The organism is Streptomyces liangshanensis, from assembly GCF_011694815.1.
Classification (GTDB): domain Bacteria; phylum Actinomycetota; class Actinomycetes; order Streptomycetales; family Streptomycetaceae; genus Streptomyces; species Streptomyces liangshanensis.
In genome coordinates, this window is the sequence record NZ_CP050177.1 from 3,182,294 (window position 1) to 3,295,670 (window position 113,377).

Here is a 113,377-nt window from a genome sequence, read left to right on the forward strand (position 1 = left end):
GTACCCGGCCTGGGCGACCGAGGACCAGGCGAGGAGGCGTACGGCGCTCCACGCGCGCGTGGCGGACTGCCGGAGGGCGGCGACGTTGCCGACGGTCATCGTGAGCGCGGCGAGGAAGGCGAGGACGGGGCCCCACACGTCCGCGTACGAGGGGAAGGCGACGACGGTGACGAGGATCAGCCCGGTGAAGCCGACCGCCTTGCCGACGACGGAGAGGTAGGCGGCGATGGGAAGCGGGGCACCGACGTAGGTGTCGGGGACCCAGAAGTGGAAGGGAGCGGCTGCGGTCTTGAAGGCGAAGCCGACGAGGGTGAGGGCGACACCGGCGCGGGCGAGGGTGTGCAGCTGTCCGGGGACGTCGTCGAGCCGGGCGGCGATCTCCGTGAGGTGCAGGGTGCCGGTCGTGGCGTACACGAAGCTGACGCCGAGCAGCATGACGGCCGTAGCGGTGACCGAGGAGAGGAAGAACTTCAGCGCGGCCTCGGAGGAGAGCCGGTCGCCGCGCCTGAGCCCGACGAGGGCGAAGGCGGGCAGGGAGGCCACTTCGAGGGCGACGACGAGGGTGGCGAGGTCGCGCGACGCGGGCAGCAGGGCGGCGCCGGCCGCCGACGCGAGGAGCAGGAACCAGAACTCCCCCGCCGGGAGCTTCTTCGTCTCGGTCAGCGAGAGCAGGGCGGTGAGCAGCGCGCCGCCGAGCACCAGCAGTTGGATGACCAGCGTGAAGTGGTCGGCGGTGTAGCTGCACGCGCCGGACGCACCGGACGCGCCCGATCCTCCGGAGAGGCAGAACGTCGACCTGTCGTCGTTCCACAGGGGCAGGAGGATGACCAGCGCGGCGGCGAGGCCGGCGATCGCGAGGCCGCCGAGGAGCTGTTTGTGGCGCTCGGGGACGAAGAGGTCGGCCACCAGGACGACCAGGGCGACCACGGCGGTGAGGGTGGGGGGCGCGATCGCGAGCCAGTCGACGGACTGGACGAGGCTGGTGGCGCTGTCGGCGGCCACGGTCACGACGTGCCTCCTGCGAGGAGCTTCTGCACGGCCGGGTCGGAGAGGCCGAGGAGGATCGCGGGCCAGAGGCCGGCGAGGACGGTGAGGGCGACGAGCGGGGTCCAGGTGACGAGTTCGTACGTCCGGACGTCGGCGAAGCCGGGTGCGGCGGGGGTTCCCCGGGCGCCGGTGTCGGGGGCGGCGGGGGTGTCCGTGACGTCGGCCGGGCCGGTGGCGGGGTCCGCCGTGCCGGGCTCGCGGGGTGCCTGGACGCCCATGCACACCCTGCGTACGACGATCAGAAGGTATGCGGCGGTGAGGAGTGTGCCGAGGCCCGCGATCGCCATGAAGGTGAGGAAGGCGGGCCGGCTCAGGCCGTCGGCGGGGTCGAAGGCGCCGAACATCGTGAGCATCTCGCCCCAGAACCCGGCGAGGCCGGGCAGGCCGAGGGACGCGACGGCCGCGAAGGCGAGCAGGCCGCCGAGGCGGGGCGCGCGGCCGTAGAGCGCGGCGCCGGTGGCCCCGGCGAGGGTGTCGAGGTCGGCGGTGCCGTACCGGTCCTTGAGGGCGCCGACCAGGAAGAACAGCAGGCCGGTGATGAGGCCGTGGGCGATGTTGGCGAAGAGCGCGCCGTTCACGCCGGTGGGGGTCATCGTGGCGATGCCGAGGAGCACGAAGCCCATGTGGCCGACGGAGGAGTACGCGATCAGCCGCTTGAGGTCGCCGCCCGCGCCCTGCCGGGCGAGGGCGAGGCAGGCCAGGGACCCGTAGACGATGCCGACGACGGCGAGCGCCGCGAGGTAGGGCGCGAAGGTCCGCATCCCGTCGGGGGCGATGGGCAGGACGATCCGGACGAACCCGTACGTCCCCATCTTGAGCAGGACCCCGGCGAGCAGGACCGAGCCGACGGTCGGGGCGGCGGTGTGGGCGTCGGGCAGCCAGCTGTGCAGCGGCCACATCGGGGTCTTCACGGCGAGGCCGACGCCGATCGCCAGAACCGCGATGACCTGCGTGGACGTACTGAGCCCCCGGCCGTTGTCAGTGGCGAGTGCCACCATGTCGAATGTGCCCGCCTTCAGCCCGATGAGGAGCAGGCCGAGCAGCATGACCACGGAACCGAGCAGGGTGTAGAGGATGAACTTCCAGGCCGCCGCCTGCCGGCCGCCGGGGACGCCTTCCGATCCGCCCCAGCGGGCGATCAGGAAGTACATCGGGATGAGCACCATCTCGAAGGCCAGGAAGAAGAGCAGCAGGTCGAGGACGGCGAAGGTGGCGAGGGTGCCGGATTCGAGGAGGAGCAGCAGGGCGACGAATGCCTTGGGGGACGGGCCCTTGGGCATCTTGAAGTAGCTGTAGAGCGCGCAGAGGAAGGTCAGCAGCGCGGTCAGGACCAGGAGGGGGAGCGAAATGCCGTCGACGCCGAGGTGGATGCGGACGTCCAGCGCCTTGATCCAGCTGATGTCCGTGGTGGCCTGCATCCTCGACGCGTGGTCGCGGTCGAAGCCGAGGGCCAGGACGATCGCGGCGGCGAGGATCGCGCCGGTGACGGTGACGCCGTGGCGGAGCACGGCCTGGTCGGGGCCGCGGCCCTTGAGTCCGGGCGGTGCGGGGAGGAAGACGGCCGCGGCGCCGATGAGGGGTCCGGCGATGATCAACGCCAGAAGGGCCTGCATCACGGATTCATTGATATCGATCACGGCTCACGCTCCGGCGGCGACGAGTACGGCGGCGATCGCCAGGACGACGGAGCCGGCCAGCAGGGCGCTCAGGTAGGTCTGCACGTTGCCCGTCTGGGCGCGGCGGACGGCCGCGCCGAGCCAGCGGGTGCCGGTGCCCGCGCCGCGTACGTACGTGTCGACGACCTCGCGGTCGAGGAAGCGGACGAGCTGGGCGGCTGCGAGGACGGGGCGGACGAACAGGCGGTCGTAGAGCGCGTCCAGGCGGAATCCGGCCGCCGCGTGCGGGTGCAGGCGGCCGAGCAGCAGACGGCCCGGGTCGGCCGGGTCGTGGGCCGCGGCGATGTCCCCGTAGACGGCGAGGTGCGTCTCGATGGCTTCGATCTCCGATTGGGCCGGTTCCGCGTCGGGGTGCGCGGCGACGGCGCCGAGGGGGATGCGGGCGGCCAGGGACGACGAGGTGTGGCGCCAGGCGCCGTAGAGGGTCAGGCCGCCGACGAGCGCGACGCCTGTGCCCAGGACGGAGGTGGTGAGGTTCGGCGCGAGGCTGTCGCCGTCGAACCAGTCGGCGATGTAGCCGACGGTCAGGCCGAGGGCGAGGGAGGGGACGGCGAGCACCCACAGGACGGCGTTCATCGCGACGGGCTGCTTGCCGTGGTCGGGGGCCTCGGGGCCGCGGCCGCGGAAGGCGAGGAGCCACAGGCGGGTGGCGTACGCGGCGGTGAGGAGGGCGGTGACCAGGCCGGCGACGAGCACGACCCAGCCGGCGGCGCCGGGCGCGGTGTGCGCGGTGCCGAGGGCGGTGTGCTCGGCGACGACGAGGACGGACTCCTTGGAGAAGAAGCCGGCGAAGGGAGGGATCGCGGCGAGCGCGAGCAGGGCGATCGTCATCGTCCAGAAGGCGTCGGGTATGCGCTTGGCGAGGCCGCCCATGCGGGACATGGCGGCGAGCGAGTTGGTGCCGGCGGCGTGGATGACCACGCCGGCGCCGAGGAAGAGGAGGGCCTTGAACGCGCCGTGGGAGATCAGGTGGAAGACGGCCGCGCTGCGGTCGCCGAGGGCCAGGGCGCCCGACATGTAGCCGAGCTGGCCGATGGTCGAGTAGGCGAGGACCCGTTTGATGTCGTCCTGGGCGAGGGCGGCGAGGGCCGAGCCGACCATGGTGACCGCGGCCATCACGGCGAGGACGACGAGGGCGGCCTTCGAGGCGGTGAACACGGGAAGGAGCCGGGCCACGAAGTAGATGCCGGCGGCGACCATCGTCGCGGCGTGGATCAGCGCGGAGACGGGGGTGGGGCCAGCCATCGCGTCGGGGAGCCACGTGTGGAGGGGGAACTGCGCGGACTTGCCCGCGACACCCGCGAGCAGCAGCAGGGCGATCAGGGTGGGGTGGTCGAGGCCGTCCTCGGTGACCGCGCGCAGGATGCCGGTGATCCGGAACGTGCCGGTGTCGGCGGCGAGGGCGAACAGGCCGATGAGGAAGGGGACATCACCGAGCTTGGTGATCAGGAAGGCCTTGAGGGAGGCGGCGCGCGCCTCGGGGGTCTCCCAGTAGTGGCCGACGAGGAAGTACGAGCAGATGCCCATGACCTCCCAGCCGACCAGGAGCACCATCAGGTCGCCGGAGTAGACGACGAGCAGCATCGCGGAGGTGAAGAGGGAGACGAGGGCGGCGTACGACGGGTAGCGGGCGTCGTCGCGCAGGTAGGCCGTCGAGTAGATCTGCACGCAGGTGGCGACGGTGCCGACGAGGACGGCGACCAGTGCGGCGAAGCCGTCGATGTGCAGGGCGAGGTCGATGGGGACCGAGCCCGTCGGGGTGAGCCGGGTGGCGGCGTCGAGCGGCGTCGTGCCGTTGCCCGCGCCCCCGCCCTGGCGGACGGCGACCGTGATCGCGAGCGCGGTGGCCGTCAGGACGGGCAGGACCGCCAGCGGGCGGACGAACCCGGGCGCGGTGCGGCCCAGCAGCAGCCCGGCGGCGGCGCCGAGGAACGGCAGGAGGGGGACAAGAACGGCGAGGGAGGTGGTGGTCACGCGGTGGCCTCAGTCTTGGTGCCGTCGGGGGCCTCGGCGGTGTCGCGGAGCCGGTCGACGTCCGAGGTGCCGCGGTTGCGGTACACCATCAGGACGATCGCCAGGCCGATGCCGATCTCGGCGGCGGCGACGGCGATGACGAACAGGGTCAGGGCCTGGCCGGAGTGCAGGGTGTCCCGGAGCCAGACGTCGAAGGCGACCAGGTTGAGGTTGACGGCGTTGAGCATCAGCTCGACGGACATCAGGACGAGGATCGCGTTGCGGCGGGCGAGGACGCCGTAGATCCCGGTGCAGAACAGGAGGGCCGCGAGGACGGCGGGATAGGCGAGGTGCATCAGCGCGTCTCCTTGCCGGGGCCGGTCGGGTTGCCGGGGCCGGTCGGGTTGCCGGGGCCGGTCGGGGTGTCGCTCTTCTTGCGGGAGAGGACGATCGCGCCGACCAGGGCCGCCAGCAGCAGGACGGACAGGGCCTCGAAGGGCAGCACCCAGTGCCGGAAGAGGAACTGTCCCGACGCCTCCGTGGAGCCCTGCGCCGGTCCGTCCAGGTCGACCCAGGTGGTACGGAACGCGTCGACGACCACCCAGACCAGGGCGGCGGCGGCCGCGACGGCGACGGCCAGGGCGACCTTGCGGTTCTCGGAGTCGGCGTCCGGTGAGTGCCCGATGGGCGCCTTGGTCAGCATCAGCCCGAAGAGGAGGAGGACGACGACGGAACCGACGTAGATGAGGACCTGCACCCAGGCGATGAACTCCGCCGTCAGCAGGAGGTACTCGACGGCGAGGCCGCCGAGGGTCACGACGAGCCAGAGGGCGGCGTGCACCAGCTGCCGGGTGGTGACGGTGACGAGGGCCGCGCCGAAGGTGACCAGGCCGACGAGGACGAACGCGATCTCGACGCCGCTCGGGGACAGGAAGCCGTGGCCGGCCGTGGCGGCGGCGGTTGCTGCGAGGGTCACTCGCCGGCCTCCTGACCGGGACCGGGCTGCCCCGGCTCGTCCGCCGCGGGGGGCGTGGTGGCCGCTGCCGCTGCCGCCGCGAGCTTGTCGGCGGTCTTGTGGGCGGCGGCGAGTTCCTTGGGCTCCTCGGCGCCGGGGTCGAGGGCGGGCGGCGCCGGCACCGTCCACATCCAGTCGCGGAGCTTGTCCCGCTCGTGGGTGAGGTCGCGTATGTCCGTCTCGGCGTACTCGAACTCCGGTGACCAGAAAAGCGCGTCGAAAGGACAGACCTCGATGCAGATACCGCAGTACATGCAGAGCGAGAAGTCGATGGCGAACCGGTCGAGGACGTTGCGGCTGCGCTCCCGGCCCCCGGGGGCGGCCGCCGGGACGGTCTCCTTGTGGGAGTCGATGTAGATGCACCAGTCGGGGCACTCACGGGCGCAGAGCATGCAGACCGTGCAGTTCTCCTCGAACAGGCCGATCACCCCGCGGGAGCGGGGCGGCAGTTCGGGCTGGACGTCCGGGTACTGCGCGGTGACGGTCTTCCTCGTCATCGTCCGCAGGGTGACGGCCAGCCCCTTGGCCAGGCCGGAGCCGGGGATCGGGGACATCAGTTGATCGCCACCTTCACGATGCCGGTGAGCGCGATCTGCGCGAGGGCGAGGGGGATGAGCACGGTCCAGGCGAGCTTCTGCAACTGGTCCTCGCGCAGACGGGGGTAGCTCACGCGCAGCCAGATGACGACGAAGGCGAGCACGGCGGTCTTGAGCAGGGTCCAGACCCAGCCGAGACCGTCGCCCCCGAGGGGGCCGTGCCAGCCGCCGAGGAACAGGACGGTGGTCAGACCGCACAGGACGACGATGCCCGCGTACTCCGCGAGCAGGAAGAGCGCGAAGCGCAGCCCGGTGTACTCGGTGTAGGCGCCGAAGATGATCTCGGAGTCGGCGACCGGCATGTCGAAGGGCGGGCGCTGGAGTTCGGCGAGGCCCGCGACGAAGAAGACGAGGGCGCCGACGATCTGCCACGGCACCCACCACCAGTGGAAGGCGTGGAGGATGCCGGGCAGCGAGACCGTGCCGGCCGCCATCGCCACCGAGGCGGCGGCGAGGAGCATCGGCAGTTCGTACGCGAGCAGTTGGGCGGCGGTGCGCAGGCCGCCGAGGAGGGAGAACTTGTTGGCGGACGCCCAGCCCGCCATGAGCGAGCCGAGCACGCCGATGCCCATCACGGCGAGCACGAAGAAGATGCCCGCGTCGACGACCTGGCCGACGGCGCCCTCGCTCGGGCCGACCGGGATCACGACCAGGACGAGGAGGTACGGAAGGAGCGCGACGGCGGGGGCCAGTTGGAAGACGCGCCGGTCGGCGGCCGCCGGGACGATGTCCTCCTTCTGGGCGAACTTCACTCCGTCCGCCATGAGTTGGGCCCAGCCGTGGAAGCCGCCCGCGTACATGGGGCCGAGCCGGCCCTGCATGTGGGCCATCACCTTGTGCTCGGTCTGCCCCACGACGAGCGGGAGGACGAGGAACACAGCGAAGACGACGATCAGCCGAAGGGCGACGTCGAGCACGTCGTTCACGCGTCTCCTCCGGGTCTGTCGTCGGGGGCGGGGCGGTCGACCTCGGGGGCGGGGCGGTCCGCGTCCGGGGTGGCCGCCGGTCCGGCCGCGTCCGGGGCGCGCCAGGGGGCGTCCGGGGTCGGGGGGTTCGGGGGCTGGGTGGTGGAGCCCTCGGTCACGCTGCGGGTGCGGCGCGGGGGGCGGTCGGCGCCGGCCGCTCCCGCGCGGGGGGTGCGGGCCGGGCGGGCCGGGGCGGCGGGGAGCTGGCCCTTGAGGGGGCCCCACTCGTTCGGGTCGGGCACGCCGGGCGGCAGCATCTGGCGGCGCTTGGGCCCGCCGTGCTCGGACTCGCCCGGTTCCTTCGCGCCGGGCCAGGCCTTCGCGACCCGGGCCGCGAGCACGAAGTCCTTGCGCAGCGGGTGGCCCTCGAACGTCTCGGGGAGCAGCAGCGGGACGAGGTTCGGGTGGTCGGTGAAGGAGATGCCGAACATCTCGTGCGTCTCGCGTTCGTGCCAGCCCGCGCCCGCGTAGACGCCGAGGGCGGTGGGCAGGGCGGGCGCCTCGTGCGGGACGGTCGTACGGACGAGGAGCGCGCGGACAGTGCCGGCGCCGAGGGCCGCGACGTGGGCGCAGACGCGGAAGCCGGTGCCCGGTTCGTCGACGGCGCTCAGCCAGTCGAAGTAGGTGCAGCCCAGGGTGGTCCTGGCGGTTTCGAGCGCGGCGAGCCAGGAGGCGGCGGGCACGTCGACCGTCAGGAGGCCGTACGCCCGCTCGGCCGTGGCCTCGTCGCCGAAGAGTTCGGTGACGGCGTCCGGCAGCCGGTCGTACGCGCTCACGACGCGCCCTCCCCCGGGGGCGGCGGCGGGGGCACCAGGCCGCTGCGGAGCGCGGCGGGCGAGGGGCGGGCGGCCGACGCGTAACGGTCGCCCAGCGACTCGCGGGAGATCTTCTCCTGGAGCTTGAGGATGCCCTGGAGCAGCGCCTCGGGGCGCGGCGGGCAGCCCGGTACGTAGACGTCGACGGGGATGATCTGGTCGACGCCCTTCGTGACGGAGTAGGAGTCCCAGTACGGGCCGCCGCAGTTGGAGCAGGCGCCGAAGGAGATGACGTACTTGGGCTCGGGCATCTGCTCGTACAGCCGCTTGACGGCCGGCGCCATCTTGTCGGTCACCGTGCCGGACACGACCATCAGGTCGGCCTGGCGCGGTCCCGGCGCGAAGGGGATCACGCCGAGCCGGATGAAGTCGTGCCGGGCCATGGACGCGGCGATGAACTCGATGGCGCAGCAGGCGAGTCCGAAGTTGAAGACCCAGAGGCTGTAGCGGCGGCCCCAGTTGAGGACGACCTTCATGGGCTCGGGGGCCAGCCGGGAGAGCACACCGAGGCGCTGCGGAGCCGCCACCGGCACCGGGGCCGGCGGCGCTTGGGGGGTCACGTCCATTCGAGGACGCCCTTCTTCCATGCGTAGAGCAGTCCTACGGCCAGGAAGCCGAGGAAGATGAACATCTCGACGAGCGTCGTCGCGCCGAAGCCGGGGGCGGCGAACACGGTCGCCCACGGGAACAGGAAGATCGAGTCGACGGCGAAGATCACGTAGAGGAACGCGTAGACGTAGTACCGGACCTGGGTGTGGGCCCAGCCCTCACCGACGGGGTCGACGCCGCATTCGTACGTGAGCAGTTTCTCCGGCGTCGGTACCACGGGCCGCAGCAGCCGGCCCGCCCCGAAGGCGACGGCGACGAACAGCACGCCGACAACCGCGAGCAGCCCGACCACCGAATAGCTCCGGAAGTAGTCCGCCGCGAGAACGGTCGGTTCCGACACGTCCGCCCCTCGCTCCCTGACTCCGTAGCAGCCGTAGCGGCCTCTTCGACGATCTGTACGGACGGGAGTCTAGGCCCTGCTAAAGAAACGGTAAGCAGCCGCGTCCGCACTAACGGTCCGCAGCTCGTACGAACCTCTCGTACGAAGGTGGGGTTATCCCTACGTCACGCTCCCCCAGCCACCCCATGGCGCGGGTGCCCGCGGCCCGGCAGTCTGGTTCCTTATGACCGTGAGTTTCGATGATCCCGGCGGCGGGAACGACCGCCCGCCCCCCGCGCGCTTCGCCTTCGACCGGCACACCTGGAAGGAGATCGCGCATCTCCTGGTGAACCTGCCCGCGTCCCTGGTCGGGTTCACCTACGTGATGTTCACCGTGACCACCGGCGCCGGGCTGTCGGTGACCGTGATCGGTCTGCCGTGGCTGGTCCTGGGGCTGGCGGGGGCCCGGCTGCTGGGCCGGGCCGAGCGGGCGCGGGCGCGGAAGCTGCTGGGGGTACGGATCGAGGAGCCGAGCCGGCTGGTGGCGCGCGGCCGGGGGCGGGGGCGGGGCGGCTCGGAGGGGTTCTTCGCCCGGCTGTGGACGGGGGTCAGCGACCCGGTGGCCTGGCGGACCGTGCTGTACGAGTTCATCAGGCTGCCGTGGAGCGTGGTGACGTTCACGGTGACGCTGACGGGCATGTTCGTGTTCTGGCCCGTCCTGCCGTTCGTGGCGCGGGGGCTCACGAACGTGGACCGCGCGATGGTACGGGGGCTGCTCTCGCCGTCCGACGAGCTGGAGCGGCGGATCGCCGAGCTGGAGTCGGACCGGGGCGTGGTGGTCGACACGGCGGCGGCGGACCTGCGCCGTATCGAGCGCGACCTCCACGACGGCGCGCAGGCCCGGCTGGTGGCGCTGGCGATGGGGCTGGGCCTGGCCAAGGAGAAGCTGCTGGAGGACCCGGACGCGGCGGCGGTCATGGTGGACGAGGCGCACGGCGAGGTGAAGCTGGCGCTGCAGGAGCTGCGCGACCTGGCGCGCGGCATCCATCCGGCGATCCTCACGGACCGCGGCCTGGACGCGGCGCTGTCGTCGATCGCCTCCCGCTGCACGGTGCCGGTGAAGGTGACCGTGGACCTGGTGGAGCGGCCCGCGGCGGCCATCGAGGGGATCGCGTACTTCACGGCGTCGGAGCTGCTCCAGAACGTCAGCAAGCACAGCGCGGCCCGGACGGCGTCGGTGGACGTGTGGCGGTCGCAGGAGCGCCTGCTGATCCAGGTCACGGACGACGGCAAGGGCGGGGCGAGCCTCGACGGCGGTACGGGGATGTCCGGCCTCGCCGAGCGGCTGGGGGCGGTCGACGGGCTCTTCGTACTGGACTCGCCGCCGGGCGGCCCGACGACGGTCACGGCGGAGCTGCCGTGGCGGCGGCGCGACCTCGCGTAGGCGCGACCCGTCGTAGGCGCGACCTCGCGTAGGGCGGCCTCGCGTAGGCGCGCCCCGGGGAGCGCACGCGGGGGCTCCGGGGGGGCGGGGTAGGGAAAACCCCAGGGTCAAGAGGGCTACCGGCCTCATGGTGGCGCGGACGGCGGGGCCGGAGCATGGAGGCATGGGAGTACAGACCTCAGCCGCACCGGCACCCGCACCCGCACCCGCACCGCTCGCAGATCGGAACCCCACCATGGCCGTCGACCACGGATCGCCCGCGCGGCGCCCCCTCGTCCCCCCGGTGCTGCGCGCGCCGGTGGAGGGCCGGACCTGGCGCGAGTTCGGGTACCTGATGCTCAGCCTGCCGGTCGGCGTGGTGTTCTTCTCCTACGCCCTGACGATGTTCGTCGCCGGTGTGGGCCTGCTCATCACCTTCCTCGGGGTGCCGCTGCTGGCGGTCGGGCTGGCCGGCTGCCGAGGCCTCGGCCACGTGGAGCGGGCGCGGGCCCGGGCGCTGCTGGGGATGGACATCCGCGACCCGGAGCCCGTGCGCGGCGGGAAGCCGGGGCTCATGGGGTGGGTCGGCGGGGTCCTCAAGAGCGGGGTCTCGTGGCGGCACCTGGTCTACGCGCTGGTGCACTTCCCGTGGGCGGCGTTCGCGTTCACGGTGGCGCTGGCGTTCTGGGCGACGGCGTGGTCGCTGTTCCTGTACCCGCTGTGGCAGTGGGTCTTCCCCCGCTACCTGAACCAGCCCGGGATCAGCTTCACGGGGGACATCGACGGCCGGGGCTTCGCCCTCGACACCCCCTTCGAGATCGGCGTGACCTGCGCGGTCGGCCTGGTGCTCGTGCTGGCGACCCCGTGGCTGGTCCGCGGTCTGACGAGCGTGGACCGGCTGCTGGTCGCCGGGCTGCTCGGGCCGTCGAGGATGGCGGCCCGCGTCACGGAGCTGGAGTCGGACCGGGGGGTCGTCGTGGACACGGCGGCGGCCGACCTGCGCCGTATCGAGCGGGACCTCCACGACGGCGCGCAGGCCCGGCTGGTGGCGCTGGCCATGGACCTGGGGCTGGCGAAGGAGAAGCTGACGGAGGACCCCCGGGCGGCGGCGCGGATGGTCGACGAGGCGCACGGCGAGGTGAAGACCGCCCTCCAGGAGCTGCGTGACCTGGCGCGCGGCATCCACCCTGCGGTGCTGACCGACCGCGGCCTGGACGCGGCCCTGTCGGCCGTCGCGTCACGCTGCACCGTGCCGGTACGGGTGGAGGTGGACCTGCCGGCGAGGCCCGCGGCGGCCATCGAGGGGATCGCGTACTTCACGGTCTCCGAGCTTCTCCAGAACGTGAGCAAGCACAGCGCGGCGCGCACCGCGTCGGTGGACGTGTGGCGGTCGCGGGACCGGCTGATGCTCCAGGTCGCGGACGACGGCAGGGGCGGCGCGGACGCGTCCGGGGGCAGCGGCCTCGCGGGGCTGGCGGAGCGGCTGGACGCCGTGGACGGGGTCCTCGCCGTGGACTCCCCGGTGGGCGGGCCGACGACGGTCACGGCGGAGCTGCCCTGGCGCGGCTGAGCCGCCGGGTCGGCCGGCCTGGGGATCCGTGCCCGCGCGGACCCCACGCCCTGACGGATGCGCGTCTGTGCGCGTCCCGTGCTCGACGGATTCGCCCAGGTGCGCGCGGAGCCGTACGGATACTGGGATGCTGGAGGGCACAGGGGCGTACATCAACAGGGGGAGCGACATCGTCGTGGTGGAGGACAGGGTGCGGGTCGTCATCGCCGAGGACTCGGTACTGCTCAGGGAAGGCCTGACGCGGCTGCTCACCGACCGCGGACACGACGTGGTCGCCGGGGTCGGGGACGGCGAGGCGCTGGTCAAGACCGTGGGTGACCTGGCGGCGCAGGGGGCGCTGCCGGACGTGGTGGTCGCGGACGTGCGGATGCCGCCGACCCACACCGACGAGGGCGTCCGGGCGGCCGTACGGCTCCGCAAGGAGCACCCCGGCATCGGGGTGCTGGTCCTGTCGCAGTACGTGGAGGAGCAGTACGCCACCGAACTGCTGGCCGGCAGCAGCCGGGGCGTCGGGTACCTGCTCAAGGACCGGGTCGCCGAGGTGCGGGAGTTCGTGGACGCCGTGGTGCGGGTGGCCAGGGGGGGTACGGCGCTGGACCCCGAGGTGGTGGCGCAGCTGCTCGGCCGCAGCCGGAAACAGGACGTGCTGGCCGGGCTGACCCCCCGCGAGCGTGAGGTGCTCGGTCTGATGGCCGAGGGGCGTACGAACAGCGCGGTCGCCCGGCAGCTCGTCGTCAGCGACGGCGCCGTGGAGAAGCACGTGAGCAACATCTTCCAGAAGCTCGGGCTCTCCCCCAGCGACGGGGATCACCGCCGGGTCCTGGCCGTCCTGACGTACCTCAGGAACTGACCGCGGGACGCGGGACCTAGGCCCAAAGGACCAGAGCCGCACGGCGTCCGCGAGGCGTGACCGTAGGGACAAAGTAGGTCATACGGTGACATCGCAGCGTCTTACATCCACGTCCGCCATACGATCGGTCCAGGGTAGGTGACCCTTACCGACGTAGGGTGGCCTCCGGGACTGCCGGGCAGCCGGTGGTCGCGAGCCGCCGCCTCGAGGGAGGTCCAGTTCAGTGACCAGCCAGGTCAGTAGCCCAGCCGAGCGTGCCGATGGCGCCGACGACGTCAGTGAGGGCGCCGTGGGGGAACAGCGCGCCGCGCTGCTCGCGCCGGAGGGTGAGGGCACGAAGGAAGTCCGCCGTCTGGACCGGGTGATCATCCGCTTCGCGGGTGACTCGGGCGACGGCATGCAGCTGACAGGTGACCGCTTCACGTCGGAGACGGCGTCGTTCGGGAACGACCTGTCGACCCTGCCGAACTTCCCCGCCGAGATCCGGGCGCCCGCCGGGACCCTGCCGGGTGTCTCGTCCTTCCAGCTGCACTTCGCCGACCACGACATCCTCACCCCGGGCGACGCCCCGAACGTGCTGGTCGCGATGAACCCGGCCGCGCTCAAGGCGAACATCGGGGACGTGCCGCGGGGCGCCGAGGTCATCGTCAACACCGACGAGTTCACCAAGCGCCCGATGGCGAAGGTCGGCTACGACGTCTCGCCGCTGGAGGACGGGTCCCTGGACGGGTACCAGGTCCACCCGGTGCCGCTGACCACCCTGACGATCGAGGCGCTCAAGGAGTTCGGGCTCTCCCGCAAGGAGGCCGAGCGCTCGAAGAACATGTTCGCGCTCGGGCTGCTGTCGTGGATGTACCACCGGCCCACCGAGGGCACCGAGCGGTTCCTGCGCGCGAAGTTCGCGAAGAAGCCGGAGATCGCCGAGGCGAACGTGGCCGCGTTCCGGGCGGGCTGGAACTTCGGCGAGACCACCGAGGACTTCGCGGTCAGCTACGAGGTCGCCCCGGCCTCGACCGCGTTCCCGACCGGCACGTACCGCAACATCTCCGGGAACCTCGCCCTGTCGTACGGCCTGATCGCCGCCGCGCACCAGGCCGAGCTGCCGCTCTACCTGGGCTCGTACCCGATCACCCCGGCCTCGGACATCCTGCACGAGCTGTCCCGGCACAAGAACTTCGGCGTACGGACCTTCCAGGCCGAGGACGAGATCGCCGCGATCGGCGCCGCGCTGGGGGCCGCGTTCGGCGGTTCGCTCGCGGTGACGACCACCTCGGGCCCCGGCGTCGCGCTCAAGTCGGAGACGATCGGCCTCGCGGTCTCCCTGGAGCTGCCGCTGCTGGTGGTCGCGATCCAGCGGGGCGGCCCCTCGACCGGCCTGCCGACCAAGACCGAGCAGGCCGACCTCCTCCAGGCGATGTACGGGCGCAACGGCGAGGCGCCGGTGCCGATCGTCGCGCCGCAGACCCCGGCGGACTGCTTCGACGCGGCGATCGACGCCGCCCGGATCGCCGTCACGTACCGCACCCCGGTCTTCCTGCTCTCCGACGGCTACCTCGCCAACGGCTCCGAGCCGTGGCGGATCCCGGAGATCGAGGAACTGCCCGACCTGCGGGTGGCGTTCGCCTCCGGGCCGAACCACGAACTCGCCGACGGCACCGAGGTGTTCTGGCCGTACAAGCGCGACCCGAAGACGCTGGCCCGCCCCTGGGCCGTCCCCGGCACCCCCGGCCTCGAACACCGCATCGGCGGCATCGAGAAGCAGGACGGCACGGGCAACATCTCGTACGACCCGGCGAACCACGACTTCATGGTCCGTACGCGCCAGGCGAAGATCGACGGCATCGAGGTGCCCGACCTGGTGGTGGACGACCCGGACGGCGCCCGCACGCTGGTGCTCGGCTGGGGGTCCACGTACGGGCCGATCACCGCCGCCGTGCGCCGGCTGCGCAAGGACGGCGAGGCGATCGCGCAGGCGCACCTGCGCCACATCAACCCGTTCCCGCGCAACCTCGGGGAGATCCTGGCGCGGTACGACAAGGTCGTCGTGCCCGAGATGAACCTCGGCCAGCTCGCCACGCTGCTCCGGGCGAAGTACCTGGTCGACGCCCACTCGTACAACCAGGTCAACGGCATGCCGTTCAAGGCGGAGCAGCTCGCCACGGCTCTCAAGGAGGCCATCGATGTCTGAGGCTCAGGCGCAGGCTCATGTGCACGCCCAGGCGAACGAGCTGCTGACGCTCGTCCCGCCGGCCCAGGGCAAGCAGTCCATGAAGGACTTCAAGTCGGACCAGGAGGTCCGCTGGTGCCCCGGCTGCGGTGACTACGCGGTCCTCGCGGCGGTCCAGGGCTTCATGCCCGAACTGGGCCTGGCCAAGGAGAACATCGTCTTCGTCTCGGGCATCGGGTGCTCCTCCCGCTTCCCGTACTACATGAACACGTACGGGATGCACTCCATCCACGGCCGCGCCCCGGCCATCGCCACGGGCCTCGCCACCTCGCGCCGCGACCTGTCGGTGTGGGTCGTCACCGGGGACGGCGACGCGTTGTCCATCGGCGGCAACCACCTGATCCACGCGCTGCGGCGGAACGTCAACCTGAAGATCCTGCTGTTCAACAACCGGATCTACGGGCTGACGAAGGGCCAGTACTCCCCCACCTCCGAGGTCGGGAAGATCACCAAGTCGACGCCGATGGGGTCGCTCGACGCGCCCTTCAACCCGGTGTCGCTGGCGCTCGGCGCGGAGGCGTCCTTCGTGGCCCGTACGGTCGACTCCGACCGCAAGCACCTCACCGAGGTGCTGCGCCAGGCCGCCGACCACCCGGGCACGGCGCTGGTGGAGATCTACCAGAACTGCAACATCTTCAACGACGGCGCGTTCGAGGTCCTCAAGGACCGCGAGCGGGCGCAGGAGGCCGTGATCCGGCTGGAGCACGGGCGGCCGATCCGCTTCGGGGCGCCGCTGGAGAACGGGCTCGGGTCCAAGGGCGTCGTCCGGGACATGACCTCCGGGGACCTGGAGGTGGTGACCGTCACCGCCGAGAACGAGGCGCGGGTGCTGGTCCACGACGCGCACGCGGCGAGCCCGACCACGGCGTTCGCGCTGTCCCGCCTCGCCGACGCGGACACCCTGCACCACACGCCGATCGGGGTGCTGCGCAGCGCGCGGCGCCCGGTGTACGACACGTTGATGTCGGACCAGCTCGACCGGGCGGTCGAGCGGCAGGGCAAGGGCGACCTGGCGGCGATGCTGGCCGGGGGCGACACCTGGACGGTCGCGGGCTGAGCCCGCCGTTCCTCGGCGCTTCACCCGGGGCCCGGACCTCTCAGGAGGTCCGGGCCCCGTCGTACGTCTCGCGCTACGAGGTCCGGGCCTCGTCGTACGTCTCGCGCGCCGCCTCGACGTCGCCCAGCCGGCGTTCCGTCCAGCGGGCCAGGCCCCACACCTGCTCGGCGGCCTCGCGCCCCAGGTCGGTGAGGCTGTAGTCCACGCGGGGCGGGATCACGGGCTTGGCGTCGCGGTGGACGAAGCCGTCGCGCTCCAGGGTCTGGAGGGTCTGGGCGAGCATCTTCTCGCTGACCCCGCCGACCGTGCGCCGCAGCTCGCTGAAGCGGTACGAGCGCTCCAGCAGGTTGGCCAGGACCAGCACACCCCAGCGCGAGGTGACGTGCTCCAGCACGAGCCGGGAGCCGCACATGGGCTCGTTGACGTTCGCCCGGGGCGGCCGGGCGTCCAGATCCACTCCGCTTACTGTCATGTCAGTACCTTACTTGAAAGTGGGTACTTTCCCCAGGAAAGTACCGCCCCTAGGGTGAGTGTGCAGAGCACGACGGAGCATACGCAATCACCCGAAAGCGAGCGGACCCCCCATGAGCATTGTTGTCACCGGAGCCACCGGCCACCTCGGCCGCCTTGTCGTCCGGTCCCTGCTGGCCTCCGGCACGGCGCCCGGCGACATCGCCGCCGTGGTGCGCGACAAGGAGAAGGCCGCGGACCTGGCGGCGGCGGGCGTGGCGTTGCGGGTCGCCGACTACGACCGGCCCGAGACGCTGGCGGACGCGTTCAGGAGCGGCGACCGGGTCCTGCTGGTCTCGGGCAGCGAGGTCGGACGGCGGGTCCCGCAGCACACCGCCGTGATCGACGCCGCGCGGGCGGCGGGGGTCGCGCAGCTCGCGTACACCAGCATCCTGCGCGGCACCGGCTCCGACCTCCAGCTGGCGGCCGAGCACCAGGTCACCGAGCGGCTGATCGTCGACTCGGGGCTGCCGTACACCCTCCTCCGCAACGGCTTCTACCACGAGGTCTACACCGAGGCCCTGGCCCCGGTCCTGGAGCACGGGAAGGTGGTCCACAGCGCGGGCGACGGGCGGATCGCCACCGCGAGCCGCGCGGACTACGCGGCCGCCGCGGCCGCGGTCCTGACCGGCGAGGGGCACCTGAACCGGACGTACGAGCTGAGCGGCGACACCGCCTGGTCCTTCGCGGAGTTCGCCGCGGAGCTGTCCCGGCAGACCGGCCGCACGATCACGTACGACAACGTGCCGGCCGAGGTGTACGGGGAGATCCTCGGCGGCGCGGGGGTGCCGGCGACGTTCGTCCCGATCCTCGTGGACCTCGACGCCGGGATCGGGCGGGGGCAGATCGCGGACGTGACGGGGGAGCTGGCCGGGCTCATCGGCCGCCCGACGACGCCGCTCGCGGAGAGCGTGGCGGAGGCGCTGGCGGGGCGCGAGGGGTGACGCGGGGCGCGCGGGCCTGACGTACGCGCACCCGGGTGTCATGACCGTATGGCGACACGGGCATGACACCCGGGCCCCCTCGGCGCTACCTTCGTCGGGATGTCGCGCGTGAGGTGGGGGCCGGGCCGGTGAAGACGCAGGTGAACACGCAGGGGAAGTCGCGGGGAAGAGCGGGGGGCGAGCAGCGGACAGGGCTGCTGTACGGGTTCGGCGCGTACGGGATGTGGGGGCTCGTCCCGCTCTTCTGGCCGCTGCTCAAACCGTCCGCGGCGCTGGAGATCCTCGCCCACCGGATGGTGTGGTCGCTGCTGTTCGTCGCCGTCGCGCTGGTGGCGCTGCGCCGCTGGGCCTGGATGAAGGACCTGGTGCGCCGGCCGAAGAAGCTGGCGCTCGTCGCGGTCGCGGCGAGCGTGATCAGCGTCAACTGGGGCCTCTACATCTGGTCGGTCAACTCCGGCCACGTGGTGGAGGCGTCGCTCGGCTACTTCATCAACCCGCTGGTGACGATCGCGATCGGCGTGCTGCTCCTCAAGGAGCGGCTGCGGCCCGCGCAGTGGGCGGCGGTGGCCATCGGGGTGCTGGCCGTCCTGGTGCTGGCGATCGGGTACGGGCAGCCGCCGTGGATCTCGTTGACGCTGGCGTTCTCGTTCGCGACGTACGGCCTGGTCAAGAAGAAGGTCAACCTGGGTGGCCTGGAGTCGCTGGCGGCGGAGACGGTGATCCTCTTCCTGCCCGCGCTGGGGTACCTGGTGTGGCTCCAGGTCCGGGGGACGGCGACCTTCGGCGCGGAGGGGGCGGGGAACGCGCTGCTGCTGGTCTCGACGGGCCTGGTCACCGCCGTGCCGCTGGTCTGCTTCGGGGCGGCGGCGATCCGGGTGCCGCTGTCCACGCTGGGGCTGTTGCAGTACCTGGCGCCGCTGTTCCAGTTCGCCCTGGGGGTGGCGTACTTCCACGAGGCGATGCCGGCGGAGCGGTGGGCCGGCTTCTCGCTGGTCTGGCTGGCGCTGACGATCCTGACGTGGGAGGCGCTGCGGACGGGACGCAGGGCGCGGGCGGAGAGGGCGCGGCTGGCCGAGGCGGTGCGGGTGGCTGCGGGTCCGGCGGGAGGTTCGGCCGGGACCGGGGGCGAGGCCGGCGCGGGGGGTCGTGCGCCCGCCGGGGCGTCCGGTCAGGGGGCCGTCGAGCCCGCCTCCTGACGTCCCGCGGTGGCCGGCGGCGCGGGCGGGCGGGGGGCCCGCAGGCCCGTCGCCGTGACCACGGCCCCCAGCGCCACCATCACCACCGGGACGACCAGCGCCGCGCGGTACGCGCCCAGCGTGTCCGCCGCGGAGCCGTCGCCGCCCGCGACGGCGATGCCGTACACCGCCGTCACCGCCGAGATCCCGACCGCCGAGCCGAACTGGGTCGCGGTCGCCAGCAGGCCGCCCGCGAGGCCCTGTTCCTCCGGGGCCACCCCGTCGGTCGCCGCGATGGTCAGCGGACCGTACGCCAGCGCGAACGCCGTACCGGTCAGGATCAGGGTCGGGAACATCGCCCCGTACGACCAGTGCGCGCCCACGGGCAGGAACAGCCCGTACGACACGGTCGCCAGCACGAACCCGCCGAGGATGACCCGTACGGTCCCGAACCGGCCCACCAGGCGCGGGGTGAGCGTCGGCGCGAGGACGGCGTCGATGCCGAGGACCACCAGGGCCAGCGCGGTCTCCAGGGCGGACCAGCCGCGCAGCTCCTGGAGGTAGAGCGTCAGGATGAACTGGAAGCCGAAGAACGACCCCACGAACAGCAGCGCCCCCAGGTCGGCCCGTACCGTCGCCGCCCGCCGGAGGATGCCGAGGCGCACCAGCGGGGCCGTGGCGCGCCGCTCGACCACGGTGAACAGCCACACGAGCAGCGCCCCGGCGGCGAACACGCCCAGGGTCAGGCCCAGGCCCGAGCCGCCGTGCTCCAGCCGGACGATCCCGTACGCGAGCAGCAGCATCGCCCCGGCCGCCGTCGCCGCGCCCGCCGGGTCGAAGCCCCCGGGCCCCCGTACCGGAGGCGTGTCGGCGGCCGAGCGCGGCAGGACCCGTACGGCCGCGAGCAGCAGGGCGCCCGCCAGGGCGACCGGGGCGAAGAACACCCAGCGCCAGCCCAGTTCGGTGAGCAGGCCGCCGATGACCAGGCCGAGCGAGAAGCCGCCGCCGGCCGTGCCGGCGAAGACGAGGAGCGCCTTGTTGCGCCGCGGGCCCTCCTCGTACGACGTGGTGATGATCGACATCGCGGCGGGCGTCATGAAGGCGGCGGCCACACCGGTGACGAAGCGGGCGACGATCAGCGTCCAGCCCTCGGTGGCGAAGCCGCCCACGCCGGAGAAGAGGAGGAAGACCGTGAGCCACCCGAGGAACATCCGGCGGCGGCCGAGGAGGTCGGCCGCGCGCCCGCCGAGCAGGGTGAAGCCGGCGTAGCCGAGGACGTATCCGCTGACCACCCAGGCCGCCGTGCCGGTCGACAGGCCGAGGTCGGCGCGGATGGAGGGGACGGCCACGGCGAGCATCGCGATGTCGATGCCCTCCAGGAAGATCGTGCCGCAGAGGACCAGCAGGAGGGCCCAGTCCCGCCGGGACAAGGCCGGGGAGGAGGGGGCGGGGGAAGGCATGACGGACTCCTAGGGCAGCGCGAAGCGGCCGACGCGGCAGGAAGGCAGGCAGAGGGGCTGGGCGCGAGGGGGGGAAGGGAAGGGAAGAAGGCGGTTACCGGACCGGGGGTCGGTTCCTTCTTGTTACCACCCAGATCCTGCGGCACCATGGCACGCCATGGAAGAAGGCACTTCGAAGTCACCGACGCACTGCGGCGGCACCGGCCCCTCGTTCGACTACGGCGACGCGGATCCCTTCCAGTGGGACACCCGCGAGGACTGCGAGGTGCGGCAGATCCTCGACCGGATCGGCGACAAGTGGTCGCTGCTGGTGATCGCCCTGCTGGACCTGCGCAGACTGCGCTTCACGGAGTTGCGCCGGGAGATCGACGGCATCAGTCAGCGCATGCTCACCGTCACGCTGCGCCAGCTGGAGCGGGACGGGCTGGTGGAGCGGACGGTGTACGCGGTGGTGCCGCCCCGGGTGGAGTACGAGCTGACCCCGCTGGGCCGCACGCTGCACACGACGATCCGCGCGCTGGTGTCGTGGACCGAGGAGCACCGCTCGGAGGTCGCGGCGGCGAGGCAGGCGTACGACGCGCGGACGCCGGCGCCCGGTTCGCTGTCCGCGTCCGCGTGACGTCACGTACCGGGAACGGGCCGACGGGCCGCCCGGGTGGTTCCGGGCGGCCCGTCGGGTGTCATTCCGCTGCCTGCGTGCGCGGGTGACGATCCGTCACCAGGTCGTGGGCGCCGGGGGTACGACCACCGGCGGGCGGTCGTCGCAGGTGATGGTGTTCGGGAGTTCCCAGGGGGCCAGCCAGGGGCCCGTGGTGCCGCCGCCGTCGTTGCCGCCCAGGTCGGTCAGGGCGAACTCCGAGCCCGCCGGGGTGAAGTTGAACGAGCCGCAGTTGTTGACGCCCACCGCGCCGACGTTGCGGGCGTCGACGTTCTCGAAGGACGCGGAACCGGCCACGCGGGCGCTGACCACCGAGGTGCCCGTGCCGTCGACCCGGATGTCCTTGAAGCGGACGTTCTTGATCGAGTAGAGGTCCTTCACCGGGAAGTCGCTGACCAGCATGATCGCGTTGTAGGTGCTGTCCAGGTAGTGGTCCCCGGTGACCTGGATGTCCGCGTCGATGTCCTTGTCGAGGGCGTAGAACCAGATGGCGCCGAGGCCGATGTTCCAGTTCAGCTCGTACGTGCCCGCGCGGACCGTGGTGTTGTCGGTGATCCGCAGCTTCCCGGCGAACGCCTCGGCGCCGAAGCGGGAGCCGACGTGGATCGCGCTGCCCTCCCGGACGGGGTCGGCGACGAGGTTGCCCGAGACCGTGAGGTCCGTACCGCCGTAGATCGCGATGCCGTTGGCGAGCACCGGCGACTGGACGGTGTTGTGGGAGAAGGTGTTGTTCGCGTTCGACGTCTTCTCCGACCACATCGCGAGGCCGTCGTCGCCCGAGTTGCGGACGAAGTTGTTCGACACGGTCGAACGGGTCACGCCCGTGTGGAAGTTGAGGCCGTCGGCGATCTGGTCGACGATGACGTTGTTCGTCACCCGCGTGTTGGTCATCGGGCCGTCGAACCACAGGCCCACCTTGGTGTGGCGGATGTAGAGCCCGTCGATCGTCGAGTCGCTCATCGCGCCGCCGACGCCGTTGACCTGGTCGGTGTCGATCCGCTCGCGGACGTCCCCCTCGATCGCGAAGCCGGACAGGTGGACGTTACGGCTGCCGCCCGCCGCCGCGTCCTTGCCGTAGAAGCCGACGCCGGTGTGCACCGAGCCGTCGGGGGCCGGGGTGCTGAGCGCCACCTCACGGCCCTTGAAGATCGTGTACCAGCTGCCCGCGCCCTCGATCGTCACGTCGTCCACGACGATGTGCCGGTTCACCTGGTACGTGCCCGGCGGGACGTACACCTTGAGGTGCGCGCGCTTGGCGAAGGCGATCGCCCGGTCGAGCGCGGGGGCGGAGTCGCGCCGGCCCGAGGGATCGGCCCCGAACGCCAGCACGTTGGCGGCGTCGAGCCGGACCCGCGGCGCGCCGACGAGCTGCGAGTCGAGCAGGTCGACCACGGTCCAGGCGGCCTTGCTGCCCGCGGGGACCGTCAGCCGTACCTTGTCGCCCGCGCGGTACGTCTTCCCGAGCAGGAGGCGCTGCTCGTCGTAGAAGTGGTTGGGGCGGAACGGCTTGCTGATCACCGGCGCCGGGGTGGTGGCGCTGGGCACGCACGCGCACTCGGTGATCCACCAGTCGGGGTGCAGCAGGTCGGCGCCGGGGTCGTTGGAGAACGGGTACTGGTTGTAGAGCCACGCGTACTGCGAGGTCAGCGTGAGCGTCGAGCGGTTCTTGCCGTTGACGGTGACGTCGAGGGGCGCGGTGATGCCGCCGCCGCCCGGCGCGTCCGGGATGCTGTAGCGCACGTTGATCGCGTTGGCCGCGCGCGGCAGGGTGAACTCGACGTACTTGCCCGGGGTCAGCCGGACCGCCTGCCGGCCCGAGGCCTCGGCGGGGAGGGTGTAGGCGGTACGGTCCGGGCCGATCACCGTGCCGTTGGTGGCGGCGCTCTCCGCCTCCTGCTCGGCGAAGTCCACGTCGGCGCCCCGGCCCGCGACGAGCGACGGGGCGAGGGCGGCGCGGGTGACGGCGGGGGTCCCGCCCGTGGTCTTCGCGGCGGCTCCGGTGACCCCGGCCGCGCCCGCCCCACTGCCGGGGCGCGCCACCGCCGTACCACCGGCCAGGACACTCAGGCCGACCGCGGCCGCGGTCATCGACGCGACCACCACCGCCGCCCGCCGCGGGGGTCTGCCGGACCGGCTCGCGCCGGCACCTCTGATGCTCCACGACATCGAAAGCTCGTTTCTCTCGGGAGGCTCCACAGCCGAACGCTCCACGGCGCGGACACGCGGCGGGAGCGGCCACCATGAGGGTGAGGTGACATTAGGACCCGGGCCCCTGTCTCCACAAGGTTTCTGCGAACTCATTTCGTCACATTGCAGTGCAGCTACGTCAGTTCGTTGGTTTCTTGCGTCGAGTGCCTTAATTCATTGCGAAGCCGCCGGGGCCGCGGGACGACCGCGGACGTCGTCCGTTCAGCGAACAGCCCTGTCCGGTTTGCGCTCTTGACGTTGTGTGAGCCTCTCCCCCACCATTCAGCACGCACCGCCACACACAGCACACGCACAGCTCCAACGCCCCACGTCACCGTTGTCGTGGGGCGCAGTCACGTTCCGTCCCAGTCCCGTTCGGAATCCGGAGCCCCCACATGAAACTCTCCGTTCACGGAGTGCCTCACATATCCGTCCGCACGGCGGTCACCGCCGGACTCGCCCTGGCCGGGCTGCTGGCCACCGGCGCGAGTGCCGCGACCGCCGCCCCCACGGCCGCGCCGGCCGGACAGAGATCCGCGGCGGCGGCCGCGCTCGCGGCCCCCGACATCCCGCTCGCCAACGTCAAGGCGCACCTGACGCAGCTGTCGTCGATCGCCGCCGCCAACGGCGGCAACCGCGCCCACGGCAGGGCCGGTTACCTCGCGTCGGTCAACTACGTGAAGGGCAAGCTGGACGCCGCCGGATTCACCACCACCGTGCAGCAGTTCACCTCCGGCGGCGCCACCGGCTACAACCTGGTGGCCGACTGGCCCGGCGGGGACCCGAACCAGGTCATCATGACCGGCTCGCACCTCGACTCGGTGACGGCCGGCGCCGGCATCAACGACAACGGCTCGGGTTCGTCGGCCACCCTGGAGACCGCCCTCGCGGTCGCACGGGCCAACTACCAGCCCGTGAAGCACCTGCGGTTCGCCTGGTGGGGCGCGGAGGAGCTGGGCCTCGTCGGCTCCCGGTACTACGTCAACAACCTGCCGACCGCGGACCGGAGCAAGATCAAGGGCTACCTGAACTTCGACATGCTCGGGTCCCCCAACCCGGGGTACTTCGTCTACGACGACGACCCCACGATCGAGCAGACGTTCAAGGACTTCTACGCCGGGCTCGGTGTCCCGACGGAGATCGAGACCGAGGGCGACGGCCGCTCCGACCACACCCCGTTCAAGAACGTCGGCATCCCGGTCGGCGGCCTCTTCGCGGGCGCGGACTACATCAAGACCGCGGCGCAGGCGCAGAAGTGGGGCGGCACCTCGGGCCAGGCGTTCGACCGCTGCTACCACTCGTCGTGCGACACGACGGCGAACATCAACGACACGGCGCTGGACCGCAACAGCGACGCCGTCGCCTACGCGGTCTGGGGCCTCTCGGGCGAGACGCCCGAACCGCCGGCCGGCACGGTCTTCGAGACCCTCACCGACGTGGCGATCCCCGACAACGGCGCGGCCGTCACCTCGCCGCTGACCGTCTCGGGCCGCACCGGCAACGCGCCCACCGCGCTGAAGGTCGGCGTCGACATCAAGCACACCTGGCGCGGTGACCTGGTGGTCGACCTGGTCGCCCCGGACGGCACGGCGTACCGCCTCAAGGCGTCCAGCAGCAGCGACTCGGCGGACAACGTCATCGCCACGTACACCGTCAACGCGTCCTCGGAGGCGGCGAACGGCGTCTGGCGCCTCAGGGTCCAGGACATCGCGTCCTCGGACACGGGCTACATCGACAGCTGGAAGCTGACCTTCTAGCCGTACGGGACACAGCGACCCCCCGGCAGAGCGACCACCCGGCAGAAGGAGGCCCCGCACACCCGAGGACGGGTGTGCGGGGCCTCTTCAACGTCCGGCCGGGGTCCCCTAGCCGAACACGTTGTACTGGTTCCAGCCGCCGCCGATCCTGATGCGGTCGGCCCAGATCCCGGTCGTCGCCTTGCCCGTGCCCTTGTAGAGCCACAGGACGCCGCCGGTGTCACGGACCAGCAGGTCCGCGATGCCGTCGTTGGTCTGGTCGCCGGTGGTGACGAGCTTGTCGTACGACCAGCCGGTCCGCACCTGCACGCGGGCGGAGAACGGCGCGGACGCCGAGCCGGTGCCCTTGTACAGGTAGACGATCTTGTTCTTGCCCTTGGCGATCAGGTCCACCTGGCCGTCGCCCGTGAAGTCGCCGTGGCCCACGACCGAGTTGTACTGGGTCCAGCCGCTCTTGTTGATCGTGGTACGGGTGCCGAAGCCGCCGTTGCCGTTGCCCGGGTACAGGTAGAGCGCGCCCGCGGTGTCGATCGACAGCAGGTCGGGCTTGGCGTCCCCGGTCACGTCGCCCGGCGTGATGATCGCGACGCGGGTCTTCCAGCCGGTGAAGAGCTTGGTCGTGACCCACTTGTCGGAGGACGGGGTGTAGTGCAGCCAGGAGATGGTGCCGTCGGTCGCGCGGAGGACGAAGTCCTCGAAGTCGTCGCGGTTGAGGTCCGTCTGGAGGACGACGTTGTACCCGCTCCACGAACCGAGGTTCTGCTTGGCCGCGAAGGTGGTGCCCTTGGAGTCGTACTCGTACCCGGTGCCACCGCTCGTACGGACGAACAGGTCGGACTTGTTGTCGGCGCTCAGGTTCGCGTCGTCGATGCGCATGTTGAGCTGGCCGACGTAGGTGCTCACCTTGGTGAACACGCTGTACGCGCCGGCCTCGACGCAGTCCTCGACACCCCACGACACCACGCCGACGAGCTTGCCGCCGACCACGAGCGGACCGCCCGAGTCACCGTTGCAGGCGCTGACCGTTCCGGTGTCGGAGCCGGAGGCGGGCTTGCCCGCGCAGATCATGTGGCCCTTGATGTAGTCGCTGCCGTACGCGCTGGTGCAGGTCGCGTCCGCGTTGACCGGCAGGGTCGCCGTCCGCAGGGTCTCCGAGATGTCGTCGCTGGTGGAGCTGGTCCGGCCCCAGCCGTACACCTTGGCCTGGGTCCCGGCCTTGTACGAGGTGGTGTCGGTCGACTTCGTCACCGGCAGCGGGGTCGCCTTGACCGGCACGCCCAGCGTCAGGATGGCGATGTCGTTGTCGATCTTGGGGTCGTTGTACGTGGGGTTGACCCACTGGCGCCACACGCCCACGACGGTGCCGCCGTGGAAGTCGGTGTTGCCGTTGGCGTCGGTCGTCGGCAGCTGGGACGTACCGACGATGACGGCGCCGAACTTGTTCCAGTTGGTGCCCACGGCGCAGTGCGCGGCCGTGATGACCTTGGTCGGCGCGACGACGGTGGCTCCGCAGAAGAAGCTGTCGTCGTCGACCGTGTTGGCGGTGCCCTTGTCGTCGTAGTACCAGAGCTGCGCCATCCACGGAGCGCTGGTGATCGAGGTGGTCACCCCGCCGATGATCTTCGGGTCGACCTTGCCGGTCACGGCACCGGTCTTCGCGGTGCCGGACGTGGCCGTACCGGCCTTCGCCGTACCGGTCTTCGCCGACAGCTCGGTCTTCCGCGAGGCGGAGACGTCCACCGCGTCGGCCCGGACTGCGTCCGTCACCCGGGCCGTCAACTGGGCCACGCTCGCCACGCTGGGGCGCGCGGCGCTCGCGAGCGGCTGCGGCTCCGTGGCCTGGGCGGGGGCGAGCAGGAAGGCCCCGGCAACACCCACCGCGAGCGCGACCGCCGCGGTGGGTATGACGATCCGTGCCTTGCGTCTGTGCTTACGGTCCTTGCCTGCGAACACGCATGACTCCTGTCCGTGTACCCGCACGGCGCGCCTGTCGCGCCGGCAGGAGGGATGCGCGAGGACAGGGGAGAAAGAAAGGGAACGGATCAGAGGCAGCGCTGAGCTTGCCGTCCGCACGGCGGACGCGACCCGAAGAGGTGGCCCCCCACCCACGGCTGCGTGATCCTATGACTTATCCGCAGGCTTTCACCAATGCTTTACGGCGACTTAAGCTGGATTCTGGCGGGAATTGACCCTTCGTTGCCGGACCGTGACGTCCCGGACCGTTCCGTCAGGCCGCGTCGGCGTGGGACTCCGCCCTCAGACCGTGATGTCCTTTGTGGTGAAGCGGGCCCAGGACGCCGCGCCGAATACCGCTACGTACAGGACCTGGAGTTCCAGGTTCTTGGTGATGTCGGTCCAGTAGAGCGGTTCTCGCAGGATGTCCGCGAAGGACAGCCAGTGGGTGGGGAACAGGTAGGGCTGGATTCCGTGGAGTTGGGGGATCGCGCCCAGGATCTGGACCGTGATCAGCAGGCCGACCGTGGCCGCCATCGCGGCGATGCCGCTGTTGGTCAGGGTGGAGAGGAACAGGCCGAGCGCCGCGATGCCGGTCAGGGAGGCGGCGACGAGCAGGGCGATCAGGACGGCTCTCAGCAGGCCCTCGCCGAACGAGATGCGGGTGCCCGAGATCGTGGTGACCTCGCCGAGGGGGAAGAGCAGGGCGCCGACCAGGAGCGCGGAGAGTGCCACGACGAGGGTCGCGACCAGGCAGAACGCCAGCGTGGAGGCGTACTTGGCGAGCAGCAGCCGGGTACGGCCCGCCGGGGCGACCAGCAGGTAGCGCAGGGTGCCGCCGTTGGCCTCCCCCGCGATCGCGTCGCCCGCCACGACGCCGACCGCCATCGGCAGGAAGACGGGCAGGGTCGCGGCGAGGGCCGCGAAGACCAGGAACAGGCCGTTGTTGGTGACCTGGGTGAGGAAGGCGGGGCCGCCGCCCCCTCCCCCGCCGCCGACCGAGCCGTCGTCGCTCGTCTCGATCTTGACGGCGATCCCGATGAGGACGGGGACGGCCGCCAGCACGCCGAGGAGGGCGAGGGTGCGCCAGCGGCGGAGGGTGGTGGTCAGTTCGCTGCGGAACAGGCTCAGGATCCACCACGGCGAGGGGGTGAGCTCCGCCGTTTCAGCCCGCGACATCGAAGCCCTCCCCCGTCAGCGCCACGAAGGCGTCCTCCAGCGAGGCGCGTTCGACGCCGAACGCGCGCACCCGCACCCCCGCCCGTACCAGCGCCGCGTTCAGGTCCGCCGGATCCGCGTCGGGCGGCGGCGGGTCCGCGCTCACCTTGTCCTCCGCCACCACCACCCCGGTCAGGCCCAGCTCCTTGAGCACCCGCGCCGCGTCCGCCGGGTCCGGGGTGACCACCGCCAGCCGGCCCCGCGTCCCGGCCGCCAGCTCGGCGACCGGCCCCTGCGTGATCAGCCGGCCCTGTGCCATCACGGCCGCGTGGGTGCACACCTGCTCGATCTCGTCGAGGAGGTGCGAGGAGAGGAAGACCGTCGTCCCGTCGGCGGCCAGCTCCCGTACCAGCGTCCTGATCTCCCGCATGCCCTGCGGGTCCAGGCCGTTCGTCGGCTCGTCCAGCACCAGCAGGCGGCGCGGCCTGAGCAGCGCCGCCGCCAGCCCGAGCCGCTGCTTCATCCCCAGCGAGTACGCCTTGGCCTTCTTGCTCCCGGCCGCCGTCAGCCCGACCCGGTCCAGGGCCGTGGCGACGCGGGCGCGCCGGGTGCGGGGGTCGGCCGTCGGGTCGGCGGAGTCGTACCGTACGAGATTGTCCCGGCCGCTCAAGTACCCGTACAGCGCCGGGCCTTCGATGAGGGCGCCCACCTCCGGGAGGACCGCGCGGGCCGCGCGCGGCATCCGCTGCCCGAGGAGGGTCGCCGAACCGGCGGTCGGCTCGATCAGTCCCAGCAGCATGCGGATGGTCGTCGTCTTGCCGGACCCGTTGGGCCCGAGGAAGCCGAAGACGGTGCCCGCGGGCACCGCCAGGTCCAGCCGGTCGACGGCGAGTTGGCCGCCCCGGTAGCGCTTGGTGAGACCGCGTGTCTCGATGACGGTGGTCATCGCGCACCCCGCTCCTGTGGTCCGGCCGGTCGGGTGGGGGTCGCTCAACGTGCCGCCCCGCCGTACGAAGCGTACGACGGGGCGGTACGGGCGGGTCGTGCGTGGCGATCGCGGAGTCGTACGGTCGCCTCGTAACTACTTGGCGGAGTTCGCCGCCTTGACGAGCGTGGCGGGGGTCACCGCGCCGACGTAGATCTTGCCGTCGTCCGTCATCAGGGCGTTGACCAGGCGCGTCTTGTAGACCGTGCCCGAGCCGAACTTCCCGGTGACCTTGTCGCCCAGGGCGTCCAGGAAGCCCTGCGCCTCCTTCGGCAGCCCCGCGGTGTCCTTCGCGGTGGGCGCGCCGTCCGGGGACGTGAACGCGTACACCGAACTCCAGCCCTTCCCGATCACGGTCGGGGGCGTGGCCTTCCCGGCGCCCTCGCGGCCCTCGCCGCCCTTCGGGAGCTTCGGCGCGGCCGCGTCACCGCGGTGCGCCTCGTCGCCCTGCGTGACCTTCGCGCCCTTCGGCGGGGTGAAGTCGAACGTGGAGGCGGCCGGCTTGGCGAAGTCGACCTGCGTGAAGCCGACATCGACGACGGCCTTGCCACCGCTGCTCGGCGCGAGGGTGAACTTGAGCGGGGTGCCGGTCTTGGCGTCGACCGCGATCTTGACGGACTCGACCGTCGAGCCGCTCTGCTTGGGCTTGAGGACCAGGCGGTACGCCTCGCGCCCCGCGACCCGCGCGGTGCCCTCGACGGTGACCGACGTCGTGTCGCCCGCCGCCGCGAGCGCCTGCTCGGCGAACTCCTTCGGGGTCGCGGGGACGTCCTTGCCGTCCGTACCGCCGAACCCCTTGCCGGGGTGCCCGGAATCGCGGGCGCCCTTGCCCTTGCTCTCGCCGGACGTCGCGTGGAAGGCGGTGTTCGAGGCGCTGTCGTACGCCCAGACCTCGTCCCCGTTGTGGATGAGGCTGTACTCGGCCGCCTTCTCCAGGATCGACACCCGCTGCTTGTCGGGGCCGTCCACCGCCACCCGCAGGGTGTGCGTACCGGAGGCGAGCTCCGTCAGCTTGCTGCTCGGGTCGGCGGAGGACGGCGAACTCCCGCCGCCCGCGCCGCCGTTCGGGGCGAGGGAGCCGCCCGCCAGGCCCCCGAGGCCGGCCAGCGAGGGCAGCCCGAGGTCGGTGCTGATCTTCACCGAGCCGGAGAGCCGCTGGGTGTCGGAGGCGGCGATGCGCTCGATCAGCTCCTGTGCGCTGATCTTCGGCAGGCTCGGGTCACCCTGGGCGGCGAGGGCCGGTACGAGACCGATCGTCGCCGCGGCCACGCCGATCACCGCGACCGGGACCACATACCGCGCCGCCCTGCGGCGGCCGGTACCGAGGGTGTCCTCCTCGGTGATGTGCGCGCTCTCGTTCGGTGCCATGTGTGCCCTACCTCCGGGTCGGCGGTGCTCTCGGTCTTTCTCCATCTCACCAAATCGGCGGTGCGTAAGCGTCAGTCCGCGGGAGCAACTTGTCGTACTGCTGAGGGATGACACCCCCGGGCGCGACCCGTACGGGGGTCAGCCCGCGCGGTGCACGACCGCGTCGCACAGCTCCACCAGCGCCGACTTCGCGTAGCACTCCGGCAGCGGGGCCAGGGTGGCGCGCGCCGCCTCCGCGTACCGCACGGTGTCGCGGCGGGCCTGCTCCATCGCCGGGTGGGCGCGCAGCAGGCGCAGGGCCTCCGCGAGACGGCCGTCGTCCGAGAGGTCGCCGTCGAGCAGCGCGACCAGGTCGAGGTCCGCCTGCTTGCCGTGGGCCTCCGCCTGGGCGCGCAGGAGCAGCACCGGCAGCGTCGGGATGCCCTCGCGCAGGTCGGTGCCGGGCGTCTTGCCGGACTCGTGGGAGTCGCTCGCGATGTCGAGGACGTCGTCGGCGAGCTGGAAGGCCACGCCGAGGCGCTCGCCGTACTGCGTGAGGATGTCCACGACCGACTCGTCGGCGCCGGACGTCAGGGCCCCGAAGCGGCCGGAGACGGCGAACAGGGCGCCGGTCTTGCCGGCGAGCACGTCCAGGTAGTGGCTGACCGGGTCGCGTCCGTCGCGGGGGCCCGCCGTCTCCAGGATCTGCCCCGTGACCAGCCGCTCGAAGGCCTCCGCCTGGATGCGGACGGCCTCGGGGCCGAGGTCCGCCAGGATGTGGGAGGCGCGGGCGAAGAGGAAGTCCCCGGTGAGGACGGCGACGGAGTTGCCCCAGCGGTTGTTGGCGCTGTCCACGCCCCGGCGTACGTCCGCCTCGTCCATCACGTCGTCGTGGTAGAGCGTCGCCAGGTGGGTCAGCTCGACGACCACGGCCGCCGGGACGATGCCGGGCGCGTACGGGTCGCCGAACTGGGCGGCGAGCATCACGAAGAGCGGCCTCAGCCGTTTGCCGCCGGCGCGCACCAGGTGCTGGGCGGCCTCGGTGATGAAGGAGACCTCGCTCTTGGTGGCGTCGAGCAGACCCGCCTCCACGGCCGACAATCCGGCCAGGACATCGGCTTCAAGAGCCGGGTCCCGCACGCTCAGCCCGAACGGCCCGACGACGGTCACGAGGGGTACTCCTGTCTGCTGACGCTCACGCTGATTGTCGATGTGTCGCTGTCCTCACTCAAGTCAGCGTATCCGGTCGGCTTTCGATCACCATGGGCGCCTTCCCGGCACCGCCGGTATGTTCGTGATCCGTCGTACGACCGGGAGTAGGAGCTTTGTCCGGGCTTCGTCCGTGCCCCGTCCGGGCTGCGCCCGGAAACCCTGGGCGGCCGGGAAAGCGGGCCGCCGGGACCGGCCGTACTCCCGGGGCTACCGACGGTACGGAGGGCGGGCCGGGCGGACCGCCCCGTACTTCCCCCCCGCCCCACCTCGCCCTTTCCGGGCATCGCGGGCCTTTCACCACTGCCGCCGCGGGGTGGCGCCGACGTAACGTGTCCTGCATCGATCCGGAAAGCGAGGCAGCACATGCCCGAGCAGAGCCCGCTCGAACCGGTCGAAGGTGACCCCTTCGGCCCCCACAACCTCCCGTACGGCGTCTTCTCGACCGCCGACGAGCCCGGCAGGCGCCGGCTCGGCGTCCGCCTGGGCGACGCGGTCCTCGACGCGGGAGCGGCGGCGCGCACCCTGGGCTCTCCGTACGCGAAGCTGCTGGACCAGCCGGGCCTGGGCCCCCTGATGGCGGCCGGCCGCACGGCCTGGCGGGACGTGCGCAGGGCCCTGACCGCCTGGGTGACCGTGCCGTCGCACCGCGCCGAGATGGAGCCGCTGCTGCACCCGCTCGGCTCGGTCACGCTGCACCTGCCGTACGAGGTCGCCGACTACGTCGACTTCTACGCGAGCGAGCACCACGCGACGAACGTCGGCCGGATCTTCCGCCCCGACGGGCTCGCGCTGCCCGTCAACTGGAAGCACCTGCCGATCGGTTACCACGGCAGGGCGGGCACGGTCGTGGTGTCGGGCACGGAGGTCGTACGGCCCTCCGGGCAGCGCAAGGCGCCCGGTGACGACGCGCCGGTCTTCGGCCCGTCGGCCAAGCTCGACATCGAGGCGGAGGTGGCCTTCGTCGTCGGCACCCCGTCCGCCCAGGGCACGCCGGTGGACCTCGCGTCCTTCCGCGACCACGTCTTCGGCCTCTCGCTGCTCAACGACTGGTCGGCGCGGGACATCCAGGCCTGGGAGTACGTCCCCCTCGGCCCGTTCCTCGGGAAGTCCTTCGCCACGTCGGTGTCCGCGTGGGTGACCCCCCTGGAGGCCCTGGACGCGGCCCGGGTGGCGCCGCCGGCCCGTACGGAGGAGTTGCTCCCCTATCTGGACGACGCGGGCGAGGAGGACCCGGGCGGCTTCGACCTGCGGATCTCCGTGGCGCTCAACGGCCAGGTGATCGCGGAGCCGCCGTTCTCCTCCATGTACTGGACGGCGGCCCAGCAGCTCGCCCACCTGACCGTGAACGGCGCCTCTCTCCGTACCGGGGACCTCTACGGGTCCGGTACGGTCAGCGGCCCCGGCCGGGAGCAGCGCGGCTCCCTCCTCGAACTGACCTGGAACGGCACCGAGCCCGTCGAACTGGCCGACGGCAAGAGGGCGTTCCTGGAGGACGGCGACGAGGTGACCCTCACCGCCTGGGCCCCCGGGCCGGACGGGACCCGGGTGGGCCTGGGCGAGGTGCGGGGCCGGATCGTCCCGGCGGCCTGAAAGCGTCCCTCAGAGCGGGTGCGAAACGCCCCTCAGAGCAGGTTCTTCGACGTGAGCCAGGTACGGGCGACCGCGAGGGCGTCCTTGTGCTCGTACTGGACCTGCGCGTCGAGTTCCATCAGCGCGGGGGTGTCCAGCTGCGCCGACAGGGTGTCGAGGACGTCCTGTCCGGCCTTCGGCACGTCGTCCTTGCGGATCAGCGGAGTCACGTTCTCGAAGGCGAAGAGGTTCTTCGTGTCCTTGAGGACAACAAATTTCTCCTTCGCGATGGACGGGTCCGTGGTGAAGACGTCGGCGGCCTGGATGTTGTTCTTCTTGAGGGCCGCAATCGTCAGCGCGCCACCGGCGTCCAGCCCCTTGAAGGACTTGAATTCCAGGCCGTAGAGCGACTTGAGGCCGACCAGGCCCTGCTGCCTCGACTGGAATTCCGGTGAACCGCCGATGACCAACTCGGGGGCGACGCCCGCCAGATCGGCGATCGAGGACTCGTCGGTGAGGTCGTACTTCTTCGCGGTCTCGGCATTGACCGCGACCGCGTCCTTGTTCTCGGCCGACGCCGACTTCAACACGGCCAGATGGGACGGCAGTTGGGCGGTGACGGCGGCCGTGGTGCCCTCGGCCGTCTTCGCGACGGCCTTCGGGTCCAGGTAGGCCAGGAGCGCGCCGTTGTACTCCGGCATGACCGTCACGGTGCCGTTCTTGAGCATGCCGTACGTCGTCTCGCGGCTGCCGATGTTGTGCTTGTACGTGACGTCGAGGCCCTTGGCCTTGAGGGCCTCGCCGTAGAGATAGGCGAGCAGGATGCTCTCGGGGAAGTTGTTCGACCCGACCACGACCTTGCCCTGGGGTACCGCCGCCGGCTCCAGCGGGTCCGCGGTGTCGTCCGGGGAACCGCACCCGGCGAGCAGCGCGGCGGCGGTGAGCGAGGCGAGGGCGGCGGCGACGGCACGGCGCCGAGACCTGTTCGCGGTAGGAGTCACGTTTCCCGATCCTGTGTGTCAGTGAGGGGGGCGACAAGGCGTACGGGGCCCGCCGTGCGGGCTGTTCGCCGCACGCATCGATCCAAGCCACCCGTCTCACACATCGTCAAGAGCCGCCTGATTACCGATTGGCATCGGATCACGACCAGGTGTGTCGAAAGGTGGGAGTAATGGCATGTCATTTGCCGATTGATTGAAACGTTTTCTTCGGGACGGGACGTCGCGCCGGGCCGGGAGCGCGGTAAAGTCCCGCCTGTCGGAGCCCCGTCCACCGACTTCAGGCCCAATACCCCCACAGTTTCGGGCCGTTCGCACCACAACCATCCCATTCAGCCTCACGGTCGGCAGGCGGTCACGCCCGGGCGCCCGTCGGGGAGTATCCGGTCAAGGAGGCCTGGTGTCCTCGCAGGAAGGGACTGCTTCCGGACAGCCGTCCGCCCCGCCGCGGAGCCGCCGCCGCAGGATCGTCGTGCTGCTGGAGCGGTGGCCGTTCGGCAGGAAGCTCCACCTCCTGGTGCTGGTGCCGGTCCTGGTGGTCACCGGCATGCTCACGTACGTCGTGCAGGACAAGATGGCGCAGGCGAGGGCGGCCTCCGACAGCGCCGCCCTGGTCCGCCGCAGCGTGAGCGTCGCCACCCTCGTGGACGACCTCCAGAGCGAACACCGGCAGGCCCTGTTGCTCTCCGTGCGCCACCAAGCGGCCGAGAGCGGGGCGGGCGAGCCGTCGAGCATCCCGTACCTCCAGGCGCAGCAGCGGGTGGACACCCAGGCCGGGGTGGTCCGCGAGACGTTCGGGTCCCTGCTGCCGGCCGCCGAGAACGAGGCGATCGCGACGATCGGCGGCCTGACCGACCTGCGGCAGCTGATCCAGCGGGGGTACATCCCCGCGGACAACATCGACCCCACCTACTCCAACCTGGTCGAGCAGCTGATCAGCGGTCTCGGGCTGGGCGACTCCACCACGGCGTCGCGCGGATCCCCCGAAGCCAGGTTGGACGCGCTGCTCGGGGCGGACGCGGCCCACGCCGCCTTCGAGACCAGCGTGTTCGGCGCCCAGACCGGTGACTCCAACGCCCTCATCGAGTTCCTCCGCGCCATCGGCGACCACCGCTCGTACGACGACAGGGCCGCGCGGTTCAAGGCGCTGTCCTCCGAGGCGCAGGGCGCCCTGCTGGACGGCATCGAGCGGGCGTCCGCGCGCAAGTCGATCGAGGACCAGTTCAACGCCCTCCAGGTGGACCCCAGTTCGCTCCAGGCCCAGACGCCGGAGGAGCTGCGGACGGCCATCGGGCTGGCGCTGAAGGCGGAGCCGGTCTACGCCCAGCAGGCCGAGGACCGGCTGAAGATCACCCACACGCTGATCTACCAGGTCGCGGCCCAGGCGGACGCCGCCTCCGACACGGAGTGGCGCCACACGTTCGTCCTGCTGGGCTCCGCGGTGGTCGCGCTCCTCGGGTGGCTGGTCTTCTCCTTCCTGGTCCGCCGCTCGGTGGCCAGGCCCGTACGGATCCTCACGGCGGCGGCGCGGCAGGTCGCCGACGCCACCGGCAAGGAGCTGGCCCGGGTCGCGGACGACGAGTCCGCCGAGACGGGACCGCCCCGGCTGCGCGAGATACCCGTGCCGGTACGGGACGAGATCGGCGCGCTCGCGGAGGCGTTCAACCAGGTGCAGTCGACCGCGTCGGCGCTGCTGGAGCGGCAGATCACCGTGCGCGCCAACGTCGAGCAGATGTTCGGCAACATCGGCCACCGGGTGAGCAACCTGGCGTCGCGCCAGCTCGACCTGATCGAGGGGCTCGAACAGGCCCAGACCGACCCGGCCACGCTCCGCCCGCTCTACCAGATCGACCACATCGCGACGCGCCTGCGCCGCAACGCCGAGAGCCTCCAGGTCATCGCCGGGAAGCGGCAGGCGGCGGAGGACGTCGACGCGCCGCGGCCCACGGGGCTCACCGACGTGCTGCGGGGGGCGCTGTCCACCATCGGGGGGTACGAGCGGGTCTCGCTGCGGCCCTCGGCCGAGGTGGTCGTCGTACCGGCGGCCGTCAACGACCTGACCCTGATGCTGGCCGAGCTGCTCCAGAACGGCGTCTTCTTCTCCCCCACGCACACCACTGTGGACGTGGCGGTGCAGGTACGGCTCCCGGCGGAGGGGGCCGTGATCGAGATCATCGACCACGGGCTCGGCATGCCGGCGGAGCAACTGGCCGAGGAGAACGCGCGGTTGCTGCGCAGGGAGCGGCTCGACCTGGCGCCCACGCATGTGCTGGGGCTGTTCGTGGTGGGGCGCATCGCCCGCCGCTTCGGCATCGGCGTCGAGCTGAGCCGTACCCCCGGCGAGGGCGTCACCAGCACCGTGACGATCCCGGCGTCCCTGCTGCTCGCCGCGGACTCCGTACCGGCGCCCCCGGCCCCCACCGTCCCGTACACGCCCGCCCCCGCCCCCCGCACCACCCCGCTCCCGCGCCCGGCCCAGGTGTCCCCCACCCCGAGCGGCAGCGGCCTCCCGCAGCGCGTGACCCGCGCCGCGGCGGGCGCGGACGGGGACACGGGCGAGGGTACGGACGCGAACCCGAGCACGGACGCGAGCACGGACGCGAGCGCGGACACCAACGCGGGCGCGGGCACGGACGCGCCCCCGGGTACGGGCAAGGCCGGCGTCACGGGCGCCGCCGCCGACGCGGACGCGGACCACCCCCGTACCGACGACCCGCGGCACGACCGCGGCGCCGACTCCGCCGGGCGCGAGCACGCGCGGGACGCCGGGGACGCGCCCGCGGCCGGTCACGGACAGCACCCCGACGACGAGCCCCGGCCGCTGCGCCGCCGCGTGCGCGGCGCGACGCTCGCGCCCGCCGCACCCCGTACCACCGCCGCCGTCTCCCCCGCGCGGCACCCCGCCGACGCGGCGGAGGTCCGCGACGAGCTGGAGGACCTGGAGGCCGCCACCGAGCGCGCCCGCCGGGACTCCGCCCGCGACAGAACAGCACCTGGGCCCCAGGTATCGCTCACCCCGGAAGGACCTGGCAATGACGGACGACTTCACGACCGACCCGGCGACGGCCGAGGGGCTCGGTGAATCCGCGGCGAACTTCACCTGGCTCCTCGAACGCTTCGCCGCCGAATCCGCCGGAGTCCTCGACGCCATCGCCGTCTCCTCCGACGGCATGCTCATCGCCGTCTCCCGCCGGGACGGCCACGCCGACTCCGAACGCCTGGGCGCGGTGATCTCCGGCATGCTGAGCCTCGCCGCGGGCGCCTCCGCCAACTACGGCCTGGGCGACCTGAGCCGGGTGATCATGGACTACCTGGGCGGCCGGCTGCTCGTGTCCGCCCTCGGCAGCGGCGCCGTCCTCGGCGTGGTCGCCTCGAAGGACGCCAAACTGGCCGACGTCGCCTACGAGATGACCCTCTTCACCGAGCGCGCCGGGGCCGTCATCAGCCCGGAGCTGATCGTCGAGCTCCAGAAGCGCGTCACGTCCGCCCCGGCCGGCTGAGCCGCACCGGAAACCCCAGAGGCCTCACAGGGAAGGAGGACGTACCGTCATGGCGGCCGGTGGACCGGGAGCCGACGAGGACGCGGGCACGGGCACCGTACCGGAGCAGTCCGGCCGTGCCTCGGCGATCCGCCCGTTCCTGCTCACCGCTGGCCGGGTGGCCGACGGCGGCACCGCGCTGCCCGTCGAGACCCAGGTGGTGGCGACCGCGGCGGGACTCGCGGTGCTCGACACCCTCTCCTTCGAACCGCTGGCCATCGTCTCCGTGTGCCGCCGGCCGCAGTCCCTCGCGGAGATCGCCGCACACCTCAGCCTGCACCTCAACGTGGTCCGGGTTCTGGCCGAGGACCTCCGGGTCCAAGGACATCTGGCCGTGTACGAGCCGGACACCAGGACCGCCCAGGACCCCTCGATTCTGCAAAGGGTTATCGATGGGCTACTCGCCATCCCCGACTCCCCCGCCTCCTGATCCCCAGGGCGCCGTCCAGCCGCCGTTGCCGGTGAAGATGGTCGTCGCGGGCGGCTTCGGCGTGGGCAAGACCACCACCGTGGGCTCGATCTCCGAGATCACTCCGCTCACCACCGAGGCGTCGATCACGTCGGTCTCGGCCGGGGTGGACGACCTCGCGCACACCCCGCGCAAGACGACCACCACGGTCGCCATGGACTTCGGCTGCATCACCATCGACCCGACGCTGAAGCTCTACCTCTTCGGCACCCCGGGCCAGGACCGCTTCAAGTTCATGTGGGACGACCTCGTCCAGGGCGCGCTCGGCGCCCTGGTGATCGTGGACACCCGGCGGCTGGACGACTGCTACGTCGCCGTCGACTACTTCGAGGCGAAGGGCATCCCGTTCGCGATCGGGATCAACGCCTTCGAGGGCCAGGTCACCCACACGCTGGACGAGGTGCGGTGGGCGCTGGACGTGGACACGCGGGTACCGCTGTTCTCCTTCGACGCCCGCGAGCGCGGATCGGTACGCGACGCCCTGCTGACCGTACTGAAGGTCGCCCTGGCCAGGACCACGGCGGCGTGACGGGGGCGCCCCGGGCACCCGGGGCGCGGCAGGTCAGCGGCGCCTTACCCCCGGGGACACCGCCAGCCGGCCTGCGAGCCAGAAGGTGCCGAGGGTGAGCAGGGCCAGGGCGGCGACCAGGGTGGCGCCGCCGACGACCTTCTCGTAGTCGCGCTGGTAGAGGCCGTCGATGACGAACCGGCCGAGGCCGCCGAGGCTCACGTACGCGGCGATCGTGGCCGTGGAGATGATCTGGATCGCGGCCGTGCGCAGCGCGCCCAGGATCATCGGGAGCGCGACGGGCAGCTCGACCCGCAGCAGGATCTTCGCCTCGTGCATGCCGAGGCCCCGGGCCGCGTCGACCGGCGAGGGGTCCACGCTCCGCACGGCCTCGTACGTCGTCACCAGGATCGGCGGGATCGCCAGCACCACCAGCGGGATCATCACGGGGGTGAGGCCGATGCCGAACGCGAGGAACATCAGCACCAGCAGACCGAAGCTGGGCAGCGACCTGGCGGCGTTGGCGACCATCCCGAGGGCGTTGCCGCCCCGGCCCGTGTGGCCGGTGACCAGCCCGACCGGCAGCCCGATGGCGGCGGCGATGCCGAGCGCGGCCAGCGAGTACTGGACGTGCTCCCAGAGCCGCTGGGGGATGCCGTCGTACCCGTGCCAGTGGGCGCCGTCGCCGAAGAAGGCGCTGATGAAGTGGAGGACGTTCACCGGCTGCTCCCCAGCTTCTCGCGGGTGTCCGTGCGGGCGCCCGGCAGCACGGCGGCCGGGGTGCCGGACCGCCCGCCGCGCGGCAGCCACGGCGTCAGCAGGTTGCGGCCGAGGACGAGCAGGGCGTCCGCGAGGACCGCCAGGACGGCCGTCGTGACGACGGAACTGACCGCCAGCATGGGCCGGTGGTAGAACATCGCGTCGGTGAGCATGTTGCCCAGCGCGCCCTGGTTGCCGATCAGCGCGCCCACGCTCACCAGGCTGATGCTGGCGGCGGTCGCGCCGCGCAACCCGGCGAAGATCGCCGGGACGGCGATGGGCAGCTCGACGCGCAGGTAGCGGCGCCAGGCCCCGAACCCCATCGCGGTGGCCGCCGCCTGGGTCTCCTCGGGCACCGACCTGATGCCGTCCACGATGGCGGGGACGAGCACCACCAGGGTGTAGAGGGTCAGCGGGATCATGACCGTGGTCCTGCTCTGCCCGGTGTAGTCGATCAGGATCACGAAGATCGCCAGGGAGGGGATCGCGTAGAAGATCGTGGTGCCCCAGAGCACGGGCGGGTACAGCCAGCCGTACCGTACGCAGAGTTGGGCCAGCAGCAGGGCGAGGACGAGCCCGCCGGCCACCGGGATCAGCGCTTCCTGGAGGTGCAGGGCCACCAGGCCGAGGTAGCTGTGCTGGAGGTCGCTGGGGACGTCGAAGAAGCCGTCGCCGCTCATGTACGGGCCGCCGCGGGCCGGTCGGTCCCGGCGGCGGGGGCCGCCTCCGGCGTCCCGCGCTGTGCCGCGTGGGCGGTACGGATCGCCGCGGCGATCATCTCCTGGGACGCGACGCCGACGGCCCGGCCGGTGTCGTCCACGGCGACCGCCCAGCCCGTCGGGGACAGCACGGCCCCGTCGAGCGCGGCACGCAGGGAGTCCCGCCGGGCGTGGAACGGCCGCCCGCACGCGAGGAGTTCCGTGCCGTCGCCGGCCGCCGGGTCCCGCCAGCCGAGCGGCTTGCCCGCCCCGTCGGTGACCAGCAGGTACGGTACGGCGTTGGCCGCCCCGGCGGCCTTCTCCGCCCCGGCCCCCGGCACCGGTGCGAGCGCGAGCGCCTCGCAGGTGAAGAACGACAGCCGCCTGACCCCGCGGTCGTTGCCCAGGAAGTCCTCGACGAACGCGTCCGCGGGCGCCGAGAGCAGCTCCCCGGGCGGCGCGAACTGGGCGAGCCTGCCGCCCGTCCGCAGCACCGCGATCCGGTCGCCGAGCTTGATCGCCTCGTCGATGTCGTGGGTCACGAACACGATGGTCTTGCCCAACTCGGCCTGGAGGCGCAGCAGCTCCTCCTGGAGCCCCTTGCGGACCACCGGGTCCACGGCCGAGAACGGCTCGTCCATCAGCAGCACCGGCGGGTCCGCCGCCAGCGCCCTGGCCACCCCGACGCGCTGCTGCTGGCCGCCGGAGAGCTGGTACGGGTAGCGCTTCGCCAGGGCGGGATCCAGCCCGACGCGCTCCATCAGCTCGACGGCCCTCGCGCGCGCCCGCTTCCGGTCCCAGCCGAGCATGCGCGGCACGGTCGCGATGTTGTCGGCCACCGAACGGTGCTGGAACAGCCCGGCGTTCTGGATGACGTACCCCATCGACCGGCGCAGCGCGTTGACCGGACGCTGCCTCAGGTCGTCGCCGTCGAGCAGGATCCTGCCCTCGGTGGGCTCGATCATCCGGTTGATCATCCGCAGGGTGGTGGTCTTCCCGCATCCGGAGGGACCGACCAGAACGGTGATCGAACCGTCCGGGATCTCCAGGGACAGCCGGTCGACGGCGATCGTCCCGTCGTCGTAGCGCTTCGTCACCGCTTCGATGCTGATCAAGGTCACAAATACCCTTCGGCATGGCCCTGTTACGGCTGTTCCGGACGCGCCCCCACCGTAGCGGGCCCCGGCTCCGTATCGAACGGCAGGGCGAAAACAGGTCAGGGTCCGGCGCCTCGTACGAGGTGCCGGACCCTGGACTTCGTCCGCGACATGGCGGCCGGTGCCGATTACCGCACGAAGATCCCTGCCTGGTTGGCCAGATCGAGGAAGTACTGCGGCGCGACGCCGAGCACCACCGTGACCACGCCGCCGACGGCGATCGTCGTCTTCGTCAGGAGCGACGGCACGGCGACCGTGGGGCCGTCGGCCTTGGGCTCGCTGAAGAACATCAGCACGATGACCCGGATGTAGAAGAACGCGGCGATCGCCGACGAGATCACACCGACCACGACGAGCGCTCCCGCGCCGCCCTCGGCCGCCGCCTTGAAGACCGCGAACTTCCCCGAGAAGCCGGAGGTCAGCGGGATCCCGGCGAAGGCCAGCAGGAACAGCGCGAAGAACGCGGCCACCAGGGGTGAACGCCTCCCCAGCCCGGCCCACTTGGACAGGTGCGTCGCCTCACCGCCCGCGTCGCGCACCAGCGTGACCACGGCGAACGCGCCGATCGTCACGAAGGAGTACGCCAGCAGGTAGAAGAGGACGGACGAGATGCCGTCGGGCGTCGTCGCGATCACACCGGCCAGGATGAACCCGGCGTGGGCGATGGACGAGTACGCCAGGAGGCGCTTGATGTCGGTCTGGGTGATGGCCACGACCGCGCCGCCCAGCATGGTGATGATCGCGATCGCCCACATCACGGGACGCCAGTCCCAGCGCAGGCCCGGCAGCACCACGTACAGCAGCCGCAGGAGCGCGCCGAAGGCCGCGACCTTCGTCGCCGCCGCCATGAAGCCGGTGACCGGGGTGGGCGCGCCCTGGTAGACGTCCGGGGTCCACATGTGGAACGGCACCGCGCCGACCTTGAACAGCAGCCCCATCAGGATCATCGCGCCGCCGATGAGCAGCAGCGCGTCGTTGCCCATCGTGTCGGCGAGGGCCGGGTTCACGGTCTGGACCGTGCCGTCCACGACCTCGGCGATGCGCGCGTACGACACCGAGCCCGCGTACCCGTACAGCAGGGCGATCCCGAAGAGCAGGAACGCCGACGAGAAGGAGCCGAGCAGGAAGTACTTCACCGCGGCCTCCTGCGACAGCAGCCGCTTGCGGCGGGCCAGCGCGCAGAGGAGGTAGAGCGGGAGGGAGAAGACCTCCAGCGCCACGAACAGGGTCAGGAGGTCGTTGGCCGACGTGAAGACCAGCATGCCCGCGATGGCGAACAGGGCCAGCGGGAACACCTCGGTGGTGGTGAACCCGGCCTTGACGGCGGCCTGTTCGCTGTCGCTGCCCGGCACGGACGCGCCCTGCGCGGCGAACGAGTCGACGCGCTTGCCGTGCGCCTCCGGGTCGAGCCTGCGCTCGGCGAAGGTGAAGACGGCGGCGATCGACGCCAGCAGGATCGTCCCCTGGAGGAAGAGCGCCGGGCCGTCGACGGCGATGGCGCCCATGGCCGCGATGTGCGCCTTGGTCGTGCCGTAACCGGTGTTGGCGAGGGCGATCACCGCCGCGAAGCCGGCGGCCAGCGCCACGACGGAGAGCCAGACCTGCGCGTGGTAACGCTTCGCCCGCGGGACGAACGCCTCGACCAGGATCCCCAGGATGGCGGCGCCCAGCACGATCAGCGTGGGCGACAACTGCGCGTACTCGATGTCGGGGGCCGGGATCTTGTCGATCCCCCCGGCCGCCGAAGTTGTCCACAGGCTGTGGACGGCTGTCGCACTCACGGAGCGGCCTCCACCTCGGGCTTGGGATCGGTCTTCTTGACGTCCGACATCGTGTGTTTCACGGCCGGGTTCACGATGTCGGTCAGCGGCTTCGGGTAGACACCCAGGAAGAGGAGCAGCGCGATCAGCGGGGTGACGACCACCAGCTCACGGACCCTGAGGTCCGACATGCCCTGGACCGCCGCCTTCACCGGGCCGGTCATGGTGCGCTGGTAGAGCACCAGGACGTAGAGCGCGGCCAGCACGATGCCGGAGGTGGCGATGATGCCGACCACCGGATACCTGCTGAACGTGCCGACCAGGACCAGGAACTCGCTGACGAACGGGGAGAGCCCCGGCAGCGAGAGCGTGGCCAGGCCGCCGATCAGGAACGTACCGGCGAGGACCGGCGCGACCTTCTGCACGCCGCCGTAGTCCGCGATGAGCCGCGAGCCGCGCCGGGTGATCAGGAAGCCGGCGACCAGCATCAGCGCGGCCGTCGAGATCCCGTGGTTGACCATGTAGAGCGTGGCGCCCGACTGGCCCTGGCTGGTCATCGCGAAGATGCCCATGATGATGAAGCCGAAGTGCGAGATCGACGCGTACGCGATCAGGCGCTTGATGTCGCGCTGGCCGACGGCGAGCAGCGCGCCGTAGACGATGCTGATCAGCGCGAGCACCAGGACCACCGGGGTGGCCCACTTGGAGGCCTCCGGGAAGAGCTGGAGGCAGAAGCGCAGCATCGCGAACGTGCCGACCTTGTCGACCACGGCCGTGATCAGGACGGCCACGGGCGCGGTCGCCTCGCCCATCGCGTTGGGCAGCCAGGTGTGCAGCGGCCACAGCGGGGCCTTCACGGCGAACGCGAAGAAGAAGCCGAGGAACAGCCACCGCTCGGTGCTGGTCGCCATGGTCAGCGAGCCGTTGGCGCGCGCCTCGGCGATCTCGGAGAGCGAGAACGTCCCGGCGACGACGTACAGGCCGATGACCGCGGCCAGCATGATCAGGCCGCCGACCAGGTTGTACAGGAGGAACTTCACGGCCGCGTACGAGCGCTGCGTCGCCGCCGCCTCGTCCCCGCCCGCGTGCGCCCGGTCGCCGAAGCCGCCGATGAGGAAGTACATCGGGATGAGCATGGCTTCGAAGAGGATGTAGAAGAGGAAGACGTCGGTGGCCTCGAAGGAGAGGATCACCATCGCCTCCACCATCAGGATGAGCGCGAAGAAGCCCTGGGTGGGCCGCCAGCGGCGGTTGGGCGCGGCCTCCTCCAGCGGGTCGGCGTCGTGCCAGCCGGCCAGGATCACGAACGGGATCAGCAGGGCGGTCAGCGCCATCAGCACGACGCCGATGCCGTCCACGCCCAGTTCGTACCTGACCCCGAAGTCCTTGATCCAGGCGTGCGACTCGGTGAGTTGGTAGCGGTCGCCGCCGGGCTCGAAGAGCGCCAGGACGACGGCGGCCACCGCGAGCGTGGCGAGGGAGAACCCGAGCGCCAGCCATTTGGCGAAGGTCCGCCGGGCGGCGGGCACGGCCGCCGTGGCGATCGCGCCGACCGCCGGCAGCGCCGCCGCCACCGTCAGATAGGGGAACGACATGTCCGTTTACACCGCCCTCATCAGCAGGGTCGCGGCGATGAGCACTGCCGTACCTCCGAGCATCGAGACCGCATAGGAGCGGGCGTAACCGTTCTGGAGCTTGCGCAGCCGGCCCGAGAGCCCGCCGAAGGACGCCGCGGTGCCGTTGACCACGCCGTCGACCAGGGTGTGGTCGACGTACACCAGGGAGCGGGTGAGGTGTTCGCCGCCGCGGACCAGGACCACGTGGTTGAAGTCGTCCTGGAGGAGGTCGCGGCGGGCGGCGCGGGTGAGGAGCGAGCCGCGCGGGGCGACCTTGGGCACCGGGCGCCTGCCGTACTGCGCCCAGGCGACGCCGACGCCGATGAGCAGCACCACGACCGTGGAGGCGGTGACCGTCGCGGCGCTGAGCGGCGAGTCGCCGTGGTCGTGTCCGGTGACGGGCTCCAGCCAGTGCACGAAGGCGCTGTTCAGGGAGAACAGCCCGCCGGCGAAGACCGAGCCGAAGGCGAGCACGATCATCGGGATCGTCATCGATTTGGGCGACTCGTGCGGGTGCGGCTCGTGGCCCTCCGCGTCCGCCTCCCAGCGCTTCTCGCCGAAGAAGGTCATCAGCATCACGCGCGTCATGTAGTACGCGGTGATCGCGGCGCCCAGCAGGGTGACGGCGCCGAGGATCCAGCCCTCCGTGCCGCCCTTGGCGAAGGCCGCCTCGATGATCTTGTCCTTGGACCAGAAGCCGGACAGGCCGGGGAAGCCGATGATCGCCAGGTAGCCGAGGCCGAAGGTGACGAACGTGACCGGCATGTACTTCCGCAGGCCGCCGTACTTCCGCATGTCGACCTCGTCGTTCATGCCGTGCATGACCGACCCGGCGCCGAGGAACAGCCCGGCCTTGAAGAAGCCGTGCGTGACCAGGTGCATGATCGCGAAGACGTACCCGATGGGGCCGAGGCCCGCCGCCAGGATCATGTAGCCGATCTGCGACATCGTCGACCCGGCCAGGGCCTTCTTGATGTCGTCCTTCGCGCAACCGACGATCGCACCGAAGAGGAGCGTCACCGCGCCGACCACCACGACGGCCAACTGGGCGTCGGGCGCCCCGTTGAAGATCGCGCCGGAGCGGGTGATCAGGTAGACGCCGGCGGTCACCATCGTCGCCGCGTGGATCAGGGCCGAGACCGGGGTCGGGCCCTCCATCGCGTCACCGAGCCAGGACTGGAGCGGCACCTGCGCCGACTTGCCGCACGCGGCGAGCAGCAGCATCAGGCCGATGGCCGTCAGCTTGCCCTCGGAGGCGTCGGTCGCGTTCTCCAGCACCGGGCCGAAGGCGAAGGTCCCGAACGTCGTGAACATCAGCATGATGGCGATCGACAGGCCCACGTCACCGACGCGGTTGACCAGGAACGCCTTCTTCGCGGCGGTGGCCGCGCTGGGCTTGTGCTGCCAGAACCCGATCAGCAGGTACGAGGCGAGGCCCACGCCCTCCCAGCCCATGTACAGCAGCAGGTAGTTGTCGGCGAGGACCAGCAGCAGCATCGCCGCCAGGAACAGGTTCAGGTAGCCGAAGAAGCGGCGGCGCCGCTCGTCGTGCTCCATGTACCCGATCGAGTAGATGTGGATCAGCGTGCCCACACCGGTGATCAGCAGGACGAACGTCATCGACAACTGGTCGAGCTGGAAGGCGACGTCCGCCTGGAAGCCCTCGACGGGGATCCAGCTGAACAGGTGCTGGTGCAGGGCGCGGTCCTCACCGCTCCTGCCGAGCATGTCGCTGAACAGCGCCAGGCCGATCACGAACGCCGCGGCGGCCAGCACCGTACCGAGCCAGTGGCCCACGCGGTCGAGCCGGCGCCCGCCGCACAGCAGGACCGCCGCTCCGAGCAGAGGCGCCGCGATGAGCAGCGCAATCAAGTTCTCCACGATTCAGCGACCCCTCAGAGCTTCATCAGGCTGGCGTCGTCGACCGAGGCCGAGTGGCGGGAGCGGAAGAGCGACACGATGATCGCGAGCCCGACCACGACCTCCGCGGCGGCGACGACCATCACGAAGAAGGCGATGACCTGGCCGTCCAGGTTGCCGTGCAGCCGGGCGAAGGCGACGAACGCGAGATTGCAGGCGTTGAGCATCAGCTCGATGCACATGAACACCACGATCGCGTTGCGCCGGATCAGCACGCCCGTGGCGCCGATGGTGAAGAGCAGCGACGCGAGGTAGAGGTAGTTGACCGGGTTCATCGCTTGATCTCCTCCTCGCGGCCGAGCCGGTCGGTGGACCGCTGCTCCAGCGCCTTGAGGTCCGCGATGGCCTCGCTCGACACGTCGCGGATCTGGCCGCGGTCCTTGAGGGTCTTGTTGACGGTCAGCTCGGAGACCGAGCCGTCCGGCAGCAGGCCGGGGATGTCCACCGCGTTGTGCCGGGCGTAGACGCCCGGGGCGGGCAGCGGCGGCAGGTGCGTGCCCTTGCGGACGCGGGCCTCGGCCATCTCCCGCTGCGTCAGCGCCCGTTCGGTGCGCTCGCGGTGGGTGAGGACCATGGCGCCGACGGCCGCGGTGATCAGCAGCGCGCCGGTGATCTCGAAGGCGAAGACGTACTTGGTGAAGATCAGCGCGGCCAGCCCCTCGACGTTGCCGCCCGCGTTGGCCTGGCCGAGCCCGGCGAAGGAGGTCAGCGACGCGTTGCCGATGCCCCCGATCAGCAGGGCGCCGAAGCCGAGGCCGCACACCAGGGCCAGCCAGCGCTGTCCCTTGAGCGTCTCCTTGAGGGAGTCCGCGGCGGTGACGCCGACCAGCATGACCACGAAGAGGAACAGCATCATGATCGCGCCGGTGTAGACGATGATCTGGACGACGCCGAGGAAGTACGCCCCGTTGGCCAGGTAGAAGACCGCCAGGATGATCATCGTCCCGGCCAGGCTCAGCGCGCTGTGCACGGCCCGCTTCATCAGGATCGTGGCGAAGGCGCCGATCACGGCGACCGTACCGAGGATCCAGAACTGGACGGCCTCGCCGGTCGACGTGGCGGAGGCGGCCAGGGTGGTGGAGGCTGCGAACGCGTTCACGACCCGACCACCTTCCCCGACGCCGGCTCGTCCTCGCCGAAGGTGGAGGCGGCCTCCTGCGGCCGCTCGCCCTTGCTCAGCGCCACCTGGCGGACCGTGCCGGGCGCGGCCTCCGTGACCAGCCCCCGGTAGTAGTCCTGCTCGTCCGTGCCCGGGAAGATCGAGTGCGGCGACTCGACCATGCCCTCCTCCAGGCCCGCGAGGAGCTGCTCCTTCGTGTAGATGAGGCTCTCGCGCGAACTGTCGGCCAGCTCGAACTCGTTGGTCATCGTGAGCGCCCGGGTCGGGCACGCCTCGATGCACAGGCCGCACAGGATGCAGCGCGCGTAGTTGATCTGGTAGACGCGGCCGTAGCGCTCACCCGGGGAGTAGCGCTCCTCCTCGGTGTTGTCCGCGCCCTCCACGTAGATCGCGTCCGCCGGACACGCCCAGGCGCACAGCTCGCAGCCGATGCACTTCTCCAGGCCGTCCGGATGCCGGTTCAGCTGGTGACGGCCGTGGAAGCGCGGCGCCGTCACCTTCTGCTGCTCCGGATACTGCTCGGTCAGCCGCTTCTTGAACATGGCCTTGAAGGTCACGCCGAAGCCCGCGACCGGGTTCTTCGGCGGGCGCGGGGACTCCGCCTGCGAAGCGTCGTGCGCGGATTCCCGGTGGGAGTCCCGCTTGGATTCCCGCTTGGTGACCCGCTTGGAGTCCTGCGAAGAGTCAGACACTGTCAGCCTCCTTTCCGTCACTCTCGGTACCGTCACTCACAGTGTCGACCCCACCACTGACAACGAGCTCGCGCTCCTGGCGCGGCCGCCTGCGGGGCACCGGCGGCAGCGTCTGCCCCGGCAGCGGTGGTACGGGATATCCGCCCGCCATCGGGTCGAAGGCCGGTGCCTCCGGCTCCCCTTCGGCGTCGGCCCGTTCCTTCTTGTCGCGGAAGATGTCGGCGACGAAGGAGAGCAGCAGGATCGCGACGACCGCCCCGCCGACGTACAGCACGATCGACTGGAAGTCGTAGTTCTCGTTGCGCAGGGCCCGCACGGTCGCGACCAGCATCAGCCAGACCACCGAGACCGGGATCAGGACCTTCCAGCCCAGCTTCATCAACTGGTCGTAGCGCACCCGCGGGAGCGTGCCGCGCAGCCAGATGAAGAAGAAGAGGAAGACCTGCACCTTGAGGACGAACCAGAGCATCGGCCACCAGCCGTGGTTCGCGCCCTCCCAGAAGGTCGAGACGGGCCACGGGGCGCGCCAGCCGCCGAGGAAGAGCGTCGTCGCGACGGCCGAGACGGTGACCATGTTGACGTACTCGGCGAGCATGAACATCGCGAACTTGATGGACGAGTACTCGGTGTTGAAGCCGCCGACGAGGTCGCCCTCGGACTCCGGCATGTCGAAGGGGGCGCGGTTCGTCTCCCCGACCATCGTGATGACGTAGATGATGAAGGACACCGGCAGCAGCACGATGTACCAGCGGTCCGCCTGCGCCTCCACGATCGCCGAGGTCGACATCGACCCCGAGTAGAGGAAGACGGAGGCGAACGCGGCGCCCATGGCGATCTCGTACGAGATCATCTGCGCGGCCGAGCGCAGGCCGCCGAGCAGCGGGTACGTCGACCCGGACGACCAGCCGGCGAGGACGATGCCGTAGATGCCGATCGACGCGACCGCGAGGACGTACAGCATCGCGATCGGCAGGTCGGTCAGCTGCATCGTGGTGCGCTGGCCGAAGATGGAGACCTCGTTGCCGGACGGGCCGAACGGGATCACGGCGATCGCCATGAACGCCGGCACCGCGGCCACGATCGGCGCGAGGACGTAGACGACCTTGTCCGCGCGCTTGACGATCAGGTCTTCCTTGAGCATCAGCTTGATGCCGTCGGCGAGCGACTGGAGCATGCCCCAGGGGCCGTGCCGGTTGGGGCCGATGCGCAGCTGCATCCAGGCGACGACCTTGCGCTCCCACACGATGGAGAACAGCACGGTCACCATCAGGAACGCGAAGCAGAACACGGCCTTGACGACCACGAGCCACCACGGGTCGCGGCCGAACAGCGACAGGTCCTCGGCGGCGAGGACGGTGTGGACGGTGTGAGGAGCCGCCGCGAGTGGGGCGAAGGCGGTCATGCGCGCACCTCCGGCGCTTCTGCGTCCGCGGCCGGCACGCCGGCCGGGGCGATACGGACCAGCGTCCCCGGCTGGGAGCCGGTGTCCGCCGGGATGCCGCGGCCCGTGGAGTTGAGCGGCAGCCAGACCACGCGGTCGGGCATCACCGTGACCCGCAGCGGCAGGGTGACCGTGCCCGCCGGGCCCGTGACGGCCAGCGCGTCACCGTCCTTGACCCCGGTCTCGGCGGCCGTCGTGGCGGAGAGCCGGGCGACCGCCGCGTGCCGGGTGCCGGCCAGCGCCTCGTCGCCCTGCTGGAGCAGGCCCTGGTCGAGCAGCAGCCGGTGGCCCGCGAGGACCGCCTCGCCGTCGCCGGGGCGCGGCACCGGGCGGGCCGACTCGCGCGGCGCGGTGGCCCGGGAGCCGTCCCAGCCGCCGAGCCGGTCCAGCTCGGACCGTACGGACCTGAGGTCGGGCAGCCCGAGGTGTACGTCGAGGGCGTCCGCCAGCATGTGGAGGACGCGCGCGTCGGACGGGGCCAGGCGCCTGGTCATCTGCTCGGGCTTGAGCGCCGCCTCGAACAGCCGCGCCCTGCCCTCCCAGTTGAGGAAGGTGCCGGGCTTCTCGGCGACGGCCGCCACCGGGAGGACGACGTCCGCCCGGTCGGTGACCTCGCTCGGCCGCAGCTCCAGCGAGACCAGGAAGCCGACCGCGTCGAGCGCGGCCCGCGCGCCCGCCGGGTCCGGCAGGTCGGCGAGCTCGACGCCCGCGACGACCAGCGCGCCCAGCTCGCCGGTCGCGGCGGCCGCGACGATCTGGCCGGTGTCGCGCCCGTAGGCGTGCGGCAGTTCGCGTACGCCCCAGACCGCGGCGGTCTCCTCACGGGCCCGCGGGTCCGTGGCCGGGCGGCCGCCGGGCAGCAGCGACGGGAGCGCGCCCGCCTCCACCGCGCCGCGCTCGCCGGCCCGGCGCGGGATCCACACCAGGGTGGCGCCGGTGGCGACCGAGGCGCGGGCGGCGGCGGTGAGGGCGCCGGGGACGGCCGCGAGCCGTTCGCCGACGACGATCACGGCGCCGGGCGCCCTCAGGGCCTCGGCGGCCGTCGCGCCGTCACCGTCCAGGGCGGTGTTGCCCGCGAGGGCGTCCAGCCAGTCGGTCTCCGTGCCGGGAGCGGCGGGGAGCAGCGTGCCCCCGGCCTTCTCCAGGCCCGGCGTGGCGTGCGTGGCGAGCGAGAACGTCCGCTGGCCGTGCTTGCGCGAGGCCTTGCGCAGCCGCAGGAAGACGCCGGGCGCCTCCTCCTCGGACTCGAAGCCCGCGAGCAGGACGGCCGGTGCCTTCTCCAGCGTGGTGTACGTGACCCCCGTACCGTCCAGGTCCCGTCCCCGGCCCGCCACATGGGCGGCCAGGAAGTCGGCCTCCTCGCTGCTGTGCACCCGCGCGCGGAAGTCGACGTCGTTCGTGTCGAGCGCGACCCGGGCGAACTTGGCGTACGCGTACGCGTCCTCGACGGTCAGCCGGCCGCCGGCCAGCACCCCCGCCCGGCCGCGCGCGGCGGCCAGCCCGCGGGCCGCGGCCTCCAGCGCCTCGGGCCAGCTCGCCGGCTCCAGGTCCCCGTCGGCGTTCCTGACCAGCGGGGTCGTGAGGCGGTCGGGCTTCTGCGCGTAGCGGAAGCCGAACCGCCCCTTGTCGCAGACCCATTCCTCGTTGACCTCGGGGTCGTCGGCCGCCATCCGCCGCATGACCTTGCCGCGCCGGTGGTCGGTGCGGGTCGCGCAGCCGCCCGCGCAGTGCTCGCACACGCTCGGGGAGGACACGAGGTCGAAGGGCCGCGAACGGAAGCGGTACGCCGCCGAGGTGAGCGCGCCGACCGGGCAGATCTGGATGGTGTTGCCGGAGAAGTACGACGCGAAGGGGTCGCCCTCGCCGGTGCCGACCTGTTCGAGCGCGCCGCGCTCCAGCAGCTCGATCATCGGGTCGCCCGCGATCTGCTCGGAGAAGCGGGTGCAGCGCGCGCAGAGCACGCACCGCTCACGGTCCAGCAGCACCTGGGTCGAGATCGGGACGGGCTTCTCGTACGTGCGCTTCCTGCCCTCGAAGCGGGTGTCCGCGTGGCCGACCTGCATGGCCTGGTTCTGGAGCGGGCACTCACCGCCCTTGTCGCAGACCGGGCAGTCCAGCGGGTGGTTGATGAGCAGCAGCTCCATCACCCCGCGCTGGGCCTTCTCGGCGACCGGCGAGCTGATCTGCGACTTGACGACCATGCCGTCGGTGCAGGTGATCGTGCAGGAGGCCATCGGCTTGCGCTGGCCCTCCACCTCGACGATGCACTGGCGGCAGGCGCCGACCGGGTCGAGCAGCGGATGGTCGCAGAAACGCGGGATCTCGATGCCGAGCAGCTCGGCGGCGCGGATGACCAACGTCCCCTTGGGGACGGAGATCTCGATGCCGTCGATGGTCAGCGAGACGAGGTCTTCCGGCGGGAGCGCCGCCTCGCCGCCTCCGGAGGGGGCCGACGTGGTGACTGTCATGCGTTCACCTCCTGGTGCGGGTTCCGGTCCGCCCACGCGGTGGACTTCGCGGGGTCGAAGGGGCAGGCCTTGCCCGTGATGTGCTGCTCGTACTCCGCGCGGAAGTACTTGAGCGAGGAGAAGATCGGGGCGGCGGCGCCGTCGCCGAGCGCGCAGAACGACTTGCCGTTGATCGTGTCGGCGATGTCGTTGAGCTTGTCGAGGTCGGACATCTCGCCCTTGCCGGCCTCGATGTCCCGCAGCAACTGCACCAGCCAGTACGTGCCTTCACGGCAGGGTGTGCACTTGCCGCAGGACTCGTGGGCGTAGAACTCGGTCCAGCGCGTCACGGCCCGTACGACACAGGTCGTCTCGTCGAAGCACTGGAGCGCCTTGGTGCCGAGCATCGAGCCGGCCGCGCCGACGCCCTCGTAGTCCAGCGGGACGTCGAGGTGCTCGTCGGTGAACATCGGGGTGGAGGAGCCGCCCGGGGTCCAGAACTTGAGCCGGTGGCCGGCCCGGATGCCGCCGCCCATGTCGAGCAGCTGGCGCAGGGTGAGGCCCATGGGGCCCTCGTACTGGCCGGGGCTGGTGACGTGGCCGCTGAGGGAGTAGAGCGTGAAGCCCGGGGACTTCTCGCTGCCCATCGAGCGGAACCACTCCTTGCCGCGGTGCAGGATCGCGGGAACGGACGCGATCGACTCGACGTTGTTCACCACGGTGGGGCTCGCGTAGAGACCCGCCACGGCGGGGAAGGGAGGACGCAGCCGGGGCTGTCCGCGACGGCCCTCCAGCGAGTCCAGCAGCGCGGTCTCCTCGCCGCAGATGTACGCGCCCGCTCCCGCGTGCACGACGACGTCGAGGTCGATGCCGCTGCCGAGGATGTCCTTGCCGAGGTAGCCAGCCGCGTAGGCCTCCCGTACGGCCTCGTGCAGCCGGCGCAGGACGGGGACGACCTCGCCGCGCAGGTAGATGAAGGCGTGCGAGGAGCGGATCGCGTAACAGGCGATCACCATGCCCTCGATGAGGGAGTGCGGGTTGGCGAAGAGCAGCGGCATGTCCTTGCAGGTGCCGGGCTCCGACTCGTCGGCGTTGACGACGAGGTAGTGCGGCTTGCCGTCGCCCTGGGGGATGAACTGCCACTTCATCCCGGTGGGGAAGCCGGCGCCGCCGCGGCCGCGCAGACCCGCGTCCTTCACGTACGCGATGAGGTCGTCGGGCGTCATGGCGAGGGCCTTCTTGAGGCCCTGGTAGCCGTCGTGCCGTTCGTACGTCTCCAGCGTCCACGACTCCGGCTGGTCCCAGAAGGCGGACAGCACGGGGGCGAGGAGCTTCTCGGGGCTGGTGCCGTTCTCGTCGATCTCGGGTGCCATCGTCATCACTCCCCCTCCTCGGCGGTGGGCCGCCCGGCCGGGTGGTCGGGGTCGGAGTCCGAGGTCCGCTGCGGTGCGTCGTGCGAGCTGAGGTGCTGGGAGCCGGGCTGCGGCGCGTCCTGCGGGTGCGCGTCCTGGGAGGGTCCGCCGTCGCGCGGCCTGACGACCCGCTGCGGGGCCTCGCCCTTGGCGAGCCGCAAGCCGATCAGCGAGGCGGGGCCCGCGCCGCCGGTGGCCCCGACCGCGCCGGGGCGCTCGTCGGGGAAGCCCGCGAGGATCCGCTCGGTCTCCTTGTACGTGCACAGCGGCGCGCCCCGCGTCGGCTCGACGGGGCGGCCCGCGCGCAGGTCGTCGACCAGCTGCTTGGCGCTCTGCGGGGTCTGGTTGTCGAAGAACTCCCAGTTGACCATCACGACGGGCGCGAAGTCGCAGGCCGCGTTGCACTCGATGTGTTCGAGGGTGACCTTGCCGTCCTCGGTGGTCTCGTCGTTGCCGACGCCGAGATGTTCCTTCAGCTCGTCGAAGATGGCGTCGCCGCCCATCACCGCGCAGAGCGTGTTCGTGCAGACGCCGACCTGGTAGTCACCGCCGGGCTTGCGCCGGTACATGGTGTAGAAGGTCGCGACGGCCGTGACCTCCGCGGTGGTCAGGTCGAGCAGCTCCGCGCAGAAGGCCATGCCCGTACGGGACACAAAACCCTCCTCCGCCTGCACGAGGTGCAGGAGCGGCAGGAGCGCGGAACGCGCGCCGGGGTAGCGGGAGATGATCTCCCTGGCGTCCGTCTCCAGCCGCGCGCGCACGTCGGCGGGGAAGTCGGGGGCCGGCAGCTGGGGCATCCCCAGGCTGACCTCGGAATTGGTCGGCTGGACGGTCACCGGTCGACGCCTCCCATCACGGGGTCGATGGACGCGACGGCGACGATGACGTCGGCGACCTGGCCGCCCTCGCACATCGCCGCCATGGCCTGGAGATTGGTGAAGGACGGGTCGCGGAAGTGGACCCGGTAGGGGCGGGTGCCCCCGTCGGAGACGACGTGCGCGCCCAGTTCGCCCTTGGGCGACTCCACGGCGGCGTACGCCTGCCCGGGCGGTACCCGGAAGCCCTCCGTCACCAGCTTGAAGTGATGGATCAGCGCTTCCATGGACGTGCCCATGATGTTCTTGATGTGGTCGAGCGAGTTGCCGAGCCCGTCGGGCCCGAGCGCGAGCTGCGCGGGCCAGGCGATCTTCTTGTCGGCGACCATGACCGGGCCCGGCGCGAGCCGGTCGAGGCACTGCTCGACGATCCGCAGCGACTGCCGCATCTCCTCCAGGCGGATGAGGAAGCGGCCGTACGCGTCGCAGGTGTCGGCGGTCGGGACGTCGAACTCGTACGTCTCGTAACCGCAGTACGGGTCCGACCTGCGCAGGTCGTGCGGCAGTCCGGCGGCGCGCAGGATCGGGCCGGTGGCGCCGAGCGCCATGCAGCCGGTCAGGTCGAGGTAGCCGACGTCCTCCATCCGGGCCTTGAAGATGGGGTTGCCGGTGGCGAGCTTGTCGTACTCGGGCAGGTTCTTGCGCAGGGTCCGCAGCAGCTCGCGCAACTGGTCCACGGCGCCCGGGGGCAGGTCCTGGGCGAGTCCGCCGGGCCGGATGAACGCGTGGTTCATGCGCAGGCCGGTGATCAGCTCGTAGGCATCGAGAATCAGTTCACGATCACGGAATCCGTAGATCATGATCGTCGTCGCGCCCAGCTCCATGCCGCCGGTGGCGATGCACACCAGGTGCGAGGAGAGCCGGTTGAGCTCCATCAGCAGGACGCGGATGGCGGTCGCCCGGTCCGGGATGTCGTCCTCGATGCCGAGCAGCTTCTCCACGCCCAGGCAGTACGCCGTCTCGTTGAAGAACGACGTCAGGTAGTCCATGCGCGTGACGAAGGTGGTGCCCTGCGTCCAGTTGCGGAACTCGAGGTTCTTCTCGATGCCGGTGTGGAGGTAGCCGATGCCGCAGCGGGCCTCGGTGACCGTCTCGCCCTCGATCTCCAGGATCAGCCGCAGCACCCCGTGGGTGGACGGGTGCTGGGGACCCATGTTGACGATGATCCGCTCGTCGTCGGACTTCGCGGCGGACTGGACGACCTCGTCCCAGTCCCCACCGGTGACCGTGTAGACGGTGCCCTCGGTGGTCTCGCGGGCCGACGCATGTGAAGTGCTCATCAGGAGTACGACCTCCGCTGGTCCGGAGCCGGGATCTGGGCGCCCTTGTACTCGACGGCGATCCCGCCGAGCGGATAGTCCTTGCGCTGCGGGAAGCCCTGCCAGTCGTCCGGCATCATGATCCGGGTCAGGGCGGGGTGGCCGTCGAAGATCAGGCCGAAGAAGTCGTACGTCTCGCGCTCGTGCCAGTCGTTGGTCGGATAGACCTCGACCAGGGACGGCACGTGCGGGTCGGCGTCCGGCGCGGAGACCTCCAGGCGGATCAGCCGCCCGTGGGTGAGCGAGCGCAGGTGGTACACGGCGTGCAGCTCGCGGCCCTTGTCCCCGAGGTAGTGGACGCCCGACACCCCCGTACACAGCTCGAAGCGCAGCGCCGGGTCGTCGCGCAGGGTGCGCGCCACCTGGAGCAGGTGCTCGCGGGCGATGTGGAAGGTGACCTCGCCGCGGTCCACGACCGTCTTCTCGATCGCGTTGCCGGGGACGATCCCCTGCTCCTCCAGGGCGCCTTCGAGCTCGTCGGCGATCTGGTCGAAGACCCCGTTCGGGCCGCCGTAGGGGCGGGCGGTCGCGCCCGGCAGGACGACGGACCTGCGCAGGCCGCCGTAACCGGACGTGTCCCCGCCGTTGTTGGCGCCGAACATGCCCTTGCGTACGCCGATGACCTCACTACGGTCGTCGCGCGCGGAGGGAACGTTCTTTCCGGCCGCGTCCTCCGCGCCGTTCCGCCCGGGCGTACCGGACCCGTTGTCGTGCCCGGACGTGCCGGGACGCTGCTCGCCGCTCACCGCAGCAGCCCCTTCATCTCGATCAGCGGGAGCGCCTTGAGGGCCGCTTCCTCCGCCTCGCGGGCCGCCTCCTCGGCGTTGACCCCGAGCTTGGAGTTCTGGATCTTCTCGTGGAGCTTGAGAATGGCGTCCAACAGCATCTCGGGACGCGGCGGGCAGCCGGGCAGGTAGATGTCGACCGGCACGATGTGGTCGACGCCCTGCACGATCGCGTAGTTGTTGAACATGCCGCCCGACGAGGCGCACACCCCCATGGAGATCACCCACTTGGGGTTCGGCATCTGGTCGTAGACCTGCCGCAGGACGGGCGCCATCTTCTGGCTCACCCGCCCGGCCACGATCATCAGGTCGGCCTGGCGCGGCGAACCGCGGAAGACCTCCATGCCGAACCGCGCCAGGTCGTACCGCCCCGCGCCGGTCGTCATCATCTCGATGGCGCAGCAGGCGAGGCCGAAGGTGGCGGGGAATACGGAGGACTTCCGCACCCACCCCGAGGCCTGTTCGACCGTGGTCAGCAGGAAACCGCTAGGCAGCTTCTCTTCGAGTCCCATTGGTGGCCCCTCAGCCCCTTTAGTCCCATTCCAGACCGCCCCGCCGCCACACATACGCGTAGGCGACGAAGACGGTGAGCACGAAGAGCAGCATCTCCACGAGCCCGAAGATCCCCAGGGAGTCGAAGGTGACGGCCCAGGGGTAAAGGAAGACGATCTCGATGTCGAAGACGATGAAGAGCATCGCCGTCAGGTAGTACTTGATGGGAAAGCGGCCGCCTCCGGCCGGCGTCGGCGTGGGCTCGATGCCACACTCGTACGCTTCAAGTTTGGCCCGGTTGTACCGTCTTGGGCCGATAAGCGTGGCCATGACCACGGAGAAGATCGCAAACCCAGCCCCGAGGGCGCCGAGCACGAGGATGGGTGCGTAGGCATTCAACGCCCCTCAGCTCCTTCCAGTCGTCCTTGACCGTTGGACCGCACCGGGCGATTCGTGTGGCGACCCCACCACTGATTCCCGGCACTCGGATCACCGAAGATCGTGTACATGTGAGGCAGTTCACAAGCCCGACTGCCCCGCATCCTATGCCTGGTGGTCTGTGATCTGCGACACGGGGTACGCCACCGACTTTGTGATCTCCACCACCTGACGAAGGATCATGAAGTCGGATGAGCGGTGATCTTCGCACACGAAGCGTCCTCGCGGTCACGAGATGTGACATCCGCGCCGGTCATCGCTGGTGGGAGGGGGTTCGCATTATCAAGCGGTGGCATATACAAGCAAATTGGCGACGGAACGCTTTCGGGTGATAAGGGATCCGGCGTCACCCGGGCGAGGGGGTGCGCGGGACCGATGTGGACACGTGCGCACATTCACGAGCAACCGGGACGGGCCGGCCGGCGTCCTGGGAAGAGGGGCGGAGGACGGCCGAGTTCGGGTCCGGATTCCCTCGAAGGGGGGCGGCGGATACGCCGTAACCATCCGGTCGCAGTGCGGTGACCATCCTGTGACCTGTACCACTCCGGTCGGCTGCCCGAAAAGGCGGGCTTGGCCAAGGGTGTGAAGGGATGGTAAGCCAGGGGCAATTCGGGCGTTTGACGAAAAGCAGGTGATCACAGCCATGATCACGGGTGCCCGTTTTGACCGTTACGGCGTCAATAAGAGCCGTTCGCAAGCGGATTCACAGATTCCAACCGTAAATGTGGCGCAGGACACGTTTCTTGACGCCCACCCGGGACCGCCTGATAGCGGTATGACCATGTCCCACACCGCTCAGATAACCAGCCACCGGAAACCCCGCCGCAGCTCGTCGAAAACGGCCCTCCGCGCCGGAGTTGCCGGCGGTGTTCTCAGCAGCATCGCGGTCGCCGGTGCCGCCGGGCCGGCGCACGCCGAGCCGGTGACCGAGAAGACCATCGAGATGCCCACCCTGACCGCCGGGCTCGCCGACGGCGTCGCGCAGTCCGCCGCGGCCACGCAGCAGGTCGCGTCCGTCCTCCAGCTGCACGCCCAGGAGGACGCGGCCGCCAAGAAGGCCGCGGAGACCGCCAAGACGGCCAAGGCCAAGGCCGAGGCGATCCGCAAGGCCGAGGCGGAGAGGAAGCGCGAGGAGGCCGCCGCGAAGGCGGCCAAGGCCAAGGCCGCCGCGCAGGCCGCCGCCTCCGCCGAGAAGACCACGTACTCCACGCGGTCCACGAGCGCCAAGAGCACCGGCTCGACGGCCACCGCGAAGACCGCCTCGTACACCTCGACGGCCAGCGGCTCCGCGGGCGCGCTCATCGCCTTCGCGCGGGCGCAGATCGGCGACGCGTACGTCATGGGTTCGACCGGCCCCAACGCCTGGGACTGCTCCGGGCTGGTCCAGGCCGCGTACAAGCAGATCGGTGTGGACCTGCCGCGCGTCTCGCAGGACCAGTCGACGGCCGGCACGCAGGTCTCCCTCAGCAACCTCCAGCCGGGCGACATCCTGTACTGGGGCAGCGCGGGCAGCGCGTACCACACGGCGATCTACGTGGGCGGCGGCGAGTTCGTGGGAGCGCAGAACCCGGGCACGGGTGTCGTCGAGAAGTCCCTGGACTGGGACCCGCCGACCGGCGCGGTGCGGGTGCTCTGAGCGTTCCGCCCGACTTTCGTACGCACGACGGCCCGCGTCCCGTTCAGGGGGACGCGGGCTCTCGGCGTACCGGGGGCACGGGCGGCTCCGGGTCGGGGACGACGGCGAACCCCGCGCGGGCCGGGGGCGGGTGCGGCCGGAGCCGTACGCTGGGCGCTCCACCGGAGCCGTGGCGCTGATACGCCACCTGCTGTCGCCCTCCCCAAAAGGACGCCTTCGTGAGCACTCCCCGCCATGTCATCTTCGGTACCGGCGCCATCGGCCGGGCCACCCTCGCCGCGCTGCTGCGCCGCGGCGAACGCCCGCAGGACGTACGGATGGTCAACCGCTCGGGCTCCGCGCCGGTCCCGGACGGGGTCGAGGTCGCGGCCGGGGACGCCACCGACCCCGCCTTCACCACGGCCGTCGCCGAGGGCGCCCAGGTCGTCTACCAGGTCCTCAACCCCCCGTACCACCGCTGGGCCGAGGAGTTCCCCGGCCTCCAGGCGGGCGTGGTGGCCGCCGCGGAGGCCGCGGGGGCGCGGCTGGTGAGCATGGACAACGTGTACATGTACGGGCCGCCCCTCGGCCGGCCCCTCACGGAGGGCCACGCCGACGCGCCCACGACCCGCAAGGGCGCGGTGCGGGCGCGGATGGCCCAGGACCTGCTGGCCGCGCACCGCGCGGGCCGCGTCGAGGTCACCGTCGGCCGCGCCTCGGACTACTTCGGGCCGGGCGGCGGCAAGCAGTCCGTGCTCGGCGACACGGTGTTCGCGCCGGCGCTGCGGGGCCGGGCGGCCACCGTCCTCGGCGACCCGGACCAGCCGCACACGTACACCTACATCCCCGACATCGGCGAGGGCCTCGCCCTCCTCGGCGAGCACCCCGACGCGGCGGGCGAGGTCTGGCACCTCCCGAACGACCCGGTCACCCGCACCACGCGCCAACTCGTCGCGCTCGTACAGGAGGCGGCGGGCCATCCGAAGGCGAAGGTGCGCGCGCTGCCGCCCGTGGTGATGCGGGCGCTCGGCGTCGCGAATCCGCTGATGCGCGAACTGACCGAGATGCTGTACGAGTTCCAGGAGCCGTTCGTCGTCGACAGCACGAAGATCACCAAGCACCTGGGCGCGACGGCGACCCCGGCGGAGCGGGCGGTGGCCGACACGCTGGCGACGTACCGCACGTCCTAGGAGGCGGGCCGCTTCCCGGGAAGGCCCACGTCCTAGGAGGCGGCGTGCGTCCTGGGAGGCGGCCAGGGCCGTTCGTTCAGTCCCGCGCGCCGGCCGCCCGGTCCGCCGCCTCGCCCAGCGCGTCGAGGAGGGCCACGGTGGCCGCGGCGGGGCGGCGGCGGGTGCTGACGGCCGCGGACAGCCGCCACGTCAGGTCCGGCGCCTCCAGCGGGACCACGCACAGGCCGTCGCCGGTGCCCGCCGCCGAGGCGGGCATCAGGGTCGTACCGAAACCGGCGCCCACGAGCCTGGCCATCAGCCCGTAGTCGGCGACCTCGGTCGCCGCCCGCGCCGGGCCGAGCACCCGGTCCACGGTGTGCCGCATGCCCCAGCCGGGCGGGAACCGCAGGACCGACTCGGCAGACAGGTCGGACGGGGTGACCGCGGCGCGGGCGGCGAGGGGGTGGTCCGCCCGGCAGGCGAACACCAACGGCTCCTCGATCAGCGGCCGGAGCACGATCCCGTCGGGCGGGCGCTCGTTGCTGGCCGTCAGCGCGATGTCCAGCGAACCGTCCAGCACCGCCAGCAGGTTGCCCGTCGAGCCGGCCGACGACTGGCGCAACTGGACGACCACCTCGGGGTGGCGGGTCCGCAGGCCGGTGAGGACGGTGGCCAGGTCGAGCGGTCCCGTGCTGAACGTACTGCCGAGCACCACCGTCCCCCGGACCCGGCCGCCGACGGCGTGGACCTCGTCCCGCGCGCTCCGCACGGCGTCGAGCACCCGCTGGGCGGCGGTACGGAGGGCCTCGCCGTGCTCGGTCACGGCGACGGGCGTGACCGTACGGTCGAACAGCTCGACGCCCAGGTCCCGTTCCAGCCGCGCGATCGCGCTGGACATCGCGGACTGCACGAGGTGGACCTTGCGGGCCGCGGCGGTGAAGCTCCCGGTCTCGCAGCAGGCGAGGAAGTACTCCAGTTCGCGGATCTCCATGGCGCGACTCTACGGAAGGCCATCGATCGCGTCGATGGGGGTCAGCACTGGTGATCGTTGGACGCGATGAGGGGGTGTGCCGGACGCTGGGTACGCCGCCCGACGGGCGCCGGCGGAGCGCACGTCCCGCCGCGCGGCAGGGCCCCTGGATCCCGGCCGCCCCGCCGGGGCCCGGGGGCCGCCCCGCCCCCCGTCCCGTTCGAAACGGAAGCCGCCATGGCCGTTCCCTCGCCCCTCGACACCCGCCCGACGGTCGCCGCGCTGCTCGCGCTGACCGTGGTGACCGGACTGGTCGACGCGTTCAGCTACCTCCACCTCGGGCATGTCTTCGTGGCCTTCATGACCGGCAACGTCATCTTCCTCGGCGCGGGTCTGCGGCCGGGCGGCGCGCACCTCCTGGTGGCCGCCTCCGTCACCGGTCTCAGCGGCTTCCTCCTGGGCTCGCTGACCGGCGGCCGCATCGCCGCCCGCCTGTCCCACCGGCCGCGCCCCTGGCTGGTCGTGGCCCTGGCCACCGAGACGGCGGTGCTCGGCCTCGTCGCCGTACTCACCGTCGGCGGCAAGGCGGCCGAACCGGGCGGCCACGGCGCCTACGCGTCCATCGCGCTGCTCGCCCTGGCGGCCGGCCTCCAGAACAGCACGGTCCGCCACCTCGGCGTGCCCGACCTCAACACCTCGGTCCTGACCCTGACCCTGGCCGGCCTCACGGCGGACAGCACCCTGGGCGGCGGCCCGGGCGCGAGGCCCGCCCGCCGCCTCGGCTCGATCGCGGCGATGCTCGCCGGCGCCGCCCTGGGCGCCACCCTGCTCGCCCTCTCCCCCACGGCGGTCCTCCCCCTGGCCGCCACCCTGACGGCCACGGTGGCCACAACCTTCGCCCTGAGCGGCCACCGGGCGAGGGACGTCCCCGTCCCCGGTCACGCGCCGGTTCCGGACCGGCGCCTTCACCGCCGCCCGGTCACGCCTTCGGGGCGACCTTGGTCAGGCCGTTGATGATGCGGTCCGAGGCGTCGCCGCCGGTGGGGTCCGTCAGGTTGGCCAGCATCTTCAGGAGGAACTTCATCAGCAGCGGGTGGGTCAGGCCGCGTTGGGCCGCGATCTTCATGATCTTGGGGTTGCCGATGAGCTTCACGAAGGCGCGGCCCAGCGAGTAGTAGCCGCCGTAGGTCTCCTTCAGGATGCGCGGGTAGCGCTGGAGCACCAGCTCGCGCTGGGCCGGGGTCGCGCGGGCGTGGGCCTGGACGATCACCTCGGCCGCGATCTGGCCCGACTCCATGGCGTACGCGATGCCCTCGCCGTTGAACGGGTTGACCATCCCGCCCGCGTCGCCGACCAGCAACAGGCCCCGCGTGTAGTGCGGCTGGCGGTTGAACGCCATCGGCAGCGCGGCGCCGCGGATCGGCATCGTCATGTTGTCCGGGGTGTAGCCCCAGTCCTCGGGCATCGACGCGCACCACGCCTTGAGCACCTCGCGCCAGTCCAGCTCCTTGAAGGACTCGGAGGTGTTGAGGACGCCCAGGCCGACGTTGGACGTACCGTCGCCCATGCCGAAGATCCAGCCGTACCCCGGCAGCAGCCGGTCCTCGCCGGGCCCGCGCCGGTCCCACAGCTCCAGCCACGACTCCAGGTAGTCGTCGTCGTGGCGCGGCGACGTGAAGTACGTCCGGACCGCGACGCCCATCGGCCGGTCCTCGCGCCGGTGCAGCCCCATCGCCAGCGACAGGCGCGTCGAGTTGCCGTCGGCGGCCACGACGAGCGGCGCGTGGAAGGTGACCGGGGTCTTCTCCTCGCCCAGCTTCGCGTTCACGCCCGTGATCCGGCCGGTGCGCGCGTCCGTGATCGGCGCGCCCACGTTGCAGCGCTCGTACAGCCGCGCGCCGGCCTTCTGCGCCTGGCGGGCGAGCTGTTCGTCGAAGTCGTCGCGCTTGCGCACGAGTCCGTAGTCCGGGTACGAGGCGAGATCCGGCCAGTCGAGCTGGAGCCGTACCCCGCCGCCGATGATCCGCAGACCCTTGTTCCGCAGCCAGCCCGCCTCCTCGGAGATGTCGATGCCCATCGACACGAGCTGCTTCGTGGCCCGCGGGGTGAGACCGTCGCCGCAGACCTTCTCGCGCGGGAACGCCGTCTTCTCCAGCAGCAGGACGTCCAGGCCCGCCTTGGCGAGGTAGTACGCGGTCGTCGAACCGGCCGGTCCTGCGCCGACGACAATCACATCCGCGGTGTGTTCGGAGAGGGGCTCGGTCACAGCGGGTTCTCCCGAAGACTCGAAATGGCGTACCGGACGGCACGGGACCTGTGCAGTCTATTCGTGCGCACCGATCACCACGCTGAAGGGCTGCCTCATGAAGGACAGGACCGAGCCACCGCCCGTCGTGCACCTCCGTGTCCCCACCGAGGAGGACGCCCTCGCCTGGCACCGGCTGTTCGACCACCCCGAGGTGATGGAGTTCCACGGCGGCGCCTCCGCCGAGCACTCGGTGTACGAGGAGCTGACCGCCCGCCAGCGCCGGCACGACGCCGAACGGGGCTTCTGCTTCTGGACGCTGGTGGACGAGCGGGGCGACGCGATCGGCTTCACCGGCGCCCAGCCCTGGCCGCACGAGGAGTTCGGGCCGGTCGGCGAGATCGAGATCGGGTGGCGGCTGGGACGGGAATACTGGGGGCGCGGGTACGTCACGGCCGCCGCGCGCACGACGCTGAAGCGGGTACGGACGGCAGGCGTCGGCCGGGTGGTGGCCATGGTCCGCCCCGAGAACACCCGGTCCGTGGCGGTGATCCGGCGCCTCGGCATGGCCCGGGCGGAGACGTACACGAGCAAGGTGTCGGGGGTCGAGGCGCACTGCTACCGGTTGGCGCTCTGAGCGGGGGCGGGGCGGGTAGCGGTACGGGAGGTGGGGGGCGTGCCGGGACTCAGTCCCGTACGCCCCGGTGCAGCGCCACGATCCCGCCGGTCAGGTTCCGCCACGCCACCCGCGACCAGCCCGCGCCTTGCAACCGCTCGGCCAGCGCCGGCTGGTCGGGCCACGCGCGGATGGACTCGGCGAGGTACACGTACGCGTCGGGGTTGGACGACACCGCGCGCGCGGTCGGCGGCAGCGCCCGCATCAGGTACTCGGTGTAGACGGTCCTGAACGGCGCCCACGTCGGGTGCGAGAACTCACAGATCACCACCCGCCCGCCCGGCTTCGTCACCCGGTACAGCTCCCGCAGCGCGCGGTCCGTGTCGTGCACGTTGCGCAGCCCGAAGGAGATCGTCACCGCGTCGAAGACCTCGTCGGCGAACGGCAGCTTCGTCGCGTCCCCCGCCGTGAACGGCATCCACGGGTGGCGCTTCTTGCCCTCCCGCAGCATGCCCAGCGAGAAGTCGCAGGGCACGACGTACGCGCCGGTCGCGGCGAACGGCTGCGAGGAAGTCGCGGTGCCCGCCGCCAGGTCGAGGATCCGCTCGGCGGGGCGCGCGTGGACGGCCTTCGCGACCGCCTTGCGCCACACCCGGTCCTGCCCGAGCGACAGCACGTCGTTGGTCAGGTCGTAGTTCGCCGCCACGCCGTCGAACATCGAGGCGACTTCGTGCGGCTGCTTGTCCAGGGATGCGCGCGTCACTGGCGTTGGCCTCGCTTGTCTCGGATCCGGGTGGGGTGGCGTGCTAGGCGTGCTAGGCCCATTCTCGCAGGCCCGCCCCCGCCTCACGCGCGCCGGTGCACCAGCCTGCCGCCCAGCACCGTCGCCACGCAGGTGGCCGCGCCGTGCCCGGCCAGGGCCGTGTACGGATCCCCGTCCACCGGTACGGCGAACACCGCGAAGTCCGCGTACAGCCCCCTGTCACCCAGAAGGGGGAGCAGGAACGCCTCCGCCGCCGGCCGCCCCGCGAACGCGTCGAGCGTGGCCGGGCCCGCCGGGTCCGTGAAGCGCTGTTCGACGCCGAGCCCGGAGCGCTGGACGGCGTCCACGACCGTGTCCCGCCGCAGGTCGCCCGCGACCGCCACCGCCCCGTGCGCGAGCAGGCTCCGCACCCCGCGCCGCGCGCTCGCGCCCCACCGGGCGTCGGTCAGGCCCAGCGCGTCGAGCGCGTCACCGGTGAGGGGGCCGGTCCCGAGGGTGTCCGCCTCGCGGGGGTCGGGGTGGTACGCCCGCTCCAACAGCTCGGGGCCGTACGGATTCAGCAGGCCCGGCGTGATGATCCCCGGCCACCGGCGCACCCGTACCCCCGGGTGCTCGGCGGCCAGCCGCTCGTACGGGCCGACGGCCGCCAGGACGGAGCCGTCCACGAGGACGGCGCCTCCCGGTACCGGTTCCTCCCCGGCGCCGGGCAGCAGCAGTTCCGCGTGATGGATCGTCAGCACGGCGGTCGTCCCCGCGTTCTCAGTTGGAGGCGAGCAGCTTCAGCTCCGGGTGGGCCGTACCGCCCTCGATCGCCGTCGAGGAGATGTGCGACTGGACGCGGTCGTCGACCGGGTCGTTCGCCGGGTCGTCGTGCACGACGAGGTGTTCGTACGTCGTGGCGCGCTGCGCCGGGACGCGGCCCGCCTTGCGGATCAGGTCGATGATCTCCAGCCGGTTGGAGCGGTGCTTGGCGCCGGCCGACGAGACGACGTTCTCCTCCAGCATGATCGAGCCGAGGTCGTCGGCGCCGTAGTGCAGCGACAGCTGGCCGACCTCCTTGCCCGTGGTCAGCCAGGAGCCCTGGATGTGGGCGACGTTGTCGAGGAAGAGCCGCGCGACGGCGATGATCCGCAGGTACTCGAAGAGCGTGGCCTGCGTCTGGCCCTTCAGGTGGTTGTTCTCGGGCTGGTAGGTGTACGGGATGAAGGCGCGGAAGCCGCCCGTACGGTCCTGCACGTCCCGGATCATCCGCAGGTGCTCGATGCGCTCGGCGTTGGTCTCGCCCGTGCCCATCAGCATCGTGGAGGTCGACTCGACGCCCAGGCCGTGCGCGATCTCCATGATCTCCAGCCAGCGTTCGCCGGACTCCTTGAGCGGCGCGATGGCCTTGCGGGGCCGCGCGGGCAGCAGCTCGGCGCCGGCGCCCGCGAACGAGTCGAGCCCGGCCGCGTGGATGCGGCGGATGGCCTCCTCGGCGGAGACGCCCGAGATGCGGGCCATGTGCTCGACCTCGGAGGCGCCGAGGGAGTGGATGACCAGCTGCGGGAAGTCCTTCTTGATGGCCGCGAAGTGCTCTTCGTAGTACTCGACGCCGAAGTCCGGGTGGTGGCCGCCCTGGAACATGATCTGCGTGCCGCCCAGCTCCACGGTCTCCGCGCAGCGGCGCAGGATGTCGTCGAGGCCGCGGGTCCAGCCCTTCTCGGTGTCCTTGGGCGCGGCGTAGAAGGCGCAGAACTTGCACGCCGTGACGCACAGGTTCGTGTAGTTGATGTTCCGCTCGATGATGTACGTCGCGATGTGCTCGGTCCCGGCGTAGCGCAGCCGGCGGGCCGCGTCGGCGGCGGAGCCGAGGGCGTGGAGCGGCGCGGAGCGGTAGAGGTCGAGGGCCTCTTCCGGGGTGATACGGCCCCCGGAAGCCGCACGGTCGAGGACACCAGTGACGTATTCGGACGTGAGGTCGGCCTTCTCGGTCACCGGGGCGGGTCCTTCCCAAGGGGGCGTACAGCGGGCCGATCCAGCCTACGCCAGGCTCCCGGCGCGCCCGGGTCGCGGGGGCGCGACCCGGGCGGGCCGGCTGCCCGTGGTCGCGCCGACCCCGTGCGGCTGCCGCCTCGCGACTACCGCTTCTTCAGGACGCCGGTGGGGTTGCCCGCCGCCGCGTCGTCGGAGTCGTAGTGCAGGCCGTCCTTCTCCAGCGTGAGCCGCAGCCCCTCGGAGCTCTCCGTGCACAGGCTCTGGCTGCGCGGGCCCTTCTTGACGTCCACGACGATCGCGCGGTCCTCCGCCCGGGTGAGGGTGAACAGGTCCTGGCAGGTGAAGTTCCCCAGGATGTCGGTCTGTTCGCCCGTGCCGACCCGCTCCCCGGCCGTGCCCTTCGTGAGGGTGACCTTCATCGTGCCGGCCGGGATGCCGGCGGCGGTGATGGGGCCGTCCCAGGTCCCGATCAGCTCGTCGGGGACGGCGCCCGCGCCGGGACCGGGTGCGGCGGAATCGGAGGGGGACGCGGAGCCTGACGGGGTGTCGGGGGCCGGGTCGCCCGGCGCGGGCGTCGAGGCGGGAGGTCCCGAGGTGGCCGGGGCGCTCGCCGTCGTGTCGGTCTGCCCGCCGTCCTGGGCCGCGCTGGAGCGCTTGTCGTCGTTCCACTGGTCGAGGAGGACCCCGCCGCCCACGGTCACCGCCGCCAGCGCGCCCGCCACGGCCAGCACGACCGTGCAGCTGACCTTGCGGCCCCGGCGCCCCTGCCCGCGCCCGGCGTTGCCGGACACCGACACGGAGAACCCGCCGTCGGGCGACCGCCGCTCCGGCACGGCGGCGTCGCGGGGCGGCTCCGTCGGCGGCCCGAACACCCCCAGCACCGGCTCCGGGGCCCGGGCCCCGGAGCCGGTCGCGTCGCCCCGGTCCGTACCCCCACCGTCCGTCGACGCCTGGGTGAACGGCACCGGACCCGTCGCCACCCGCGAGTGCCCGGCCGACGGCTCGGCGGCCGGTACGGGGCCGGGGGCGCGCCCCTCGACGTCCAGGTCCAGGAGCGCCACCGCCGCGAGGCTGACCTCCTCGACCAGCGGTCCCGGCAGCCAGCCCCCGGCCACCGCCCGCTCGGCCCCGCCGGGCGCGAGGCGGCGCGCGACCTCGGCGGGGGTGGGGCGCGCCGCCGGGTCCTTGGCCAGGCAGTGCACGACCAGGTCGCGCAGCGCGCCCTCCATCGGGCCCAGTTCGGGTTCCTCGTGGACCACCTTGTACAGCAGCGCGGCGGACGAGTCGCCCACGAAGGGCCCCGCGCCCGTCGCCGCGTACGCGAGGACCGCGCCCAGCGAGAAGACGTCGGCCGCGCCGGTCACGCCCTTGCCGGTGATCTGCTCGGGCGCCATGTAGCCGGGCGACCCGACGGACACGCCGGTCGCGGTGAGCGAGGCGGTGCCGTCGGTGGCGCGGGCGATGCCGAAGTCGATGAGCCGGGGGCCGTCCAGGGCCAGCAGGACGTTCGAGGGCTTCACGTCACGGTGGACCAGACCGAGCCCGTGGACGGCGACCAGCGCCTCGGCGAGGGCCGCGCCCAGCGCCGTGACGGACCGCCCGGGCAGCGACCCGTGGCCGGCGACGGCCTGGGTCAGCGAGGGCCCCGCCACGTACCCGGTGGCCACCCACGGCACGTCCGCGTCGGGGTCGGCGGCGAGGACCGGGGCCGACCAGCGGTGCGCGCCGGGGCCCGTACCCACGAGTCGCGCCGAGGCCACCTCGCGGCGGAAGCGGGCCCGGAACTCCTCGTCCATGGCGTAGTGCGGATGGACGACCTTCACCGCGACCGTGCGGCCGCCGGTCGAGCGGGCGAGATACACCCGGCCCATCCCGCCGGAACCGAGCCGGCCCAGGAGCCGGTACGGCCCGACGCTCTCCTCGCCTGCCTCCAACGGCTGCATGCTGGTGCCCCCCTCGGCCTCGCGCGTCCGTACGGAGCAGCGTAGGGGGTACGGGTCCGCCGCCCCCAGGCCCATGGGGGTCGGGAGCGGAGCGGGACGCGGGGCGTCAGGGCCGCAGCGGGACGCGGGGCGTCAGGGCCGCAGCGGGACGCGGACCGTCAGGGCCGCAGCAGCTCGACGTGCACGTCGGCCGGGAAGCCGGTCGTCGGGCCGGTGCGGCGCGCGAACTCCCGTACCCCCGCGAGCTGGTCCGCGCCGAAGCGGAAGTCGAGCGTCGTGAAGTAGCGCTCCAGCAGCTCCGCGTCGAAGGCCTCCCAGCGCGACGCCTGCTCGGCGACCTTGGTGACCTCCTCCAGCGACACGTCGCGCGACGCGAGGAAGGCGTCGTGCACCTTCCGTACGAGCGCGGGCTCGCGTGCCAGGTAGTCCTTGCGGGCCGCCCAGACGGCGAAGACGAACGGCAGCCCCGTCCAGTCCTTCCACATCTGCCCGAGGTCGTGGACCTGGAGGCCGAGGCGGGGCGCGTCGTGCAGCGAGGCGCGCAGGGCGGCGTCGCCGATCAGGACGGCCGCGTCGGCCTCCTGCATCATCAGGCCGAGGTCGGGCGGGCACGTGAAGTAGTCGGGGGTGACCTTGTACTGCTCCTCCAGGAGGAGCTGCGCCAGCCGTACCGAGGTACGGGACGTGGAACCGAGGGCCACCCGCGCCCCGTCCAGCCGCTCCAGCGGGAGCTGCGAAACGATCACGCACGACATGACGGGGCCGTCGCAACCGACCGCCAGATCGGGGAATGCGACAAGATCGTCGGCGTTACGGAGGAATTCGACCAGGGTGACGGGGCCGATATCGAGTTCGCCCCGGACGAGCTGCTCGCTGAGCTTCTCCGGGGTGTCCTTCGTGAGCTCCAGGTCGAGAAGGGTTCCGGTCCTGGCCAGGCCCCAATAGAGGGGGAGGCAGTTCAGGAACTGGATATGGCCGACGCGGGGCCGGCCGCCGGGGTGGGCGGCGTGGTCGCCATGATCGGGTCCGGCGGCCTCTACGGTTGAGTTTCCTTCGGAACTGTCCACAACGCGAGACTAGACCCCCCTGCGGAGCCCGCTCCGGGGGCTCCCCGGGCGCGTCCCGTCAGCACGTCAGGGCCCCTGTCAAACGTCCGGGTGAAGTGATCTTTCCCTCTACCGCCGCACACAGGGCGCGTGCTAGGCTCGCCGCAAGTTGCAGTTTGGTTTCCCTTGCAGTACAGAGCCTGCGGAGCATGTGACCCGCAGGCTTTTGTAGTTTTCAGACTTCTTTGCAGGTTCTGGAGCAGGGCAACCCTTTGGCCCAAGGAGGGCTTATGGCTACCGGAACCGTCAAGTGGTTCAACGCTGAAAAGGGCTTCGGCTTCATCGCCCAGGACGGCGGCGGCCCGGATGTCTTCGTCCACTACTCCGCGATCAACGCGTCCGGTTTTCGCTCCCTCGAGGAGAACCAGGTCGTGAACTTCGACGTCACTCAGGGACCCAAGGGCCCCCAGGCGGAGAACGTCACCCCGGCCTAGTCTTCCGGGTAGGCGATCGCGAAGATCTTGAAGAGCAGTACCCAAGGAGCCCTGCGTCCCCCACTCGGGTGGGGAAAGCAGGGCTCCTGCCTGTGCCGGGGCTCCGCGCGAGCGACGCCTACTGCTGGGTGGCGCTGTCCTCCTGGGACTTGTTGGCCTCCAGTTTGGCGCGGGCGCCCGCCACCTTCTCGACCAGTTGGGCCGACATCGCGTCGCGCTGGCGGCGCAGCAGGACGAAGCTGAGCGGCGCCGACAGGACGATGGCGAGGAGCAGCACCCAGATGACGTTGGAGTCGCCGAAGCCCTTGGGGACGAGCCCGAAGTGGACGAGGACGGCGGAGAAGACGAGGCAGCCCATGAAGACGCCGATCCGCATCGCCGTGTAGCGGAGGGTGGGACTCGGATTCGCAAGGGTCACAACAGGCCTTCTCTCTTCCCGCGTTCAGTACTGGTGGAGCGGAAGCAGCATGATGATGTCGTCGCGGTCGTCGCCGGGCGCGACCCGGATCGCGTCGGGCACCCGGCCGACTTCCTTGTAGCCGCACGACGCGTAGAAGCGGTCCACGCCGGTGCCGCCGCGGCAGGTGAGGCGGATCGCCTCGATGCCGTCGATGCCCCGGGCGGCGCCGGCGGCCGCGGCCATGAGGTCGCGGCCGTACCCCTTGCCCTGGTGGCCGGGCGCGACCATCACCGTGTAGAGCCACAGCCAGTGGCGCATCAGCCGGTGGGTGTTGAGCGTGAGGAACGCCGTCGCGGCGACGGCGCCCTCCTCGTCGTACCCGACCAGCAGCCGGCAGCGGCCCTCCGCCATGGCGGAGAGGTGCTTGACCACCTCGGGCCGTACGTCGTCGGCGGTGACCGGCGGGACGAACCCGACGGAGCCCCCGGCGTTGGAGACGTCCGTCCACAGCGCGACGAGTCCGTCGTGCAGGGTGCGGTCCACCGCCGGGTCCAGCTCGAACGTGAGCGACATGCTTCTGTTCCCCGGCCTCAGAGCCGCATGGGCTGCGGGGACTCGCGGCGGTCGGCGTCCGGCCCCGGGTACTCGCGGATGATCTCGTACCGGGTGTTGCGCTCGACCGGGCGGAACCCGGCGTCGCGGATCAGTTCGAGCAGATCCTCACGGCCCAGCTTGTTGGGCGTGCCGTAGTTGTCCGCGTCGTGCGTGATCTTGTACTCGACGACCGAGCCGTCCATGTCGTCCGCGCCGTGCTGGAGGGCGAGTTGGGCGGTCTGGACGCCGTGCATCACCCAGAAGACCTTCACGTGCGGGACGTTGTCGAAGAGCAGCCGGGAGACCGCGAACGTCTTGAGCGCCTCCGCGCCGGTGGCCATCGTGGTGCGGGCCTGGAGGCGGTTGCGGATCTTGCCGTCCTTCATGTCCACGAAGTCGTGCTGGTAGCGCAGCGGGATGAAGACCTGGAAGCCGCCGGTCTCGTCCTGGAGCTCGCGCAGCCGCAGCACGTGGTCGACCCGGTGGCGGGGCTCCTCGATGTGCCCGTACAGCATCGTCGCCGGGGTCTTGAGCCCCTTCGCGTGGGCGAGGCGGTGGATGCGCGACCAGTCCTCCCAGTGGGTGTTGTGGTCGACGATGTGCTGGCGGACCTCCCAGTCGAAGATCTCCGCGCCGCCGCCGGTGAGCGACTCCAGGCCGGCCTCGATCAGCTCGTCCAGGATCTCGGAGGCCGAGAGACCGGAGATCGTCTCGAAGTGGTGGATCTCGGTGGCGGTGAACGCCTTGAGGGAGACCTCGGGGAGGGCTTCCTTCAGGGCGCTGAGCGAGCGCGGGTAGTAGCGCCAGGGGAGGGTCGGGTGCAGGCCGTTGACGATGTGCAGCTCGGTGAGGTTCTCGCCGCGCATCGCCTCGGCGAGGCGGACGGCCTCCTCGATGCGCATCGTGTACGCGTCCTTCTCGCCCGGCTTGCGCTGGAACGAGCAGTACGCGCACGACGCGGTGCACACGTTGGTCATGTTGAGGTGGCGGTTGACGTTGAAGTGGACGACGTCGCCGTTCTTCCGCGTCCGCACCTCGTGGGCGAGCCCGCCGAGCCAGGCCAGGTCGTCCGTCTCGTACAGGGCGATCCCGTCCTCGCGGGACAGCCGCTCTCCCGCCCGGACCTTCTGCTCCAGCTCGCGCTTGAGACCTACATCTTGAATAGATGCAGTCATCAGGCCGCCTCCCATATGTCTGCCAATCGGGCCTGTCGAGCCTACGCCCCTCACGGCACGAGAACGACGCGCCCCATGCTCCTCCGCTCTTCGAGCAGGTCATGGGCGCGCGCCGCCTCGGCCAGCGGGACCCGCGCGTGGATGACCGGCCGTACGGATCCGTCCCGTACGAAGCCCAGCAGCAGGCGCACGCCCTCCTCGGCCTCGGCGGGCCGGCTGCCCAGGAGGGTGGGCATGCTGAAGCCCATGACCTGCCGCATGCCCATCAGCGACAGGGCGGGGATCGCGGGCTGTGCGGTGTCGCCGCCCGAGGCGCCGTAGAACACGAGCCGGCCGTACGGGGCGAGCACCTTGACGTCGTCGAGGAGTTGCCGGCCGCCGACGCCGTCGAGCACGACGTCGACGCCGCCGGGTCCCGCCGCCTCGGCGACCCGCTCGGGCCAGTCGGGGTCGCGGTGGTCGACGGCGGCGTCCGCGCCGAGGGAGCGGGCGAAGTCCCGCTTGGCCGGGGAGCCCGCCGTGGCGATGACCCGGGCGGCGCCGAGCGCGCGGGCGGCCTGGACGGCGATGTGGCCGATCGCGCCGGCGCCCGCGTGGACGAGGACCGTCTCGCCCTCGGCGACCCGGGCGGTACGGAGCAGGTGGACGGCGACCCGGCCGGTGGAGCCGAGCAGCGTGGCCTCGGCGGCGTCCAGCCCCTCGGGCAGCGGCAGGAGGTGCGCGGCGGGCGCCGCCACGTACTCCGCGTACGCGTTCCGGGCCTTCCACACGACGACCCGCTGCCCGGGTGTGAAGTCCCCCACACGGTCGCCGACCGCGACGACCGTGCCGGCGACGTCGGTGGACGGGCAGTACGGGAGCGGCGGCGGCCCGAGCGGGAACGTGCCGAGCCTGCGCTGTACGTCGGCGTGGTCGACACCGATCGCCTCGGCGCGGACGAGGACGTCCTCGGGGCCGTACCCGGGCCGCTCGGCCTCCTCGGTGACCAGGACCTTGGACGGGCCGTACTCGTGGTGGCGCACGATGCGCACGTTGTCTCCTCACTCGGGGGCGGGGGCTCGCTCGGGCGGGGCCCGCTCGGGGCGGGGCGGCTGCACGGTTGTGGGGTCGGCCGCGCTCAGATCACCGGCTGGTGCGCGGCGACCGGTGGTACGGATCTTCCCGCCTTCTCGTCGGGATCCCCGCCCACGAGCACCCTCAACCGGTCGCAGGCGTCCCACACGTCCACGTGCAGGGTGTGCCGGGCGCAGCACTCGATCACGGTGACCCCGGCGGCGGGGTGCGTGAACACGAATCCGCCGCCGACGTCCTCGGACCGTACCCGCAGCGGCCTGAGCCACGACTCGTAAAGGGTGCGGGCGATGTGCCGCAGCCGCCGTTCCTTGCCGGCCGCCGCCTCGGGGTCCCGCCCCACGCCGTTCGGCGTCCAGCGGTCGAGCACCTCCAGGTCCTGGCGGGTGATGCCGGTACGCGGGGTGCAGTCGATCAGGACGACGGGGCCCGCGGGGGTGGTCCCCCCGGCCCCGCCGTCCCGGTGCACGTCGTTGTGCTCCATGGTGGGAACCGACCGTTCAGTGGCCCATGCCGATGCCGCCGCTCACCGGCACGACGGCCCCGGTGACGAACGACGCGGCGTCACTCGCCAGGAACCGTACGACCGCCGCCACCTCGTCGGCGGTCCCGGTGCGCCGCAGCGGGGTGTTGCCGATCAGCTCGGCGCGGCGCCCGTCGGTGATGTGCTCGATCATGTCGGTCTCGATCAGCCCCGGGGTGACGACGTTGGAGGTGATCTTCCGGGCGCCCAGCTCCCAGGCGAGGGAGCGGGCGAGGCCCACGAGGGCGCTCTTGGACGCCGCGTAGTTGGTCTGTCCCGGCGAGCCGAGCGTGCCCATCACGGAGGACATGAACACCAGCCGCCCCCAGCGCTTCCTGAGCATCCCGCCGGTGGCGTGCTTGGCGAGCCGGAAGGCGCCGAGGACGTTGGTGTCGATGACGTCCCGGAAGTCCTTCTCGCTCATCATCGGCAGGAGCCCGTCCCGGGTGATGCCCGCGTTGGCGACCAGCACCTCCACGGGTCCGTACTGGGCCTCCACGTCGGCGACGGCCCGCTTGACGGACTCCTCCTCGGTGACGTCGCAGGCGACCCCGAACAGGCCGGGCGGCGGGGCGCCGGTGCGGTAGGTGACGGCCACCTTGTCGCCCGCGTCGGCGAACGACCGCGCCACGGCGAGACCGATGCCCCGGTTGCCCCCGCTGATCAGAACGGTGCGGCTCATGCCAGTTCCTTTCGCAGTACGCGGACGGCATCCGCGGTGTCGGTGAAGTGCAGCCCGTGCCAGCCGGCCAGGACCGCTCCCTCGCAGTTCTCCGCCAGGTCGTCGGCGAGCAGGCTCCGCGCGGCGGGAATGCCCGAGCGCCGTACGGCGAGGTCGAAGATCTCCCGGTCGGGTTTGCGGCAGCCCGTCTCGAACGACATCACCAGGTCGTCGAAGAGGCCGGGGTCGACCATCTGCCGCCAGTACGGGTCCCAGCCGGGCGGCATGTTGGAGAGCAGGCCGACGAAGACGCCCTCGGCGCGGATCCGCTCCAGCTCGTCGATCCACGGCCGGTTGACGCGCCGGTCGGCGAACCACCGTTCGGCGAAGCCCGACATGTCGGCGCGGATCCCGAACTGGTCGAGGAGCGCCGCCTCGACCTGCCTGCCCCACTCGTCCTCGGCCACGAGCGGGGTGTCCAGCGGCGCCATCGAGCTGGTGCCGTACCGCCGGCCGACCGTGCGCATCGCCGCGTGCAGCGCGGCGGGCTCCAGGCCCATGGGGCGGCAGAAGGAGTCGACGGCCCAGGGCAGCGGCGGGGTGAGGACGCCGCGGAAGTCGGTCCAGACGGCGCGGACGCCGTCCTTCGCCGCGTCCGTCATGCCTTCGCCTCCTCGTACAGCCGTACCGACGCCGTGGCCACGCTGCGGCCCGCCTGCCGGAACGCGACGTCGACGGTGTCCTCGCCGGCGGCGGGCATCCCGGCGCTCAGCACGACGGGCGCGTCGAGCTCCGCGAAGCGCAGGAACGCGGCGTTCATGCCCAGCACATGGGTGGCCGACAGCTGCCGGCCGCTCCAGAACGCGGCCAGGAGCGCCAGTTGCCGGGCGCCCTCCAGCAGGGTCATGGCGGGGAAGTGGTCGTACTGGTGGTCGAAGAGGCTGCGGTTGTCGAAGTCCGGCAGCAGCCGGGCCGTCAGGCGCCCCGAGTCGAAGACCGGTTCCGCCAGGACGACGTTGCCCGGTGACGTACGGCCGACCTGGGCCGGGGCGAGAATGCCCGAGCGGTCGGGCCGGGGCACCTCGCGGGTGGAGGGGGCGACGCCGCCGCGCTGGTAGGTGCGCAGGGACTCGTACTCGTGCTTCGTCATGGCGCTGACCCGCATGGACGAGACGCCTACGGCCGCCCCGTTGAAGGTCAGCTCCTGCTCGACGCCGACCTGCCGGACCCGGCCGCCCTTCATCCGTACCGCCGGGTACTCGGTGAGGAGCTGGAGCTCGCCGGGGTCGCCGCCCGTCCGCAGCGCCTCGGGGTTGCGCAGCTGCACCGACACCTCGTTGACGAGGAACGACGTGTCCATCGCGATGTCGAGGAAGGTGTGGCCCCCGCAGACGGCCGCCTGCCGGCACGCCTCCAGGACCAGCAGGACGTCGGTGAGGGCGCCGTGCTGGATGTGGTCGTTGTAGTAGCTGTGCGACAGCGGCGTCTGGGCGCCCGCGAGGTAGACGGACTCGCCGATCTGGCGGGTGTCGGTCACGAACACCTCGGCCACGGCGGCCCGGTGGACCAGGTGGCGGTCGACGGTGTGGGCGAAGCGTATGTGGAAGGGCGGTTCGGCGAGCGTGCCGACTGCGTTCTCGGACATGGGCGGTCTCGGTCTCTCTTCGTCCGTCATGGATGTCGCACGGCGGAGGCGGGCACTCGCGGGGCGCCCGGGCGGGGTGCGCCGCGCAGGACGACCGCCGTGGCGGCGGCGACCGCCAGGACGAGCGCTCCCAGGGCGCCGAGGGTCACGGCGTCGGGGTGGACGAGCGACTGGCCGCGCAGGGCCTGCCAGGTGACCAGGGCGAGCAGGCCGGTCCAGGCGCCCCCGGTGACGAGGACGAGGCGGGCCTGGACCCCCTCGTCGGCGAGGGCCGTTCCGGGGCCCGCTCCCTTGTCGGCCCCGCCGGCCTCGTCACCCGCCTCGTCGGCGCGGGTGGTACGGCGCCGGCCGGCCAGGGCCAGGGCGGCGCCGGCCAGAGGGATCACCTGGAGCGCGTGGATGCCGACGAAGTGCGGGATCCGCAGGTCGCCGCCGACCGTGCTCCAGTTGGTGAGCGGCATGCCGGGACCGCCGTCGTCCACGCCGACGTTGTGGGCGCCCACGAGGGTGGGCAGCCCGGCGTCGACGGCGCGCTGCTGCTCGGGGGTGGGGATGTTCATCAGGAAGCCGAGGGACATGCCGACCACCGCGAGCACCAGCCCGAGCCGTACCGCCAGGCGCAGCGGCCGCGCCAGCGACCGGTCGCGCAGCACCACCACGGCGGCCACGAAGTTGGAGGTCCACAGGACGACCACCGCGACGGTCATGCTGTTCATGAACGCGGTGTTCGTCGGGGTGAGGGTGTTGAAGTGGCTGTACGTGCCCCGCCACGCCTGTACGGAGATGATCACGGCCTCGGCGAGGGAGCTGACGGCGATCAGGGTCCCCGCCCACCACGCCGTGCGCGGGTGGCGGCGGATCCGGGGCAGCAGCCAGGCCAGGGTGGCGCTGTAGACGGCGAGCGAGAACGCGAAGTGGAGCGGTTTCAGCCAGATCGGGGCGCCGTTGAGGATCCGGTCGTCGGCGGCGAGACCGACGAGGGTGGCCAGGCTCAGCACGCCCATGGACACGGAAAAGGTGGTCAGCGGTCCGTGCAGCGGAGGGAGCCGGACGCCTTTGCCCGTCCCGTGGTCGGTATGACCGCTGCGACCGGTGGGGAAATTGTTTTCCTTTACTGCCACGCCCTGCGGACCACCGGGTATTTCGGGCTCCGTTCCGGCGCTTCCCCTGCTTGTCGAGGACATCGTTCTCCCTTTCCAGGATTCTGTTCCGCGGATTCCCTTTCTCCGCCGCGCACGGACATACGTACGGACGCTCGCGGGAATCAGCATGCTGAGGCGCCGGTCCGCTCCTCAACGGCCGTACCACCAACAGATTCCGCACTGCCTCGAAAGTGACATCGGGCGGTGTCCCGGAAGAGGCACGGGGGGTACGCCCGACGAACCCGCCCGCTACCGCCTGGGGAACAGCGCGCGGCGCCTTGGGAGCAAAACCCTTCTCGCGGCCGCCGCCACCTGCCTAATTTCCTTCTGCGGCCGGTGAAATACGCCGGCGGCGAGAGGGGGATCCACCATGTCTCAGAAGGCTGTGACGCTGTCGTCCGACGAAATCCTCGCGCGGGTCCGGGTCATCGTCGCGGAGGAGCTGGAGCTGGAGGACGAGCCGGCGGCCGTCGACCCGTCCGCGCGCTTCGTCGAGGACTTCGACGCGGACTCGCTGGCACTGATCCAGATCCTCGCCCGGATCGACAAGGAACTGACGATATCCGTGCCGGTCGAGGAGGCCGAGAACCTCGTCGACCTGCGGACCCTCGCGGACCACGTCATCGCGCTCGCCGGGGCCGAGCGTGTCTGACCTCGGCCCCCGACGTGTCGTGGTGACCGGGCTCGGCGCGGTGAGCAGTCTCGGCAAGGACGCCGAGACGCTCGCCGCGGCCGTACGGGAGGGCCGCAGCGGCATCTCCCCGGCCCGCTCCTTCGACACCACCGGCTTCCCCCAGGTGATGGCCGGCGAGGTACCCGACTTCGACCCGCGCGCCTCCCTGCGCACGCTCGACCCCGGGCGCTGGGGCAGGTCCGCGCTGCTGGCCGCCGCCGCGGCCGCCCAGGCCGTCACCGACGCCGGCCTGGACCGTGCCGAACTCTCCCGTGCGCGTGCCGGATCCGCGATGGGAACCACCAGCGGGGAAGCGCCCGTGGTGGACCGGCTCACCCGGCAGTGGGTCGGCGAGGGCCTCAAGAGCCTCGACCCCGGACTGGTCGCGCAGGTACCGGCCGGCCGTATCGCCGCCGCCGTCAACACCGAACTCGGCCTGACCGGCGAGGCCCAGACCATCCCCACCGCCTGCTCGGCCAGCAACTACGCGATCGGCTACGCCGCCGACCTGGTCAGCACCGGCGAGGCCGACTACATGCTCGCGGGCGGCGCCGACTCGGTGAACCGCTACACGCACGCCGGCTTCCTGCGGCTCGGCGCCCTCGCCGAAGAGGTCTGCCGCCCCTTCGACAAGGACCGCGACGGCATCATCACCGCCGAGGGCGGCGTCGCCCTGCTCCTCGAACCCCTGGACCGCGCCCTGGCACGCGGCGCCCGCGTCTACGCCGAGGTCCTCGGCTACGGGCTGAGCTGCGACGCCAAGCACATGGTCCACCCCGACTCCGGCAGCGTCGCCGAGTGCGTCCGCAGGGCCCACCGCAGCGCCGGGATCACCCCCGACCAGGTGGACTACATCTGCGCGCACGGGACGGGCACGCCCACCAACGACCTCACCGAAGTCGCCGCCGTACGCGAGGTGTTCGGCGACCGGCTGCCTCCGATCAGCTCCATCAAGTCGATGCTCGGCCACACCATGGGCGCCGCCAGCGGCTTCGGCGCGCTCCTCTGCTGCAAGGCCATCGAGCAGGGCTTCCTGCCGCCCACGGCGAACCTGCGCGAGGTCGACGCCGCCCTCGGCCCCGGCCTGGACCCCGTGCCCAACACGGCGCGCCCCGCAGAGGTCCGCATCGCCCAGAACCACGGCTTCGCCTTCGGCGGCAACAACGCGATCACCATCCTGGGGAGGGTGTCATGACGATCTCCACCACCACCGCCCCTCTCTCGTCCGCCGCGCCCGGCCCGTCCACCGGTACGCTCCCCCGCGTCCGGCCCCTCGCGATCACCGCGCTCGGCGTCATCTCCCCCGCGGGTGTCGGCCTGGAGGCCCTCGCCGACGCGCTGGCCGGCGCCACCGCGCCCTGCGCCGACCCGGCGCAGCTGCCCCTCGGGCCCTCGGAGCCCGACGGGCTGCCCGACAACATCAGGGTGGTGCCGGACTTCCGGCTCGCCGACCACGTGGGCCGCAGGAAGACCCGCCACCTCGACCGCACCACCGGTCTCGGACTCGCCGCGTGCGCCCTCCTGCGCGCCGCGGCGGGTCCGCCCCCCGGCGAGGACGCCGACCCGGCGTGGGACAGCACCGGGGTGGTGCTCGGCTCCACCTCGGGCAGTGTCCGCAGCAGCAGCGAGTTCGCCCGGGACACCCACGTCCACGACCGGCCCTACCTGGTCGACGCGGCGGCCTTCCCCAACACGGTGATGAACTCCTGCACCGGCCAGATCGCCATCTGGAACGGGCTCCACGGCATCAACGCCACCCTCTCCGGCGGCACGACCGCGACCCTGGCCGCCTTCCGGTACGCCCGCAACGCCCTGGACCGCGGCCACGCCGACCGGCTGCTGGTCGGCGGCGTCGAGGAGCTGTGCCCGCAAACCGCCTGGGGCTGGGCCGCGTCCGGCGCGCTCGCGCAGGGCTTCCCCGTCGGAGAGGGCTGCGCCCTGTTCGCCGTCCAGGACGCCGCGCGGGCCCGCGAGGACGGCGCCCCCGTCCTCGCCGAACTCCTCGCGAGCGAGACGGCGTTCTCCCCGGAGGGCGTACGTCCCGGGGTGGGCGCGGTCCTCGCCGACTGCGTCACCCGCGCCCTGGAGCGCGCCGGGGTCGACCCCGCCGACGTCGGCGCGGTCTCCCTCGGGGCCACCGGCCTCGTCGGGTTCGAGGAGGCGGAGCGCCGCGCGGTGCGCCGGGCCCTCGGCGGCCGGACGGTCACCGAGATCCGCGTCAAGGAGGTCACGGGCGAGGCGTACAGCGCGGACGGCGCGTTCCAGCTCGCCGCCGTCCTCGCCCGTACCGCTCCCGGACAGCTCTCCCTCGTCACCGGGATCGGCCAGGACGGCCACGTGGCCTGCCTCGTCGTACGGACCGGGGAGGGCGCGTGAGCACGGACCCCGTCACCACGGACACCGCGGCGCACACCCCCGGACCGGCCGGGGTCCTGGTGATCGGCGCGGGCCCGGTCGGCCTCACCGCCGCCACGGCCCTGCTCCAGCAGGGGGTACGGGTCCGGCTGGTCGACCGGGCCGAGCGCCCCAACCCGCACGCCAAGGCCATCACCCTGTGGCCGCGCGCCCTGGAGGCGCTGCACCGGCTCGGCGCGGGCGACGGGATACTCGCCCGGGGGCTGCCGCTGCACGCGCAGAACTACCACTCGGCGGGCCGCCGGGTCGCCCGGCTCACCTTCCGCAAGGTGCCCGAGACGCGGTTCCCGTTCGCCGTGTCCCTGCCGCAGCAGGAGACCGAACAGGCACTGCGGCAGCGGTTCGAGGAACTGGGCGGCACGACCGAGTTCGGCGTCGCGCTGACCTCGCTCACGCCGTCCCCCGAGGGCGTCACCGTGGAACTGACGGACGCCGACGGCGCCACCGAACGCACCCGCGTGGACTGGCTGATCGGCGCGGACGGCGCGCACAGCACGGTCCGCGCCGCCATCGGGACGGGCTTCGAGGGCGAGACGTACCCGCAGCGGTTCCTGCTGTCGGACGGGGTGTGCGACACCCCGCTGGCGCAGGACGAGGCGCACTACTTCATGACGGCGAAGGGCGTGCTCGTCGTGGTGGGCCTGCCGGGCGGGAACTTCCGGGTCTTCACCAGCCTCGCGCCGGACGCGGAGATCGCGGACGACATCCGGGCGGAGGTGCAGCGGGCCGCCTCGGAGCGCTGCCCCGTCCCGATCCGCCTCACCGGCGAGCACCGCACCGGGGTGTTCCGCGTGCACCGCAGGATCGCGGACCGGTTCAGGAAGGGCCGGGTGCTGCTCGTCGGCGACGCCGCGCACATCCACAGCCCGGCGGGCGGCCAGGGCCTCAACACCGGGATAGAGGACGCCGCGAGCCTGGCGGGCCCGCTGGGCGGGGTCGTCCGGGGCGAGCGGGGCACCGACGTCCTGGACCGCTGGGAGCGCGAGCGCCGGGCGGTCGCCCTGGAGGTGCTGAGCGACACCGACCTCCAGACGCGGCTGTGGACGATGCGCGGCTGGCGCAGGAACGTCCGGGACCGGGCGCTCGGCCTCGGCGAACGCACCGGTCTGCTCGACCGGTTCGTCACGCCGCGCCAGACCCAGCTCTCGCTGACGCACGCCGCGCCGGGCCGCACGAGGGGACCCCTGCGGGAGGGCGCCCGCCTGCCGGACGTCCGGCTCGCCCCGGACCGTACGCCGGCGAACCGCACAACCCCGGACCGTACGCCCCCGCCCGGCGCCCCCGTCCCGCGCCTGCACGACCTGCTCGACGACGGCCGGCCCGTCCTCCTCGTCCTGGCCGCCGACGGCCGGGACGCGGCACGCACCGCGCGGGCCCGGGTCCTCGCCGACGGGCTGACCGGCCCCGGCCACCGCACGGTCCTGGTCTCGGCCGCCAGGACCGGCGCGCGGGGCGCGAGCGGCCCGGTGCGCGTCCTCGCGGACCCGGCGGGCCGCGTGCACGCCGCCCTCTCCGTACGCACCCCCACCGTCGTCCTGGTCCGCCCGGACGCGGTGGTCTCCGCGGTCCGCCCGCCGGGCGGGCCGGAGCTGTTCCAGGAACTCCGCCTCGTGCCTCCACAGGCGGAGCCCGTTCAAGAAGGAGTCTGAATCCTGATGTCCACCCCCGACGCCCGGCTCGACGCCGGGCCCCGCCCAGGGCTCACCCTGCTCGTCGTGTGTCTCGGCGTACTGATCGTGCCGCTCGGCGTCAGCGGCACACCGGTCGCCCTCCCCGACATCGGGCGCGAACTCGGCGGGAGTCTCGCCTCGCTCCAGTGGGTGGTCAACGCGTACAACGTGATGGCGGCCAGCCTGATGATGGTGGCCGGCTCACTCGCCGACCTGATCGGCCGCAAGAAGATGTTCGCCTTCGGCACCGGCCTGTACGCCGTGTCGCTCGTCGCGACCGTCCTCGCGCCCAGCGTCGTCGTGATCGACATCGCCCGCGGGGTCGCCGGTGTCGCCGCCGCCGCGCTGATGACCTCGGCCACCGCGATCGTGGCCTCCAGCTTCGACGGCGCCGCGCGCGCCAAGGCGTTCGCCGTGGCCGGGGTGACGCTCGGCTCGGGCCTGGCGCTCGGACCGACGACCAGCGGGCTGCTCGTCGGCGCGCTCGGCTGGGAGTCGGTGTTCTACGCGCACCTGGCGCTCGTCGTCCTGTCCATGCTGGGCCTGCCGTTCCTCCAGGAGTCGCGCAACCCGCAGGCGGGCGGCATCGACTGGCCGGGCACGATCACGTTCAGCCTCGCGCTCGTCCTGTTCACGCTGGCCATCATCCAGGGCCCGCAGAGCGGTTGGGGGAGCCCGACCGTGCTGCTCCTGTTCGCCGGGTCGGTCCTGCTGGTCGTCGCGTTCGCCCTGGTGGAACGCCGCCAGGAGAACCCGATGTTCGACCTGTCGCTGTTCCGCGAGAGCCGCTTCCTCTCGGTGAACCTGCTCAACGTCGCCTTCTCGTTCGGCTTCATCGGCCTGCTGCTGGTCCTGCCCGCGTACCTGATCGGCGCGAACGGCGAGAGCAGCCAGGGCGCCGGGCTCATCATGCTGCTGCTGACCGGGCCCGTGCTGTTCTGCCCGCTCGTCGGCGGGCGGCTCGTCGCCTCCGGCGTCCACATGCGCGTCGTCCTCGGCCTCGGCCTGCTCCTCATCGCCGCCGGCTGCGCCTGGCTCACCGTCGTCCACCCGGGCATCGGCGTCCTCGGCCTCGCGGGGCCGCTGCTCGTCGCCGGGGTCGGCGTCGGCCTGATCATGGGCGTCCTCGACGGCGCCGCCGTGAGCACCGTGCCGCCCGAGCGGGCCGGCATGGCGGCGGGCATGTTCAACACCATCCGCCTGGCGAGCGAGGCCATCGCGGCCGTCGTCATGGTCGCGGCCGTCGCCTCGATGATCCGCTCACGCATCTCCGACGGCCTGTCGCAGTACGTCGCGAAGGGCGGCGACTCCGCCTCCACGACCGCCGACCGGGTCGCCAGCGGTGACGTGGCCGGTGTGGTCAAGGACGCCCCGGCCGCGCTGCGCGACGGCTTCGGCGACTTCCTGTCCCAGGGCCACACGGACGCGCTGCGCGTCGTGCTGTGGGCGTCCGCCGCGCTCTGCGCGATCACCGCGGTCGTCGTCCACCAGATGCTCGCCGAGCGGCCCGCCGCCGGGAAGCCGGGCGGCCAGGTGCCGGGACAGCCGGCCACCGCCGACGGCGCCCCCCTCGAACGGACCCTCGTCGACGACTGATCCGCCCGTACGACGGCGAAGGGACTCGACGCCTCCCCCTCCCCCCAGGTCCCCGGTGCCCCCCGCGCCGGGGACCTGGCGGGTCCCGGAAGCGAACAGCCCCAGAAGGGAACAGGACATGCCTCTCCCCGAATCCACCGACCTCTGGATCGTCCCCCTGGACACCGACCCCGCCCCGCACGAGGCCCGGCTGCCCGAACTCGGCGCGTACGAACGCGAACGCGCGTACCGGCTGGGGATACGGAAGCCCGCCGCGCGCCGCCGCTACCTCGCCGCCCACCTCGCGGCCAGGGACATCGTCGCCGGCTACCTGAAGTGCGCGCCCGCCGACCTCACCCACGTGCGCAACGCCTGGCGCGGCAAGCCCGGTTACGTCCTCGGCTGGTGCCCCGGCCCCGCCGTCAGCCTCTCCCGCTCGCACGAACTGGCCCTGCTCGCCGTCCGGGCGCCGGGCGCCGTGGTCGGCGTGGACCTGGAACACGTACGCCCCGGGGTCGACTGGTCCCGGATCCTCGGCCGGCCGTGCCCCGACCCGGCCGACGGGTTCCGCGCGTGGACCCGGCTGGAGGCGGCCGTGAAGGCGTCGGGACTCGGCCTCTCGGCGGGGACGAATCTGGACCACCGCTTCTGGCCCGCCGCCGACCTGGCACTTCCCCGGCCGTACGACGGATACGCGGCGGCCGTCGCCACGGACCGCGCCGGCCGGAACAACCCCGTCCGGATACGCCTCCATTCGACATCAGAATTTCGTGAACCGGTGACACTGCCTTAACACCGTCCCGGCGGCCGCGGAACGTCCCAGGCCCGTCGGATCCACCGGCAATGAAACGGTAAAGACTGACGTCACATCGCGCGTCGTTGTGAGCTATCACATCGAGAGCGGAAATCCGTTTCGCCTAGACTCCCCCTGCACGATGTGTCAGGTCGGGCGGCTCATCGAGGAGCCGCCGAAGCTGGACCAGTGACCTAGGGGGACTTCAGCGGTGCTGAAGATACAAACGCAGACCGAGGAGACCGATCCATCCACAGCTTCCGCGCGCCTGCTCGCCGACCGGCTCGCGCTCGGCAGCGATGAAATCATCTGTCATTTCAGGAACTCCCTCGACGGCGTGTCCAGCCCGCTGATCTCGACCACGGAGCTGTGGGGAGAAGCGCGGGAACACGCCAGACTTGTCATCCAGGAGTGCGCCGAGGCACTGCGGGAGAGCGAACAGCCGTCGGCGGCCAACGCCGCGCTCGGCCTGTCGGTCGGCCTGAGCACCCGCGGGCCGCTCCAGTCGGTCCACCCGGCCGACACCCTGCGGTCGTCGGGGCTGCTCTTCCAGATCTGCCTCCAGTACCTGGTGACGGCGGCGGCCGACCTGCCGCCCGAGCAGTCCTCCGCGTGCCTGGGGCGCGCGGTGGCGGCGCTCAACCACAGCCTGGCCACCTGCCTCCAGGTCTCGGCCGCGGGCTACGACGCGTACCTCCTCAAGAAGGTCGAGGAGAGCGCGACCGGCCACCGCCAGCGGCTCGCGCGCGACCTGCACGACCGGCTGGGCCAGAGCCTCGCCCTCGCCTACCGCTGCCTCGACCTGCACGACCAGGCCGTGGACGAGGGGTACGGGCCGCCGACCCGGGCCCGCCATCTCGCCCGCGTCCGGGGCGCGTTGGACGAGGCGACCGGCTACACCCGGGGGCTCATCTCCGACCTGCGGACGCGCCCCGGCGTGACCGGCCTCGCCGAAGCGCTCCTGGAGTACGCCGAGGCGCACCAGGCTCCCGGCGTGCGGGTGCACATCGAGGTGAACGGGGACGAGTCGTGGGTCCCGGCCGGGCACGCCGAGGAACTGTTCCTGGTCCTGCGGGAGTTCCTGCGCAACTCCCTGACGCACGCGGCCCCGAGCACGGTCGCGCTGGAGGTCGACGTGGCCCCGCACCGCGTGGACTGTTTCGCGCACGACGACGGGGCCGGCTTCGACCAGGCCGCCCCGCCGACGCGCGAGGGCCGGTCGGGGACGGGCCTGTTGTCGATGCGGGAGCGGGTCCAGGCGCTGGGCGGGACGCTGCACCTGACCAGCGTGCCGGGGGTGGGCACCGGGATGCGGCTCTCGCTGCTCCTGCCGGAGCCGCCGGCGACCGCGCCGGGCGTTCCGGCATGACCACGTACAGCATCGTCATCGCGGACGACCACACCCTGCTCAGGGACGCGCTGGCCGAGCTGATCCGCGGGGTGGGCGGCTTCGACGTGGCGGCGGCGGTCGGCGACGCGCCGGGCGCCGTCGCCATGGCGGCCGAACACCGCCCGGACGTCCTGCTGATGGACATCGAGATGCCGGGGAACGAGGATCCGGGGCGTACGGTACGGGCCGTCCAGGCGGCCTCGCCCGACACCAAGATCATGGTGCTGACCATGCACGACGATCCCCGGCTGCTCCAGAGCCTGCTGCCCCTCGGCATCCGCGGCTACCTGCACAAGACGGCCACGCACCACTCCCTGGTCGCGGCCTTGCGGGACGCGTGCAGCCAGGACGGTCTGACCGTCTCGCTGCCGCCCCGGCCGAAGGCGGAGGTGCCACCGGAGCCCGAGCCCGCGCGGCACACGCTCAGCCCGCGCGAGGTGGAGGTCGTCACGCTGGTGGCGGCGGGGCTCAGCAACCGGGGGGCCGCCACCCAACTCGGCCTCACCGAGGGCACGATCAAGCGCCACCTGCGCAACATCTTCGCCAAGCTGGGCGCGGTCTCCCGGGTGGACGCGGTCAACAAGGCCGTCGTCGCGGGGCTCATCGCCCCGCCCTCGGCCGCGCCGCGGCGGCTGCGGCCGCCCCTCGGCTGACGTACGGGGCCCGAGGGGGCCGGGCCCGCCACCCGCCCCCTCGGCCCTCCGTCGGCTGTCCCGTCGGCGCTCCCCCGGCCCGCCCCCGGCTCTCGCCCGGACGAACGGTCACTCCTCCTCGGGCAGTTCACCCACCCGGTTCTCCCACTTGGTCGACAGCACGATCGTCGTACGGGTCCGGGAGACGCCCTTTGTCCCGCTCAGCCGGCGGATCGTCCGCTCCAGGCCGTCCACGTCGCTCGCCCGTACCTTGAGCATGTACGAGTCGTCGCCGGCGATGAACCAGCAGTCCTCGATCTCCTGGAGGTCGCGCATCCTGCGGGCCACGTCCTCGTGGTCGGCGGCGTCCGACAGGGAGATCCCGATCAGCGCGATGACGCCCAGGCCGAGCGAGGCGGAGTCGACCGTGGCGCGGTACCCGGTGATGACACCCGCCGCCTCCAGCCGGTTGATGCGGTCGGTGACGCTCGGCCCCGACAGTCCGACGAGGCGCCCTAGCTCGGCGTACGAGGCCCGCCCGTTCTCCCTGAGGGCCTGAATGAGCTGCCTGTCCACGGCGTCCATATGCCTGAAGCCTTCCATTATTCAGCGAACTCACAAGGTGCGTGTCGAATCTAAGGCATAGAAGGAAGAATTCCTACGAATCTTGCAGATCTTTAGGATCTGACCTTCACTTCACACAAGCGGCCGGTCAGCGGTCGCCGTCGTCGCGCGCCCCGCCGAGCTGCCCGTCCCAGCGGCGGTACAGCCCGTGCGGCACCCCCGCCACGTCGAGCACCCGCCCGGCGACGAAGTCCACCAGGTCCTGGATGTGCCGCGCGCCCGCGTAGAACGCGGGGGACGCCGGAAGGACCACGGCGCCCGCCTCGTCCAGCGCCACCAGGTGCCGGAGCGTCTGCCCGCCAAGGGGGGTCTCCCGTACGGCGACGACCAGCGGGCGCCGCTCCTTGAGCGTCACGCTCGCCGCCCGCTGGAGCAGATCCTTCGACAGGCCGAGCGCCACCCCGGCCACCGACGCCGTGGAGGCGGGCACGATCAGCATGCCCTTGGCCGGGTACGACCCCGAGGACGGCCCCGCCGCCAGGTCGCCGGCCGCCCAGTGCCGTACGTCCGACAGGCTGTCCGGCACGCTCTTCGCGAAGGTGTCCGGACTGCCGTCCGCGCCGCGCGCCAGCCAGTCGGCGAGATCGCTCTCCCAGTGCGCGTCCCGGAACGCGATCCCCGTCTCGTCCAGCAGCGTCAGCCGGGACGCCCTGCTGACGACCAGGTCCACGCTCTCGCCCGCGTCCAGCAGCCCCCGCAGCACGGCGGCGGCGTACGGGGTGCCGGACGCGCCGGAGACCCCGACGATCCAGGGCCTGCGCGGCTCCGGGGCGTCCGGGCGGGACGCCCGCGCGCGGGCCGGCGTCGGGTCCTGTCGCGGGCTGCGGGGGTCTGCGTTCGGTCCGGGCTTCACGGATCCGAGCCTATCCGGCACCCTGGTGACGGAACCGACGACGGTGCCCCGGACGTTCCCCGCACAGGCCCCGGGATTCGCGGGGCCGGGACGGCGGGGGCCGGGAGAGCAGGGGGCTGGGATGACGTATCCGAATCCGGGGACCGAGGTCACCACGCCGAGCCGCGCCGACCGGGTGAAGGCCGCCGGCGGGGTGATGATCGCCTGGGTCGCGCTGCTCTGGCTGCTCGAAGTGGTCGACACCGCGACGGGCGGCGCGCTCGACACGTACGGACTGAGCCCGCGCAGCTTCGGCGAGTTGCGCGACGTCATCCCGATGGCGTTCCTGCACCACGGCTTCGAGCACCTCGCGTCCAACACCGTGCCGCTGCTGGTGCTGGGCTTCCTCGCGGCGCTCGGCGGGATACGCCGCTTCGCCGCCGTCGTCCTGACGATCATGGTCGTGGGCGGCCTGGGCGTGTGGCTCACCGCCGCCGACCACTCGAACACGGTCGGGGCATCGGGCGTGGTCTTCGGCCTGCTCGGCTACCTGCTGGTGCGCGGGTTCGTGAACCGCAGCGCGGTCGACCTGGTGGTCGGCCTGGTGGTGCTGGCGGTCTACGGCTCGGTGCTCTGGGGCGTCCTGCCGACCGACCCGTCCATCAGCTGGCAGGGCCACCTGTTCGGGCTCGTCGGAGGCGTCCTCGCGGCGTTCCTCTACCGCACGAAGCGGCCCGTACGGGCGGGGGCGGCGGTCCCGCTCATACCGTGAGGCCGCGCACCAACAGGTCGAGCAGGGCGAAGAAGAAGAGACTCATCCCCACGAATCCGTTGACCTGGAAGAACGCCCGGTTCAGGCGCGACAGGTCGTGCGGCTTCACGATCGTGTGCTCGTAGAGGAACGCGCCCGCGACGATCACCAGCCCCGTCCAGAAGAACCCGCCCGCGTCGGTGGCGAGCGCGTACCAGACCAGGAGTCCCAGCGTCACGACGTGCGCGCCGCGCGCGCCGTACAGCGCCGCAGGGATCCCGAAGCGGGCCGGCACGGACAGCACGCCGTGCGCGCGGTCCGCCTGGACGTCCTGGCACGCGAAGATCAGGTCGAAGCCGCCGATCCAGATGCCCACGGCGAGCCCCAGGATCACCGCGTCCCACGACCACTCGCCGGTGATCGCGATCCACGCGCCGATCGGGCCCATGGCCTGCGCGATGCCGAGAATCGCGTGCGGGAAGTTCGTGAACCGCTTCCCGTACGGATAGACCACCATCGGGACCACCGCGACCGGGGCGAGCGCCAGGCACAGCGGCCCCAGCAGCGCCGCCGCGCCCAGGAAGAAGAAGAGGGCGACCAGCGCCCCGGTCCACGCGGACCGCACGGACACCGCGCCCGTGACCAGTTCGCGGCCGGCGGTCCGGGGGTTACGGGCGTCGATCTCGCGGTCGATGATCCGGTTGCACGCCATGGCGAACGTCCGCAGTCCGACCATGGCGACCGTCACGAGCAGCAGCCGCAGCCAGTGGATGTTGCCGTCGAGCTGGGTCATCGCCGTCAGCGCGGCGATGTACGCGAAGGGCAGGGCGAAGACCGAGTGCTCGATCATCACCAGCCGCAGGAACGCCCGCGTCCGGCTGCTGGGCTGCGCGGGCTCGGGCCCGAGGACTCCTTGAACAGCGCTCATGAGAGGCCGTACTCCCTCCACCGGCGGTCGACCTTCGCCGCCGTCTCCGGGTCGGACTCGACCATCTCCGGCCAGCCCCCGTCCCGTGTGTACCCCTCCTCGGGGAGCTTGCGCGTCGCGTCGATCCCGGCCTTGCCGCCCCAGAACTGCTGGTACGAGGAGTGGTCGAGGTGGTCGACGGGCCCCTCGACGACGGTCAGGTCGCGCGCGTAGTCGGTGTTGCCCAGCGCCCGCCAGGCCACCTCGTGCAGGTCGTGGACGTCGCAGTCGGCGTCGACGACGACGATCAGTTTGGTCAGCGACATCATGTGCGCGCCCCAGATCGCGTGCATGACCTTCTGCGCGTGTTTGGGGTACTTCTTGTCGATCGAGACGATCGCGCAGTTGTGGAAGCCGCCGGACTCGGGGAGGTGGTAGTCCACGATGTCCGGCACGATGATCTTCAGCAGCGGCAGGAAGAACCGCTCCGTCGCCCGCCCGAGCGGCCCGTCCTCCGTGGGAGGCCGGCCGACGACGATCGACTGGAGCAGCGGCCGCTTGCGCATCGTCACGCAGTCGATGGTCAGCGCCGGGAAGGGCTCCTGCGGGGTGTAGAAGCCGGTGTGGTCGCCGAACGGCCCCTCGGGCAGGGTCTTCCCGGGCTCCAGCCAGCCTTCGATGACCACCTCGGCGTGGGCCGGGACCTGGAGCGGCACCGTCTTGCAGTCGACCATCTCGATCCGCCGGCCCTGGACGAAGCCCGCGAAGAGGTACTCGTCGATGTCACCGGGCAGCGGCGCGGTGGAGGCGTACGTCACGGCGGGCGGACAGCCGAACGCGACGGCCACCGGCAGCCGTTCCCCGCGCCTGGCGGCGACCTGGTAGTGGTTGCGGCTGTCCTTGTGGATCTGCCAGTGCATCCCGATGGTGCGGCGGTCGTGGCGCTGGAGGCGGTAGAGCCCGAGGTTGCGGACGCCGGTCTCGGGGTGCTTGGTGTGCGTCAGCCCGAGGTTGAAGAACGAGCCGCCGTCCTCGGGCCAGGTGAACAGCGCGGGCAGCCGGTCGAGGTCCACGTCGTCACCGGTGAGGACCACTTCCTGGACGGGCGCGTCCTTCACCTTCCTGGGCGGTACGTGCACCATCGAGCCGAGCTTGCCGAACGCCTCGCGGACGCCGACGAAGCCGTGCGGCAGCTCGGGCTTGAGCAGCCCGCCGATCTTGTCGCTGATCTCGGCGTACGAGGTGAGGCCGAGCGCCTTGAGGAGCCGGCGGTCCGTGCCGTACACGTTCATGGCCAGGGGCATCGAGGAGCCCTTGACGTTCTCGAACAACAGCGCCGGGCCACCCGCCTTGTTCACCCGGTCGACGATCTCCCCGACCTCCAGGTACGGGTCGACCTCTGCCTTGACGCGAGTGAGGTCACCCTCGCGCTCCAGCGCCCTGAGCAGCGAGCGAAGATCGTCATAAGCCATGCCGTCCAGTGTGTCATCCCCGACTCCGGGACCCGCCGGGGCTTCCCGGTTTCTCGCCAGGGCCTGTCCGGCGGGTGTTCGCGGATCAGCCTGCGGCGTCCGGTGCCGTGCCTCGCAAGGCGGAGGGTGACCCGTGTACTGGATGTACTCGGGTCTCCCGACAACGCCGCGAGGTGCGGTGCCGGGCGTCGCAGGCCCGCGAAAACCCGCCGGACAGGCCCTAGTGTGGACCCGTCACGGAGGCCGCGATCCGGTCTCGATCTTCATGCGCAGGGGGACCGCCATGCTTAGGGTGCTGATGATTCTGGTGCCACTGGGCCTCAGCATCTACGCGTTCATCGACTGCCTCACCACGGAGGAGCAGGACGTCCGCTACCTCCCCAAGCCGGTCTGGGCCATCCTGGTGCTCCTCTTCCCGCTGGTCGGCTCGATCTCCTGGCTGATCGCGGGACGCGACCGCCGGGCGACGGGACCGGCGGGCCGGCGCGGCGGTTGGGTGGCCCCCGACGACAACCCGGAGTTCCTCAACTCCCTCAAGGACGACCGGGCCCGCGGGGACGACCCGGCGGCGGACGCGCCCGAGCCGTCCGCGGACGAGGCGCGGGCCGCCGCGGACCTGGAGCGGTGGGAGGCCGACCTGCGCCGGCGCGAGGAGGAGATCGAGCGCCGCGAGAAGGGCGGCGGCGCCGCGGAGGACACTCCGCCGAAGGCCTGAGCCGGGTACCTCCACGTGATAATCGCCGCATGGTGACGCAGGTGGAACAGGCACGGGAATGGCTGGCGACCGCGGTCGCCGAGGCACGCGCGGGGCTCGCGGAGGGCGGTATCCCGATCGGCGCCGCGCTCTACGGCGCGGACGGCACGCTGCTGGGCCGGGGGCACAACCGCCGCGTCCAGAACGGCGATCCGTCGGTGCACGGGGAGACGGACGCCTTCCGCGCGGCGGGGCGGCAGCGCTCGTACCGGGGTACGACGATGGTGACCACGCTCGCGCCGTGCTGGTACTGCTCGGGCCTGGTCCGGCAGTTCGGGATCTCCCGGGTGGTGGTCGGCGAGGCCCGCACCTTCCCGGGTGCGCACGACTGGCTCGCGGAGCACGGGGTGGAGGTCGTCCTGCTCGACGATCCGGAGTGCGTCGCCATGATGCGGGACTTCATCGCCGAGCGCCCCGAGCTGTGGAACGAGGACATCGGCCAGGACTGACCCGGGCGTTTCCCCGCTCCCGCGCACGCGGAACGCCCCGCCGGACCGGTGGTCCCGCGGGGCGTCCTGTGCTGAACGACCGGATCAGACCCCGGCGTAGGAGTGCTTGCCGGTGACGAAGATGTTCACGCCGTAGTAGTTGAACAGCCAGCAGCCGAAGGCGATCAGCGCCAGGTAGGCGGCCTTGCGGCCCTTCCAGCCGGCGGTGGCGCGGGCGTGCAGGTAGCAGGCGTACGCGACCCAGGTGATGAAGGACCAGGTTTCCTTGGGGTCCCAGTTCCAGTAGCGGCCCCAGGCCTGGCCCGCCCAGATCGCGCCCGCGATGATCGTGAACGTCCAGAGCGGGAAGACGGCCGCGTTGACGCGGTACGCGAACTTGTCGAGGCTCCCCGAGGCGGGCAGCCGCTCCATGACGGACGTGGCGAAGGCGCCCGGCTTGCCGCCCGCGGCGAGCTTGGACTCGTACCGCTCACGGAAGAGGTAGAGCAGCGTGGCGACGGCGCCGACGTAGAACACGGCGCCGCAGAAGATCGCGGTCGAGACGTGGATCCACAGCCAGTACGAGTGGAGCGCGGGCACCAACTGGTCGCTGGCGGTGTAGAGCACGGTGACGGCGAGGCCGAGGTCCAGGAGGACCGTGGTGACCAGCGGCAGCCCGAGCCAGCGGATGTTCTTCTTCAGCACGAGCAGCGTGAGGTACACCGCGACCGCGACGGTCGAGAAGGTGATGTTGAACTCGTACATGTTGCCCCAGGGGGCGCGCTGCACGGAGAGGGCGCGGGCGATCACGCCGGCCGCCTCGACGACGAAGGCGAGGACGGTGAGCGACACGGCGATACGGCCGTACAGGTCGCCCTGGGCGTCGTCGCCGGCCGCGCCGGGGCCGTCGGGCAGGTCGCGGGAGCCGGAGGCCGAGCGGGTCACGACCCGGGGCCGGTCGAGGACGGCGGTGGACCCGCCCTGCGCGGACTTCACCTGGACGGCCGGGGCGGCGGCGCCCGCCTCACCGGTCAGGGCCGAAGCGGTCCTGGAGACCTTGCTCCTGCTGCCGAAGAGCCACTCGGCGATGTGCGCGAAGAACGCCAGCATGTAGACGGCCATGGCCGAATAGATCAGTACGTTGCTGGTGTTCGCCAGGCTTTCGTTGGTTGCTGCGGCGGCGAGACTCACTTCTCAACCCCTTCGACTTCGACGGACGCCCGGGCGGTCTTCTCGACCGTCTCTTCGGCGGGATCAGGTTCTGCGTGGGTGGGCGCGTCCGCGTGGGTGGGCGCTTCCGCGTGGAGGGTGCCGGCCAGGTCGGCCAGTTCCTCCGGGAGTCTGGCGGACTCGCTGCGGCCGAGGCCCGCCATCTCGACGACGGTGACGCCGTCGGCGCCCCGCACGGCCCGGACCCAGACCCGGCGCCGCTGGATGAAGAGGGAACCGGCCAGCCCCGCGATGGCGGCGATCGCGCCGGTCAGCGCCCAGCCGTCACCGGGCTGGTGGGTGATCTGGAAGCTGGCCCACTCCTTGATGTCCTTCTCGAAGGTGATCGACCCGGCTCCGCCCGGGAGGACGAGCTTCTCGCCCGGCAGCAGGGTCTTCTTGAGGATGTCCCCGTTGGCGTCCTTGAAGGGCGTCATCTTCGAGGTGTTCAGCTGGTACACGTTCTGCGCCAGCCCCGAGTCGACCCCGAGACTGCCGTGGTACGCGCCCAGGTTGAGGACGGGCAGGTCGAGCGCGGGGAAACGGGAGAACATCTGCCCGTTGCCCTTGCCCGCGAAGGTCGGCACGAAGAACGCGGCGAACCCGAGCTGGTCCCTCTTCCCGGCCTTGTCCTTGTAGCCGTTGACGACCTTGATGGCCCCGGTGGACGTGAAGTTGCCGTCGACGGGCAGCAGCGGGACCGCGCCGCTGAAGACGACCTTGTTCGCCCGGTCCCTGACCGTCACGACCGGGGCGTACCCGTGGCCGATCAGGAAGACCTTCGAGCCGTCGACCTCCAGGGGCTCGTTGACCTTGACGACCGCCTTGTGCTCCTTGTCACGGGGGCCGGCGGTGTAGTGGATCGCGGCCTGGAAGGTGCGGGGCGTGCCGATCTGCGGCCCGCTGCGCTCGTACGTGGCGGTGAACTTGTCCAGCGTGAAGCTGAAGGGCGCGAGGCTGTCCATGTTGAACAGGGAGCCGGACCGGAAGTCGTCGTACTGGGTGAGGGTGTTGGAGAAGCCGTCGCCCTCGACGACCAGCTTGCCGCCGTCGGACTTGAAGAGCTGGCCGGTGGCGAACGAGATCAGGAGCACGATCAGCGCGACGTGGAAGATCAGGTTGCCGGTCTCGCGGAGGTAGCCCTTCTCGGCGGCGACCGCGTCCCCGTCCGCGTACGCCCGGAAGCGGCGCCGCTTGAGGATGGACAGCGCGGCTTCCCGTACGGCTTCCGGCTCCGCCGCGGTGCGCCAGGTCGTGTACGCGGGGAGCCGGGTGAGCCGCTTGGGGGCGCGCGGCGGGCGGGCGCGCAGCTGGCCGACGAACTGCCAGGTGCGCGGGATGATGCAGCCGATGAGGGAGATGAACAGCAGGATGTAGATCGCGGAGAACCACACCGAGCTGTAGACGTGGAACAGCTGGAGCTGGTCGTAGATCGGCGAGACGGTGGTGTGCTTCGCCTTGAAGTCGGCGACCTTGAGCTCGTCGACGTTGGTCTGCGGGATCAGCGAGCCGGGGATGGCGCCGAGCGAGAGCAGGAAGAGCAGGATCAGCGCGACGCGCATGGAGGTGAGCTGGCGCCAGAACCACCGTGCCCAGCCGAGGACGCTCAGGGTGGGGCCGGTGAGGAGGGACTCCTCGCGGGGGGCGGTGGAGAGCTGGGAGCCGGCGGCGCCGAGTTCCCGTACGTCCCGGGCGTCACGCGCCTCGGCGGACCGCTCCGATTCCGTCGTGCTGTCCGGCTCGGTGGTGCTGTCCGGCTCGGTCGTGCTGTCTGACTCTGTCGTGCTCATGGACTAGATCCCCACCGTGAAGCCGTTGGACCAACCCTGCATCTGCTGCACGACGACGTCCCACGCGCCGGTCACCAGCAGCAGCCCGGTCGCGATCATCATGCCGCCGCCGATCCGCATCACCCACGTGTAGTGGCGCTTGATCCAGCCGAACGCGCCGAGCGCCTTGCGGAAGGCCACGGCGGCGAGGATGAACGGCAGGCCCAGTCCGAGGCAGTACGCGACGGTCAGTATGGCTCCCCGGCCCGCGGTCCCCTGCTGGAACGCGAGGGTCTGGACCGCGCCGAGGACCGGGCCCATGCAGGGCGTCCAGCCGATCCCGAAGAGCGCGCCGAGCAGCGGGGCGCCCACGAGGCCGGACACCGGCCGCCGGTGGAAGCGGAACTCGCGCTGGGTGAGCCAGGGCATCAGGCCGAGGAAGAACGCGCCCATCAGGAGCATCAGCACGCCGAGGACCTTGGAGAGCACGTCGCGCTGGGCCTGGAGCTCCGAGCCGAAGTAGCCGAAGAGGGCGCCGCCGGAGACGAAGACCGCGCTGAACCCGACGACGAAGAGCGACGACCCGGCGACCATCCGGCCGCGTCTGGCCTCGGCCAGGTCGGTGCCGCTGATGCCGGTCACGTACGACAGGTAGCCGGGCACCAGGGGCAGGACGCACGGGGAGAAGAAGGACACCAGCCCGGCCAGGACGGCCAGCGGGAACGCGAGCAGCAGCGCTCCCGTGACGATGGTCTCGTTCGGGTCCGTCACCGCGGCGAGGTACTGCACGTCACTTCTCCGCGATCAGCGGGTCGATCAGCTTGCGCAACTGCTCCTCGTCGACGGCCTTGAGCGAGCGGGCCGCGATCTTCCCGTTCCGGTCGAGGACGATCGTGGAGGGGATGGCCTGGGGGTTGAGGCTGCCCTTGGGGAACCCGTACACGAGGAGCTTGCCCGCCGGGTCGTACAGGCTCGGGTAGGTGATCCCGAAGTCCTGCTCGAACTTGACGGCCGGTTCCTTCTCCAGGTCGCGGGTGTTGATCCCGATGAAGGCGACGCCCTTGCCGGCCATCTCCTTGGAGACCTTGGCGAAGTGCGGCGCCTCGGCGAGGCACGGTCCGCACCAGGAGCCCCAGACGTTGAGGACGACCACTTTGCCCTTGTAGTCCGCGACGTCGAGCTTCTTGCCCTCCAGGGTCTCCCCGGAGAGGTCGTTGACGGACCGGCGGTCGGCCTTGGCGACGGTGGCGATGCCGCCGGTGTTCGACACGAATCCGGTCTTTCCGCCACCGCCGGACGTCCCGCCGCCCCCGCACGCGGAGAGCGTCAGCGCGCCCGCGGCGACGGCGACCGGCAGAACAGTGCGGAGTCGACGGCTCGGGCTGCTTCGAGGAGCGCGGCCAAAGTTCATGTGAAAAGTTTCGCATGGGCGATTCGGGGGATCTTGCGCACCCCCCTCGGTGACCGCACTGCCCGTAAGGCCCGTTGTCAAGCCGCCTTAAAGAACGCGTTCCACCCGCCTTCGGGTGCCTGACCGACGTCCAGCGAGCAGAGCTTGGCGAGTACGGCGGGGTCCTGGACGTCGATCCAGTCGGTGAACTGGCGGAAGGACACGAGCCGTACGTCCTTCTTGCCGGCCATCTCCTTGAACGCCTCTTCGACGGCGTCCATGTAGATCCCGCCGTTCCACTGTTCGAAGTGGTTGCCTATGAAGAACGGCGCGCGATTGGTCTTGTACGCGCGCTTGAACCCGTTGAGGTACGCGCCCTTGGCCTGTTCCCGCCAGCGCGGGTATTTCTCCGGCATGCCCTTGGTCGAATTGACCGACTGGTTGGCGAGCATGTTGTAGTCCATGGAGAGGACTTCGAAGCTGTGCCCGGGGAACGGCACGGCCTGGAGCGGGAAGTCCCACACCCCGCCCTTTTTCTCCGGCCACCTCTGCGTACCGCCGGGCGAGCTGGCGTCGTACCGCCAGCCCAGTTTCCGCGCGGTCGGCAACAGCCTCTCCTGGCCGAGGAGGCAGGGTGTACGGCCGCCGATCAATTCCTTGCGGTAGTCGAAGGGAAGCGGGTCGAGATCGGTCCAGCCGCTGTTCGTACGCCACTCGGTGACGAAGGACACGGCCTGTTCGACCTCGCTGTGCCACTGGGCCGGGGTCCAGTGGTCCACCGTGCCGTGACCGGAACAGAAATGCCCGTTGAAATGGGTGCCTATCTCGTGTCCTTCGAGCCAGGCGCGGCGGACGTTCTTGAGCGTTTCCTTGATGTGGTCGTCGGTGAGATAGCCGATGTCGGAGGCGCCGACGGCGTTGTTGGGCGGGCGGTAGAGGCTCTTCTTCGACTCGGGCAGCAGATAGATGCCGGAGAGGAAGAAGGTCATGGCCGCGCCGTGGTCCCGGGCGAGGTCGAGGAAGCGGGGGAAGAGGCCGTTGCCGACCTCGCCCGCGCCGTCCCAGGAGAAGACCACGAACTGCGGCGGGGTCTGGCCGGGCTCCAGCGGGACCGGCGCCGGGGGCTGGTGCGGCTGCTTTCCCGCGTCGGAGGTGGAACCGTCGCCTATGAGCCGGGGCTCTTCGGAGAGGGGCTTGGCGGAGGCCTTCCCGGTGCCCCCGCCCTTCCCGTCACCCTTGGCCGTACCACCCGCGCGGTGCGGGGCCCTCCGGTCGGGGGAGGAGCCACAACCGGCGATCCCGATCGCCGCCGCGGCTCCGACTCCCGCTCCCAGCAGTCCCCTTCGGCTGATGTCGCGCATAAAGTCCCCATCCGCGCTCGCACGTCCCGTGAGCCGCTCAGGCAGGTTTTACAAGCGGCAACTCATGAGATGTCGTACCGAACGCGGAGGTTCCAGAACTTGTCATATTTTAGCAAAAGCAGACGCAGGACGAGTCCTAGGCGCCGAAGGCCTTGGACGCGCCCTTGACCGGCTTGGCGCCGGCCAGGAGGTGGGCCGGGACCAGGTCGCGGGCCGGCTCGGAGTAGCCGACCGAGACGATCCGGTCGCCCTGGAAGGTGAAGCTGGTCAGCGAGGCGAGGGTGCACTGCCTGCGGCGCGGGTCGTGCCACAGCCTGCGGCGCTCGACGAAGCTCCGGACGATCCAGATGGGCAGCTGGTGGCTGACACAGACCGCCTCGTGCCCCCGGGCCGCGTCGCGCGCCGCCGTGAGGGCGCCCATCATCCGGACGACCTGGTCGACGTACGGCTCGCCCCAGGACGGCCGGAACGGGTTGGTGAGGTACTTCCAGTTGGCGGGCTGGCGCAGCGCCCCGTCGCCGACGCCGAACGTCTTGCCCTCGAAGACATTCGCCGCCTCGATCAGCCGGTCGTCGGTGTCGAGGGTCAGGCCGTGGCTCTTGGCGACCGGGGCCGCGGTTTCCTGGGCGCGCTCCAGCGGGGACGCCACGACGTGGGTGATGTCCCGGGTGGCGAGGTGCTCGGCGACCCGGTCGGCCATCTGCCGGCCCAGCTCGGAGAGGTGGAAGCCGTCGCGGCGGCCGTAGAGCACGCCGTCAGGGTTGTGGACCTCGCCGTGCCGCATGAGGTGGACGACGGTCAGTTCGCTGCGGTCGCTCATGCGGCGTTCTCCGGATCGGTGGCTTCGGCGGCGGCGCGGGCCGCGGCGGGCAGGGCGGCGGCGACACGCTCGATCGCGCGGTCGTCGTGGGCGGTGGACACGAACCAGGACTCGAAGGACGACGGGGGCAGGTAGACGCCGTCGGCGAGCATCGAGTGGAAGAAGGGGGTGAAGCGGAAGGACTGCTGCCGCTTGGCGGCGTCGTAGTCGTGGATGCCGTGGCCCTCGTCGTCGGTGAAGAAGACGGAGAACATGTTGCTCGCGTTCTGCACCCGGTGGGCGACGCCCTCCTTGTTGAGCGCGTCGGCGACCAGGCCCTGGATCTCGGCGGAGACCCGGTCGACGGTGTCGTACGCCGCGTCGTCCAGCAGCCGCAGCTGCGCGAGTCCGGCGGCGGTGGCGACGGGGTTCCCGGAGAGCGTGCCCGCCTGGTAGACGGGGCCCACGGGGGCGAGGTGGCCCATGATGTCGGCGCGACCGCCGAACGCGGCGGCCGGGAAGCCGCCGCCCATGACCTTGCCGAAGGTCATCAGGTCGGGGGCGACGCCGTCGATGCCGTACCACCCGGCCTTGGACGTACGGAACCCGGTCATCACCTCGTCGGAGATGTAGAGGGCGCCGTCGGCCGCGCAGATCTCCTTGAGCCCGGCGTTGAAGCCGGGGAGCGGCGGGACGACGCCCATGTTGCCGGGCGAGGCCTCGGTGATCACGCAGGCGATCTGCCCGGGGTGCGCGGCGAAGGCCCGGCGTACCGCTTCGAGGTCGTTGTACGGCAGGACGATCGTGTCGCCCGCCTGCGCGCCGGTGACCCCGGGGGTGTCCGGCAGCCCGAGCGTGGCGACCCCCGACCCGGCGGCGGCGAGCAGCGCGTCCACGTGCCCGTGGTAGCAGCCGGCGAACTTCACGATCTTCGCGCGCCCGGTGAAGCCGCGGGCGAGGCGGATCGCGGACATGGTGGCCTCGGTCCCCGACGACACGAGCCTGACCTGCTCGACGGGCGCGACCCGGCCGACGATCTCCTCGGCGAGCGCGACCTCGCCCTCCCCCGGCGTACCGAAGGACGTGCCGCGGGCGACGGCGGCCTGGACCGCCTCGATGACCTCGGGGCGGGCGTGACCGAGGATCATCGGCCCCCAGGAACACACGAGGTCGACGTATTCGCGGCCGTCCGCGTCGGTCAGGTAGGGACCGGTGCCGGACACCATGAACCGGGGCGTGCCGCCCACGGCACGGAAGGCCCGGACGGGAGAATTGACGCCGCCGGGCGTCACGAGGGCCGCGCGGTCGAACAGCGTCTGCGATACCGGGGCGTCGTACGGATAAGGCGGTTGGCTCATGACCTGCGGATCCTCGTGGGAGGTGGGCGGAGGGGCCTCCCCAGCGTAGGGCAGCGCCGTGATCGGGCGGGGCCCCGGGCCGTGACGCCGGCGCCGGACACCTGGCTCCACCTGTACTCCGATTTGTCGGATTTACGCTTTGACTGCCGGGTATATCCTGCGGCTATCCGGACCACGGCGTCGCCGTGCCCCGGGTGCCCCACCTGCGGTGAGGACGGGTAGACGCCCGGATCGTGCCCAAACCGCACGAAAGCGGGGCGTCATGCGGGAAGCTCTCGCAATCCACGGTGTCAGGGGCTCGGACGTTCTTGCGGTCAGGTGTTTCGCCGCACGCGCGTGGGGGAGGTCACTGTCACGATGATCGGGTTGCGCGGCCGGGGCTGCGAGTGGTCGGGTGGAGATATGCATCGCGGTGGCGGACTGGGCGAGGGAACCGACGATCTCGGTCCGGAGCCTGCCCGGCGTGGTAAGCACCGGCGACGTGAGCGCGAGGCGCGCGAGCAGATTCCGGAAAGCAGGAGTGGTGGTCGGGTGGGGGTGACCTACAAATATTTCGGCGCGCCCGACGGAGCCACGGCCGCCCGTGTCCCGATTTCCATGCGCCCCGAGGAATTGGGCGGCGATGAACTCGGCATGGGCGGAATGTTCTCGAAGGTCAAGCCGGAGACGATAGCCGCGATGGTCCTCACGGGCATACAGGGCATGCCCCTGAACAAGGTGCCCCCGCTGGAACTGGTCGTCCTTCACCCCGACTACGCGGTGGTGAAACTCCCCATGACGGTCGTGGACCCGCTCCGCGACATCGGCGAGGAATCGGTGGGCGCGGCGGCTTTCATCTGGTCCACGGTCCCGGACCGCGGCGGCCCGCGCGACGCGTTCAACGTCTACCAACTACTGCACGAATGGCAGGACTTCAGCCACCGCCTCCACGAGGCGGGGCATCAGCCGTATTGCCTGGTGTGGCCCTGAGCGGCATTCGCCGGGCCCCGGGCGCACACCAGGTCTCCCGGCCGGCCGGCGTGGTCGCCGGGCCGGCCTCGGCGTCGGTGCTCTGACGCCGTCGTCCAGGCTGTGACCCTCACGCCCCCGGTCGCTGGGCGCCCAGGCGGCGGCGGGTGGCGCGGACCACGCGGCGCACCGTGGGGTTGGCGCGCAGGCGTTCGGAGGGGTTGCGGGGTTCGCCGCCCGGGAGGCCGAGCGAGGTGAGCCGGCGGCGGCGGAAGTAGTGCTTGGTGTCCGGGCCGAGGTGGGCCCGCAGCCAGGCGACGGTCTCCTCGCGCAGGTCGGGGTACAGCTTCGACTGCATGCAGAAGCCCACGGCCCGTACGAGCGCGGCGAGTTCCCCTGTCGACCCCCACGCGGCGCCGGGCGCGGTGACGTCGGGGACCAGGTGGTCGACGATGGTGAGCGGGACGCGGTTGCTGTTCTGGTACGGCGTCAGCCGGTCGAGCACCAGGCGGGTTCCGGTTCGCGCCACGTCCACGCCGAAGTAGGCGCTCGCGGTGAGCATCGCCGTCGAGAAGCAGCCCACGACGAGGGTCGGCCGGCAGGTCTCGTACAGGGTCTCGGCCAGGAGCGGGCCGTCGAGGACGTGCAGCCGTACCCCCTTGGCCTCCGCCACCTCGTGCAGGACCCGGGAGTACCCGGCCGGGGCCGTGGGGTGGGGCTTGAAGACGACCGAGCGGTGTCCCGCGGCGATCGCGCCCCGCAGCATGGTGACGTGGAGCTGCTCCTCCTCCTCCAGGGTCAGGATGTTGAGCGCGGCGAGGTACTGGCCGAGGAGCACCGCGGTGGGCGGGTCCGCGGCGAGCGCGGTGAGCCGCGGGTCGTCCGCGGCCTCGACGGCGATCTCCTTGAGGACGGCCACGAACGCCTCGTCGGGGACGAGTTCGGGCTGCGCGCCGGTCTCCGACAGCAGCAGCGGCCGCAGTCCGGGGATCAGGTCGAGGTGCAGGACGCGCTGGACGCGGTTGCCGATCGAGCCCGGCAGCCGTTCGCGGGTGGGGCCGTAGCTCATCAGGCCGTCCGCGTACACGTGGACGGCGCTCTCCGCGAAGATCGTGGCGAGCGCCCGCGCCGGGCTGACCTGGATCGACTCCACCGCCAGCTCGACGGGGACGTCACCGATCCCGAGGGCGCGCCGGAACAGGCGCTGCCAGATCACGCTCTCGCTGTCGCGCGGCGCCCACGCGCCGGGGTGGTGCGGGTATATCAGCGCGTTCCAGGAGACGACCTCGTCGAAGCGCGTGAGGATGCGCTCGTACCCGTACATCTCGGAGAGCTGGAGGGCGGTCTCGGGGACCTCGGCGTTGTTGCTGACCAGCAGGATCCGGCGGGTGCCGGTACGGGGTCCGAAGAGCCCCGCGTCCAGGGCGGCGGCGAGTGTCGCGGCGCCGTAGAGGGTGGAGACCTCGAAGATCTGGGCTCGCTCGTCCATGGTTACGCCGCCTTCCCCGCGTCGGAGCGCAGCCGCCGGAGCACGGCGGAGCGCGGAATGTCCATTTCCGAGAGGGTGCGGGCCAGGATCGCCGGAGGCATCCGGCCGAGGGCCGCCACCGAGCTGCGCTTCAACTCCCGTGCGGTCGACGGGTCGTAGCGGTGCACGTTGGCCATGTGGAAGGCGATCATCGCGCAGTACGTCCGCACGATCTTGGGCAGGAAGCGCTCGGCCTCGCGGTCGACCAGGACGTCGTCGAGGATCGCGTCGTGCGCGGGTATGAAGTCCAGCTGGCGTCCGTCGCTGATCTGGGTCAGCGAGGTGGTGACGCCGCGCCGGTAGAAGACGCCGAGCGGACGGGTCACCGCGAAGGACTCGGCCGTCAGGTGCAGGCGCCAGACCCACTCGCGGTCCTCCGCGGTGCGCAGGCTGGTGCTGTAGCGCATGGCGCCGTTCTCGAAGAGCCTGCGGTGGTAGATCCCGGCCCACACGAAGGGGTAGTCGACCATGGTTCTCTCGTGGGCGGGCGCGATCCCGTCGCGCGGGCGCAGCACGGTGTCCCAGGCCTTGGCCGGGGGGCGCCGCACGACGCGCTCCTTCCCGGTCACCTCGATGTGGCCGATGCGGACGAAGTCGCAGCCCAGCCGCTCGATGCTCGCGACCAGCTCGTCGAGGTAGCCCCGCTCGTACCAGTCGTCACCGTCCAGGAACGTCACGTACGTCCCGTCGGAGGCGTCCAGCCCGGCGTTGCGCGCCTGCGCCACGCCCTTGTTCTTCTCCTGCCGGATCACCGTCATGCGGGGAAGCCGCTGCTTCCACTGGTCGAGGATCTCCGGTGTTCCGTCCGTCGAGCAGTCGTCGACGAGGATGAACTCGGTATCCGGCCCCGCGTTGTTGGCGAGAGAGCGCAGCATGTCGTGCGCGTATGCCTGAATATTCCGAAAGGGCACGATTACCGACAGTTTGGGCAACTTAGGTCCAGACGAGGTTGAGGCTACACATGGAAAACCGGCCCTCCGGCTTCCGGTGAGGAAGGAGCGCCACGTACGAGATCAACAAAGGACAAGCATCCTTCGCGAAGGTGAACGGGAGGGGTGCGTCGATCGAACTCTCGTCGTACATAGCCGGGTCCGGCCGCGCCCTCAGCCCAGCCAGCGGCGCAGCCGCAGCCGCTCCCACAGGAGGCTGGCCACGAAGGACAGGCCGACGGTCGCCACCGTCAGCGCGGCGAGCAGGGCCGGGGCGTGCAGCCATCCCGCGCGGGCCGTGACCAGGTGCGGGGCGAGGGCCTGGAGGAAGAACAGGTGGACGAGGTACGCGCCGAAGGCCGCGCCGCCGAGCCGGGTCAGGAGGGGCCGCAGCCGCTCGGGCACGGTGAGCCCGTTGAAGGCCATCAGCAGGGCGCCGACGAGGAGCGCCACGAAGGGGCTCGCGTACGGCGACGGGAAGTGGACGTAGTGCTCCTCGGCGACGACGGCGGCCCAGGCGCAGCCGGCGGCTGCGAGCCAGAGCAGGCGGCGCCGGCGGCCGGTCGTCACGGAGCGCGGCACGGTGAGCAGCAGCGCCCCGGCGACCGCGTACACCACCTGGTAGAGGGTGAAGGTCCAGGTGAAGGAGGGCAGTTGGAGGTCGAGGAGCTTGTTCGCGTCGGTGCGCAGGGTCGGCGCGAGCGCGAGGGCCAGCAGCGCGACGCCAGGGCCCCAGGGCCGCTTGCCCGCCCTGATGAGCACCACGGTCGACAGGAGCAGGATCACCGGCGCGTACGTGTACAGGTACCAGAGGTGGAAGGCGGGCCGTACCGTCCCGAAGAGCGCGTCGAGCGCCAGCGACCGGGTGGGGTCGGGGTTGGTGTCCCGCACCCAGCCCCACAGCAGGTACGCGGCCGTCCACACGGCCATCGGCACCAGGATGCGCGTCAGGCGGGTGCGGACCTGGGCGCCGTCGCGGGGCGGCGCCCCCGAGAGGACCACCCAGCCGGCCATCGCGAAGAACAGGGGGACGGCGCAGCGGCTGAGCCCGTCGGCCACCACCGCCGTCCAGTAGACGGGGGAACCGCCTGCCGGGGACCGGCCCACCGCCGTCATGAGCTCCCCGGCGGCGTGGCACACGATGACGCCGACCGAGGCCAGGACGCGGATCAGGTCGATGTCGTACCGGTGTTCACGCACCCGCGGAACGGCGGGGGTGGTGACCGGCGCGGGGACGGGAGGGGTGGTCGGCAGCAGCCCTGGGTTGTGCATCAGGGCACGATACGGTCGCGCCCGGAAACGGGGAGCCGTCATCGGGTGAACATCTCCCCAACCCCGCGCGTCCCGCCGTCTCACGCCGTCGGGGTGTGCTGGTCCCGCAGTGCCTGGTCCACCGCTTCCCGTACGCGCGCGTCCTCGCGGGCCCTGCGGCGGGCGCGGGTGCGGCGGGACTGGCGGAACGCGACCGCGGCGAGGGCGATCAGGGCCACCGCCAGCAGCAGGAGGGGCCAGGGGACCGCCCAGGCCCGGGTGGTGGCGTGGGTCGGCTTCAGGGTGCTGGTGGAGCCCGACTCGTCGGTGAGTACGGGGGTCAGGGTCACCGTCGCGGTCAGGCGGACCGCCGAGGGCACGTCACGCACCGGGACCTCGACCTTCCAGGTCTCGCCCGGGAGCAGTTGCGGCGGGGCGGCGATCCGTGCGGCGTCCGTACGGAACCAGCCGAACGGGCCCGCGATGGAAACCGCCTGACGGGCCGACAGGATCGCGTTGCCCGTGTTGTGGATCGTGTACGTGACGGTCGCGTCGCCCCGGGTGAAGGGGTTGGCCGGGGTGGTGTGGTCCAGGTGGAGCTTCTCGACCGCGAGTTGAGGCTTGAGCGTGCCACCGACCCTGAGCTTGACGCGGATTCCCAGGCGTCGGTCGACGTTGATGCCCTCGGCATCGTCCGGCTGCTTGAGGGAGGTGAGGATGCCGCCCACGTAGTCGCCGGGCGGGGCGTTCTCGGGAATCGAGGCCGTGAAGGGGAGTTGGGCCGACTTGCCGGGCGGGACGGTGACGGTGGCGCGGGCCGCGTGCACCCAGGCGCCGACGCCGACCGACTTCTTGTCCCGGGTCAGCAGGTCGAGTTGGCCGGTGTCCGTGGTGAACCCGTCGGCCGCGTAGACCGTGAGCGTGAGGGGGGACTTTCCGTGGTTGGCCACGACCATGGCGTCCTTGAGCTGTCCGCCCGGGTTGACGGCGTAGCTGAAGCTGGACCGGTCGTCGCCGTAGCTGTTCGCGGCCGTCCTGACCGTCCAGGTCACGTCGCCGTCGGCCGCCGTCGCGGAGCCCGCGGGCAGGACGGCGAGGACGAGCGCGGTGAGGACGAGGCCCGTGAGCAGGGCGGCGGAGGTGCGGATACGGGTCGCGGTACGGACAACGGGCGCGTGCATCGTGAGGTTCTCCAGGAACGGGAGGCGGGGCAGGCGCCGGAGCGCGCCTGCCCCACCCCTTGGAACGGGTCCGGTCAGCTGCTCAGCGCGGTGATCGTCAGCGTGGCCCGGTAGCCACCCTTCTCGACGCTGTCCGGGATCTTCAGGTCGAGGTCGGCGCCCAGCCTCGCCGTACCCCGCGGGTGGCCCTGCGCCGCCGAGCCGAGGCCGCGCGCGACGGACAGGCCCTTGCCGTGGTCGTCGTACCCGGAAGCCACCGGGTCGCTGGCCTTGGCGCCGGCACCGCCGTCGAGGACCTGCGGCGTCCAACCGAGGTTCGCGCCGGAGAACGTCTTGTCGGCGTCCTTGAAGTCACTCACGCTGGCCGACACCGACCAGGGCGCGAGCGAGCGGCGGCTGTCCGAGACGAGCAGCGGGTTGATCTTGCCGGCCGCCTCGAAGTGGTCGCCGTTGCGCTCCTGCGCGGTGCCGAGGTCCACCAGGCCGTTGTAACCGTCGATCGTCCAGCCGAACTCACCGGGTGCGGCCTTCGGCACGTTGACCTGGAGCGACTGGCTGTCGCCGTGGTACGGGTGCACGCTGACCTTGTCGACCAGCGAGCCGACGGGCTGGGCGGCGTCCGTGTTGTTGCACCAGGAGCCGCGCGTGACCGCCGAGTTCGGCGCCGCGCACGTGCCGCTGCGGACGTTCTCGACGACGAGCTTGTCGTTGCGCACCTGCACCTTGACGTAGGTGCGGACGTGCTCCTGGTTCTGGACCGAGTTGTACCAGTAGCTGTCCGGGTTCAGCGGGTCGGCGCCGTTGCCGGCCCCGCTCGTCCCGCTGCTGTCCGGCTGCGTGATGTCGTAGTACTTCGAGCCCGAGGCCGAGTTGCCCGTGACGTACAGGACACCGCCGGGACCGGGGTACACGTCGGCGGCGCCGGGCTTCTCGGCCGGGTCCGCCTTCTCACCGTTCTTGATCAGGTAGCTGCGGGAGTAGCTGTGGTCGTGACCCTGGAGCACCAGGTCCACGCCGAGCTTGGAGAACGTGGTCGGGAAGTCGACACGCCGCGTCTTGTTGTCGCTGTCCTTGGCGTGGTCGGCCGGCGAGTAGATCGAGTGGTGGTACGTGAGCACCTTCCACTTCGCCTCGGAACCGTGCTTGTTGATGATGTCGGTGACGTACGCGAGGTGCGCCGCGTCACCGCCGCCGCCCTGCGAGGTGGCGTAGCTGTTGCTGTTGAGGTCGATGAACAGCACATCCTTGTAGATGTACCAGTAGTCACCGCCGGACGTGTTGGACGCCGGGTTCCCGTTGGAGTAGTACGGGGCCGAGCGGTCCGTGTTCGGCGTCGAGAAGTGCTGCTCGTACGCCTTGCCGCCGACGTCGTGGTTGCCGATGGTGGCGGCCCACGGGTAGGAGCGGAGCTTGTCGGGCGCCAGGAAGGAGTTCCACTGGGACTCGTTGTTCGCGGTCTCGACCTGGTCACCGCCCGACACCAGGAGTTCGGCGTTCGGGTTCGCCGCCGTGGCGACGTCCACGGTGTCCTGCCAGCCTGCCTGGTCCTGCGCCAGGTCGCCGGAGGAGCCGATCTGCGGGTCGCCGAAGAACAGGAAGTCGTAGTCGCCTTCGAAGTCCTGCGTCTTGAAGGAGTACGCCGCCGACCAGTTGCCCTCGGTGCCGACACGGTACGTGTACGCCGTGTCCTCCTTCAGGCTGGTGATCGTCGCGTGCCGGTTGAACCCGCCGCTGGTGGCGATGTTCGCCGCGCCGGTCGCGTCGAAGGTGGCCGCGCCGGCGGGGAACTCGCCGTTGACGAGCTCCGCGGTCGGGGCGACCTGGAGCTTCTGCGCGGTGTCGGCGGAGGAGTACCACGTCACGGTGCGCTGGGTCTCGTTCGCGCCCACGCCGAGGATGATGCCGGAGAGCGTGGCCGGCTCGGCGGCGGCGACAGGGGACGCCATCCCGCTGCCGAGAGCGACGGTCAAGCCCAGGACCGCCGCGGTGACCCCGGTGGCCACGCGGCGCCGCACAAGCCCGGAGGCCTGTGTCGAGGTGCTCAATTTCATCGGTTATGTGTTCCTTTATGTGCACGGGGGGGTGCATGTAATGACGTTGTTAAGGTCGCCGCACCGGATGAACCGGCCGAGAATGGGATGGTGGAATTGGCTGAACTTCGCCGCTCGTCCGCACAGTTCCCTGACAGCCCACTGCCAGCCCACTGCCAGCTCCCGGCCGGCTCGCTGCCGGTTCCGGCCGTACGGGAACCCCGCCCCGCCCAGGCCTCAGACCCCCAACACCCGCTCCACGCACCAGATCAGGCCCATCGCGGACACCCCCGCCGAGACCGCCCCGGTCACCCACAGCCCCGCCCTCGGCGCCCGGTGGCGCAGCAGGGTCAGCAGGGGGAAGACGGCGGCGATGAGGGTCAGCTGGACGACCTCGATGCCGACGTTGAACACCAGCAGCGACCACAGCAGCGTCCACGACCACGCCTCGTCGATGCCCAGCGCGCCCGCGAACCCCAGCCCGTGCACCAGGCCGAAGCAGAACACCACCCCCAGGCGGGTCCACCCCGCCCGGTCCAGGCTGAAGTGACCGCGCCCCTCCGTCTCCAGGTCGGCGGCGTGCCCGCCCTGCCGCCAGATCCGCCACAGGTACCAGCCCGCGACCACGGCGATCGACAGCGCGATGACGGGCTCCACGACCCGCGCGGGCACGTCGACCAGACCGAGCGCGGCGAGCAGGAACGTCACCGAGTGCGCCAGGGTGAAACTGGTCGCCGCGAGCACGATCTCCCGCAGCCGCCGCGACCCGGCGATGAGCGCCAGCAGGAACAGGATGTGGTCGATGCCGGTCAGCAGGTGCTCGGCGCCGAGGCGGAAGAACTCCCAGAACCGCTCGTACCAGGCCTGCGCCGTCGAGAAGGACGGGTGCGCGGCGTCGAGCGCGGCGCTGCCCGAGCGGCCGTCGAGGTCGTACGTGACGATCGTCTTCGTCCCGGTGACGTACGACTCGGAGTCGGGGAACAGCCCGGCACGCACCTCGTGCGCGTCGCCCCGCTCCTGGCAGGTCCAGTCGAGCAGCAGATCGGTGTACGGCGCGCCCTCGTGCCGGCTCATCGTGAAGGGCCCGACCCGGCTCGGCGTGCACGCGTGGCCCGCCGAGGTGACGGAGAAGCGCCGGGTGACGTACGCGACCGCCGACTTCGCGTGGGCGTTGAGCGCCGCGGCCTGTGCGGCGGTGTCACCGGCGTCGAACGCCGCCGTGCCCGTACGGAAGAGGGAGTCGTCGTGCTCGAAGTCGGCGGTGGAGACGACGAAGAGGTCGTACTCGAGCTTGAGCGTCGTGCGTATGTGACCGTCGTCGCCCGCGGCGACACCGACGTACACGGTCGACGAGAAGCCGTGGGCGGAGGCCGGTTGAGCCGTGCCCAGGAATGCGATCAGCGCCGCGGTGATCCCGATGATGGTGCGGCGCACCCGTCGTGACATGTGACTCCTTCAGGTTGCGTGTGCACGCTCCATGCCGGGGGTGAACACGAACCGGCCCGTCGGCGAACCGTGGAAAAACATGCGTGAGAACGACACCTGGGGAGGAAGGGGACAGCGATTCGGACCGCAGGATGGAGGCGCACCATCCGCCACCACTCGGAGGACGATCCCCTTGCGCCCCCACCTTCGGGCCCTTGCCGCCGGCCTGGCGGCGACCGCCGCGACCGCCGTACTGGCCACCGGATGCGACTCCGGGGACAGTTGGTCGCGGCCGCACCCCGCACCCACGGCCCTCGGGACGCTCGGCCGGGACTTCGTCGCCGCGCCGCCCGCCCCGGAGGCGACCGTCACTCCGCGGCCCGGCTCGTGGAACGGCGTCCACCCCTCGAAGCACTACCGGGTGGTGCTGCTCACCACGGGGGACGACCGGCCGACCAAGGCCCTGGTGAAGGCGGTTCAGGAGTGGGCCGGGGACGAGGACGCCGACCTCAGGACCGTGGTCGCCGACCACCCGTCCGACTACATACCGAGCATCACCCGGGCCATGGACCTGGCCCCGGACCTGATCGTCAGCGCGGGCAACGGCCTCGTCGACCCCCTCGCGACGGTCACCGCCAACCACCTGTCACAGAAGTTCCTCGTCGTCGGCGCGGAGCTGGCCGAACCGACCGGCAACGTCACGGCCGTCGACTGGTCGGGGGCGTCGTTCCGCGGCGAGGGGCTGGGGGCGTCCTCGACGTACGACCCCGCCTCGTTCACCGCGGCGCGCTGCGCGGCGGCGATCCGGGCGGGGGTCGCGGCGGTGCTCAACGACCTGACGGGGATCGTGATCTGGCTGGACGAGCACTGACGAGCGCGCACGGCACTCACGAACGCTGACGAGCACCGAGGCGCGGGCCGCGCGGAGGCGTCAGCCCCGCTCTCCCGCGGCCGGGCCCCGCGCCCCGAACACCGGCGGCTCCAGCAGGTCCAGCGCCTCCTCCCAGCGGAAGGCGTCCTCCGCCCCGCTCGCCCCGGCGGGATGCGGCGCGGGCCCGCCGACCAGCACCCCCATCCCCCGCAGCCGGTCCAGGCTCCGGGCGTACGCCGGGTGGGCGGCCAGATCCGCGTTCAGGTACGGCAGTACGGCCGTCGGCACGCCCGCCCCGTACGCCTCGCACAACGTGCCCAGCGCCAGCGTGTCCGCGACGCCCGCTGCCCACTTGTTGACCGTGTTGAACGTGGCCGGCGCCACCGCGATCGCGTCCGGCGGCGGCAGCGGGCGCGGTTCGCCCGGACGCCGCCACGCCGAGCGCACCGGGAAACCGGTCCGCGCCACGACCGCGTCCGCGTCGAGGAAGCCGAGCCCCTGCGGGCTCGCGATCACCCCGACCGCCCAGCCGCGCGCGTGCGCGGCGCCGATCAACGTACCCACCCCGCCCGCGACGCCCGCCGCGCAGACGACGACGTACAGGAACGGCTTGGGCTTTCCGGACCGAACAGTCATCAACGCTCCGAAGTGTCGGTCATGGCGGGCCCGAGCCGTTCAGCCAGAAGGCACCGTACGCCGCCGCGACCACCGTCATCAGGGTCAGCGTGAGGTACGTGACCCTCGGGCGCGAGCGCGCCAGGACCACCGCCAACGGCAGGAGCAGCGGGAAGGCGGGCAGCAGGAGGCGGGGCTTGGAACCGAAGTAGCCCGACGCCCCCACCGCCAGGAGCGTGACCACCGCGCTGTAGACGAGGAGCGCGGGCGGCTGGAGCTGGCGGGCGCCGATCCAGTGTGGCCAGGCGGCCAGCAGCAGAAGGGCCAGCAGGATCACGGCGGCGAGCGCGGCCGACGGGGTGCCGGTGAGGCCGTCCGCCAGGAAGCGCGCGAACGCCAGGCCGCCGTCGAACCCGTTCCCCCACCCCGCCTGCACGTCCAGGTAGCCGAAGAGGCCGCCCTGCCGGGTGCCCACCCAGAGGATGTACCCCACCGCCCCCAGCGGCGCGAGCACGCAGCCCGCGAGGATCCGCCAGGCGGGCGGCGCGGTCGGCCGGTCGGTCCGCCTCGCCTCTCTCGCGCCGAGTGCCGCCGTGACGATCAGCGCCGCGCTCACCGCGAGACCCACCGGGCGGGTCAGCCCGGCGAGGCACGCGAGCGAACCCGCCACGATCCAGCGGCCGGTGAGCACCGCGTACAGCCCCCACGCGGCGAGCGCCACGAACAGCGACTCGCTGTACGCCATGGACTGGACGACGCCGACGGGCAGCGCCGCCCACAGGCCGACCAGGACCACCCCGGTCCCGCGGTCGTAGCAGTGCGCGGCGACCGCGAAGAGGCCCCAGGCCGCGGCGACCGACGCCAGGGCGCTGATCAGCAGGCCCGCGTCGGCCGGGCTGACGAACAGGACCGCGGAGAGGGCCTTCTCCAGCCAGGGGTAGAGGGGGAAGAAGGCCATGCTCGACAGGTCGCGGCCGTCCGGCGCGTGCAGGGTGTAGCCGTACCCGAGGTCGGCGACCCGTACGTACCAGAGGGAGTCCCAGCGCCGCGAGAGGAGTTCGTGGGCGCTGTGGCCGGCGAGTCGGGACCAGACGACGAGGGTCACGAGGCAGAGGGCGCGGATCGCCACGAACAGCGCGAGCGCGGGGGCCGCGAGGCGTGCGGCGGAGCGGATCCGCAGGAGCGGGGGGTCGCTGAGGTCGTCGCTCGGCGGTCGGACGGAGGTCAGCGGCACGGCGCCATTCTCCCGGAGCAGGGGAGCGGGGGTCCGGGCGGGGCGTGGGCCGGGGTGGTCAGAGCCGCGGCTCGGCCCGCTCCAGGACGTCCACCAGGTCCCCCAGGGCGAGCTTGCCGGGCCGCAGCACCGCGTACTTGGTGCCGAACGCGACCCCGCCCACCGTGGCCCGCCGGTACAGCGCGAGCGTCCGCAGCGGCTCGGGCCCGGCGCGTTCGCCGGTCGGCTGGTCGACCAGGGTGACCGCGCACCGGATGGCGAGCTTGGTGAACCCCAGCTCGGTGTCCCCTATGCCCAGCCGCCGGAACCCGTCCTCGTGGTGCGGGGCGCCGGCGCCGCCCGTGCCGGCCCCGGCTCCCTGCTCGTCGTCGATGACGATGTTCGGGCGGAAGCGGGACATGGCGAGCGGGGCTCCGCCCGCTTCCGCGACGCGCGCGTTGAGCGCGGCGAGCGACGCGCGGGACAGCAGGTGTACGGCCCCGCTGTCGGCGAAGCCGCAGGTCCCGGGGGTGAGCCCGTCGGTCGCCCGGGTGTGGTCGGGCGGGACGCGCACGAGGCGGCTGGGCGCGCCCAGCACGTGGGTGAGCCAGCGGGCGGCCGACTCGCCCTGGTCGACGGCGCGGTAGGGCGTTCCGAACATCTCGACGTCCACGGTCGGGGACGTACGGTCCACGTCGACGCACAGGTCGTCCACGGGCGGGATCCCGGCGCCCTCCGCGTCCCGTACCGCGAGCGTCAGTTGATCGCCGTTCGCGCCGATCCCCGGCCGGATCAGGGCCAGGCGCGGGTCGCGGCGCTGGCTGCGGAACACCCCGTCCCCGTCGACCACCATGAAGCTGCGGTCGTGGGCGAGGCCCGCCTCGGTCATCAGCGCCTCGGTCAGGTCCACACCGGCGCATCCCTTGACGGGATAGGTCGTCAACTCCACCACTCGGGCCACCGGAACAGGCTAGGCCATCGACGGCCGCGGGCCCCGGGAATCGTTCCCCGGGGCCCGCGGTCACACTGCCTCGCCCGTACGTGAGCGGTGCGGCG

Annotated in this window: 104 protein-coding genes (1 of these 104 only partly in view); 32 read left to right on the forward strand and 72 right to left on the reverse strand. The window is 71.7% G+C overall.

The window, feature by feature from the left end:
- The 10 genes in view from HA039_RS13660 to HA039_RS13705 are tightly spaced (at most 27 nt apart) and all read right to left on the reverse strand, a layout consistent with a single transcriptional unit that may run on beyond the window.
- On the reverse strand, positions 1 to 1,008 hold the 5' portion of the coding sequence (locus HA039_RS13660; RefSeq protein WP_167028696.1) for an NADH-quinone oxidoreductase subunit N. The gene continues 552 nt to the left of window position 1, outside the view; only the first 1,008 of its 1,560 coding nucleotides appear in the window; its start codon is at positions 1,006 to 1,008; the stop codon falls past the left edge of the window.
- Positions 1,005 to 2,660, reverse strand: a complete 1,656-nt coding sequence (locus HA039_RS13665; RefSeq protein ID WP_167036733.1) for an NADH-quinone oxidoreductase subunit M — start codon at positions 2,658 to 2,660, stop codon at positions 1,005 to 1,007. Before HA039_RS13665 ends, HA039_RS13660 begins: the two co-directional genes overlap by 4 nt.
- 27 nt (positions 2,661 to 2,687) lie before the next feature.
- Entirely contained in the window at positions 2,688 to 4,697 is a 2,010-nt protein-coding gene (locus HA039_RS13670) for an NADH-quinone oxidoreductase subunit 5 family protein (RefSeq protein ID WP_167028699.1), read from the reverse strand.
- Positions 4,694 to 5,032 (reverse strand): NADH-quinone oxidoreductase subunit NuoK, encoded by a 339-nt coding sequence (gene nuoK, locus HA039_RS13675; protein WP_167028703.1) that lies wholly within the window; start codon positions 5,030 to 5,032, stop codon positions 4,694 to 4,696. Before nuoK (HA039_RS13675) ends, HA039_RS13670 begins: the two co-directional genes overlap by 4 nt.
- Positions 5,032 to 5,652 carry an NADH-quinone oxidoreductase subunit J family protein gene (locus HA039_RS13680; protein ID WP_167028706.1) on the reverse strand — a complete coding sequence of 207 codons (621 nt, stop codon included), beginning with the start codon at positions 5,650 to 5,652 and terminating at the stop codon, positions 5,032 to 5,034. Before HA039_RS13680 ends, nuoK (HA039_RS13675) begins: the two co-directional genes overlap by 1 nt.
- Positions 5,649 to 6,245, reverse strand: coding sequence for a NuoI/complex I 23 kDa subunit family protein (locus HA039_RS13685; RefSeq protein WP_243869414.1), 597 nt, complete (start codon positions 6,243 to 6,245; stop codon positions 5,649 to 5,651). Before HA039_RS13685 ends, HA039_RS13680 begins: the two co-directional genes overlap by 4 nt.
- Entirely contained in the window at positions 6,245 to 7,213 is a 969-nt protein-coding gene (locus HA039_RS13690; RefSeq protein ID WP_167028709.1) for a complex I subunit 1/NuoH family protein, read from the reverse strand. The genes HA039_RS13685 and HA039_RS13690 overlap by 1 nt, the downstream gene beginning before the upstream one ends.
- Positions 7,210 to 8,028, reverse strand: a complete 819-nt coding sequence (locus tag HA039_RS13695) for an NADH-quinone oxidoreductase subunit C (protein WP_425086337.1) — start codon at positions 8,026 to 8,028, stop codon at positions 7,210 to 7,212. The genes HA039_RS13690 and HA039_RS13695 overlap by 4 nt, the downstream gene beginning before the upstream one ends.
- Entirely contained in the window at positions 8,025 to 8,633 is a 609-nt protein-coding gene (locus HA039_RS13700) for an NADH-quinone oxidoreductase subunit B (RefSeq protein ID WP_167028712.1), read from the reverse strand. Before HA039_RS13700 ends, HA039_RS13695 begins: the two co-directional genes overlap by 4 nt.
- Positions 8,624 to 9,016, reverse strand: a complete 393-nt coding sequence (locus tag HA039_RS13705) for an NADH-quinone oxidoreductase subunit A (RefSeq protein ID WP_167028715.1) — start codon at positions 9,014 to 9,016, stop codon at positions 8,624 to 8,626. The genes HA039_RS13700 and HA039_RS13705 overlap by 10 nt, the downstream gene beginning before the upstream one ends.
- Positions 9,017 to 9,239: 223 nt before the next feature.
- Here HA039_RS13705 and HA039_RS13710 point away from each other — a divergent pair, with 223 nt between their 5' ends.
- The 5 genes from HA039_RS13710 to HA039_RS13730 all read left to right on the forward strand — a co-directional run bounded on the left by HA039_RS13710 (position 9,240) and on the right by HA039_RS13730 (position 16,122).
- Positions 9,240 to 10,439, forward strand: a complete 1,200-nt coding sequence (locus HA039_RS13710) for a sensor histidine kinase (protein ID WP_167028718.1) — start codon at positions 9,240 to 9,242, stop codon at positions 10,437 to 10,439.
- A 235-nt stretch (positions 10,440 to 10,674) separates the two neighbouring features.
- Positions 10,675 to 11,988 carry a sensor histidine kinase gene (locus tag HA039_RS13715; protein ID WP_167028721.1) on the forward strand — a complete coding sequence of 438 codons (1,314 nt, stop codon included), beginning with the start codon at positions 10,675 to 10,677 and terminating at the stop codon, positions 11,986 to 11,988.
- 190 nt (positions 11,989 to 12,178) lie between these two features.
- The gene (locus HA039_RS13720) at positions 12,179 to 12,838 is read left to right on the forward strand and encodes a response regulator transcription factor (protein ID WP_279592881.1); all 660 of its coding nucleotides are present in this window, start codon (positions 12,179 to 12,181) and stop codon (positions 12,836 to 12,838) included.
- 223 nt (positions 12,839 to 13,061) lie between these two features.
- Entirely contained in the window at positions 13,062 to 15,026 is a 1,965-nt protein-coding gene (locus tag HA039_RS13725) for a 2-oxoacid:acceptor oxidoreductase subunit alpha (protein WP_167028724.1), read from the forward strand.
- Positions 15,019 to 16,122, forward strand: a complete 1,104-nt coding sequence (locus HA039_RS13730; RefSeq protein ID WP_167028727.1) for a 2-oxoacid:ferredoxin oxidoreductase subunit beta — start codon at positions 15,019 to 15,021, stop codon at positions 16,120 to 16,122. The genes HA039_RS13725 and HA039_RS13730 overlap by 8 nt, the downstream gene beginning before the upstream one ends.
- Positions 16,123 to 16,195: 73 nt before the next feature.
- Here the strand turns inward: HA039_RS13730 and HA039_RS13735 are convergent, their stop codons facing one another.
- Entirely contained in the window at positions 16,196 to 16,594 is a 399-nt protein-coding gene (locus HA039_RS13735) for a winged helix-turn-helix transcriptional regulator (protein ID WP_167028730.1), read from the reverse strand.
- Between the two features lie 112 nt (positions 16,595 to 16,706).
- Here HA039_RS13735 and HA039_RS13740 point away from each other — a divergent pair, with 112 nt between their 5' ends.
- Both HA039_RS13740 and rarD read left to right on the forward strand, forming a co-directional pair.
- On the forward strand, positions 16,707 to 17,576 hold the full coding sequence (locus HA039_RS13740; protein ID WP_167028733.1) for an SDR family oxidoreductase: 870 nt from the start codon (positions 16,707 to 16,709) through the stop codon (positions 17,574 to 17,576).
- A 221-nt stretch (positions 17,577 to 17,797) separates the two neighbouring features.
- A complete protein-coding gene (gene rarD, locus HA039_RS13745; protein WP_243870093.1) occupies positions 17,798 to 18,772 on the forward strand; it encodes an EamA family transporter RarD in 975 nt (324 codons plus the stop codon).
- On the opposite strand, the gene HA039_RS13750 is transcribed toward rarD, so the two are convergent.
- Positions 18,745 to 20,211: an MFS transporter gene (locus HA039_RS13750; RefSeq protein WP_167028739.1), complete on the reverse strand. Its 1,467-nt coding sequence runs from the start codon at positions 20,209 to 20,211 to the stop codon at positions 18,745 to 18,747. The genes rarD and HA039_RS13750 overlap by 28 nt on opposite strands.
- 157 nt (positions 20,212 to 20,368) lie before the next feature.
- Between HA039_RS13750 and HA039_RS13755 the strand changes: the two genes are divergently transcribed.
- Positions 20,369 to 20,830, forward strand: coding sequence for a winged helix-turn-helix transcriptional regulator (locus HA039_RS13755; RefSeq protein ID WP_167028742.1), 462 nt, complete (start codon positions 20,369 to 20,371; stop codon positions 20,828 to 20,830).
- 96 nt (positions 20,831 to 20,926) lie between these two features.
- Here HA039_RS13755 and HA039_RS13760 read toward each other — a convergent pair whose 3' ends face one another.
- Positions 20,927 to 23,035: a glycosyl hydrolase family 28-related protein gene (locus tag HA039_RS13760; protein ID WP_167028745.1), complete on the reverse strand. Its 2,109-nt coding sequence runs from the start codon at positions 23,033 to 23,035 to the stop codon at positions 20,927 to 20,929.
- 416 nt (positions 23,036 to 23,451) lie between these two features.
- On the opposite strand from HA039_RS13760, the gene HA039_RS13765 reads away from it, so the two are divergent.
- Complete coding sequence (locus tag HA039_RS13765) at positions 23,452 to 24,813, forward strand: M28 family peptidase (RefSeq protein ID WP_167028748.1); 1,362 nt, start codon at positions 23,452 to 23,454, stop codon at positions 24,811 to 24,813.
- Between the two features lie 108 nt (positions 24,814 to 24,921).
- Here HA039_RS13765 and HA039_RS13770 read toward each other — a convergent pair whose 3' ends face one another.
- The 5 genes from HA039_RS13770 to HA039_RS13790 form a co-directional block, all read right to left on the reverse strand.
- Complete coding sequence (locus HA039_RS13770) at positions 24,922 to 26,766, reverse strand: trypsin-like serine protease (RefSeq protein ID WP_167028751.1); 1,845 nt, start codon at positions 26,764 to 26,766, stop codon at positions 24,922 to 24,924.
- Between the two features lie 303 nt (positions 26,767 to 27,069).
- Positions 27,070 to 27,945, reverse strand: coding sequence for an ABC transporter permease (locus tag HA039_RS13775; protein ID WP_167028754.1), 876 nt, complete (start codon positions 27,943 to 27,945; stop codon positions 27,070 to 27,072).
- The gene (locus HA039_RS13780; RefSeq protein ID WP_167028757.1) at positions 27,932 to 28,870 is read right to left on the reverse strand and encodes an ABC transporter ATP-binding protein; all 939 of its coding nucleotides are present in this window, start codon (positions 28,868 to 28,870) and stop codon (positions 27,932 to 27,934) included. The genes HA039_RS13775 and HA039_RS13780 overlap by 14 nt, the downstream gene beginning before the upstream one ends.
- Positions 28,871 to 29,005: 135 nt before the next feature.
- Positions 29,006 to 30,277, reverse strand: a complete 1,272-nt coding sequence (locus HA039_RS13785; RefSeq protein ID WP_167028760.1) for a LolA family protein — start codon at positions 30,275 to 30,277, stop codon at positions 29,006 to 29,008.
- A 138-nt stretch (positions 30,278 to 30,415) separates the two neighbouring features.
- The gene (locus tag HA039_RS13790; protein WP_167028763.1) at positions 30,416 to 31,426 is read right to left on the reverse strand and encodes a polyprenyl synthetase family protein; all 1,011 of its coding nucleotides are present in this window, start codon (positions 31,424 to 31,426) and stop codon (positions 30,416 to 30,418) included.
- 405 nt (positions 31,427 to 31,831) lie between these two features.
- Here HA039_RS13790 and fahA point away from each other — a divergent pair, with 405 nt between their 5' ends.
- Positions 31,832 to 33,058 carry a fumarylacetoacetase gene (fahA, locus tag HA039_RS13795; protein WP_167028766.1) on the forward strand — a complete coding sequence of 409 codons (1,227 nt, stop codon included), beginning with the start codon at positions 31,832 to 31,834 and terminating at the stop codon, positions 33,056 to 33,058.
- Between the two features lie 32 nt (positions 33,059 to 33,090).
- Here fahA and HA039_RS13800 read toward each other — a convergent pair whose 3' ends face one another.
- The gene (locus HA039_RS13800) at positions 33,091 to 34,038 is read right to left on the reverse strand and encodes an ABC transporter substrate-binding protein (protein ID WP_167028769.1); all 948 of its coding nucleotides are present in this window, start codon (positions 34,036 to 34,038) and stop codon (positions 33,091 to 33,093) included.
- A 397-nt stretch (positions 34,039 to 34,435) separates the two neighbouring features.
- On the opposite strand from HA039_RS13800, the gene HA039_RS13805 reads away from it, so the two are divergent.
- From HA039_RS13805 to HA039_RS13820, 4 genes are read left to right on the forward strand one after another with little or no spacing between them, the layout of a single operon-like run.
- Complete coding sequence (locus HA039_RS13805) at positions 34,436 to 37,117, forward strand: sensor histidine kinase (RefSeq protein WP_167028772.1); 2,682 nt, start codon at positions 34,436 to 34,438, stop codon at positions 37,115 to 37,117.
- Positions 37,068 to 37,535, forward strand: a complete 468-nt coding sequence (locus HA039_RS13810; RefSeq protein ID WP_167028775.1) for a roadblock/LC7 domain-containing protein — start codon at positions 37,068 to 37,070, stop codon at positions 37,533 to 37,535. Before HA039_RS13805 ends, HA039_RS13810 begins: the two co-directional genes overlap by 50 nt.
- Positions 37,536 to 37,584: 49 nt before the next feature.
- Positions 37,585 to 38,004 (forward strand): DUF742 domain-containing protein, encoded by a 420-nt coding sequence (locus tag HA039_RS13815; RefSeq protein WP_167028777.1) that lies wholly within the window; start codon positions 37,585 to 37,587, stop codon positions 38,002 to 38,004.
- Positions 37,967 to 38,572, forward strand: coding sequence for a GTP-binding protein (locus HA039_RS13820; RefSeq protein ID WP_167028780.1), 606 nt, complete (start codon positions 37,967 to 37,969; stop codon positions 38,570 to 38,572). The genes HA039_RS13815 and HA039_RS13820 overlap by 38 nt, the downstream gene beginning before the upstream one ends.
- Positions 38,573 to 38,605: 33 nt before the next feature.
- On the opposite strand, the gene HA039_RS13825 is transcribed toward HA039_RS13820, so the two are convergent.
- The 17 genes from HA039_RS13825 to HA039_RS13905 form a co-directional block, all read right to left on the reverse strand.
- Positions 38,606 to 39,271 (reverse strand): ABC transporter permease, encoded by a 666-nt coding sequence (locus HA039_RS13825; RefSeq protein WP_167028783.1) that lies wholly within the window; start codon positions 39,269 to 39,271, stop codon positions 38,606 to 38,608.
- Positions 39,268 to 39,990, reverse strand: coding sequence for an ABC transporter permease (locus tag HA039_RS13830; RefSeq protein ID WP_167028786.1), 723 nt, complete (start codon positions 39,988 to 39,990; stop codon positions 39,268 to 39,270). The genes HA039_RS13825 and HA039_RS13830 overlap by 4 nt, the downstream gene beginning before the upstream one ends.
- Positions 39,987 to 41,123, reverse strand: a complete 1,137-nt coding sequence (locus tag HA039_RS13835; protein WP_167028789.1) for an ABC transporter ATP-binding protein — start codon at positions 41,121 to 41,123, stop codon at positions 39,987 to 39,989. The genes HA039_RS13830 and HA039_RS13835 overlap by 4 nt, the downstream gene beginning before the upstream one ends.
- A 170-nt stretch (positions 41,124 to 41,293) precedes the next feature.
- Positions 41,294 to 42,946: an NADH-quinone oxidoreductase subunit NuoN gene (gene nuoN, locus HA039_RS13840; RefSeq protein WP_167028792.1), complete on the reverse strand. Its 1,653-nt coding sequence runs from the start codon at positions 42,944 to 42,946 to the stop codon at positions 41,294 to 41,296.
- On the reverse strand, positions 42,943 to 44,520 hold the full coding sequence (locus HA039_RS13845; protein WP_167028796.1) for an NADH-quinone oxidoreductase subunit M: 1,578 nt from the start codon (positions 44,518 to 44,520) through the stop codon (positions 42,943 to 42,945). Before HA039_RS13845 ends, nuoN begins: the two co-directional genes overlap by 4 nt.
- 6 nt (positions 44,521 to 44,526) lie before the next feature.
- Positions 44,527 to 46,422: an NADH-quinone oxidoreductase subunit L gene (gene nuoL, locus HA039_RS13850; protein WP_167028799.1), complete on the reverse strand. Its 1,896-nt coding sequence runs from the start codon at positions 46,420 to 46,422 to the stop codon at positions 44,527 to 44,529.
- A gap of 14 nt (positions 46,423 to 46,436) precedes the next feature.
- Complete coding sequence (gene nuoK, locus HA039_RS13855) at positions 46,437 to 46,736, reverse strand: NADH-quinone oxidoreductase subunit NuoK (protein WP_167028802.1); 300 nt, start codon at positions 46,734 to 46,736, stop codon at positions 46,437 to 46,439.
- Positions 46,733 to 47,560 (reverse strand): NADH-quinone oxidoreductase subunit J, encoded by an 828-nt coding sequence (locus HA039_RS13860; RefSeq protein ID WP_167028805.1) that lies wholly within the window; start codon positions 47,558 to 47,560, stop codon positions 46,733 to 46,735. Before HA039_RS13860 ends, nuoK (HA039_RS13855) begins: the two co-directional genes overlap by 4 nt.
- Positions 47,557 to 48,273, reverse strand: a complete 717-nt coding sequence (gene nuoI, locus HA039_RS13865) for an NADH-quinone oxidoreductase subunit NuoI (RefSeq protein WP_279592832.1) — start codon at positions 48,271 to 48,273, stop codon at positions 47,557 to 47,559. The genes HA039_RS13860 and nuoI overlap by 4 nt, the downstream gene beginning before the upstream one ends.
- Complete coding sequence (gene nuoH, locus HA039_RS13870; RefSeq protein WP_167028811.1) at positions 48,266 to 49,675, reverse strand: NADH-quinone oxidoreductase subunit NuoH; 1,410 nt, start codon at positions 49,673 to 49,675, stop codon at positions 48,266 to 48,268. Before nuoH ends, nuoI begins: the two co-directional genes overlap by 8 nt.
- A complete protein-coding gene (locus tag HA039_RS13875; protein WP_167028814.1) occupies positions 49,672 to 52,182 on the reverse strand; it encodes an NADH-quinone oxidoreductase subunit G in 2,511 nt (836 codons plus the stop codon). The genes nuoH and HA039_RS13875 overlap by 4 nt, the downstream gene beginning before the upstream one ends.
- A complete protein-coding gene (gene nuoF / locus HA039_RS13880) occupies positions 52,179 to 53,540 on the reverse strand; it encodes an NADH-quinone oxidoreductase subunit NuoF (RefSeq protein ID WP_167028817.1) in 1,362 nt (453 codons plus the stop codon). The genes HA039_RS13875 and nuoF overlap by 4 nt, the downstream gene beginning before the upstream one ends.
- Positions 53,540 to 54,370, reverse strand: coding sequence for an NADH-quinone oxidoreductase subunit NuoE (gene nuoE / locus HA039_RS13885; protein WP_167036739.1), 831 nt, complete (start codon positions 54,368 to 54,370; stop codon positions 53,540 to 53,542). Before nuoE ends, nuoF begins: the two co-directional genes overlap by 1 nt.
- Before the next feature lie 35 nt (positions 54,371 to 54,405).
- A complete protein-coding gene (locus tag HA039_RS13890; protein WP_167028820.1) occupies positions 54,406 to 55,728 on the reverse strand; it encodes an NADH-quinone oxidoreductase subunit D in 1,323 nt (440 codons plus the stop codon).
- Positions 55,728 to 56,513, reverse strand: coding sequence for an NADH-quinone oxidoreductase subunit C (locus tag HA039_RS13895; protein WP_167028823.1), 786 nt, complete (start codon positions 56,511 to 56,513; stop codon positions 55,728 to 55,730). The genes HA039_RS13890 and HA039_RS13895 overlap by 1 nt, the downstream gene beginning before the upstream one ends.
- The gene (locus tag HA039_RS13900) at positions 56,510 to 57,064 is read right to left on the reverse strand and encodes a NuoB/complex I 20 kDa subunit family protein (protein WP_161310777.1); all 555 of its coding nucleotides are present in this window, start codon (positions 57,062 to 57,064) and stop codon (positions 56,510 to 56,512) included. Before HA039_RS13900 ends, HA039_RS13895 begins: the two co-directional genes overlap by 4 nt.
- A gap of 19 nt (positions 57,065 to 57,083) precedes the next feature.
- Positions 57,084 to 57,443 carry an NADH-quinone oxidoreductase subunit A gene (locus HA039_RS13905; RefSeq protein ID WP_161310778.1) on the reverse strand — a complete coding sequence of 120 codons (360 nt, stop codon included), beginning with the start codon at positions 57,441 to 57,443 and terminating at the stop codon, positions 57,084 to 57,086.
- A gap of 820 nt (positions 57,444 to 58,263) precedes the next feature.
- Here HA039_RS13905 and HA039_RS13910 point away from each other — a divergent pair.
- Positions 58,264 to 59,118 (forward strand): C40 family peptidase, encoded by an 855-nt coding sequence (locus HA039_RS13910; protein ID WP_167028826.1) that lies wholly within the window; start codon positions 58,264 to 58,266, stop codon positions 59,116 to 59,118.
- Positions 59,119 to 59,336: 218 nt separating this feature from the next.
- Entirely contained in the window at positions 59,337 to 60,287 is a 951-nt protein-coding gene (locus HA039_RS13915; RefSeq protein ID WP_167028829.1) for an NAD-dependent epimerase/dehydratase family protein, read from the forward strand.
- A 76-nt stretch (positions 60,288 to 60,363) separates the two neighbouring features.
- On the opposite strand, the gene HA039_RS13920 is transcribed toward HA039_RS13915, so the two are convergent.
- Positions 60,364 to 61,257: a LysR family transcriptional regulator gene (locus HA039_RS13920; protein ID WP_167028835.1), complete on the reverse strand. Its 894-nt coding sequence runs from the start codon at positions 61,255 to 61,257 to the stop codon at positions 60,364 to 60,366.
- 216 nt (positions 61,258 to 61,473) lie between these two features.
- Between HA039_RS13920 and HA039_RS13925 the strand changes: the two genes are divergently transcribed.
- Complete coding sequence (locus HA039_RS13925) at positions 61,474 to 62,250, forward strand: YoaK family protein (RefSeq protein ID WP_167028840.1); 777 nt, start codon at positions 61,474 to 61,476, stop codon at positions 62,248 to 62,250.
- Here the strand turns inward: HA039_RS13925 and HA039_RS13930 are convergent.
- The gene (locus tag HA039_RS13930) at positions 62,216 to 63,502 is read right to left on the reverse strand and encodes a geranylgeranyl reductase family protein (RefSeq protein ID WP_167028845.1); all 1,287 of its coding nucleotides are present in this window, start codon (positions 63,500 to 63,502) and stop codon (positions 62,216 to 62,218) included. The two genes, HA039_RS13925 and HA039_RS13930, sit on opposite strands and share 35 nt — an antisense overlap.
- A gap of 97 nt (positions 63,503 to 63,599) precedes the next feature.
- Here HA039_RS13930 and HA039_RS13935 point away from each other — a divergent pair, with 97 nt between their 5' ends.
- Positions 63,600 to 64,118, forward strand: a complete 519-nt coding sequence (locus HA039_RS13935) for a GNAT family N-acetyltransferase (protein WP_167028850.1) — start codon at positions 63,600 to 63,602, stop codon at positions 64,116 to 64,118.
- Between the two features lie 49 nt (positions 64,119 to 64,167).
- Here HA039_RS13935 and HA039_RS13940 read toward each other — a convergent pair whose 3' ends face one another.
- The 5 genes from HA039_RS13940 to HA039_RS13960 form a co-directional block, all read right to left on the reverse strand.
- Complete coding sequence (locus tag HA039_RS13940) at positions 64,168 to 64,860, reverse strand: demethylmenaquinone methyltransferase (RefSeq protein ID WP_167028855.1); 693 nt, start codon at positions 64,858 to 64,860, stop codon at positions 64,168 to 64,170.
- Between the two features lie 83 nt (positions 64,861 to 64,943).
- Positions 64,944 to 65,600 (reverse strand): imidazolonepropionase-like domain-containing protein, encoded by a 657-nt coding sequence (locus HA039_RS13945; RefSeq protein WP_167028859.1) that lies wholly within the window; start codon positions 65,598 to 65,600, stop codon positions 64,944 to 64,946.
- Between the two features lie 19 nt (positions 65,601 to 65,619).
- On the reverse strand, positions 65,620 to 66,834 hold the full coding sequence (gene mqnC / locus HA039_RS13950) for a cyclic dehypoxanthinyl futalosine synthase (protein WP_167028862.1): 1,215 nt from the start codon (positions 66,832 to 66,834) through the stop codon (positions 65,620 to 65,622).
- 143 nt (positions 66,835 to 66,977) lie between these two features.
- Positions 66,978 to 68,777, reverse strand: coding sequence for a serine/threonine-protein kinase (locus tag HA039_RS13955; protein WP_167028865.1), 1,800 nt, complete (start codon positions 68,775 to 68,777; stop codon positions 66,978 to 66,980).
- A 158-nt stretch (positions 68,778 to 68,935) separates the two neighbouring features.
- On the reverse strand, positions 68,936 to 69,748 hold the full coding sequence (locus tag HA039_RS13960) for a menaquinone biosynthetic enzyme MqnA/MqnD family protein (protein ID WP_208298797.1): 813 nt from the start codon (positions 69,746 to 69,748) through the stop codon (positions 68,936 to 68,938).
- 365 nt (positions 69,749 to 70,113) lie between these two features.
- Here HA039_RS13960 and HA039_RS13965 point away from each other — a divergent pair, with 365 nt between their 5' ends.
- A complete protein-coding gene (locus HA039_RS13965) occupies positions 70,114 to 70,317 on the forward strand; it encodes a cold-shock protein (protein WP_003967102.1) in 204 nt (67 codons plus the stop codon).
- A 118-nt stretch (positions 70,318 to 70,435) separates the two neighbouring features.
- Here HA039_RS13965 and HA039_RS13970 read toward each other — a convergent pair whose 3' ends face one another.
- The 9 genes from HA039_RS13970 to HA039_RS14010 form a co-directional block, all read right to left on the reverse strand.
- Positions 70,436 to 70,735, reverse strand: coding sequence for a DUF4229 domain-containing protein (locus HA039_RS13970; RefSeq protein WP_167028871.1), 300 nt, complete (start codon positions 70,733 to 70,735; stop codon positions 70,436 to 70,438).
- A gap of 24 nt (positions 70,736 to 70,759) precedes the next feature.
- Positions 70,760 to 71,290 carry a GNAT family N-acetyltransferase gene (locus tag HA039_RS13975; protein ID WP_167028875.1) on the reverse strand — a complete coding sequence of 177 codons (531 nt, stop codon included), beginning with the start codon at positions 71,288 to 71,290 and terminating at the stop codon, positions 70,760 to 70,762.
- 17 nt (positions 71,291 to 71,307) lie between these two features.
- The gene (gene mqnE / locus HA039_RS13980; protein ID WP_425086338.1) at positions 71,308 to 72,486 is read right to left on the reverse strand and encodes an aminofutalosine synthase MqnE; all 1,179 of its coding nucleotides are present in this window, start codon (positions 72,484 to 72,486) and stop codon (positions 71,308 to 71,310) included.
- 50 nt (positions 72,487 to 72,536) lie between these two features.
- Positions 72,537 to 73,517 carry a quinone oxidoreductase family protein gene (locus HA039_RS13985; protein WP_167028881.1) on the reverse strand — a complete coding sequence of 327 codons (981 nt, stop codon included), beginning with the start codon at positions 73,515 to 73,517 and terminating at the stop codon, positions 72,537 to 72,539.
- Positions 73,518 to 73,603: 86 nt separating this feature from the next.
- Positions 73,604 to 74,041, reverse strand: a complete 438-nt coding sequence (locus tag HA039_RS13990) for a hypothetical protein (RefSeq protein ID WP_167028884.1) — start codon at positions 74,039 to 74,041, stop codon at positions 73,604 to 73,606.
- Positions 74,042 to 74,057: 16 nt separating this feature from the next.
- Positions 74,058 to 74,762 (reverse strand): 3-oxoacyl-ACP reductase FabG, encoded by a 705-nt coding sequence (fabG, locus tag HA039_RS13995; protein WP_167028887.1) that lies wholly within the window; start codon positions 74,760 to 74,762, stop codon positions 74,058 to 74,060.
- Complete coding sequence (locus HA039_RS14000) at positions 74,759 to 75,403, reverse strand: HAD-IA family hydrolase (protein WP_167028890.1); 645 nt, start codon at positions 75,401 to 75,403, stop codon at positions 74,759 to 74,761. The genes fabG and HA039_RS14000 overlap by 4 nt, the downstream gene beginning before the upstream one ends.
- On the reverse strand, positions 75,400 to 76,386 hold the full coding sequence (locus HA039_RS14005) for a ScbA/BarX family gamma-butyrolactone biosynthesis protein (RefSeq protein WP_167028893.1): 987 nt from the start codon (positions 76,384 to 76,386) through the stop codon (positions 75,400 to 75,402). Before HA039_RS14005 ends, HA039_RS14000 begins: the two co-directional genes overlap by 4 nt.
- Before the next feature lie 26 nt (positions 76,387 to 76,412).
- Complete coding sequence (locus tag HA039_RS14010) at positions 76,413 to 77,390, reverse strand: hypothetical protein (RefSeq protein WP_167028895.1); 978 nt, start codon at positions 77,388 to 77,390, stop codon at positions 76,413 to 76,415.
- Between the two features lie 508 nt (positions 77,391 to 77,898).
- Here HA039_RS14010 and HA039_RS14015 point away from each other — a divergent pair.
- The 8 genes from HA039_RS14015 to HA039_RS14050 all read left to right on the forward strand — a co-directional run bounded on the left by HA039_RS14015 (position 77,899) and on the right by HA039_RS14050 (position 86,697).
- Positions 77,899 to 78,180 (forward strand): acyl carrier protein, encoded by a 282-nt coding sequence (locus tag HA039_RS14015; protein ID WP_167028898.1) that lies wholly within the window; start codon positions 77,899 to 77,901, stop codon positions 78,178 to 78,180.
- Entirely contained in the window at positions 78,173 to 79,396 is a 1,224-nt protein-coding gene (locus HA039_RS14020; RefSeq protein WP_167028902.1) for a beta-ketoacyl-[acyl-carrier-protein] synthase family protein, read from the forward strand. The genes HA039_RS14015 and HA039_RS14020 overlap by 8 nt, the downstream gene beginning before the upstream one ends.
- Entirely contained in the window at positions 79,393 to 80,577 is a 1,185-nt protein-coding gene (locus HA039_RS14025) for a beta-ketoacyl synthase N-terminal-like domain-containing protein (RefSeq protein ID WP_167028905.1), read from the forward strand. Before HA039_RS14020 ends, HA039_RS14025 begins: the two co-directional genes overlap by 4 nt.
- Positions 80,574 to 82,265 (forward strand): FAD-dependent monooxygenase, encoded by a 1,692-nt coding sequence (locus tag HA039_RS14030; protein WP_167028908.1) that lies wholly within the window; start codon positions 80,574 to 80,576, stop codon positions 82,263 to 82,265. The genes HA039_RS14025 and HA039_RS14030 overlap by 4 nt, the downstream gene beginning before the upstream one ends.
- 6 nt (positions 82,266 to 82,271) lie before the next feature.
- Positions 82,272 to 83,882, forward strand: coding sequence for an MFS transporter (locus HA039_RS14035; RefSeq protein ID WP_167028911.1), 1,611 nt, complete (start codon positions 82,272 to 82,274; stop codon positions 83,880 to 83,882).
- A gap of 118 nt (positions 83,883 to 84,000) precedes the next feature.
- The gene (locus HA039_RS14040; RefSeq protein ID WP_167028914.1) at positions 84,001 to 84,654 is read left to right on the forward strand and encodes a 4'-phosphopantetheinyl transferase family protein; all 654 of its coding nucleotides are present in this window, start codon (positions 84,001 to 84,003) and stop codon (positions 84,652 to 84,654) included.
- A gap of 211 nt (positions 84,655 to 84,865) precedes the next feature.
- On the forward strand, positions 84,866 to 86,023 hold the full coding sequence (locus tag HA039_RS14045) for a sensor histidine kinase (protein WP_167028917.1): 1,158 nt from the start codon (positions 84,866 to 84,868) through the stop codon (positions 86,021 to 86,023).
- On the forward strand, positions 86,020 to 86,697 hold the full coding sequence (locus HA039_RS14050) for a response regulator (protein ID WP_167028920.1): 678 nt from the start codon (positions 86,020 to 86,022) through the stop codon (positions 86,695 to 86,697). The genes HA039_RS14045 and HA039_RS14050 overlap by 4 nt, the downstream gene beginning before the upstream one ends.
- A 108-nt stretch (positions 86,698 to 86,805) precedes the next feature.
- Here the strand turns inward: HA039_RS14050 and HA039_RS14055 are convergent, their stop codons facing one another.
- Both HA039_RS14055 and HA039_RS14060 read right to left on the reverse strand, forming a co-directional pair.
- Positions 86,806 to 87,261, reverse strand: coding sequence for an Lrp/AsnC family transcriptional regulator (locus HA039_RS14055; protein ID WP_167028923.1), 456 nt, complete (start codon positions 87,259 to 87,261; stop codon positions 86,806 to 86,808).
- A 127-nt stretch (positions 87,262 to 87,388) separates the two neighbouring features.
- The gene (locus tag HA039_RS14060) at positions 87,389 to 88,048 is read right to left on the reverse strand and encodes a UbiX family flavin prenyltransferase (RefSeq protein ID WP_243870097.1); all 660 of its coding nucleotides are present in this window, start codon (positions 88,046 to 88,048) and stop codon (positions 87,389 to 87,391) included.
- Positions 88,049 to 88,274: 226 nt separating this feature from the next.
- Here HA039_RS14060 and HA039_RS14065 point away from each other — a divergent pair, with 226 nt between their 5' ends.
- Positions 88,275 to 88,904 carry a rhomboid family intramembrane serine protease gene (locus HA039_RS14065; protein ID WP_167028929.1) on the forward strand — a complete coding sequence of 210 codons (630 nt, stop codon included), beginning with the start codon at positions 88,275 to 88,277 and terminating at the stop codon, positions 88,902 to 88,904.
- On the opposite strand, the gene mqnP is transcribed toward HA039_RS14065, so the two are convergent.
- On the reverse strand, positions 88,894 to 89,811 hold the full coding sequence (gene mqnP / locus HA039_RS14070; RefSeq protein WP_167028932.1) for a menaquinone biosynthesis prenyltransferase MqnP: 918 nt from the start codon (positions 89,809 to 89,811) through the stop codon (positions 88,894 to 88,896). The genes HA039_RS14065 and mqnP overlap by 11 nt on opposite strands.
- Positions 89,808 to 91,262, reverse strand: coding sequence for a menaquinone biosynthesis decarboxylase (locus HA039_RS14075; RefSeq protein ID WP_167028935.1), 1,455 nt, complete (start codon positions 91,260 to 91,262; stop codon positions 89,808 to 89,810). Before HA039_RS14075 ends, mqnP begins: the two co-directional genes overlap by 4 nt.
- A gap of 283 nt (positions 91,263 to 91,545) precedes the next feature.
- Between HA039_RS14075 and HA039_RS14080 the strand changes: the two genes are divergently transcribed.
- Together HA039_RS14080 and HA039_RS14085 are read left to right on the forward strand one after the other, a co-directional pair.
- The gene (locus HA039_RS14080; protein ID WP_167028938.1) at positions 91,546 to 91,977 is read left to right on the forward strand and encodes a PLD nuclease N-terminal domain-containing protein; all 432 of its coding nucleotides are present in this window, start codon (positions 91,546 to 91,548) and stop codon (positions 91,975 to 91,977) included.
- A 29-nt stretch (positions 91,978 to 92,006) separates the two neighbouring features.
- Entirely contained in the window at positions 92,007 to 92,465 is a 459-nt protein-coding gene (locus tag HA039_RS14085) for a nucleoside deaminase (RefSeq protein WP_167028941.1), read from the forward strand.
- Positions 92,466 to 92,549: 84 nt separating this feature from the next.
- Here HA039_RS14085 and ccsB read toward each other — a convergent pair whose 3' ends face one another.
- From ccsB to hemL, 7 genes are all read right to left on the reverse strand, one after another.
- Positions 92,550 to 93,635: a c-type cytochrome biogenesis protein CcsB gene (gene ccsB, locus HA039_RS14090; protein ID WP_167028943.1), complete on the reverse strand. Its 1,086-nt coding sequence runs from the start codon at positions 93,633 to 93,635 to the stop codon at positions 92,550 to 92,552.
- Positions 93,632 to 95,443 (reverse strand): cytochrome c biogenesis protein ResB, encoded by a 1,812-nt coding sequence (resB, locus tag HA039_RS14095; protein WP_167028946.1) that lies wholly within the window; start codon positions 95,441 to 95,443, stop codon positions 93,632 to 93,634. Before resB ends, ccsB begins: the two co-directional genes overlap by 4 nt.
- A 3-nt stretch (positions 95,444 to 95,446) precedes the next feature.
- Positions 95,447 to 96,211, reverse strand: coding sequence for a cytochrome c biogenesis CcdA family protein (locus HA039_RS14100; RefSeq protein WP_167028949.1), 765 nt, complete (start codon positions 96,209 to 96,211; stop codon positions 95,447 to 95,449).
- A gap of 1 nt (position 96,212) precedes the next feature.
- A complete protein-coding gene (locus tag HA039_RS14105) occupies positions 96,213 to 96,833 on the reverse strand; it encodes a TlpA family protein disulfide reductase (RefSeq protein WP_167028952.1) in 621 nt (206 codons plus the stop codon).
- A gap of 77 nt (positions 96,834 to 96,910) precedes the next feature.
- Positions 96,911 to 98,173: a polysaccharide deacetylase family protein gene (locus tag HA039_RS14110; RefSeq protein ID WP_167028955.1), complete on the reverse strand. Its 1,263-nt coding sequence runs from the start codon at positions 98,171 to 98,173 to the stop codon at positions 96,911 to 96,913.
- A gap of 136 nt (positions 98,174 to 98,309) precedes the next feature.
- On the reverse strand, positions 98,310 to 98,993 hold the full coding sequence (locus HA039_RS14115) for a histidine phosphatase family protein (RefSeq protein ID WP_167028958.1): 684 nt from the start codon (positions 98,991 to 98,993) through the stop codon (positions 98,310 to 98,312).
- Positions 98,990 to 100,330: a glutamate-1-semialdehyde 2,1-aminomutase gene (hemL, locus tag HA039_RS14120; protein ID WP_167028961.1), complete on the reverse strand. Its 1,341-nt coding sequence runs from the start codon at positions 100,328 to 100,330 to the stop codon at positions 98,990 to 98,992. Before hemL ends, HA039_RS14115 begins: the two co-directional genes overlap by 4 nt.
- Before the next feature lie 402 nt (positions 100,331 to 100,732).
- On the opposite strand from hemL, the gene HA039_RS14125 reads away from it, so the two are divergent.
- A complete protein-coding gene (locus tag HA039_RS14125; protein ID WP_161308980.1) occupies positions 100,733 to 101,299 on the forward strand; it encodes a hypothetical protein in 567 nt (188 codons plus the stop codon).
- Between the two features lie 109 nt (positions 101,300 to 101,408).
- Here the strand turns inward: HA039_RS14125 and HA039_RS14130 are convergent, their stop codons facing one another.
- The 6 genes from HA039_RS14130 to HA039_RS14155 form a co-directional block, all read right to left on the reverse strand.
- On the reverse strand, positions 101,409 to 102,767 hold the full coding sequence (locus tag HA039_RS14130; RefSeq protein WP_167028964.1) for a polysialyltransferase family glycosyltransferase: 1,359 nt from the start codon (positions 102,765 to 102,767) through the stop codon (positions 101,409 to 101,411).
- A gap of 2 nt (positions 102,768 to 102,769) precedes the next feature.
- A complete protein-coding gene (locus tag HA039_RS14135; RefSeq protein WP_167028967.1) occupies positions 102,770 to 103,738 on the reverse strand; it encodes a glycosyltransferase family 2 protein in 969 nt (322 codons plus the stop codon).
- A gap of 171 nt (positions 103,739 to 103,909) precedes the next feature.
- Entirely contained in the window at positions 103,910 to 105,007 is a 1,098-nt protein-coding gene (locus HA039_RS14140; RefSeq protein WP_167028970.1) for an acyltransferase, read from the reverse strand.
- Between the two features lie 80 nt (positions 105,008 to 105,087).
- Complete coding sequence (locus HA039_RS14145) at positions 105,088 to 106,167, reverse strand: WxL protein peptidoglycan domain-containing protein (RefSeq protein WP_167028973.1); 1,080 nt, start codon at positions 106,165 to 106,167, stop codon at positions 105,088 to 105,090.
- A gap of 74 nt (positions 106,168 to 106,241) precedes the next feature.
- Positions 106,242 to 108,218: a purple acid phosphatase family protein gene (locus tag HA039_RS14150; protein WP_167028976.1), complete on the reverse strand. Its 1,977-nt coding sequence runs from the start codon at positions 108,216 to 108,218 to the stop codon at positions 106,242 to 106,244.
- 216 nt (positions 108,219 to 108,434) lie between these two features.
- Complete coding sequence (locus HA039_RS14155; protein WP_167028979.1) at positions 108,435 to 109,643, reverse strand: HupE/UreJ family protein; 1,209 nt, start codon at positions 109,641 to 109,643, stop codon at positions 108,435 to 108,437.
- Between the two features lie 172 nt (positions 109,644 to 109,815).
- Between HA039_RS14155 and HA039_RS14160 the strand changes: the two genes are divergently transcribed.
- Positions 109,816 to 110,493: a type 1 periplasmic-binding domain-containing protein gene (locus HA039_RS14160; protein WP_167028982.1), complete on the forward strand. Its 678-nt coding sequence runs from the start codon at positions 109,816 to 109,818 to the stop codon at positions 110,491 to 110,493.
- A gap of 60 nt (positions 110,494 to 110,553) precedes the next feature.
- Here HA039_RS14160 and HA039_RS14165 read toward each other — a convergent pair whose 3' ends face one another.
- The 3 genes from HA039_RS14165 to HA039_RS14175 all read right to left on the reverse strand — a co-directional run bounded on the left by HA039_RS14165 (position 110,554) and on the right by HA039_RS14175 (position 113,282).
- Positions 110,554 to 111,129, reverse strand: coding sequence for a flavoprotein (locus HA039_RS14165; protein ID WP_167028985.1), 576 nt, complete (start codon positions 111,127 to 111,129; stop codon positions 110,554 to 110,556).
- A gap of 19 nt (positions 111,130 to 111,148) precedes the next feature.
- Complete coding sequence (locus tag HA039_RS14170) at positions 111,149 to 112,288, reverse strand: hypothetical protein (RefSeq protein ID WP_167036742.1); 1,140 nt, start codon at positions 112,286 to 112,288, stop codon at positions 111,149 to 111,151.
- A gap of 112 nt (positions 112,289 to 112,400) precedes the next feature.
- Entirely contained in the window at positions 112,401 to 113,282 is an 882-nt protein-coding gene (locus HA039_RS14175) for an MOSC domain-containing protein (protein ID WP_167028988.1), read from the reverse strand.
- Between the last annotated feature and the right edge of the window lie 95 nt (positions 113,283 to 113,377).

Excerpts from the sequence above, each read along its gene's own strand:
- resB (WP_167028946.1), bottom strand. The coding sequence starts at position 95,443 with ATGAGCACGACAGAGTCAGACAGCACGACCGAGCCGGACAGCACCACC.
- HA039_RS13925 (WP_167028840.1), top strand. The coding sequence starts at position 61,474 with ATGGCCGTTCCCTCGCCCCTCGACACCCGCCCGACGGTCGCCGCGCTG.
- HA039_RS13785 (WP_167028760.1), bottom strand. The coding sequence starts at position 30,277 with ATGGCACCGAACGAGAGCGCGCACATCACCGAGGAGGACACCCTCGGT.
- HA039_RS13765 (WP_167028748.1), top strand. The coding sequence starts at position 23,452 with ATGAAACTCTCCGTTCACGGAGTGCCTCACATATCCGTCCGCACGGCG.
- HA039_RS13715 (WP_167028721.1), top strand. The coding sequence starts at position 10,675 with ATGGCCGTCGACCACGGATCGCCCGCGCGGCGCCCCCTCGTCCCCCCG.
- HA039_RS13845 (WP_167028796.1), bottom strand. The coding sequence starts at position 44,520 with ATGTCGTTCCCCTATCTGACGGTGGCGGCGGCGCTGCCGGCGGTCGGC.
- HA039_RS13685 (WP_243869414.1), bottom strand. The coding sequence starts at position 6,245 with ATGTCCCCGATCCCCGGCTCCGGCCTGGCCAAGGGGCTGGCCGTCACC.
- HA039_RS13965 (WP_003967102.1), top strand. The coding sequence starts at position 70,114 with ATGGCTACCGGAACCGTCAAGTGGTTCAACGCTGAAAAGGGCTTCGGC.
- HA039_RS14085 (WP_167028941.1), top strand. The coding sequence starts at position 92,007 with ATGGTGACGCAGGTGGAACAGGCACGGGAATGGCTGGCGACCGCGGTC.
- HA039_RS13920 (WP_167028835.1), bottom strand. The coding sequence starts at position 61,257 with ATGGAGATCCGCGAACTGGAGTACTTCCTCGCCTGCTGCGAGACCGGG.
- fabG (WP_167028887.1), bottom strand. The coding sequence starts at position 74,762 with ATGAGCCGCACCGTTCTGATCAGCGGGGGCAACCGGGGCATCGGTCTC.
- HA039_RS14080 (WP_167028938.1), top strand. The coding sequence starts at position 91,546 with ATGCTTAGGGTGCTGATGATTCTGGTGCCACTGGGCCTCAGCATCTAC.
- nuoF (WP_167028817.1), bottom strand. The coding sequence starts at position 53,540 with ATGACGATGGCACCCGAGATCGACGAGAACGGCACCAGCCCCGAGAAG.
- HA039_RS13760 (WP_167028745.1), bottom strand. The coding sequence starts at position 23,035 with ATGTCGTGGAGCATCAGAGGTGCCGGCGCGAGCCGGTCCGGCAGACCC.
- hemL (WP_167028961.1), bottom strand. The coding sequence starts at position 100,330 with ATGAGCCAACCGCCTTATCCGTACGACGCCCCGGTATCGCAGACGCTG.
- HA039_RS13830 (WP_167028786.1), bottom strand. The coding sequence starts at position 39,990 with ATGAGCGGCGACGGCTTCTTCGACGTCCCCAGCGACCTCCAGCACAGC.
- HA039_RS14065 (WP_167028929.1), top strand. The coding sequence starts at position 88,275 with ATGACGTATCCGAATCCGGGGACCGAGGTCACCACGCCGAGCCGCGCC.
- HA039_RS13955 (WP_167028865.1), bottom strand. The coding sequence starts at position 68,777 with ATGCAGCCGTTGGAGGCAGGCGAGGAGAGCGTCGGGCCGTACCGGCTC.
- HA039_RS14050 (WP_167028920.1), top strand. The coding sequence starts at position 86,020 with ATGACCACGTACAGCATCGTCATCGCGGACGACCACACCCTGCTCAGG.
- rarD (WP_243870093.1), top strand. The coding sequence starts at position 17,798 with ATGTGGGGGCTCGTCCCGCTCTTCTGGCCGCTGCTCAAACCGTCCGCG.
- HA039_RS13665 (WP_167036733.1), bottom strand. The coding sequence starts at position 2,660 with ATGCAGGCCCTTCTGGCGTTGATCATCGCCGGACCCCTCATCGGCGCC.
- HA039_RS14165 (WP_167028985.1), bottom strand. The coding sequence starts at position 111,129 with ATGACTGTTCGGTCCGGAAAGCCCAAGCCGTTCCTGTACGTCGTCGTC.
- HA039_RS14010 (WP_167028895.1), bottom strand. The coding sequence starts at position 77,390 with ATGGGCGTGCTGAGCCTGGCCACCCTCGTCGGTCTCGCCGCCGACGAC.
- HA039_RS13935 (WP_167028850.1), top strand. The coding sequence starts at position 63,600 with ATGAAGGACAGGACCGAGCCACCGCCCGTCGTGCACCTCCGTGTCCCC.
- HA039_RS13735 (WP_167028730.1), bottom strand. The coding sequence starts at position 16,594 with ATGACAGTAAGCGGAGTGGATCTGGACGCCCGGCCGCCCCGGGCGAAC.
- HA039_RS14150 (WP_167028976.1), bottom strand. The coding sequence starts at position 108,218 with ATGAAATTGAGCACCTCGACACAGGCCTCCGGGCTTGTGCGGCGCCGC.
- HA039_RS13975 (WP_167028875.1), bottom strand. The coding sequence starts at position 71,290 with ATGTCGCTCACGTTCGAGCTGGACCCGGCGGTGGACCGCACCCTGCAC.
- HA039_RS13810 (WP_167028775.1), top strand. The coding sequence starts at position 37,068 with ATGACGGACGACTTCACGACCGACCCGGCGACGGCCGAGGGGCTCGGT.
- HA039_RS13750 (WP_167028739.1), bottom strand. The coding sequence starts at position 20,211 with ATGCCTTCCCCCGCCCCCTCCTCCCCGGCCTTGTCCCGGCGGGACTGG.
- HA039_RS13820 (WP_167028780.1), top strand. The coding sequence starts at position 37,967 with ATGGGCTACTCGCCATCCCCGACTCCCCCGCCTCCTGATCCCCAGGGC.
- nuoK (WP_167028703.1), bottom strand. The coding sequence starts at position 5,032 with ATGCACCTCGCCTATCCCGCCGTCCTCGCGGCCCTCCTGTTCTGCACC.
- HA039_RS14110 (WP_167028955.1), bottom strand. The coding sequence starts at position 98,173 with ATGCGCGACATCAGCCGAAGGGGACTGCTGGGAGCGGGAGTCGGAGCC.
- HA039_RS14025 (WP_167028905.1), top strand. The coding sequence starts at position 79,393 with ATGACGATCTCCACCACCACCGCCCCTCTCTCGTCCGCCGCGCCCGGC.
- nuoH (WP_167028811.1), bottom strand. The coding sequence starts at position 49,675 with ATGACCGCCTTCGCCCCACTCGCGGCGGCTCCTCACACCGTCCACACC.
- HA039_RS14145 (WP_167028973.1), bottom strand. The coding sequence starts at position 106,167 with ATGCACGCGCCCGTTGTCCGTACCGCGACCCGTATCCGCACCTCCGCC.
- HA039_RS14125 (WP_161308980.1), top strand. The coding sequence starts at position 100,733 with ATGCATCGCGGTGGCGGACTGGGCGAGGGAACCGACGATCTCGGTCCG.
- mqnP (WP_167028932.1), bottom strand. The coding sequence starts at position 89,811 with ATGAGCGCTGTTCAAGGAGTCCTCGGGCCCGAGCCCGCGCAGCCCAGC.
- HA039_RS14005 (WP_167028893.1), bottom strand. The coding sequence starts at position 76,386 with ATGTCCGAGAACGCAGTCGGCACGCTCGCCGAACCGCCCTTCCACATA.
- HA039_RS14105 (WP_167028952.1), bottom strand. The coding sequence starts at position 96,833 with ATGAACTTTGGCCGCGCTCCTCGAAGCAGCCCGAGCCGTCGACTCCGC.
- HA039_RS13910 (WP_167028826.1), top strand. The coding sequence starts at position 58,264 with ATGTCCCACACCGCTCAGATAACCAGCCACCGGAAACCCCGCCGCAGC.
- HA039_RS13755 (WP_167028742.1), top strand. The coding sequence starts at position 20,369 with ATGGAAGAAGGCACTTCGAAGTCACCGACGCACTGCGGCGGCACCGGC.
- fahA (WP_167028766.1), top strand. The coding sequence starts at position 31,832 with ATGCCCGAGCAGAGCCCGCTCGAACCGGTCGAAGGTGACCCCTTCGGC.
- HA039_RS13730 (WP_167028727.1), top strand. The coding sequence starts at position 15,019 with ATGTCTGAGGCTCAGGCGCAGGCTCATGTGCACGCCCAGGCGAACGAG.
- HA039_RS13890 (WP_167028820.1), bottom strand. The coding sequence starts at position 55,728 with ATGAGCACTTCACATGCGTCGGCCCGCGAGACCACCGAGGGCACCGTC.
- HA039_RS14075 (WP_167028935.1), bottom strand. The coding sequence starts at position 91,262 with ATGGCTTATGACGATCTTCGCTCGCTGCTCAGGGCGCTGGAGCGCGAG.
- mqnE (WP_425086338.1), bottom strand. The coding sequence starts at position 72,486 with ATGACTGCATCTATTCAAGATGTAGGTCTCAAGCGCGAGCTGGAGCAG.
- nuoE (WP_167036739.1), bottom strand. The coding sequence starts at position 54,370 with ATGCCCCAGCTGCCGGCCCCCGACTTCCCCGCCGACGTGCGCGCGCGG.
- HA039_RS13700 (WP_167028712.1), bottom strand. The coding sequence starts at position 8,633 with ATGGACGTGACCCCCCAAGCGCCGCCGGCCCCGGTGCCGGTGGCGGCT.
- HA039_RS14055 (WP_167028923.1), bottom strand. The coding sequence starts at position 87,261 with ATGGACGCCGTGGACAGGCAGCTCATTCAGGCCCTCAGGGAGAACGGG.
- HA039_RS13775 (WP_167028754.1), bottom strand. The coding sequence starts at position 27,945 with ATGTCGCGGGCTGAAACGGCGGAGCTCACCCCCTCGCCGTGGTGGATC.
- HA039_RS14015 (WP_167028898.1), top strand. The coding sequence starts at position 77,899 with ATGTCTCAGAAGGCTGTGACGCTGTCGTCCGACGAAATCCTCGCGCGG.
- HA039_RS14140 (WP_167028970.1), bottom strand. The coding sequence starts at position 105,007 with ATGCACAACCCAGGGCTGCTGCCGACCACCCCTCCCGTCCCCGCGCCG.
- HA039_RS13740 (WP_167028733.1), top strand. The coding sequence starts at position 16,707 with ATGAGCATTGTTGTCACCGGAGCCACCGGCCACCTCGGCCGCCTTGTC.
- HA039_RS14130 (WP_167028964.1), bottom strand. The coding sequence starts at position 102,767 with ATGGACGAGCGAGCCCAGATCTTCGAGGTCTCCACCCTCTACGGCGCC.
- HA039_RS13900 (WP_161310777.1), bottom strand. The coding sequence starts at position 57,064 with ATGGGACTCGAAGAGAAGCTGCCTAGCGGTTTCCTGCTGACCACGGTC.
- HA039_RS13990 (WP_167028884.1), bottom strand. The coding sequence starts at position 74,041 with ATGGAGCACAACGACGTGCACCGGGACGGCGGGGCCGGGGGGACCACC.
- HA039_RS14040 (WP_167028914.1), top strand. The coding sequence starts at position 84,001 with ATGCCTCTCCCCGAATCCACCGACCTCTGGATCGTCCCCCTGGACACC.
- nuoK (WP_167028802.1), bottom strand. The coding sequence starts at position 46,736 with ATGAACCCGGTCAACTACCTCTACCTCGCGTCGCTGCTCTTCACCATC.
- HA039_RS13875 (WP_167028814.1), bottom strand. The coding sequence starts at position 52,182 with ATGACAGTCACCACGTCGGCCCCCTCCGGAGGCGGCGAGGCGGCGCTC.
- HA039_RS14115 (WP_167028958.1), bottom strand. The coding sequence starts at position 98,993 with ATGAGCGACCGCAGCGAACTGACCGTCGTCCACCTCATGCGGCACGGC.
- HA039_RS13780 (WP_167028757.1), bottom strand. The coding sequence starts at position 28,870 with ATGACCACCGTCATCGAGACACGCGGTCTCACCAAGCGCTACCGGGGC.
- HA039_RS14000 (WP_167028890.1), bottom strand. The coding sequence starts at position 75,403 with ATGACGGACGCGGCGAAGGACGGCGTCCGCGCCGTCTGGACCGACTTC.
- HA039_RS13710 (WP_167028718.1), top strand. The coding sequence starts at position 9,240 with ATGACCGTGAGTTTCGATGATCCCGGCGGCGGGAACGACCGCCCGCCC.
- HA039_RS14035 (WP_167028911.1), top strand. The coding sequence starts at position 82,272 with ATGTCCACCCCCGACGCCCGGCTCGACGCCGGGCCCCGCCCAGGGCTC.
- HA039_RS14155 (WP_167028979.1), bottom strand. The coding sequence starts at position 109,643 with ATGTCACGACGGGTGCGCCGCACCATCATCGGGATCACCGCGGCGCTG.
- HA039_RS13815 (WP_167028777.1), top strand. The coding sequence starts at position 37,585 with ATGGCGGCCGGTGGACCGGGAGCCGACGAGGACGCGGGCACGGGCACC.